A 115,343-nucleotide genomic window follows, 5' to 3' on the forward strand; every position below is an offset into this window, starting at 1 on the left:
CGCGAGCGTGCCGGCGCTGCTGATCCTGCTGCTGGGCGCCACGCGCATCATGGAGGACGACTCCGCGATCTGGACGGCACTCGTGGTGAACACCGGCATTCTCGGCATTCTCGGCTGGGTCGCGATCGGACGATGGAACCCGCGCTGGTACGCCCGCGCCGCAGGGGCTGTCACCACGGCGGCGTTCGGGGGCGCACTCATCGTGGTCAAGGCCGTCGTCACCCACTGAGCAGTGGCAGGCACCGCGCAACATCACTCTCCGAGGGTGACGAATCACCCTCGGGCTCCGTTCTACCTTGACGGCTGACAGCAGGATTCATTGATTCGGGAGGCGATCCCATGTCGTGCAGCGCATTTCACTCGATTCGTACCGTTCGCAGTAGGCGCATTCCGCGCGATGTGGTGGCGCCGTCATGAGCGTCGCAGGCGCGGGCGGTCGTCTGCGTCCGAAGGCGCCACCGATCGTCTACATCTCATGGGTCGCCCTGGCGCTCATGACGACCAGTTCGGTCGCGAGCCTGCGGCCGGCGCCGACGATGGCGATCTACGGCCTGGCCGCCGTCTTCCTGTACCTGATACCCGCGATCGTGTTCCTGCTGCCGACCTCGCTGGTGGCGGCCGAACTCGCCTCGGGCTGGGAAGGCGGCGTGTACAAATGGGTGTCCACGGGCATCTCCAAGCCCATGGGGTTCCTCGCGGTGTGGTGTCAGTTCGCGATGACGATCTTCTACTACCCGAGCCTGCTGGGGTTCGTCGCGAGCACGCTGGCGTATGTGATCAATCCCGACCTGGCCAACAACGGCGTCTGGACGGCGCTGGTGATCATGGTGTGCTACTGGTCAGGCGTGTTCATCTCGTCCCGTGGCACCAAGGGCGTCGCGGGACTGGCCAGCGGCGGCCTCATCATCGGCACGCTGATCCCCGGTGCCGTCCTCGTGATCCTCGGTGCCGTCTTCCTCGGGCAGGGCAACCCCTCGGCCGCGCCGATGACCGCGCAGAACCTGCTGCCGCAGTGGGCCGGGCTTGCGAGCCTCGTGCTGATCGTGAACAACTTCCTGTCCTACAGCGGCATGGAGATGAACGCGGTGCACGTCTCGTCGCTGCGCAACCCGAAGAAGGACTACTCGAAGTCGATCTTCCTGTCGATGGGCCTCGTGCTGCTGATCTTCATCCTGCCGGCGCTCGCCATCGCCTGGGTGGTGCCCGCCGACCAGCTGTCGCTGACAGCGGGTGTCATGCAGGCCTTCGACGCGGTCTTCGCGGCCTTCAGCTGGCAGTGGCTCACCCCGATCGTGGGTCTCATGCTCGTGGCGGCCTCCCTCGGCGGGATGCTCACCTGGCTGGCGGGTCCGTCGAAGGGTCTGCTGCTGATCTCGCGTGAGGAGGGCTACCTGCCGCCGTTCCTGCAGAAACTGAACAAGAACGGCATCCAGCAGAACCTCCTCGTCACGCAGGGCATCGTCACCTCGATCATCGCCCTCGGATACGCGCTCATCCCGGACGTGTCCAGTGCCTACTGGATCTTCTCGGTCATCACGACGCAGGTGTACCTCATCATGTATCTGCTGATGTTCTGGGCCGCGGTGCAGCTGCGGCGCAAGCACCCGGAGCACCCGCGGGGCTACCGTGCGCCGATGCTGATCGGCCTGTGCGGCGTCGGGTTCGCCGCGTCCCTGGCAGCCCTGCTGGTCGGCTTCATCCCGCCCTCGCAGTTCGGCGGCGGGAACCCGTGGATCTACTTCGTCATCGTGGCAGGCGGCGCCCTGGGACTCGGACTGCTGGTGCCGTTCCTGTTCTACAAGTTCCGCAAGCCGTCATGGAAGCAGCCCGAGGAATCGAAAGGAACGGAATCATGAGCACGGGCATGGAGCAGCAGCCCCGCCGTGAGCGTTCGGTGCTGTACACGATCGTGGTCATCGCACTGGTGGTCCTCGGTGTCGTGATGTTCGCGACGTGGCGGGGCGACAAGGCCACCGCCGAAGCCGAGACGAAGGCGGCGCAGCTCATCGAGACGCTCGAGGGGGCCGGAGCCGACGTGACCATGTCGCCCGAAGCCGTCGCCCGCGTGCTCGGCACGAGCGGCGGCGCGACCTGCGCCGACCCCAACGGAGCGCTCAGCAGATCGACTCTGCTCGCGCTGCTGTCGAACGGCGCCGGGGGACCGGGCATCAGACCGGTGCTCGTGGACAGCCGGCTGTTCCAGGGACAGCTCGCCATCATCGAGGTGTACTGCCCCGACGAGCTCGACGAGTTCCGCGAGTTCGTCGACAGCCTCCAGACGACGAGCAGCTGATGGCCGCCGACGTGCAGGGCCGGATCCGCGCGATGATGCCGGCCGCGCGCGACGAGCTCGCCGAGCTGGTGGCCATGCGCTCGGTCGCCGACCCGCGGCAGTTCCCTCCCGAGGAGTGCGAACGGGCCGCCACGTGGGTGCGCGACCGCTTCGCAGCGCTCGGCTTCGACGATGCGCGGCTCGAGCCGACCCCCGACGGCAGCAAGGCCGTCGTCGGCTCCCTGACCGGCGCGCATCCGGAGGCCCCGACGGTGCTCCTGTACTCCCACTACGACGTGCAGCCGCCCCTCGACGAGAAGGCGTGGCACACGCCGCCGTTCACCCTCACCGATCGCGATGGACGCTGGTACGGCCGGGGCGCCGCAGACTGCAAGGGGAACATCGTCGCGCACCTGCTCGCCCTCCGCGCGCTCGGCGACCACATTCCGGTGAACCTGAAAGTCGTGGTCGAGGGGTCGGAGGAGCAGGGCACCGGCGGGCTCGAAGCGTACGTCGCCGCCAACCCCGATGTGCTGCGCGCCGACGTGATTCTCGTGTGCGACACCGGAAACGCCGCCGTGGGCCGGCCCGCCGCCACCGTCAGCCTGCGCGGCATGGTGAACGTCGTGGTCACCGTGGAGGCGCTGGGCTCGGAGGTGCATTCCGGCATGTTCGGCGGGCCCGCGCCCGATGCGCTCGCGGCGCTCATCGCCATGCTCGCCTCGCTGCGGGACGCCGACGGCAACACGACCATCACCGGGCTCGACGCCGGGGGACGGTGGACCGGCGAGGAGTATCCCCCCGATCAGTTCCGGGCGGATGCCGGTGTGCTCGACGGCGTGACGCTGCTCGGCGACGGCACGGTCTCCGACATGCTCTGGGCGCGGCCCGCGGTCACCGTGCTGGGCATCGACTGCCCGCCCGTCCTCGGGTCGTCCGCCTCGATCGTGCCGCGCGCGGCGGCACGCCTGAATCTGCGCATCCCGCCCGGCATCGACCCCGCCCAGGCGCACGCGGCACTGGAGAGCCACGTGCGCGCGGCCGCGCCGTGGGGTGTGCACGTCGAGGTGGCAGTGGAGGCGGAGGGGGCCCCGTTCGAGGCGAAGACCGACGGCCCGGCCTACCGCGCGCTCGCGGCGGCGATGCAGGAGGCCTACGGCACGCCGATGACCATGCTCGGCCAGGGCGGGTCGATTCCGCTGTGCAATGTGTTCGCCGACACCTACCCGGGCGCCGAGATCATCCTCATGGGCGTCGAGGAGCCGCTGGCGCTGATCCATGCGCCCAACGAGAGCGTCGACCCGGGCGAGATCGAGCGGCTGGCGGTCGCCGTGGCGCTGCTGCTCCAGTCATTCGACGACGCGCACTGACAGTGTCCGGCACGCCCGACGACGACGTTCTGGGCAGATTCCTGCTCGGGCTCGCCGAAGGGATGAACGCGTCGGCGGAGTCGGTCGACCGGGTGCAGGAGACGATGGCCCGGGTCGCGACCGCGTACGGCAGCGACGACACGGACTTCATGATCCTGCCGACGGTCATCCTCGTGGAGACGGGGGGCGCCGAGCGGGGCAGGGTGGTGATCCGCTCGTCGACCAATGTGTCGTTCCGCTTCGATCAGATCGCGGCGCTGTACACCCTGATCGAAGAGGCCAAGCTCGCCGAGGTCGATCCCGACGACGGCATCGAACGCCTCAACGAGATCGGCCGGATGCGGCCCTCGCGCGGATGGTTCCTCCGCACGCTCGGTCACGCCGTGCTCACCGCCGGGCTCGCTTTGCTGCTCGCCCCCACCTGGCAGGGCGTGATCGTCGCGTTCGTGCTCGGCGCCGTGATCGGACTGCTCAAGCTCGTGCCCTCCTCGACCCTGCAGCTGATCATGCCGGTGGTGGCGGCGGGCATCTGCGCGGTGGCCGTGTTCGGGCTGACGGGAGTCCTCGACATCGGCGACCCGATCAGCCTGCTCATCGCACCGCTGGTGACGTTCCTTCCCGGCGGGGCCCTCACCACCGGGACGGTCGAGCTCGCGGCCGGGCAGATGCTCGCCGGATCGTCGCGGCTGGTCTACGGCTTCGTTCAGCTCGGCCTGCTGGCGTTCGGCATCCTCGCCGGCGGCACGATCCTCGGCGTGGATTCGGCGATATACACGCCGACGGATACCCCCGTGGTGGTCGCGTGGTGGGTGCCGCTCACCGGAGTCGTCGTCTTCGCCGTCGGCAACTACCTGCATTTCTCCGCCCCGGTGCGCACGTTCGGGTGGGTGCTGCTCGCACTGTTCGTGGCCTACTTCGGACAGCTGGTCGGGGCCGCGCTCATCGGGCCGGCCGTCAGCGGATTCATCGGGGCGGTCGCGATGACACCGGTCGTTCTGTGGATCGCGGCACTGCGCCACGGCGCGCCCTCGCAGCTGACGTTCCTGCCCGCGTTCTGGCTGCTCGTGCCCGGGGCCGCGGGACTCGCGGGGCTGACCGCGCTCGTCGCCACCGACGTCGGCCGGCCCGACTTCACGCAGGCGCTCGCGTCGGTCCTGTCCATCGCCCTGGGCGTGCTGATCGGCACGGCGATGTACCGGGCGATCCACCACGGCACCGAAGCGGTGTTCGCCATCGCGATGCCGTCACCGGAGGCACCACCCCGCAAGTTCACCTGGTGGTTCACGCGGCGGGCGCAGTCGTCGTCGAAGGACCGCGAGGAGCGCGCGTGATCAGTCTTCGAGCGGGCCGAGCCACGCCGCCGCGACCGTGCTGTGCGCCGATTCGGGGTCGGAGGGATGGAACAGGCCCGCCAGCACATCGCGGTAGAGCCGGCTGAGCTCGCTGCGGGTGAAGTACGACGAACCGCCCGCGACCAGCATGGCCTCGTCGACGACCTGCTTGGCCGTCATGGCCGCGCGGTGCTTCACCCCGCTCAGCTTCGCGAACCAGAGCGGCCCGTGTTCGACCCGCTCGTCCACGTCCCGGGTCAGGGACGCCAGCTGCGGCAGGAGCGCGTCGTACGCGAGCGCCATCTCGGCCACCCGCCAGCGGATGTCGGGATCCTGGGCGTAGTTCTTGCCGGACTTCTTCGACCGCCGGGTTCGCGCGACGTCGACGGCGACGTCCAGGGCGCGGCGGGCGACGCCGGTGTACACCGAGGCGAGCAGCAGCTCGAACACGCTGAAGATGCCGAACACGAACGGGTCGGGGCTCGGGCCCGGATCGAGGCGCCGCACGACGCGATCCGCGGGGGCGGCGGCCCCGTGCAGCTCGGTCGTCCGCGACTGCGTACCGCGCATGCCGAGCGTGTCCCAGTCGTCGCGCGTGACGACGGCGTCGGTGCGCGGCACGAACGCGTACACGAGCGTGGGGCCGTCGTCACCGGTCGTGTCGAGCCCGTGCAGCCCCAGCTGTGTCCACACCGGGGCGAGCGAGGTGAAGATCTTCGTGCCCGTGAACGCATACGACCCGTCCGGCTGCGGCACGGCCGCTGTGTCGCTACCGAACAGCACCAGGTCGTTGCCGGCCTCGCTGACCCCGAACGCGAACACCTCGCCGGCCGCCGCACCCTCCTGCACGAACCGCATCGAGTCGATGCCCCGGTCACCGGCCACCTTCGCCACGCCCGTCCACACCAGGTGCATGTTGAGCGCGAGAGCCGTCGCCGGCGCGGCGGTCGCGAGCCGCTGCTGCAGGACCGAGGTCTGCGCGAGCGTCAGGCCGGCCCCGCCGAGCTCTGCGGGGACCAGGATCTTGAGGTATCCGGCATCCATCAGCTCGGCCAGGTCCTGATCGGGGAAGACGTTGTCGCGATCGACCTGCGCCGCGCGCGAGCGGATGCGCTCGAGCAGGTCGTCGGGGAGGAAGACGGTGGGATCGAAGGTGCTCACCGTTCCATTGTCGTCCTGCGGATGCCGCGGGAGGGCGCCCCGGGGGAGGATGGACGCATGATCTCGACCGAGCTCGCCCGGGCGCTGCGCGAGAGCGGACTGCAGTGGCATCCGGCATCCGGCGACCGCTTCCAGCTCGACGAGCCGGAGTTCGATGCGGACGTGTTCACCGTGAGCGAGATGACGATCGAGCCGCGCCGGTATCCGACCGGGACGATCCTCGCGTTCAACGGCACGACGGAGTGGGCGCTGGACTCGGTCGCGCTCGAGGACGCGCTCTGGCTGCCGCGTGAGGATCAGCTGCGAGAGCTCCTGCGCGCCACGTTCCGCTCGCTCACGCGCCTGCCCGACACGCACCGGGTCGAGATCGAGGTCGCCGGGGAGCTCCTGGAGTTCGAGCATCCGCAGCCCGAGGACGCGTACGCCCTCGCCGTGCGGGAGCTGCTGCGCCGCGCACTCTGATCAAGCGGCGCGCGGCGCGGGTCAGGCGATCGCGTCGAGCAGGTGGCGCATCGAGTCCTCGGGGCGGTCGCGGTGCAGCGAGTGTCCGGCGCCGGACACGACCGACATCGTGATCACGGGGTTGCCCAGCACCTCGTCGGCCAGGGCGCCCTTGAAGATCGAGTACACCTTCGGGTCGCTGGCGATGATGCGGGTCGGCACGGTCAGGCGGGCGGCGGCATCGCGCACGTCCCACGGGGTGTTCTGGATGCTGGTCTGCTCGACGGCCCACCGGCTGGCCTGCTGCGCCGACAGGGCCTTCAGCTCGATGTCGTTCTCGTGCCAGGCGGGGTGCTCGGCGCGGACCGCGGCCACGGTCGGTTCGGCGAACGAGCGCTCCTGGCTGCCTCGCACCACGTCGCGGTCGTGGTCGTTCAGCGCGATGGCGGGGTCGATGAGCACGAGGCGCCGGGTCCAGGCCGGCGATCCGGCGCTGGCCACCGTCGCCGCGGCACCGCCCAGGGAGTGCGCGACGACGAGGTCCCAGGGCGCGTCGTCGTCGGTCGCGGCGTGCTGCAGGTCGCTCGCATACGCCGCGATCGAGTAGTCGAGCACGCGAGGTGCGGCGCCGTGACCGCGGAGGTCGACGGCGTCGGCGCGCCAGCCGGCGTCGGACAGGGCGACGCCGTAGCGCCACATGAGAGCGGCGTTGGAGCCGAGCCCGTGCACGAGCAGCGCGCGGCGCGAGGAGAGGGACGAGCCCCATGTGAGGCGGGGGAGCGTGACCGGTGTGGGCATGGGGTCCAGCGTAGGACGCCGCTCAGGTGATCGTCGTCACGGGTTCGGTGTCGGGGATCGGGCTCACATCCCGGCCGCGCAGGTCAGGGAACCCGCGCACGCACGTCGTGGCCACGATGACGCCGACGGTCGCGAAGATCGCCCCGGCCCAGTAGGCCCCCACGGGGCCCACCCCGTCGATGAGGAAGCCGGCGACCGCCGAGCCCGCCGCCGCGCCGATGAGCTGGCCGGTGCTGATCCAGCCGTACGCCTCGGCCGTCTCGCTGAACTTGACGCTCGCGGAGGTCATGGCGAACATCACGGCCAGTGCGGGGGCGATGCCGATGCCGGCGACGAACAGCGACGCGCTCAGCCACCAGAACGACAGCGAGAAGATCGTGGCGGTGATGCCCACGGCGACGATCGCGAACCGGCGCGCCATCGCCCACCGGCCGATCGGAATGTGGCCGAACGACAGGCCGCCGGCCAGAGAGCCGACCGAGAAGATCGCGAGCACGAGCCCGGCCTCCAGGCCGCCGTGGCCGAAGGTCGCCACGACCCCGGCCTCGATGGCCGCGCACGCCCCGATCAGCAGGAACCCGGTGATCGTCGCGAGCAGGACGACCGGTCTGGCCAGGACACGGCCGAACGCACGGCGGCTGCGCGGGATGCGGACCCGTCCCACCTCGGGGGAAGCGATCAGCCAGGCGCCGCCGCCGACGAGGAACACGACGATCAGCAGCAGGCCCGTGACGGTGCCGACCTGCGTGGCGACGATCGTGATGACGACGGGCGCGAAGATCCAGATGATCTCCTGCAGGCTCGCATCCAGTGAGAACAGCGGCGTGAGCTGACGGGAGGTCACCAGCTTCGGGTAGATCGTGCGCACCGCCGACTGCACCGGCGGCGTGGACAGGCCCGCGAGCAGTCCGAACACGATGTACCCGGGCAGGCCCATGGGCACGAGCGCCAGGATGAGGACGGCGGCCGCGCACACGGTGGTGGTGAGGGTGAGGACGCGGCGGATGCCCCACACGCCCATCCAGCGGCTCGTCACCGGTCCCGACACCGCCTGGCCGACCGACGCGGCGGCCAGCACGATGCCGGCCGCGCCGTAGGAGCCGGTCACCTGCTCGACGTGCAGCAGGATCGCCAGGCTCGTCATGCCGTTCGGGAAGCGGGCGGTCAGCTGCGCCGCGATGATGCGTCCCACCCCGGGAGTGCGAAGGAGATCCCGATAGCCGGCCACGCCTCAACGGTACCGCCGTGCGCGACACGCCGACGACACGCCGAGGCGAGTTTCCACAGGCTCGGGCGTGTCGGAACCCCCTCGTATCGTCGGCCCTGTGGATAGGTCTCGCGCCGGTCCCGGAAAGGGGCGTGATTCAGCGCTTTTCCAGGTTCGAAACAGGGTGCCCGCCTGTGGATGAAACGGTGGACAAGTTGTGTTGTATCTGGGGAGAGCGGGGGAAAACTACACGGATGTAACTACTATCCCTTGTGGTGCTATCGAATGTCGGTACCCATATGTAGTATTGGACTCCCGGTCAGGCTTGATCGAGGAACACACGGATTTTTGAGGGGAGACGCCGGTTCACATGGCGATCACGGTTTACACGAAGCCTTCCTGCGTTCAGTGCAATGCGACCTACCGCGCACTGGATTCGAAGGGCATCGACTACGAGGTTCTGGACCTGTCCGAGGACCCCACGGCACTCGAGCACGTCAAGTCGCTCGGCTACCTGCAGGCGCCGGTCGTCGTCACCGACGAGGACCACTGGTCGGGCTTCCGTCCCGACAAGATCGACGAGCTGGCCTCCCGCCTCGCGTGACGACATGAGCGCGGCGACAGCAACCAGCGCGCCGCTGCTCGTGTACTTCTCCAGCGTCTCGGGCAACACGGCGCGATTCATCGAGAAGCTCGGCATGCCGGCATCCCGGATCCCGCTGTATCCCGGCGAGCCTCCGCTGGTGGTGGACGAGCCGTTCGTACTCGTCTCCCCCACCTACGGCGGGGGACAGGGCCGCGACCATGAGAAGGGCGCGGTCCCCAAGCAAGTCATCCGGTTCCTCAACGACGAGCGCAACCGGAGCAACATCCGCGGAGTGGTCTCCGCGGGAAATACCAACTTCGGCGCAGCCTTCGGGCTCGCCGGAGAGATCATCAGCCGCAAGTGCAACGTGCCGTACTTGTACCGGCTAGAAGTGTTCGGCACGCCCGAGGACGTCGTGCGCGTGCGCGACGGATTGGAATCATGGTGGAAGCTGCAGTGATCGAGACGACCTTCAAGACCGACGCGCGTTTCGAGGGGCTCGACTATCACGCCCTCAACGCGATGCTCAACCTGTACGGCGCCGACGGGAAGATCCAGTTCGACGCCGACAAGCGGGCGGCGCGGGAGTACTTCCTCCAGCACGTCAACCAGAACACGGTGTTCTTCCACTCGCTGAAGGAGCGCCTCGACTACCTGGTCGAGAAGGAGTACTACGACGGTGCGCTTCTCGCGAAGTACTCGCACGAGTTCATCCAGAAGCTCAACGACCTCGCGTACAGCAAGAAGTTCCGCTTCGAGACCTTCCTCGGCGCGTTCAAGTACTACACGAGCTACACGCTGAAGACGTTCGACGGCAAGCGGTACCTCGAGCGTTTCGAAGACCGCGTCGTGATGACCGCGCTCGGACTCGCGGACGGCGACGAGCAGGTGGCGATCAACCTCGTCGAGGAGATCATCTCCGGCCGCTTCCAGCCGGCCACCCCGACGTTCCTCAACGCCGGCAAGGCGCAGCGCGGTGAGCTCGTCAGCTGCTTCCTGTTGCGCATCGAAGACAACATGGAGTCGATCTCGCGTGGCATCAACTCCTCGCTGCAGCTGTCCAAGCGCGGTGGCGGAGTGGCGCTCCTGCTGTCGAACATCCGCGAGTCGGGCGCGCCGATCAAGCAGATCGAGAACCAGTCCAGCGGCATCATCCCCGTGATGAAGCTGCTCGAAGACAGCTTCAGCTACGCGAACCAGCTCGGTGCCCGCCAGGGTGCCGGCGCGGTGTACCTGAACGCCCACCACCCCGACATCATGCGCTTCCTCGACACGAAGCGAGAGAACGCCGACGAGAAGATCCGCATCAAGACGCTCTCGCTGGGTGTCGTCGTGCCCGACATCACGTTCGAGCTCGCCAAGAACGACGAGGACATGTACCTCTTCTCGCCTTACGACGTCGAGCGGGTCTACGGCGTGCCGTTCGGCGACATCTCGGTCACCGAGAAGTATCGCGAGATGGTCGACGATGCGCGCATCAAGAAGACCAAGATCAAGGCGCGCGAGTTCTTCCAGACGATCGCCGAGATCCAGTTCGAGTCGGGCTACCCGTACATCATGTTCGAGGACACGGTGAACGAGGCGAACCCCATCGCCGGCCGCATCAACATGTCGAACCTCTGCAGCGAGATCCTGCAGGTGAACACGCCGACCACGTACAACGAAGACCTCTCATACGACCAGATCGGCAAGGACATCTCGTGCAACCTCGGCTCGATGAACATCGCGCTGGCGATGGATGCCGATGACTTGGGCATCACGGTCGAGACGGCGATCCGGGGGCTCACCGCGGTCAGCAACCAGAGCCATATCTCCTCGGTGCGCTCCATCGAGGTGGGCAACGACCGCTCGCACGCCATCGGCCTCGGCCAGATGAACCTGCACGGCTACCTGGCGCGCGAGCACGTGCACTACGGTTCGGAAGAGGGCCTCGACTTCACGAACATCTACTTCTACACGGTGCTGTTCCACGCGCTGCGCGCATCGAACCTGCTGTCGATCGAGCGCGGCGTCGCCTTCGACGGGTTCGAGGAGTCGACCTACGCGTCGGGGGAGTTCTTCGACAAGTACATCGATCGTGCCTGGGTGCCCGAGACCGAGAAGGTCGCCGAGCTGTTCGCCGGCAAGCACATCCCGACGCAGGAGGACTGGGCTGAGCTGAAGGCGTCGATCCAGAAGCACGGCATCTACAACCAGAACCTGCAGGCCGTGCCGCCGACCGGCTCGATTTCGTACATCAACAACTCGACGAGCTCGATCCACCCGATCGCGTCGAAGATCGAGATCCGCAAGGAAGGCAAGATCGGTCGCGTCTACTACCCGGCTCCGTTCATGACGAACGAGAACCTGGAGTACTACCAGGACGCGTACGAGATCGGCTACGAGAAGGTCATCGACACCTATGCCGCGGCGACGCAGCACGTCGACCAGGGCCTGTCGCTGACGCTGTTCTTCAAGGACACCGCCACCACCCGTGACATCAACAGGGCGCAGATCTACGCATGGCGCAAGGGCATCAAGACGATCTACTACATCCGCCTGCGGCAGATGGCCCTCGAGGGAACCGACATGGCGGAGTGCGTCAGCTGCATGCTGTGATGCTCTGACCTGGGATTTTTTAGAGAGAAGCAATGATGACCCCCCACGAACCGCTCAAGCTGGTCGACGACGTTCAGGCGATCAACTGGAACCGCATCCAGGACGACAAGGACCTCGAGGTCTGGAACCGCCTGGTGAACAACTTCTGGTTGCCCGAGAAGGTGCCGCTGTCCAACGACGTCCAGTCGTGGGCGACGCTCACCCCTGAAGAGCAGACCGCCACGATGCGGGTGTTCACCGGACTCACGCTCCTGGACACCATCCAGGGCACCGTGGGTGCCGTGTCGCTCATCCCCGACGCGATCACCCCGCACGAAGAAGCCGTGTACACGAACATCGCGTTCATGGAATCCGTGCACGCGAAGAGCTATTCGTCGATCTTCTCGACGCTGTGCTCGACGCCCGAGATCGACGACGCGTTCCGGTGGTCGGTCGAGAACCAGAACCTTCAGAAGAAGGCGCACATCGTCATGGACTACTACCGTGGCGACGAGCCGCTCAAGCGCAAGGTCGCCTCGACGCTGCTCGAGTCGTTCCTGTTCTACTCCGGCTTCTATCTGCCGCTGCACTGGTCGTCCAAGGCCAAGCTGACCAACACCGCCGACATCATCCGCCTCATCATCCGCGACGAGGCCGTGCACGGCTACTACATCGGCTACAAGTACCAGAAGGGGCTCGAGAAGCTGTCGCAGGCCGAGCGCGATGAGCTCAAGGACTACACCTTCTCGCTGCTGTACGAGCTCTACGACAACGAGGTGCAGTACACCCAGGACCTGTACGACGGCATCGGGCTGACCGAGGACGTCAAGAAATTCCTGCACTACAACGCGAACAAGGCCCTCATGAACCTCGGCTACGAGGCGATGTTCCCGGCGACGGTGACGAATGTGAACCCGGCGATCCTGTCGGCGCTCTCGCCCAACGCGGACGAGAACCACGACTTCTTCAGCGGGTCGGGTTCGAGCTACGTGATCGGCAAGGCCGTCGCGACCGAAGACGACGACTGGGACTTCTGAACCCGCGGAAACGCGCGGACAACACCAACGAAGACGCCCCCGGCGAGATGCTCACACAAGCGCTCGCCGGGGCGTGAAGACGACGACCAATAGCGACCTCACGACCACTGAGGCATCTGCTGGAGCGTCCAGGTGTTGCCGTCGGGGTCGTCGAAGGTGACGAAGCGGCCCCAGTCCTGTTCGTCCACTCCGCGCGCATCGACTCCGGCCTCACGCAGCTGAGCGAGCGCGGCATCGGCATCGGGGATGACCACCTGGATGGTGTCCTGCCGGCCTGGCTCGAGCTTGCCGCCGAGCCCTTCGCCGATCGCGATCGAACATGCGGATCCGGGCGGCGTCAGCTGCACGAATCTCAGTCCAGGGGAGGGCGTGTGGTCATGGTCGGCGTTGAAGCCGATGCGGACATAGAACTCCTTGGCGCGGTCGACGTCGGTGACCGGCACGAAGATCAGCTCGATCTTCCAATCCATGGGACCGTCCTTTCTCTTGCGTGTCACGGTACCGCTGGCCACGGACACCGACAGCGGCTCGCTAGCATTGATCCATGGTCGATGTCCCTCCGCGCTTCAGTCCCGTCATCGCCCTGTTGGCGGTGTCGGCGGCATGGGAGGGGCAGCTGTCCGCAGAGCTGAGGAGCCTCGGCATCTCGACGCGCAAGTTCGGTCTGCTCGGGCACATCGGCGGTGAGCCGGGCATCTCGTTCTCAGAGCTCGCCCGCCGATCGCACATCACCGTCCAGTCCGCCCACACCGCGGTGCGGATGCTCGTCGACGAAGGGCTGGTCGCCGATGCCACCGCGCACGCCGGTGCCGCGAGCGACCTCAGCGTCACGGACAAGGGCGCGCAGGTGCTCGCCGAAGCCCAGGCGCGGCTGAGCAGCCTTGATCGGGCTCTCGCGGCGCAGCTGCCGAAGGTCGCCGCATCGCTTGACGGCATGCGCGCCGGGCGCGTCTGACGTGGCGCGCCGGTCACTCCGAGCCGCAGGCGCCGCGGCCGCGGTGCTCGTCGCGATCGCGCTGGCCGGCTGCGTGCCTGAGCCTGCCGTCACGCCCGCGCCGCCGTCGACGAGCCCGGGCAGCAGCACGCCGGCACCGGGTGACGACGGTGACGGGGCCACCGGAGGCGGCGAAACGGACGACGGCGCCGGCGGCGCGGCATCCATCGACGCCGCAGCCGAGGAATACTGCATCACCGAGGGCGGCCTGGTTCAGCACCGGCAGCCGATGTTCGGCACGAACGACGACCCCTCGACCTGGACCGCCCTCGGCGAGCCGGTGAGCGTCTGCCGATTCGAAGCCGGCGAGGGCGAGTCGTCGACGCGCATCTACGTCGATCCGGTGTCGCTGTACTCGGAACAGCCGACGCTGGCCGCGCTCGCCTATCTCGCCAAAGCGCCCATGGGTGAAGCCGCCGGCAACCCGGCGGCCGCGCACTGCACCGACCTCGGCGGCGCCATCGCATACGGTCCGAGCCTGCGCGGTGGGGGACTGGTCGACGACGAAGCCCCGGTGGACACCGTCGTGGCGGTCTGCACCTTCGCGGACGGCTCGTTCATCGACGAGTGGGGGATCGCGTACTACAGCGCCGACACGGTGCGCGGCAAGGACCTGGCCGGGGTGTTCCGGTTCGACCAGGCCGTCCTGCCCGACGTCTTCCCCGACGCGGTCGGGTGACTCTCACGCCCTCGTCGACTGGGTGACGGTGAACTTCGCGTTGCGGGCGATCTGCACGGTGATGCCGATCGTGTCGGCCAGCTCCGTCCGGTAGTGGAGCGGCGAGTTCCACACGCACCACAGCTCGCCGCCGGGTCGCAGCACGCGGGCAACCTCGTCGAACATGCGGGTGGCGAGACGGTCGGTGACCGCGCCACCGCTGTGGAACGGGGGATTCAGCGCGATGAACGACGCACTCGCATCGGGGCGCCGGCTGAGCAGATCATCGCGCACGACCGTCACCCGGTCGGCGACGCCGTTGGCGACCATCGTCTCGCGTGCCGACGCGACGGCGGCGGCCGAAGTGTCGGTCGCGTACACGAAGTGTGACGGATGCCGGAGCGCCACGTGCGCGGCAACCGCACCCGTCCCGCAGGCGAAGTCGATGAACGGGTCGTCGGCGGTCCCGCCGGGCGGCCGGTGCGGAAGGTAGGCCAGGAGCAGCCGTGTGCCGATGTCCAGGCGCGCGCCGGCGAACGCGCCGCCGTACGCACGCAGCTCGAGGATGCCGTCCCGGCCGGCGGTAGCGACGGGCTCACGCCCGTCGTGCGGACCCCGGGCGATCAGCACGCGGGACTTCTGCCGGGCGAGGGTGACATCGACCGTGTCGAAGAACTCGCGCAGCACGTCGTTCATCGCCGGCGTCATGTACTTGAGGCGACCGCCGGCGAACACCGTCACATCGGGCGCGGCATGCGCGGCGATCAGCCCCGCGATGTCGCGGAGCGCGTCGAGCGACCGCGGCAGCCGCAGAAGCACGACGCGGGCGCCTTCGACGAGCGCGGGGCCGAGCGGCAGGGAGCGCACGGCCGGGCTCAGGCCGAACCGTTCGGCGTTGGCTGCCAGCGCCCGCTCGCCGGTGACGGCGTCCTGATGCACGCGGACATCGCGCGTTCCGGTGTGTGCGATCGCCAGCGAGAGCGCTCCGTACCCGTCGCCGATCACGACGACTCCGCCGTCGCCCGCTGCGGCCAGCGCGGCATCCGCCTCATCCAGGATCAGCCGGTCGGCGCTGTCGACGGCCACAAGGTCGGGCCCGCTGGCGTCGGGCCAGCGGGACAGTTCGTCGAAGGCGAAGCTCACTGGTCGTCGAACCCGTCGGCGTAGCGGAGGCGTGCGTCGCCGGCGACGCATTCGTCGCCGATGCGGATGCCGGGCGCCAGCCGTCCCTGCGCGCGCAGCTCGACGAGGGACCCGACCGCTCGGCGGCGCAGCTCCCACGGGTCGATCGTGTTCACATAGACCTTGGTGCCGCCTTCGAATCCGGCCGGGTTCGAGATGCGCCACTTCAGCACGACGCGCCACGGCATCGGCCACGGCGCCCCCGGCGGTCGGTAGTGCCACTCCTCGTTGGTCGGCACGTGCACGCCGGTCGCCGCGTGCAGGGCGTGGACGAGGTCGGCGACGGCGCGGATGCCGGCCTCCGAATGATCCTGTGGCAGGTGGGCGTCGGAGGTCGAGCACACCACGAAAGCCGGATAGCGGTGACCGATGCCGGCGAACGCCACGGCGCCGTCGTTCGCGGCGACGAGCAGCCGCTCGCACACGGCGAGGTCGACCTCTCTGCGCTGGTAGATGTGCCGGTCGGACGCCAGCATGTTCAGCTCGCGGTCGACCTGCGGGCCGTGATCGTCGATCGCGACGAGCTGCTTGTGCAGGTGCTCGAACGACGCGCCGGCGGGCCGCAGCCAGTTCTGGAACACGGCGACATAGGCGGCATTGGGCTGCGCGGCCTGGATCTCGGCGAGCGAGCGCACCGTGAACGCGAAGTAGGCGGCGTGTTCGGCGTGAGTCAGCACGCCCGAAGAGACCAGCTGGTCGTCCGTCTTCGCGCCGTCGATCACGTGCCGGCGTGCGACGATGACGTCGTGCGAGCCGCCGAGCAGGTCGAGGGCGGCTTCTTCGACGGAGGGGCGGATGCCGGAGGCCGCAGCCCGCACGTCGGCGAGGTGCTCGATGTGGTCCCGGCCTGCCGGATCGGCCAGATACTGCTGCGCCCATTCGAACACGGCGGACGGCTGGCGGAAGCCGTGGTTCTCGCGCCAGTACTCGGCCGAGACGATCTCGAACAGGTTCGCGAACCGGCGGAACTCGGCGACCGTGTCGAACAGCTCGGAAGCGGGCACGCGACGATGCTCGGCGAAGTCCGGGCCGACCAGACGCGTCTTCTCCGGAGTCGTCTCGAGGTAGCGGTCGGAGCAGAACGCGCACAGGCGCGAGTGCTCACCGCGGGCGAGCCGGCGGGGCTCGGTGCGGGGGACCGACAGCGGCCGATTCGCCCGCCCCGGCACTGTCCACACCCTGGTGCCGGTCAGCGGCCCGATCTGCTTGACGGTGCCGTCCGGCATCCGCACGATCGCCCGTTCCGCCCCGTCGCTCACGTCGTCCAGCCTAACCTCCCGGCACCGGCGGACCTGCGCGTGGCGGCGCAGGCCGCCTGGACGGCGATCGCGCCCGCATCGTCCGATTGCTGTTCCCGCCGGTGGTGGTGGCATGGGCGCTGTGGAGCACCGGTGTTACGTTCTCGTGTTTCCGCCTCGCAGCCGTGAGAGGGCGTCGACCGTGGCGGCGAGGATCAGCACGCCGCCGGTCACCAGCAGGTTGATGCCCGCCTCCAGGCGCAGCAGGCCCAGGCCATTCGTGATGGAGGCGATGACCAGCGCGCCGATGGCCGCGTGCACCAGGCGCCCGCGGCCGCCGAACAGGCTCACGCCGCCGACCACCGCCGCAGCGACACCCGACAGGACGATGTCGCGCCCGGCGGCGCCGTCGACCGAGCCGATGCGTGTCTGGGCGAACAGTCCCGCCATGACGGCGAGCCCCGAGCAGATCACGAAGCACCACCACTTGACCCACCGCACCTTGATGCCCGAGCGCCGGGCGGCCTCGGCGTTGCCGCCGATGGCGTAGATGTACCGGCCGAAGCGGGTGCGATCCAGCGCGAACGTGCCGATCCAGATGATCGCGAGCACGACCGGCACGATGACCGGCACGCCCTCGATCGGGATGACCGACTGCGAGCGGTTGAGGTTGAGGATCGCCACGGCGGCGCCCCCGAGCACGGCGATCACGCCGAGCTTGATCCACACGAGCGAGATCGCCCGGTTGGGCACGCCCGCGCGGGTCCGGCGGCGGCGGTCCCAGTACGAGGTGCCGCCCGAGATCAGGAGCATCACCGCGAGCATGGCCCACCCGCCCCAGACCGGCAGTCGGCCGTTCTGCAGCGCGATCAGCTCGGGCGCGTTGATCGGGTACAGGCCGCCCGCGCCGATGATGAGCAGCGCGAGCCCCTGATAGCCGAGGAACAGGCCCAGCGTCACCACGAACGACGGGATGCCGACCCGGGCCACGAGGAACCCGATCAGCGCGCCGGTGGCCAGGCCGATGCCGAACCCGATCAGGAGGGCGACGGGCCAAGGGACCCCGAACTTCACGTTCAGCACCGCGAACCCTGCCATCGCGACTCCGCCGGTGACGCCGGCGGACAGGTCGATCTCGCCGAGCAGCAGCACGAAGACGAGTGCCATGCCGAGCACCACGAGAGACGCGGCCTGGTTCATCAGGTTCGCGAAGTTGATCGGGGTGAGGAAGTACGGGCTCAGGATGCCGAAGAGGATCGCCAGGAAGATGAGGCCGGCGATGGCGGGAAGGGCCCCCATGTCGCCGCCGCGGACGCGCTGCCACCACGCGGTGAACTGGTCGGCCAGGCCGCCTTCGACGCCGCTGCCGATGAGGTCGCTGGAGAGCGGATCGGGCGCCGCCTCGGTGCGTTCGCTGGTTGCCGCGCTCATGCGTCGCCTCCGGTGGGGATGTTGCTGGTGCCGATGAGATCCACGCCTTCGGGGACCTTCGTGCCGGTGATGTATCCCACGATGTCGTCGCGGGTGGTGTCGTCTTTCGCGACCTGGGCCACCATCTGGCCGAGGTAGAGGACCGCGATGTCGTCGGCGACGGCGAAGACGTCGGCGAGGTTGTGGCTGATGAGAACGACGGCGACGCCCTGCTCGCTCAGCCGCTGGACCAGGTGGAGCACCTGCTCGGTCTGCGCGACGCCGAGAGCCGCGGTCGGCTCGTCGAGGATGACGACGCGGGCCTTCTTCAGCACGGCGCGGGCGATCGCGACGGTCTGGCGCTGCCCTCCGGACAGGCTCGAGACCTTCTGGCGCACCGACTTGACGGTGCGCACCGACAGCGAGCGCAGCGTGTCGGAGGCGTCGCGCTCCATGCGCCCCTCGTCGAACGTCCCCGCCGACAGCTCTTCGCGCCCGAGGAACATGTTCTGGACGATGTCGAGGTTGTCGCACAGCGCGAGGTCCTGGTAGACGACCTCGATGCCGAGGTTGCCGGCGTCGCGCGGGGTGTGGAGGGTGACGGGCTCACCGTCGAAGAGGATCTCGCCGTCGTCATAGGGCTGGACGCCGGCCAGGCCCTTGATGAGCGTGGACTTGCCGGCGCCGTTGTCGCCGACGAGTGCGGTGACCTTGCCGGGATGGACCTGCAGGTTGACGTCGCGGAGGACGTTGACGGGGCCGAAGGACTTCTTCACGCCCCTCAGTTCGATGATCGGTTGTGACATGTTCGCTTCCTTGTGCTTCGGGTGCTTCGGCGAGTCGCGCGAGGGGGCGCCGCGTCGGTGACGACGCGACGCCCCGCACTTCGCGAACGGGTTACTGGACCCCGAACTCCGCGCACTTGTCGGCGAGGCTGACGCCTTCGATCTCACCGGCGCAGACCTCGTCGGCCGAGGCGTCTCCGGCGGCGACGACGTCCTTCACCTCCGCGGGTCCGACCAGCACCGGGGTGACGGCGATGTACGGCGTGCCGTCTTCGAGCTGCTGGTCTGCGTCGGGCGTCTCGCCGTTCAGCAGGGCGATGGCGACCTCGACGGCGGCCTCGGCCTCGAGCTTGACCGGCTTGTAGACGGTCGCGGTCTGCCACCCGGTGAGGATGTTGCGCAGGCCTTCGAGGTTGGCGTCCTGACCCGAGACGGCGACGCCGGTGAGGCCCTTGTCCTGCAGGACCTTGATGACGCCGTCGGCGTTGGTGTCGTTGGCAGCCCAGACACCGTCGACCTTGCCGTCGTTGGCGGTGAGGGCCTGCTCGAAGTTGGTCTGCGACTTGGCGCCGTCCCACACTCCGGTGGGCTCGGCGACCGCGCTGATGCCGGCGGCCTCCATGACCTCGACGGCGCCGTCGTGGAACATCTTCGCGTTGCCGTCGGTCGGGTCACCGCCCATGTAGAACACCTGCGCGTCGGCCGGGGCCACGCCCGCGGTCTCGAGTCCGTTGAGCACCGTCTGGCCCTGGAGCCGGCCGACCTCGACGTTGTCGAACGACACGTAGTAGTCCGCGCCCGCGAACGGGCGGTCGTAGGCGATGACGGGGATGCCCTGGCCGGTGGCCTTCGTGGCCACGCCCTCGGCGGCGCCGTTGTAGTCGACCAGGAGCATGACGCCGCAGCCCTGGGTCAGCTGCTGGTCGGCGATCGTGGCGAACTTCGAGGTGTCGCCCTGAGCGTTCTGGATGTCGACCTCGAAGCCGGCGCCCTCCAGGCCCTCCTGCAGGTACTTGCGGTCGAAGTTCTCCCAGCGCGGCGAGGAGGCCGCGTCGGGCAGGATGACGCAGGCCCGCGAGGCGGTCGTATCGCCGTCGGTGTCGCCGTCTCCGGTCGGGGTGGGGGAGCCGCCGCCGGCACAACCGGCGAGCAGTAGCATGGCCGCTCCGCTGAGCGCGGCCATGGTGGACAGGGAAGACTTCTTCATCTTTCGCCTCTCATCTTCGAATGCGATTCGGGTGTCAGCGCGACTGTGCGCTGAAGACGATCATGATGCGTTCACGTCTTGGCGTCAAGACTTGAACGTAACGCTTTGGCAACTGCCCGGCCCCGTTCGAGCGCTGAACGCACAACCGGCAGCGCAGGCTGTGCGAATGGATGCCGCTGTCAGGCGCGGCCGCTGGCGGCGCGGCTGCGGCGCGACAGCGAGTCGACGGTGACGGCGAGGACGAGCACAACGCCGGTGACCATGAACTGGATCGCCGAATCGAGGTTCAGCAGCGTCAGGCCGGACGAGATCGACTGGATCACGATGACCCCCAGCAACGCGGCGAACGCCGTGCCGCGCCCGCCGAACAGCGAGGCGCCGCCGATGACGGCCGCCGCGATCGCGTTGAGGTGCGTGTCGCCGGCACCGGAGCTCTGGTTCGCCGCGGCCAGGCGCGCCGCGGCAAAGATGCCACCGCACGCGGCGAGCGTGGAGCACAGCGCGAACACCGAGAGATAGATCCGGTCCACGCGGATGCCGGCGCGCCGGGCGGCTTCGACCGAGCCGCCGACTGCATAGACGGCCCGCCCCCAGCGGGTGCGCGTGAGGGCGAGATGGGCCAGCACCACCAGCAGCAGGAACACGAGGAACATGACCCCGACGCCGCGGGACTGGTTGAGGTACCACGCGGCGATCAGCAGCAGCACGAGCAGCAGGCCGGTGCGCAGCGCAATGCTGCGGTAGCTCTGGCTGTCCAGGTTCGCCGCCGCGCGGCGCCGGGCCCGTCGGACGAGGGACCAGGCGTATGCGGCCATGCCGGCCGCAACGACGAGGTAGGCGGCCCACGGCGGCAGGAACAGGTGCTGGGCGAACTGCACGAGCCACGAGTCGAACGGCAGATTGATCGACCCGGCATCCCCCAGCACCCACAGCTGCAGCCCGAGGAACCCCAGCAGTCCCGCCAGGGTGATCACGAAGCTCGGCAGGCCGAGCCTGGTGCACAGGATGCCGTAGAGCACACCCACCAGGCAGCCGGCGACCAGGGCGGCGACGATCGCCAGGACGAGCGGCCACTGCAGCTGCACGAACGAGACGGCCAGGATCGCGGCGGCCAGCCCCGACACCGATCCGACGGACAGGTCGATCTCGCCCAGCAGCAGCACGAGCACGATGCCCAGGGCCATCGTGCCGATCGCCGCGCACTGCATCGTGAGGTCGACGAGGTTGCGACTGGAGAGGAACACCGGGTTCAGGATCTGGAAGACGGTCCAGATGACCGCGAGACCGAGGATCACCGGCAGCGGACCCAGGTCACCGCCGCGCACGCGCGCCCACACGCGTGCGGCGGTGCCGCCGACGCCTTCGCGCTCGAGGTCGTCGATGCTCACGAGGCGCCGCCTCCGGGGCGGCGTCGCTCGCGCGAGGTCAGCGGGATGACGGTGCCGTCCGTGCGGGTGTCGGGTACGACAGGCGGTGTCGCGCGGCGCGAGACCGAGTTGTCGACGGCGCCGGTGATGGCGGCGATCAGGATCTCGCTGGTGACTTCAGCGGCGTTGTACTCGCCGTTGTTACGGCCCAGCCGCAGCACGACGATGCGGTCGGCGACGGCCATCACATCGGCCATGTTGTGACTGATCAGCACGACGCCGTGGCCCCGTTCGCGGAGCCGCTCGATGAGGTTGAGGACCTCGGCGGTCTGGGCGACCCCGAGGGCTGCGGTCGGCTCGTCGAGGATCACGACACGGGGCTCCCCGATGAGCGACCGGGCGATCGCGACGGTCTGCCGCTGGCCGCCGGACAGCGATGCGACCGGGGTGCGCACGGAGGGGATCTTGGCCGACAGCTCGCGCAGCAGCGCCCAGGTGCGCTGCTCCATGTCGACCTCGTCGAGGCGCGCGCCTTCGACCAGTTCGCGGCCGAGCCACAGGTTGGCGACGACGTCGAGGTTGTCGCACAGGGCGAGGTCCTGGAACACGGTGGCGATGCCGAACTCCTGCGCGTCGGCGGGACTGCCGATGTGCACCGGGTCGCCGTCGAACTCGATCGTTCCGCCGTCGGGCGGGTGCACGCCGGCGAGCACCTTCACGAGCGTCGATTTGCCGGCGCCGTTGTCGCCGACCAGGGCCACCACCTCGCCCTCGTTCACCTCGAAGTCGACACCGGTCAGGGCGCGGACGGCGCCGAAGTGCTTGTCGATACCGCGCATGGCCAGGACGCGGTCGCGATGGCGGCCGGTGCGGGGCGGGGGTGCGATGCTCATCGGGGCGGCCTCAGCGGATCCCGGCGGCGTCGCAGGCAGCCGTGTAGGCGGGCGTGCAGATGTCGTCGATCGTCCAGAACCCGTCGGCGACCACGGTCTCGAGGATGTTGTCGATCGTGACGGCGACCGGGTCAAGCAGCGTGGCAGGGGTGCCGTCGACCTCGGTCTCGGCGGTGATCTCGCGACCGTGGAGCAGGTCGACGGCGGCCTCGGCCGCGCGCGTGGCCTGGAGCCTCAGCGCCTTGTAGACGGTCATGTACTGGTCACCCGACACGATGCGCTGCAGGGCGGTCAGCTCGGCGTCCTGCCCGGTGACGATGGGGAACGGGGTCACCGCGGCGGCGCGGAGGGCCGCGACGGCGCCGCTGGCCGTGCCGTCGTTGGCCGCATACACGCCGGCGATGTCGTCGCCGAAGAGCGAGATCTGCCCGGCGACCCAGTCCTGCGCCTTGTCCGGGCTCCAATCCGGGGTGTCGTACTGGGCGAGCACCCGCAGGTCACTCGCGTCGACGACGCCCTGCGCACCCTCGCGGAACCGGGCGGCGTTGCTGTCGGTGGGGGAGCCGTGGACCATCAGGATGCCGGCATCGCCCAGTCCGCGCTCTTCGAGGGCGGCCACGAGCGCGGTGGCCTGCAGCGTGCCCACCCGCTCGTTGTCGAACGAGATGTAGTACGCCATCTCGCCGCCGGCGACCAGGCGGTCATACGAGACCACCGGCACATTCTGGGCGTTGGCTGCGGTGACGATCGTGATCGCCGCCCGTGCGTCGACCGGGTCGAGGACGAGCACTCCGGCGCCGGCGGCGAGGGCGGACTCCGCCTGCTGCTGCTGGCGCGCGGCATCCTGATCCGCGTTGGCGTAGAGCACGTCGTAGTCGCCCAGCTCGGCCACGCGTTCCTCGAAGATCGGCCGGTCGAACGTCTCGTACCGGGCGGTCTTCTTGTCGGGGAGCAGCAGGGCGATCGGCCCGAACTCGCTCGTCGATCCCGGGGTGCAGGCGGTGAGCGCACACACGGCCAGGATCGCCGCGAGGGCGAGCGACAGCAGGCGGGTCATGCCGTGATCGCGGAGACGCCGGCGTCGACACGGACATGGTCCAGTGCCATCGCGATCGCCCCTCGGGTCTCTGCCCACTCGCCGAACGACGTGCCCACGATCTCCGGCAGACCGCCGGTGGCCGCCAGCGCCGAGCGCTGCAGCGAATGCCGCATCGGCGCCATGAGGATCTCGCCCGCGCCGGCCAGTTCGCCGCCGACGACGATGACCTCGGGGTCGAACAGGTTGCACAGGCTGGCCGCGGCGATGCCGATGTGACGGCCCGCGTCGGCCAGTGCCCGCTGGGCGCCGGAGACACCGGCATCCGATGCGGCGAGCAGATCCCGCAGCCGCTGCATGCCGTCGGCGGGCGGGAACAGCGACAGCAGGGCGGGGCCGGCCGCGTACATCTCGAGACAGCCGCGGTTGCCGCACCGGCAGATCGGGCCGTTCTCGTCGATGGTCATGTGACCGATCTGGCCGGTCTTGCCGCTCGCGCCGCGGAACAGATCCCCGCCGACGACGAGGCCCGCGCTGATGGTGTGGCCGACCCGGATGTACACCGACGACGCGGCGCCGCGGGCGGCGCCCTCGCGTGCCTCGGCCAGCGCGCCGAGATTCGGCTCGCTGTCGACGAAGACCGGCCGGCCGGTGCGGGTGGACAGGCTCGTGGCGATGTCGATGCCCTCCCAGCCGGGGAGCAGACCCGGGGTGGACACCATCCCGGTGCGGTGGTCGATCGGCGCGGGCACGCCCAGTCCGATCGCGAGCAGGTCGGCGAGGCTGCCGCCGAGCGCCTCCATCATCTCGCCGAGCACGATGCTGAGCCGGTCGAGCTCGGCGTCGTGCCGGTGGCCGGGGGCCAGCGGGATCGAGGTCTCGGCGACGGTGGTGCGTGTGGCATCGGCGACCTGGATGTGCAGCTGCCGGGTCGAGAAGTGCGCCCCGGCGACCAGGCCCACTTCGCGTGAGAGCGAGACGAGGGTGGCGCGCCGGCCGCTGCGCGACGTGAACGAGGTGTGCAGGATGCCGGAGGCGGTGAGCTCCTTGACGATGTTCGACACCGTCGCGGGCGACAATCCGGTACTGCCGGCCAGTTCGATCTGCGTCAGGCGCCCATGCCGCTTGAGCGAATCGAGCAGCCGTGCTCGATTCGCTTCTCGCAGTGAGGACTGCGACCCGGGCGGAGTGTTGCGGCGCACCACACCGGCAACTGTACCGCGTCGGCCCCGAACCTCAGCAGGTACGGGGCCGACGTCTCCGGTACGCGAGTCGGTCAGCGCTCCGACGGAACGCGGATCGCCGCGGTCTCGGCCTCGAGGCGATCGCGGTCGACCTGGTCGACGTCGTGCAACGAGATGCCCTTGGTCTCCCGCATCGAGAGCACCGCGACCATCGTGATGGCCGCTGCGATCGCGAGGTAGATCGCCACCGGCATCCAGCTGTCGAACTCGCTCAGCAGCGCCGCCGCGATGATCGGGGCGAGGGAGCCCGCCACGATCGAGGTGACCTGGTAGCCCAGCGAGACGCCCGAGTAGCGCATGCGCGTCGGGAACATCTCGGACATGATCGATGGCTGCGGTGCGTACATGAACGAGTGGATGACCAGGCCCAGGCAGATGGCCAGGATGATGATGATCGGCTGCTTGGTGTCGAACATCGGGAACGCGATGAAGCCCCATGCGGCGGCGGCCACGGTGCCGATGAAGTAGATCGGCTTGCGTCCGACGCGGTCGGTGAAGCCGCCCACGATCGGCACGACGATCATGTGCACGATATGCGCGATGACCAGCCACGACAGGATCGCGGTGGTCTCCATCTCGAGCGCGATCTTCAGATAGGTGATCGAGAACGTCACCACGAGGTAGTACATGATGTTCTCGGCGAACCGCAGGCCCATCGCGGTGAGGACGCCGCGCGGGTAGCGCTTGATGACCTCGACCACGCCGTAGCCGACGTCCTTGCGCTCGACGACTTCCTTCTGCACCTCCTGGAAGATCGGCGCGTCGGTGATCCGCGTGCGGATGTAGTACCCGATGGCGACGATGACCACCGACAGCCAGAAGCCGATGCGCCAGCCCCACGCGAGGAACTGCTCCTGCGACAACGTCGCGTTGAGCACGAGAAGGACGATCGTCGCGAGCAGGTTGCCGATCGGGACCGCGGCCTGCGGCCACGAGGCCCAGAATCCGCGCGACCGGTCGGGGGAGTGCTCGGCGACCAGCAGCACGCCGCCGCCCCACTCGCCGCCGACGGCGAAGCCCTGTGCGAAGCGGAGGAGCACGAGCAGGGCGGGCGCCCAGTAGCCGATCTGGTCGAACGTCGGCAGGCAGCCCATGAGGAACGTCGCGACGCCGACGAGGATGATCGCGAGCTGCAGCAGCTTCTTACGGCCGTACTTGTCGCCGAAGTGGCCGAACACGATGCCGCCGAGGGGGCGGGCGACGAAGCCGACCGCGTAGGTCACGAACGCCGCGATGACACCCGCGTACGGATCGTCGGACGGCGGGAACATGATGATGTTGAACACGAGCGTGGCGGCCGTGGCGTAGAGGAAGAACTCGTACCACTCGACGATCGTGCCGGCCATCGACGCCGCGACGACGCGGCGCAGACCCGTCTGGCCGGTCTGGGGAGCAGGGGCAGAAGCCATGCGCTGGTACCTCCTTGTAGAGCGCTGCGGCAACAGGGGATGCCGCGCTGGCGACGCTAGCTGAGAGGCAATTCAGGTTCAAGGCGAGCCCGCGCACACTCGGTGTGCATGAGCGCACGGGGCGTTTCAGGTCGGCGGGTCAGAGCGCGGGGTTCAGGCGCACGCGCACGATGTTCGTGGACTCGTCGAGCTCGGCGATCGCCGGGTAGGCCTTGACGAAGTCGGAGAACGACTTGTGGCCCAGGCCCTTCTCGCTGAACGAGGGATCCATGCGCTTGAGCAGGTTCTTCACGGCGGACAGGTGCAGCCACTCCTCGTCGGTGCGCTCCTGCTCCAGGCGCAGTGCGCGCCGCAGCAGCTCTGCGGTGGGGTCCGTCTTCTTGCGTCGCCGTGACGTGGATGCCGCGGTATCCGCCTTCGTCTCCTTGTCCGCAGCCTCGGGGGCGGCGACACCGGGCAGGCTGTCGTACGAGTCGAACTGGTCGACCGCGGCGGCGAGCGATTTGGCGGTGGAGCCGGCGACGCCGACGCCCACGACGAAGCGGCCGAGGCGCTTGCAGCGCTGCGCGAGCGGGACGTAATCGCTGTCGCCGGCGACGATCACCACGTGGGTGAGGTCGGGAAGGCGGAACATGTCCTCGACGGTGTCGACCGCGAGGCGGATGTCGGCGCCGTTCTTGGCGTACGCGGCGGCCGGGAACAGCTGCACGAGGTCGACGGCGCGGGCCACCAGCTGCGAGCGGTAGATGGCGTTGACCGGCGACGACCAGTCGGCGTAGGCGCGGGTGAGCACGAGGGTGCCGAACGATGCGGCGTAGTCGATGATCGCGCCGACGTCGATCGTGGCGGCGGCGAGGCGCTCGGCGATCTCGGGCTCGGTGGGGTTCTCGGCGATGCGCTGCCGATCGCGCGAGTACGAGTTGCGACCGTGAACGCGGTCGTACCAGCTCATGACGATGTTGTCGAAGTCGAGGTAGACGGCGACGCGGTTGCTCTGCAGATCCGGCATGACCCCAGTGTGACAGCCGGAAGGCTCAGGGCGTGACGGGTCTCAGCCCACGCCGGGGTAGCGCACGCCGATCTGGCGGCGGATCTCGTCGAGCGTCCCCATGATGCGGATGCTGTCCTCGAAGGGCATCAGATCGCTGTCGGTGCGTCCGGCGGCGATCAGCTGCTCGGCGTAGAGCGCCTGGAACTGCATGCCGCGGCCCTCGTTCGTGGACTCGTAGGTCTCGAGGACCGTGCCGTCGGGGGCGGTGACGCGGAACGACGTGGGGCAGTACCAGACTCGGTCGATGTCGATGCGGGCGTCGGTGCCGACGATGTGCGCGACGTTCGGCCCGGCGCCGCGCGAGGAGATCAGTGTCGTCGAGACGGCGCCGCCCGCGTGCGTGAACACGGTGCCCACCTCGGTGTCGGCTCCGGTGTCGCCGAGCCGGCCGGCCGCGGCGATGGACTCGGGTGCGCCGAGGATGTCCCAGGCGAACGAGACGGGGTAGATGCCGAGGTCGAGGAGGGCGCCGCCGCCCAGTTCGAGGGCGTTGAGCCGGTGCGCGGGGTCGGCCGAGATGCGCTGGGTGTGGTCGGCGTGGAGCGCGCGGATCTCGCCGAGCGTGCCGGCGGCGATGATCTCGCGGATGCGGATCATGTGCGGGAGGTAGCGCGTCCACATCGCCTCCATCGCCAGCAGATTGCGGCCGGCGGCGAGGTCGCCGATCGCCCGGGCCTGGTCGGCGTCGAGGGTCACCGGCTTCTCGATGAGGACGTGCTTGCCGTGCTCGAGCGCCAGCGCCGCGGCCTCGAGATGCTGGGTGTGCGGCGTGGCGATGTAGACGATGTCCACGTCGGGGTCCTGGGCGAGCTGCTCGTACGAGCCGTGGGCGCGGGCGATGCCGAAGGTCTCGGCGAACCGCGCGGCGGACTCGGGGCGGCGGGAGCCCACGGCGGCCACGTCGAGGCCGGCGGTGCGCAGATCGCTCGTGAACAGGTGGGCGATACCGCCCGTGGCAAGGATTCCCCAACGCAGTCCGGTCATCTACTGAGACTATCGTTGCGGTCACGGTGGCCAGCGGGCCGCGCCGAGGATAGGGTGAGAATGTGACCGGTAACATTTCTGATGCGCAGCTCGCGGCATCCATCGAGTCGGTGCGTCGCGACGTCGCAGCGCTGCATGCGGAACTCGTGCGCTACGGACTGATCGTCTGGACGGGGGGCAATGTCTCGGGACGCGTGCGCGTGGCTGAAGACCCGAGCGCCGACCTGTTCGTCATCAAGCCGTCGGGCGTCTCGTACGACGACCTGGCGCCCGAGAACATGATCCTCTGCGACCTGGACGGCAACGTCATCGCGGGCACGCCCGGCAGCGAGCGCTCGCCGTCGTCGGACACCGCCGCGCACGCGTACGTGTACCGCCACATGCCCGAGGTGGGCGGGGTCGTGCACACCCACTCGACCTATGCGGTCGCGTGGGCCGCGCGCGGCGAGGAGATCCCGTGCGTCATCACCGCGATGGCCGACGAGTTCGGCGGCCCGATTCCGGTGGGCCCGTTCGCGATCATCGGCGACGACTCGATCGGCCGCGGCATCGTCGACACGCTCACCGGGCACCGTTCGCGCGGGGTGCTCATGCAGAACCATGGCCCGTTCACCATCGGCACGACCGCGAAGGATGCCGTGAAGGCGGCCGTCATGCTCGAGGATGTCGCCCGCACGGTGCACATCGCGCGACAGGCCGGGCCGCTCATCCCGATTCCGCAAGAGGCCGTCGACAGTCTCTACAACCGCTACCAGAGCGTGTACGGACAGGCGGCAGACGACCGGCGCTGACCGCTCAGGGGACCCGCACGACCTTCCCGTCCACGCCCGCCTCGACGGCGCGGTGCGCCTCGGCGGCATCGGCGAGCGCGAACTGCGGGCCGAGCTCGACCGAGAACCGGCCGGCGGCGATGAGGTTCACGGCCCGGCGAGGGTCTTCGTGATGCGCGGGAGGGAGACCGGCTCGGCGGTGCCCAGGCGCTGCGCGAACAGGCTCACGCGGTACTCCTCGAGCAGCCAGCGGACGTGCACGAGCGTCGGCGCGGCGTCGGCGGCGACCGGGATCGTCCCGCCGGCGTCGGCGTACAGCGCCGCGGCGCGTTCGAACTCGGTCATGCGCTGCCGGTCGCGCCCCGGGTTGTCGGCCAGGGTGCTGACGCGCTCCAGCGCCCCCTGTAGGTAGCGCGGCAGGTGCGCCAGGCGCGCGGCGCCGGTGCGCGAGACGAAGCCGGGATGCACGAGCCCGGCGATCTGCCCCTTCACATCGCCCAGGGCCGCGAGAAGCGTCATCGAGTTCTGCGCACGGACGGCTTTGTCGACGTCGCGCTGCAGCATCAGGACCCGCGCGGTGAGCGAGACGGTCTGGAACAGCTGGTCGACCACGACCGCCGAGAACCGGTCGCGTACCGCCTCGAACTGCGACAGTGTCCCGACCGGGGCGTCGCCGCGCACGGCATCGGCGACGGCGACGCGGGCATCCTCGATCAGCGCCTTCGCCGACGGGTACGGCGATGCGGCGAGGGCGAGCTTCTCCGGTGAGGTGAGGTGGTCGAGCACGTAGGCGGACGGCGACGGCACCGCGAGCAGCAGCAGGCGACGGACGCCGGCATGCGTGAGCGTCTCGGCACGCTCGGCCGTCGCCTCGATCCGCAGTGCGACCGTGGCGCCCTCGTCGACGAGCGCCGGGTAGCCGCGCACGACTCCGCCCGCGACCTTCGTGTCGACGACCTCGGGAAGATCGCCCACGTCCCACGTGGTGAGCCCTGCTCGCTCTCGGACCCCGACGCCTCCCGAGCCCCCGCCCGGTGGTGTGCCGGGCCCCGGCTGCGAGACGCCCCCGCCTCCGGTGCCCGGCCCGTCTCCGCCAGCATGCCCGGTTCCAGGACCTCGCCCGCTGCCCGGACCGCGCTGCGGGGAAGCGCTCAGCGACCGCGCGACCGACTCGCGGGCGCGACCGGCAAGCCGCTGCTGCAGGTCACCGAGGTCGCGCGACGAGCCGATGGCCCGCCCGCGCGCGTCGACGGCACGGAACGACATGCCCAGGTGCGCGGGCACCCGTTCCATCTCGAAGTCATCGGCGGTCACCGGCTGATGGGCGACGTGCTGGATCCGGGCGGCCAGCGCCGCACGCAGCGATGTCGCAGGCATGCCCGCGTGCGACTCGGGCCCGGCGCCGACGAGCTCCTCGCCCAGCCGCGCCGCCCAGTCCGCCGCGGGGACGACGTGCCGGCGGATCGCCTTCGGCAGCGCGCGCAGCAGCCCGGCGATGAGCTCATCGCGCAGTCCCGGCACCTGCCAGTCGAACCCGTCGGGCTTCAGCTGCGCCAGCAGCGGCAGCGGGATGACCACGCTCACGCCGTCGTCGGCCGCCCCCGGCTCGAACCGGTACGCGAGCGACAGTGTCTGGTCCTGCTGCTGCCACCGGGTCGGGAAGTCGCGTTCGTCGGCGCGCGAGTCGTCGTCGATCAGGTCGGCTTCGGTGATGTCGAGCAGGTGCGGGGTGGATGCCACGGCCTCGCGCCACCAGGTCTCGAACGAGCGCACGTCGACCACGTCGCGCGGGATGCGGGCGTCGTAGAACGCGAAGACGGCCTCGTCGCCGGCGAGGATGTCGCGGCGGCGCTCACGCTCTTCGACCTTCTCGAGTTTGCGGCGCTGCTCGTGGTTGCGACGCTCGAACGCGGTGAGTCGCTTGTCGAGGTGGTGGGTGTTCCATTCGCCGTCGACCAGGGCGTGGCGCAGGAACAGTTCGCGGGCCAGTTCGCGGTCGGTGCGCGCGAGCTGCACGCGCCGCCGCGGGATGATCTCGACCCCGAACAGCGTCACCTTCTCGGCGGCGACGGCGGCACCGGCATCCTTCGACCAGTGCGGGTCGGAGAGCGATCGGTGTGCGAGGTCGCCGGCGAGCTCCTCGGCCCACGCGGGATCGATCATCGCGACGGTGCGGGCGAACAGGCGCGACGTCTCGACCAGCTCGGCCGCCATCACGGCATCCGGGCTCGCCTTGCGCAGTCCCGATCCCGGGAAGATCGCGAACGACGCGCCGCGCGCGCCGCGGTACTCGGCCAGGGGCCTGCGACGCGAGGAGTCCTTCTGCGCGGTGGACTTCCCGAGCTTGCGCGTGTCGAGGATGCCGATGTGCGAGAGCAGGCCCGAGAGGATCGCTCGGTGCACCAGCGCCGGATCGGCAGCGCCGGAGAGCCCTCGCCCGTCGCCGCCCATGAGCTGTCGCAGCTGACGCTGCACGTCGAACCACTCCCGCACGCGCACGTAGTTGAGGTGCTCCGATCTCACGAGTCGCCGGAAAGCGCTCGAGCCGAGCTCGCGCTGCTGCTCACGGAGGTGATTCCAGAGGTTCAGCAGGGTCAGGAAGTCGCTCGTCGGGTCGGTGAACCGCGCATGCAGCCGGTCGGCCTCGGCGCGCTTGCCGGGCTCGTCGGCCGAGGGACGCTCGCGGACATCCTGGATCGACAGCCCCGCGACGATCGCCAGCACGTCGCCGGTCACGCCGAGCGTCCGGGCCTCGATCAGCATGCGCGCGAACCGCGGATCGATCGGCAACCGGGCGATCTCGCGGCCGATCTTCGTGAGCCGCACGTCGTCGCCGGATCCCGCGTCGCGGCCTTCACGGCCGCGGCCTCGCGAGCCGCCGCGTGTGACGGCGCGCAGCTCGGTCAGCAGATCGAACGCGGCCTTCACGCCCCGGCTGTCGGGCGGGGTGAGGAAGGGGAACTGGCCGATGTCACCGAACCCGAGCGCGAGCATCTGCAGGATGACGGCCGCCAGCGAGGTGCGGAGGATCTCGGGCTCGGTGTACTCGGGGCGCGAGGTGAAGTCCTCCTCGGCGTAGAGCCGGATCGCGATGCCGGGCGAGGTGCGGCCCGCGCGCCCCGACCGCTGCTGGGCCGACGCCTGCGAGACGGCCTCGATCGGCAGACGCTGGATCTTCGAGCGATGGCTGTAGCGCGAGATGCGGGCGGTGCCGGCGTCGATCACGTACCGGATGCCGGGGACCGTGAGGCTGGTTTCGGCGACGTTCGTCGCGAGGATCACCCGGCGCCGCACACCGGCGACCGCGGACGGCTCGAACACGCGGTGCTGCTCGGCGGCGGAGAGCCTTCCGTAGAGGGGCAGCACCTCGGTCGGACGGGACTGCGAGGCGTACATGCCGCGGACGGCATCTGCCGCATCGCGGATCTCGGCCTCGCCCGGCAGGAACACCAGCACGTCACCGTCGGCCTCCCGGTCGAGTTCGGCGAGGGCGCCCAGCAGCCCGTCGACGTCGTCCGCGGCATCCGGATCATCGGCGGGGCGGTACCGGATCTCGACCGGGTAGGTGCGGCCCGACACCTCGATGACGGGCGCGGGTGTGCCGTCCGCGGCCGCGAAGTGCTTCGCGAAGCTGGCGGGATCGATCGTGGCCGAGGTGATGATCACCTTCAGGTCGGGTCTCTCCGGCAGGATCCGCACCAGGTACCCGATGAGGAAGTCGATGTTCAGCGACCGCTCGTGCGCCTCGTCGACGATGATCGTGTCATAGCGGCGCAGCAGCCGGTCGCGATGGATCTCGTTGAGCAGGATGCCGTCCGTGACCAGCGCCACCTTCGTGTCGGCGGTGACCTGATCGGTGAAACGCACCTTGTACCCGACGGCCCCGCCGAGCGGCACTTCGAGCTCGTGTGCGATGCGCTCGGCGATCGTGCGCGCGGCGATGCGCCGTGGCTGGGTGTGGGCGACCCTGGTGCGGCCGAGCTCGAGGCAGATCTTGGGCAGCTGGGTGGTCTTGCCCGACCCGGTGGCGCCGGCGACGATCACGACCTGATGGCCTTCGATGGCGCGCGCGATCTCCTCCCGTGCGGCGCTGACGGGCAGCTCCGGCGGGTAGGAGATCCGAGGTTCGGGGGAGGGCATGGCGTTTCATCGTATGACGCCTGCCGCCCGCAGCCCCAAAGCTAGGCTGGATGCATGACCATCCCCACGATCACGCTCAACGACGGCCACACCATCCCGCAACTCGGATTCGGCGTCTTCAAAGTCGACCCGGACGAGACCGAGCGGATCGTGAGCGAGGCGCTCGAAGCCGGCTACCGGCACATCGACACCGCCGCGATCTACGGCAACGAGGCGGGCGTCGGCCGGGCGATCGCCGCCAGCGGCATCGCGCGCGACGAGCTGTTCATCACCACGAAGCTGTGGCTCTCCGAGCAGGCGGGCGACAAGCCGCTCGCGGCCCTGGATGCCAGCCTCGAAGGGCTCGGCCTGGACCGCGTCGACCTGTACCTGTCGCACTGGCCGGCGCCGGCGAACGGCCACTACGTCAACGCATGGGAGAAGATGGTCGCCCTGCGCGAGGCCGGCAAGACGACGAGCATCGGGGTCTCGAACCACCTTCCCGAGCATCTGGATGCCGTGATCGCGGCCACCGGGGTCACCCCCGCCGTCGACCAGATCGAGCTGCACCCCGCCTACCAGCAGAACGATGTGACCGGCTACGCCCGAGACCACGGCATCCGCATCGAAGCGTGGGGACCGCTCGGCCAGGGCAAGTATCCGCTGTTCGAGGAAGCACCCGTGGTCGCCGCCGCGGCTGCCCACGACAAGACCCCCGCCCAGGTCGTGCTGCGCTGGCACCTGCAGCAGGGGTTCATCGTGTTCCCGAAGTCGAACCGCGTCGAGCGCATGCGCGAGAACCTCGACGTCTTCGACTTCGAGCTCAGCCCCGACGAGGCAGCCGCCATCACAGCCCTCGAGCGCGGCGGCCGCGTGTCATCGCACCCGAACGAGGTGAACTAGACCCAGCCGGTCAGCCAGTTGTGCATGCGGTAGAACTCGTACGGCACCTGCATGCCCGACCACAGCGGGTACCAGAACGCTGACAGCAGTACGGCGAACACCAGGAACACGCCCACGACGCGCTGGCCGGTCAGGCGCCGCTCCGGTGGGGCGTGACGGGCACCCGAGACCTCCCGCAGCGCGAAGGTCAGCGCGAGCAGCAGGAACGGCATGAGCACGACGGTGTAGAACTGGAATGTCGTGCGCTCGGGGAAGATCAGCCACGGCAGCCACGTCGCAGCGATGCCCGTCAGCACCACCGCGTGACGCCAGTCGCGCGCCACGACGAACCGGTAGGCCAGCCAGATCGTGGCCGCGACGCCGGCGTACCAGAGCAGCGGGTTCGGCATGCTGTAGATCACGTCCAGGCAGCCGGATGCGCTTGCGCATCCGGCCTCGCCGTCGGCCGTGCTAGCCGCGTGCATCGACGTCGGGCGCCACAGGAAGGGCCACGCCCACGCGGGGGACATGTAGCCGTGCGGGGTGTCCATGGTCGCCATCGAGTTGTAGATGGTGATGTGGTACTCCCACAGGCTCGTCAGCGCGTTGTCGGTCTTGTGCCGGCCGTACCCGTCGTCGGTGACGAGCCATCCGGTCCAGGAGGCCAGGTAGACGACGAAGGCGACGGGCACCAGCAGGACGAACGATGCCAGGCCCTGCCGCACGGCATCCATCGGCCACATCGTGATTCCGAGACGGCGCCGCTCGAGCGCGTCGGTGACCGCGAGATAGATGCCGATCGCGGCGATGACCCACACCCCCGACCACTTCACGGCGGTGGCAGCTCCCGCCGCGGCACCGGCCGCGATGACCCAGGGACGGTTCCACAGCACCGGCCCCCATCGCGGTGGCTCGCCGTCGAGGGCGACCACCCGCGCAGCCAGGCGATCGAGATGTCGCCGGCGGTCGAGCACCATGAACCAGACGGCCAGCAGCACGAAGAAGGTCAGGAAGATGTCCAGCAGCGCGACGCGGCTGAGGACGATGCCGATGCCGTCGATCGCGAGGAGGAACGCCGCCACCCCGGCGAATGCCACCGAGTTCGTGAGGGCCTTCGCGAGGACGTAGAGCACCAGCACGCAGGCGGTGCCGGCCAGGGCGGCCGCGATCCGCCAGCCGAACGACGAATCGGCGCCGAAGATCGCCATGCCGGCGCCGATGAGGTACTTGCCCAGCGGGGGATGGACGACGAAGCTCGGCTCGGTCAGGAAGATGTCGGTGTCGCCGGCGGCGAACAGCTCGTTCGCCCCTTCCGGCCAGGCGGCCGCGAAGCCGAGGTTCCACTGCGACCAGGCGTCCTTGACGTAGTAGGTCTCGTCGAAGACGAGCGTGTGCGGGTGACCGAGGTTCCACACGCGCAGGGCGGCGGCCAGCAGCGTGATCAGGGTGGGGACGAGCCAGCGGTACCGGCGACGCAGCACGGGGTCCGCCGCATACCGCTCGCGCCAGCGGTCGACGAACGAACCCGGGGCGGGCAGGAGCGGCACGGCGGACGTCACGCCGACAAGCCTATGCTGGGGCGGTGATCATCCTCGCGGCGACCCCGATCGGCAACCTGGGCGACGCGTCGCCGCGACTGGTCGCGGCCCTCGAGGCGGCGTCGGTCGTCGCCGCCGAAGACACCCGCACCGCGCAGCGGCTGCTGCGGGCACTCGACGTGCAGAACCGTCCGCGGCTGCTCGCGCTGCACGACCACAACGAGAAGCAGCGGGCGGCGGAGCTCGTCGCGCAGGCCGCCGAGACCGACCTGCTGGTGCTCAGCGATGCCGGCATGCCGACCGTCAGCGACCCCGGTTACGCCCTGGTCGCCGAAGCCGTCGCGCAGGGGGTCACCGTCACCGCGATCCCCGGGCCGAGCGCCGTGGTGACGGCGCTCGCGGTAGCCGGGCTTCCCACCGACCGGTTCACGTTCGAGGGCTTTCTGCCGCGCAAGGCGGGAGAGCGGCGCACGGCGCTGACGGCCCTGGCATCCGAGCCGCGCACGATGGTCTTCTTCGAGGGGCCCTCGCGACTGGCCGAGACCCTGCGGGCGATGGCTGACGCGTTCGGCGCCGATCGTCCGGCGGCCGTGTGCCGCGAGCTGACGAAACTGCACGAGGAGGTCGTGCGCGGCCCGCTCGCCGAGCTCGCCGAATGGGCGGCCGACGGGGCGCGCGGGGAGATCGTCGTGGTCGTCGGCGGCGCCGAACCACGCGAGGTGTCGGAGGAGGATGCCGTGGCTCAGGTCCAGCAGCTGGTGGCCGGCGGCATCCGGTTGAAGGATGCCGCCGGTGAAGTGTCGAAGGCGACCGGCCGCTCGTCGCGTGAGCTGTATCAGGCGGCGCTGGCGGCCAAGACCGTCAGCCCTTGACGGAGCCGGCGGTCAGGCCCCCGATGATGTAGCGCTGCAGCGACAGGAACAGCACGAGGACCGGGATCGAGGCCAGCAGCGCGCCGGCGGCGAACAGTCCCCAGTTGCTGGCGAGCTGGTTCGACACCCATTGGAACATGCCCACCGCGAGTGTCCAGTTGTCTTCGGACACGAGGACGATCTTCGAGATGATGTAGTCGCCGAACGCCGCGATGAAGGCGAGCAGCGCGACCACCGCGAGGATGGGGGTGACCAGCGGCATGATGATCCGCCAGAAGATCTGCGCGTGCGTGGCACCGTCGATCTTCGCGGATTCGTCGAGCTCGACCGGGATCGTGTTGAAGAACCCGTACATGAGGAACGTGTTGACGCCGAGCGCCCCGCCCAGGTAGACGCAGATGAGCGCGATCTTGGAGTTCAGGCCGAGGGCGGGGAACACCTCGCCCAGCGCCAGCAGCATGAGGAAGATCGCCACGAATGCGAGTGCCTGCGGGAACATCTGGATGATCAGCAGTGCGGTCAGCCCCGGGCGGCGTCCTGTGAAGCGGAACCGCGAGAACGCGTAGGCGGCCGCGGCGCCCATGATCACGGCGCCGATCGCCGATGCTCCGCCGACGAGGAGCGTGTTGCCGTACCAGGTCCAGTACGACGTGCCGGCGAGGTCCGCGTAGTTGGCGATGTCCAGCACGCGGAACAGGCTGTTGCTGGCCGCGAGCGATCCGCCCGGGTTGAGCGAGGCCGACAGCACGTAGACGAGCGGGAACATGGCGTAGAAGAGGATGACGAGCGCGAGGAGGTACTTCCACCCGACCTCGAGCGCCCAGCGTCGCCGCGCGGCCCCGCGTCGGCCGGGATCCATCGCGACGGCCGATCGGGCCTGGCGCGCGGTCTTCGGGGGCGTGCTCACTGCGGCATCTGGAGTGGACATCACTGGTACTCCTCGAGCTTCTTGGTCTGACGGAATGCGATGGCGGAGATGATGCCGACGATGATGAAGACGATGATCGACAGGGCGCTCGCCAGTCCGTAGTCGGCCCTGCCTCCCGAGACGCCGGAGATGTCGTAGATCGCCGAGATCAGGATGTCGGTCGAACCCAGTGCGTAGGGTGCGCCGGGTATGGCCGGTCCGCCGTTGTTGAACATGTAGATGACGGTGAAGTTGTTGAACGCGAACGCGAACGACGAGATGAGCAGCGGGGCCGTGGCCACGAGCACCAGCGGCAGGATGATCGACCGCACCTGCCGGAACCGGCCGGCACCGTCGATCGACGCGGCCCTCGAGCGCATCGGCGGGCAGCGCCTGGATCGCACCGGTGCACACGAGGAAGAAGTACGGGTAGGTCAGCCAGACGTTCACGAACAGCACCGCGAATCTGGCCAGCCATGGATCGCCGAGCCAGTCGATGTTCGCGCCGCCGAAGAAGAGCTCGTTGATCACTCCGAACTCGGCGTTGAACATGCCGCGGAACAGCAGCGCAGACATGAACGCGGGGAAGGCGTAGGGGAGGATGAAGAGCGTCCGCAGGACCTTGCGGCCCCGGATGCGCGGATCATTGAAGATGATCGCGAAGACGAGTCCCATGGCGAACGGGACGAGCACCGACAGCACCGCCCACACGAACGTCCACGCGGTGACCATCGCGAGCGGCTGGAACAGCGCGGGGTCGGCGAACAGCCGGACGAAGTTGGCGAAGCCGACGTTGACGGTCCAGCCTGTCGCCAGGCTCGCCCCGTCCTCCGAGGTGAACAGGCCGTCGTCGGTGGCGTGGTAGACGGTGCCGGTGGTGGTGTCGGTGATGGTCTGGGCCTGTTCGTCCCACGTCATCGTCGATATGTACACGGACCCGGAGGACCCGTCACGGGTGCGGATCCAGCCGTCGTTCGGGTCTTCCGAGACGGGTACGCGCAGGTCGGTGACCTCGTTCTGCATCGACAGGACCTGGTTGCGCGAGACGATGTTCCAGCCGGGGACTTCGGTCGGCGCGCCGGCGTCCGACGTGCTGGCGACGCTCTCGAGCGGCTGTTCGGCCGACCCGGCTCTGACATCGCCGTCGTCGTTGATGGCGAAGCCGAGCTCGCCGTTCTGCTCGACGACCGCGAGGGGGTAGGTCGGCGCGTCGTCGAGGCGGCGCTCACCCTGCGTGAGGGCGGCCTGCACGGCCTGCTCCTGCGAGCCGACATGGCCGGCGCCGTAGTTCGTGAAGGCGATGTAGGCGGTGTACCCGAAGATGAACACCTGGAAGATCAGCAGGAAGGTGAGTCCCGGCATCAGATACTTCAGCGGCAGCGCCCGTTTGGTGAAGTAGATGATGTCGGCGGCGACCAGGAGGATCACCGCGGCGCTGAGGATGAGCCACGCCTCCGCCTGGAACGCGGCGAAGATGCCCATGAGGCCGAAGGCGTTGATGACGGCCATGATGAGCAGCTTCACGAGGAAGCCCCAGCCCGGGCCCTGCCAGCGCCGGCCGTGCGGTTCCGCCCCGTCGGGCGGCACCGTGGTGCTCGGCGGCGGGGTGAGAGTTCCCTGCGGAACCGTCATGTTCATCTCCTTCAGCAGAGGGAAGTGCGGGGGTGGATGCCGTGGCATCCACCCCCGCAAGGGGATCAGCCGATTGCGGCCTCGACGTCAGCGACCATCTTGTTCCACGTCGACGCGGGGTCGGCGCCCTTGATGATCTGCACCTGAGCGGCGTTCCACAGGTCCCAGACGGCACCCATCTCGGGGATCGACGGCTGCGGCACGCCGTTGGCGGCCGATGCCAGGAAACCGGCGACGATCGGGTCGGAGGAGACCTCTTCGGCGAGCGACTTCCACGCGGGCAGACGCGGGTCCGCCTCGTACAGCGCCTTCTGCGCCTCGTCGGTCGCGAGGTACTTCGTGAGGAACTCCTGCGCGATCAGCGAGTTCTCGCTCTGCGAGCTCACGTAGAAGCCCTGCACGCCGACGAACGGCGCTGCCGTCTCGCTGCCCGCGGCCGGGATCGGGTTGACCTTGAGGTTCACGCCCTGGGCCTCGAGGGTCTCGATCGCCCACGGTCCCTGGATCGTGTAGGCGGCCTTGCCGGAGGCGAACAGCTCGTTGTTGATGTCGTAGTCGATCGTGGTCGAGATGTGGCCGGTGCCCGTCTCGCCCTGCGCGCCGAGCCAGGCCGCGAACGCCTCGCCGGCTTCGCCGCCCATGCCGACCTCGCTCGTGTACGAGCCGCTGTCGTCCTGGACGAAGACCGGAGCGCCGAACGACGTCTGGAAGCCGTACATCGTGTACGCGTCGCCGGTCTGGCCGCCCGTGTTGATCACGAACGGACGCTCGGCGCCGGCTTCTTCGGCTGCGGCGATCATGTCGTCCCACGTGGCGGGGGCGTCTTCGCCGACGAGGTCGGTGTTCTGGATGAGGGCGATGGCCTCGAGCGCGTACGGCATGCCGTACAGCTGGCCGTCGTAGGTGAACGCGTCGATCGCCACCTGCTCCAGCTGGTCGGCCGCGTCGCCGAGGTCGACGGTCGACACGACGCCGGCCTCGACGAACGAGCCGAGGAAGTCGTGCGCGCCGACGGTGATGTCGGGGCCCTCACCGGTCGGGACCTGGTTGATGAAGTCGTTCCGGATGTCTTCGAAGTTTTTCTGGACGAGCTCGATCGTCGCGCCGGTCTCCTCCTCGAAGGTGGCGGCGGCTGCCTCGATGGCGGGCTCGCGGTTCGCGTCGGTCCAGATCGTCAGCGTCACGCCGCTGGCGTCGATCGGCTCTTCGGACTCTTCCGGAGCCGGGGTGCTGCCGCCGGCGCAGCCGGCGAGGAGAAGGCTGGACGCCGCGAGGGCGGCGATGCCGATTCCCATCTTGCGCATGGATTTTCCTTCCATAGGTGGTCGATCCTGCGGGGCCTCGGGTGAGGTCGCGCCCTTACGACCGATGATGGTCGTTGCGGCCGGGTGGCCGCAACTGGTTTTCTCAGTGCGGTGTGTGCGGGTCAGCCCGCACACGGGGTGGTGAGAGCGGTCAGTGCGGACCTCCCTCTCCGGCTGTGTGCGGCGAGCGGATGACGGCGACGTCGCCGCCCGCCAGTTCCAGCATGCCGTCGGCGGAGGTCTGCGTCAGCAGATCCTCACCCGAAACAGACAACGAAACGGTCTCGGTCCCGTGATTGATCGCCACGAGATAGTCGGCGTCGGCGCCCCGGCGGCGCACGGCCTCGACGCCGGCGGGCAGATCTGCGGGGCGCAGCCCGGCGTCGGCGTAGACCTCGGTCATGATGGCCGCCAGGCCCGCGGCGTCGGGCCGCGTGCTGACGTACCAGCCGTGGCCTGCGCCGTATGCGTTCCGCGTGATGGCCGCCGCACCGGCGGCGGGGCCGTCGAGGTAGCGGCCGCGCACCTCGGCGTCGCCGAGCACGAGGTCTTCCTGCCAGATGTCGGCGGCCAGCGACTGCCCGTCGAACGCCACGGCGCAGGTGTCACCTTCGCGCAGCGGCAGGTGCTCTTCGACGTGGATGCCGAGGGCCGGCGTCAGCGGAGCGGCGAAACCGCCCGCGTGCACGGCGTCGTTCTCGTCGACGACGGCCGAGAAGAACGAGACGACGAGGGTGCCGCCCGCCTCCACGTAGCGGTTGAGATTGTCGGCGTCGGCGGAGCGCAGCAGGTACTGCGCGGGGGCGATGACGAGCTTGTAGCCCGAGAGGTCGTGCCCCGGCAGTGCGAAGTCGACGGTGATGCCGTCGCGCCAGAGTCGCTCGTAGTACGCGCGGATGCGCTCGGCGTGGCCGACGTCCTCGGACGGGCGCCATTCGAGGTCCTGCGCCCAGAACGACTCGAAGTCCCACAGGATCGCGACATCGGCATCCACCCGTGAGCCGCGGACCTCGCCCAGCCGCGACAGCTTCGCGCCGAGATCGACCACCTCGCGGAACACGCGCGATTCGGTGCCGGCGTGGGGGATCATCGCGGAGTGGAATTTCTCGGCGCCCGAGCGTCCGGCGCGCCACTGGAAGAACAGGATGCCGTCGGCTCCGCGGCCCAGGTGCGACAGCGAGTTGCGGGCCATCTCGCCGGGGCGCTTGGCCACGTTGCGGGGCTGCCAGTTCACCGCCGAGGTGGAGTGCTCCATGAGGATCCACGGGTTGCCGCCGCCGACCGAGCGGGTCAGGTCCGCCGCGATGGCCAGGCCGATCTCGCCCTCGTCGTCCGCCGCCCACAGGTAGTGGTCGTCCGAGACGACGTCGACCTCGCGGGCCCACGCCCACAGGTCGCAGCCGCCATGCTGGTTGGCCATGAAGTTCGTCGTGATCGGCCGGTCGCTGTGCGCGCGGATCGCGTCGCGCTCGGCGATGAAGCACTCGCGCAGCTGGTGGTCCGTGAACCGGGCGAAGTCGAGTCGCTGCGCCGGGTTGACCACGCTGGGTGCTGCCGCCGGGGCGCCGACATGCTCCCAGTCGCCGTAATGCTGGCCCCAGAAGGCGGTGCCCCACGCGGCGTTGAGCGCGTCGAGCGAGCCGTAGCGCTCTTGCAGCCAGAGCCGCCACTCGCGCACGGCGTGCGGGGAGTAGTCCTCGCCGACGGGGACGCCGTACTCGTTGTGCACGTGCCAGAGGACGACCGCCGGGTGCTCGCCGTAGCGCTTCGCGAGCTGGGTGGCGATTCGCACGGCGGCGTCGCGATAGGCGGGGGCGGAGTGGGATGCCATGCCGCGGGCGCCGAAGCCCATGACGACACCGTCGCGGGTGATGACCCGGGCATCGGGGTGGTTCGCGAAGAACCAGGCCGGGGGAGACGCGGTCGGGGTGCCGAGGTCGACCTTGATCCCGTTCTCGTGCAGCAGCGCGATGACCTCGTCGAGCCAGCCGAAGTCGAACTCGCCCTCGCGGGTCTCGAGCAGTCCCCACGCGAAGATGCCGATGCTGACGAGGTTCACCCCCGCTTCACGCATCAGGGCGACGTCTTCGTGCCAGACCTCACGGGGCCACTGCTCGGGCGTGTAGTCGCCACCGTAGGCGATGCCCTCCAGGGCGGGCCAGCGCGGGGAGCTCATCTGCTTCTCCTCGATCCTTCCGGACATCGGCGACGGTGCGCGGACTGCGTACTGTGACCGGTCCCAGTGTCCGTGCTCAGTCTACGCACTCGCGAGCACCGTCCCCTGTTGTCGTTATCGAACTGTGACCGGTCCCAGATCGCCGCGCGCCGACGGGGACCGATCGCAGCGTGCGCGGTAGAGTCGGCGCGTGGCACGCCCTGGAAACACCCGCCGGCCGACGATCCGCGATGTCGCGGCGGTCGCCGGCGTCTCGCACGGCACCGTCTCGCGCGTGATCAACGGCGGGCACTGGGTCTCTCCGGAAGCACGCGCCGCCGTCGATCAGGCGATCCGCACCACGGGCTACACCGTCAGCCACGCCGCGCGGAGCCTCGCCACCGGGCGGGCGAACTCGGTCGCGTTCCTGCTGACCGAGCCGCAGCACCTGCTGTTCAACGACCCCACCTTCGCCCTGCTGCTGCGCGGCGCCACCGAGGCCCTCGCGCAGCGGTCGATGACGCTCGTGCTGCTCGTGGCAGACGCGCCCGTCGAACGAGCCAACGTCGAGAGCTACGTGCGTGCCGGGCACGTCGACGGTGTGCTGCTGATCTCGTCGCACGAGTCGAACCCGCTGCTGGCATCGCTCATCGCCGCGGGCATCCCCACCGTCTGCACCGGCGTCCCGCTCGGCGATCGCGCGCACGTACCCACCGTGTCGGTCGACGAAGAACAGTCCGCGCGCGAGATGACCCGCTACCTCATCGGCCGCGGCTACCAGCGGATCGCCGTCATCACCGGCCCCGACGACACCCCGGGCGGACGGCACCGTCTCGTCGGCTTCCGTGAAGAGATGGGCGATCGGTTCGACCCGGACCTGGTCGAACAGGACGTGTACTCGAGCGAGGCGGGCGCCGCCGCGATGACGAGTCTCCTGGAGCGTGCCGATGACATCGACGCCGTCTTCGCGGCATCCGACGTCATGGCCGTCGGCGCGATCTCCGCGCTGCGCCGGGCCGGCAAGCGCGTGCCCGAAGACGTCGCCGTCGCCGGCTTCGACGATTCGGGGCTGGCCGAGACCACCGACCCGCCGCTGACGACCATGCGACAGCCGTGGAGCCAGATCAGCACGATGATGGTCGAGATGCTGCTCGACGTCATCAACGGCATCCCGCGCGAATCGGCCGTCCTGCCCACCACGCTCGTGGTGCGCGAGAGCGCCTGAACGCACACTGGCGCGCCGAAGCGGTAGAGGCTGTCACTGCTCAGACAGCCCGCCGTCGCGCGAGCACGTCCGTGTGAGCGGGAACTCACATGCCCTGCGGGGCGACCGGGGACGCCACCGCGCGGGCGGCAGACGCAACGCTACGTCGCCATCGAGCCCGATCTCGGCCCGTACCCGGTCAGCCCCTTGCCCGCGGTGTCATACGGGCTGGAGGCGGATACCGGGACGCCTAGAATCGACGGGTGAGCACCGGCAGTTTCTACATCACGACCCCGATCTACTATCCGTCCGACGTCCCGCACATCGGCCACGGATACACGACCGTCGCGGTCGACGCCCTCGCGCGCTGGCACCGTCAGGCGGGGGAGGACACCTGGATGCTCACCGGCACCGACGAGCACGGCCAGAAGATGCTGCGGGCGGCGGCCGCCAACGGCGTCACCCCGCAGGAGTGGGTCGACAAGCTCGTCACCGAGTCGTGGTTCCCACTGCTGGAGACCCTCGACGTCGCCAACGACGACTTCATCCGCACGACGCAGGAGCGCCACGAGAAGAGCGTGCAGGTGTTCTTCCAGCGTCTCTACGACGCCGGCTACATCTACGCGGGCGAGTACGAGGCGCTGTACTGCGTGGGCTGTGAGGAGTTCAAGCCCGACTCCGAGATCGTCGACGGCACCGGCGAGTTCGAGGGCCTGAAGGTCTGTGCGATCCACTCCAAGCCGCTCGAGCTGCTGCAGGAGAAGAACTACTTCTTCAAGCTCAGCGAGTTCGGCGACCGGCTGCTCGAGCTCTACAAGACCCAGCCCGACTTCGTGCGGCCGGCCTCAGCACGCAATGAGGTCACCTCGTTCGTGCGCAGCGGACTGAAGGATCTGTCCATCTCGCGCTCCACGTTCGACTGGGGCATTCCGCTGCCATGGGACGAGTCGCACGTCATCTACGTGTGGGTCGACGCGCTGCTGAACTACGCCACCGCGATCGGATACGGCCGCGACGAGGAGAACTTCGCGCGCCGCTGGCCCGCCTACCACGTCGTCGGCAAGGACATCCTCCGCTTCCACGCCGTCATCTGGCCGGCCATGCTGATGGCCGCCGGCATCGAGGTGCCCCGCGGCGTGTTCGCGCACGGCTGGCTGCTGGTGGGTGGCGAGAAGATGTCGAAGTCGAAGCTCACCGGCATCGCGCCCACCGAGATCACCGACGTGTTCGGGTCGGACGCGTACCGCTTCTACTTCCTGTCGGCGATCGCGTTCGGTCAGGACGGCTCGTTCTCGTGGGAAGACCTCTCGGCCCGCTACCAGGCCGAGCTCGCCAACGGCTTCGGCAACCTGGCATCCCGCACCACGGCGATGATCGACCGCTACTTCTCCGGGCTCGTTCCCGCGCCGGCCGAGTACACCGAGCTGGATCTGAAGATCCAGAAGACGGTGGCGGATGCCGCGGCCGCGGCCGACCGGTTCATGACCGACTTCCGCCCCGACGAGGCCATCGACGCGATCTGGACGATCGTCGACGCGCTCAACGGCTACATCACCGAGACCGAGCCGTGGGCTCTGGCCAAGGTGGAGGCGCAGCGCGGGAGGCTGGGCACGGTGCTCTACACCGCCGCGGAGGGCCTGCGCGCGCTCGCGGTGCTGCTGTCGCCGATCATGCCGGACTCGACCGCGAAGCTGTGGGAGGCGCTGGGCCAGTCGGGCCGCCTCGTCGACCAGCCGGTCCGCGAGGCCGGCACGTGGGGGCAGCTCGCGCCCGGGGCGACTGTCAATGCCCTCGCGCCGCTGTTCCCGCGCGTCGAGCAGGACTGAGCATGCCGTGGGGTGCGAAGTTCGCAGAATCGCGCGAACCTCGTACGATTTCGGCGATTCGATGCGAAGTTCGTCCGATTCTGCGAAGTTGGCGGGCATGAGCGGCTACATCCGCGAGCGGTACAACGACGGCAGCCGCGATGTGCGCTGGCCGGCGCCACCCGAGCCGCTCGCCGTGCCCGTCTACGACAATCACGCACACCTCGAGATCTCCGACGGCGATGAGCCGCGCAGCCTCGACGACCAGCTCGAGCGTGCCGCGGCCGTCGGGATCCTCGGTGTCGTGCAGGCCGGCGGCGACGTCGATTCCAGCCGCTGGTCGGCCCAGGCAGCGGCATCCCACCCCCGGGTGCTCGCGGCCGTCGCGATCCACCCGAACGAGGCGCCCGCCTATGCGGCCGAGGGGAGGCTCGACGAGGCGATCGCGGTCATCGATGAGCTGGCCGCGCAGCCGCGCGTGCGCGCGATCGGCGAGACAGGACTCGACTTCTTCCGCACCGACGAGGCCGGCCGGCCCGCGCAGTTCGAGAGCTTCGAAGCGCACATCGCGCTGGCGCGCAAGCACGCGATCGCGATGCAGATCCACGACCGCGACGCGCACGCCGCCGTCCTCGAGACGCTCGAGCGGGTCGGGGCGCCCGACCGCACGGTGTTCCACTGTTTCTCGGGCGACGCGGACATGGCCCGCTACAGCGCGGACCGCGGCTACTGGCTGAGCTTCGCCGGCAACATCACGTTCAAGAACGCGCAGAACCTGCGCGACGCCCTCGCCGTCACACCGCCCGAGCGGATCCTCGTCGAGACCGACGCGCCGTTCCTGACCCCGGCGCCGCACCGCGGACGGCCGAACGCCCCGTATCTGATCCCCGTGACGGTGCGATTCATGGCCGCCGAGCTGGGCATCGAGGTCGACGAGCTGTGCGCACAGCTGGCCGCCAACACGCTCGAGGTCTACGGCTCGTTCGTCTGAGGCGAGCCCTCGCTGCGAGAAGCAGCGTTCAACGGGTCGTCGAGCCGCGCACGAGCTCCCACGGGAGGTCGACGACGACCGGCCCGTCCGTGGTGTCGACGCGGGGCAGCGCCGCGAACATGGCTTCACCGGCGAGTTCGGGGTGCACGCACACGTGGGTCACGCCGAGGCGCTCGTTGAGTGCGCACTCGGTCGTGCACAGCGCCACCAGCTGCACGTCCCGCGGGATCACCAGATCGCGCGCCTCGAGCTGCAGATAGATGTCCGGGCCCTCCTCGCAGAACGCGAAGATCGCATCGGCGCCGCCGTCGATGACCTCGCGCACGGTGCGGGCGAGGGTACGGCGGCCGGTGTCGACCGTGACCACCAGCGGCGTGCGGCCGCGCACGGTGCTCCAGGTCTGGAACGCGGTCGTGCCGATCTCGTCGCGGGGGTGGCTGCCCTCGTCGACGAGGAACGCGATGCGCTCGGCGCCGGTGTCGGCCAGCAGCTCGACCCCGCAGCGCACCGCCGAGTCGTACCCGGTGCGGATGCTCACACCGCGGGCCGTGTCGACGTAGAGGTCGTCGGCGACGATCGGGATGCCGCGGGCGGCGGCCGCACGCAGCACGTCGTGGCCGCCCTGCCCGTCGGGCATGTACAGCACGTCGACATGCGCACCGCCGACCAGGTCGGGGCGCGACTGGGGGATGACCGTCACGGTGAAGTCATGCTCGGCCGATGCGCGCACGAGCGCGTTGAGCTGGCGGGTGCGCTGCAGCGCCCAGCGCCGGGCCGTGTCGTCGTCGATGTCGTCGGCCATGACGAAGCCGATCGACATCGCGCTGCCGCGCCGCAGCGCCGTGGCGACCTTGTTCGGGATGTAGCCGAGCTCGGCGGCCACGGCCTTGATGCGGTCGCGCGTCTCGGGGCGCAGGTTGCCGCGGTCGTTGAGGGCTTGGCTGATCGCGGCCGTGGAGACGCCGGCGAGCTCGGCGATGTCCTTCAGCGTGACCCGGCTCATGATGCTCCGGCAGCCCCGTGGTCGTCGCCGGCGGTCAGGTCGGGGAACACGGTGCGCACGGCTTCTGCCCACGCGGTGCCCGATCCATTCGCGGCCAGGGTGTGCCCCTGCGCGATGAGGTGGTGCAGCATCACGCCCGACAGGCGCCGCAGTGCGGCCTCGACCTCGGGCGGCGCGCCCGCGCGGCGATTGCGGGCGAGCTCCTCGTCGACGAGGCCCCGCACGAAGCCGCGCAGGTGCACGACCTCCGGTGCGACCTCGTGCACGCGGCGGGCCGCGGCATGGCGGCGCGCCGAGGTGGCGACGATCTCACGCGCCTGGCCGATCGTGGCGACCTCGTCGACGGGGGCGTGCACGCGGATCGTGTCGAGATCGAGCAGCTCGATGCCGGCGAACTCGCCGATCCGCGGGTCGACGTTGCGCGGCATGCCCAGGTCGATGATGATCTGCGGGTCCGAGTGGATGCCGCGGGCATTGTCGTGCGCGTCTGCCTCGAGCACGAAGCGGTCGGTGACCGCCGTGCACGTGATGACCAGGTCGGCGGCGGCCGCCTCGGCGGCGTACTCCTCGACCGGGACGATCGTGAGGTGCTCCTGCTGCGCGAAGCGCTTGCGGCCCGTCCGGGAGTGGACGCGGATGTCGGTGGCGCCGGCGCTGCGCAGGGCGGCAAGGGTGGCGGCGGCGTACCGGCCGGTGCCGACCAGCAGGACACGCGCGGTGGCCCACGTGAGCCGTGAGGACACGAGGTCGACCGCGAGGCGCACGAGCGAGCGACCCGACTCGCTCAGTTGCGTGCCGTTCTTCACGGCGCGCGAGGTCTCGGCGGCGCGCTGGAACAGGTGCTCCAGCGGAGCCGTGGTCATGCCCTGGTCGCGCGCGGCGGTCAGGGCACGGCCGACCTGCCCCGAGATCTCCTCCTCGCCGACGGCGACCGAGTCGAGCCCCGAGGCCACCGAGAACAGATGGTGGGCGACACGGTTGCCGTGCGCGAAGTCCACCGTCTCGCGCACATCGCGGTACGGGAGCCCGGCGAGTTCCGAGAGCTCCTCCATCGCGGCATCCATCGCCGGAATGGGGGATGGGAGCTCGGGATCGTCGACCAGATCGAAGTAGGCCTCGAACCGGTTGCACGTCGACAGGACGACGGCGCCGCGGATCGACTCGTGCGCATCGCGCAGCCGCGGGGCGAGGTCGTCGCCGATGACGGAGAGCCGCTCGAGCGCATCGAGCGGCGTCGTGCGCTGATGCGCGGTGAGGCAGACGAGCACCGTACGGGACCTCCTGGGATCCCGGCTAGTATAACGATTAACCGATCCCAGGAGCGTCATCATCCCGGCATCCCACCACCCCCTCTCCGCCCACGGCACCAGTGCGTCCCGCCTGGTCCGGGCGCTGCTCGGCGAACGCCCCGAGACCACCCCCGTGTGGTTCATGCGCCAAGCCGGACGGTCACTGCCCGAATACCGCGCGCTGCGCTCACGGGGCACCATGCTCGAGGCGTGCCTCGACCCGGCGCTGGCCAGCGAGATCACGATGCAGCCGGTGCGCCGGCACGGCGTGGACGCGGCCATCTTCTTCAGCGACATCATCGTGCCGCTGGCGCTGCTCGGCATCGACGTCGAGATCGCCGCCGGGCGCGGACCGGTGTTCTCCCGCCCGCTGGGCACCGGAGCCGACATCGCCGAGACCGTCCGCATCGATCCGGCGCTGGTCACCGAGCGGGGCGGAGAGATCGCGGATGCCGTGGCGCGCACGACCGCGATGCTGGCCGACCTGTCGAGCGAGCGCGGCGAGCCGATCCCGCTGATCGGGTTCGCGGGCGCGCCGTTCACCCTCGCCGCCTACCTGATCGAGGGAGGCCCCTCGCGCGATCACCTGGCCGCGCGGCGCATGATCCATGAGGACCCGGCTGCCTGGCACGACCTGACCATGTGGCTCGCCGAGGTGACGGGGCGCTTCCTCGCCCTGCAGGTGGATGCCGGGGCCAGCGCCGGCCAGCTGTTCGACTCGTGGGCCGGGGGTGTCGCCCCGGACGACTACCGTGCCGCCGTTCTGCCCGCGTCTGCCGCGGCGCTTGAGCACGTGCGCGCGCTGGAGGTGCCCGACGGCGTGCCGCACATCCCGCTCGTCCACTTCGGGGTCGGCGCCGGCGAGGTGCTCGCCGACATGGCGTCCATCGACGTCGACGCGCTCGGCGTCGACTACCGCGTGCCGCTCGACGAGGCCCGCCGCCGTGCCGGGCGCGACCTGACCGTGCAGGGCAACCTCGACCCCGCCCTGCTGTTCGCCCCCGCGCCGGTGCGCACAGCGGGCGTCCACCGCGTGCTCGAAGCCGGCCGGGCCGCCCGCGCCCACGTGTTCAACCTCGGGCACGGCGTGCCGATGGAGACCGACCCCGACGCGCTCACGGCGGTGGTGCGCACCGTTCACGACTGGCGGGCGCAGTGACAGACCACGGCCCGACCGAGATGGCCGATGTGGCCGTCGTCGGCGGCGGCATCGCCGGGCTCGTCGTCGCCTGGGAGCTCGCGCGCGCCGGAGCCCGCGTCATCGTCTGCGAAGCGGATGCCACGGCGGGAGGCATGCTGCGCAGCGGACGCATCGCGGGTGTCGAGGTGGATCTGGGCGCCGAGTCGTTCGCGACCCGGACGACCGGCGTCGCCGACCTCGTCGCCGACGCCGCGCTGCCGCTGGAGCTGACCGCCCCACGCGCCGGCGGCGCGCAGCTGGCGGTGCCCGCGAGAGAGATCCCCGCGAGCGACGGGCCCGCGAGAGAGGTCCCCGCGAGCGACGTCTCCGCGCCGGCGGGCGCCGTCGAGCGGCATCCGCTGCCCCGGCGCGCCGTTGCGGGCCTTCCGGCCGATCCTGCGGCCGACGACGTCGCACGCATCATCGGCGCCGCCGGCGTCGCACGCGCTCTGCAGGAGCGCGCACTGCCTCTGCCCGCCGATCTCGCCGCCGCCGAGCCGTCGTTGGCCGAACTGGCCCGGACGCGGTACGGATCCGCCGTCGCCGAGCGTCTGGTCGACCCGCTGTGCCGCAGCGTGCACTCCCGGCCGGCGTCCGCGCTGCGCCTCTCGGCGGTCGCTCCGAACCTGTGGGCCGAGTTCCTCCGCCGGGGATCGCTGACCGCCGCCGTCGACGCCCTCGCTCCTGCCGAGCGTGCCGGTGCGGCCATCGGCGGCATCGCGGGCGGCATGTGGTGCCTCGCCGATGCCCTGCGCACCGCCGCCGAGCGGGCCGGCGCGGTCGTCCGCACGCAGACGCCCGTGCGCGAGATCCGCTCGACCGGCGCCGGCGCCGTGCTCACCCTCGACGGCGGCGCGATCGTCGCGCGCCACGTCGTCCTCGCGACCGGCCCCGCCGCGGCCGGGCGCCTGCTCGGGCACGAGGTCGCCGCCGAACCGGTGCGTCTGGTCACCGTCGCAGTCGTGCACCCCGGCCTGACCGCGCACCCCGTCGGCTCGGGGGTCATCGTCGCCCCCGGCGTGCCGGTCGATGCGAAAGCCCTCACGCACGCCAACGCGAAGTGGGCCTGGCTGGACGCGGCCCTCAATCCGGACACGCACATCCTGCGGCTGTCGGCGCGCGACGCCGGCACCGGCCTGCGCACCCACGATGAGGTCGCCACCGCACTGCGGGCCCTCACCGGCGTGCCCGTGCAGGCCACCGACATCCGCGCGCTCGTGGAGACCCGGTGGGACGATGCCGTGCCGGCACCCGGCGACGGCCCGACGCCCACCGAAGCCCTCACCGCCGCAGCGCTGGCCCGTGGCATCCACCTCACCGGCGCCATCGCCGCCGGCACCGGGCTCGCCTCGGTCATCCCGCACGCCCGCGCCCTCGCACGCGAGCTGATCGCCGCCACCACGCCCGTCCCCGCCCCGCACGCCCTCTGAACCCAGGAGTCCCCATGACTGACGCCGTCTCGCTCGGCTACACGCTCTTCGCCGTCCTCGCCGGTCCCCGCCCGCGCACGGCGCCGCCCACCCCGGCGCAGATCGACGAGCTGACCGCCGCGGCAGACGCCCTCCCCGGCACCGGCGTGACCGTCCGGGGGTTCTACGACGTGACCGGCATGCGCGCCGACACCGACCTCATGATCTGGCTGCACGGCGAAGACCCCGCCGAGGTGCAGCGCGCGCTGCGGGCACTGCGCCGCACCGACCTGCTGGCCCCGTTCGCGCTCACCTGGAGCGCGATGGGCGTGCACCGCGACGCCGAGTTCAACAAGCGCCACATCCCCGGCTACCTGCGCGGCGAGGCCCCGCGCGAGTGGCTCTGCGTGTACCCGTTCGTGCGCAGCTTCGAGTGGTACCTGCTGCCCGAGGAAGAGCGCTCGCGCATGCTCGCCGACCACGGCCGAAAGGGCGCCGCGTTCACCGACGTCGTCGCCAACACCGTGTCGACGTTCGCGCTGAGCGACTACGAGTGGCTGCTGCCCCTCGAGAGCGACAACCTGATCAGCCTGGTCGACCTCATGCGCGACCTGCGCGCGACAGACGCGCGCCGGCACGTGCGCGAAGAGGTGCCCTTCCACACCGGCCGGCGCATCGCGCTGGCCGAGCTGGCGGAGGTGCTCGCCTGATGACGACGACCGAGTTCCGGCCGAAGCCGCCGCGCGCGACGAGCGCGCCGATCTGCGGCGAGGGATGCCGGGTGCCGGCCGCCACGGCGGCGACGTGCGCCGGGGAGCGGTACGCCACCGAGCCGGTGCCCTACGACGCCGTGCTGCTGCTCGGCTTCGGCGGCCCGGAGGGGCAGGACCACGTCATCCCGTTCCTGCGGAACGTCACCGCCGGCCGCGGGATCCCCGACGAGCGGCTCGAGGAGGTGGCGCACCACTACCGCCACTTCGGCGGCGTCTCGCCCATCAACGAGCACAATCGCGAGCTGAAGGCCGCCCTCGATGCGGAGCTCGCCGCCCGCGGTCATGACCTCCCCGTCTACTGGGGCAACCGCAACTGGGAGCCCTACGTCGCCGATGCCGCCCAGGCCGCACACGCCGACGGCCACCGCACCCTGCTCGCGATCGCGACGAGTGCGTACAGCTCGTACTCGTCGTGCCGGCAGTACCGCGAAGACCTCGCCGACGCGCTGGAGGCGACCCGGCTCGGCACCGAGCTGAAGGTCGACAAGGTGCGCCAGTTCTTCGACCACCCCGGATTCGTGACCCCGTTCGTCGAGGGCATCCGCACGGCGCTGGCCGAACTGGGCGCACGCGGGGTCACCGACATCGGCGGCGAGGTCGAGGTGCTCTTCTCGACCCACTCGATTCCCGATGCCGATGCCGACCGCTCCGGGGCGCCCGAGGACGACCTCGGTCCCGGCGGCGCCTATGTCGCGCAGCACACCGCCGTGGCGACCGAGATCATGGCGCAGTTGAGCATCGGCAGCGACTGGCAGCTGGTGTACCAGAGCCGGTCCGGACCGCCGCAGGTGCCGTGGCTCGAGCCGGACATCAACGATGCGCTCGCCGAGCTGCCCGCACGCGGGAAGCGTGCCGTGCTCATCGTGCCGCTCGGGTTCGTGAGCGATCATATGGAGGTGCTCTGGGACCTCGACACCGAAGCGCTCGAGACCGCCGAAGGACTCGGGCTCATCGCCCTGCGCACCGCCACGCCCGGCACCCACCCCGCCTACGTCGCGGGACTGGCCGACCTCATCGAGGAGCGGCTGCTGGGCACCGCTCCCGAGGACCGCCCGCACGTGACCGCCCTCGGTCCGTGGAACGACGTGTGCCGCCCGGGATGCTGCGAGAACGTGCGCCTCGGGTTCCAGCCCGCACTTGCAGGGGTCGCGCCGTGACCGGCCGGACGACGCCGCTGCGGCTCGGCACCCGTGCGAGCCTGCTGGCCACGACCCAGTCGCAGACGGTCGCCGACGCGATCACGGCGGCCACCGGCGTGCCCGTCGAACTGGTGAAGATCACGACCGACGGCGACGTGCTGACCGGCCCGCTCGCTCAGCTCGGCGGCACCGGCGTGTTCGCCTCGGCGCTGCGCGACGCGCTGCTGCGGGGCGAGTGCGACCTGCTGGTGCACTCGATGAAGGACCTGCCCACCGCGCCGCTGCCCGGCATCGTGATCGCCGCCGTCCCCGTGCGCGCGCCGCACCGCGACGCGCTGTGCGCACGCGACGGCCTCGCCCTTGCCGACCTGCCCGCCGGCGCCCGCGTCGGCACGGGGTCCCCGCGCCGCGTCGCACAGCTGCTCGCGCGCCGGCCCGACCTGATCGTCGACGGCATCCGCGGCAACGTGGAGAGCCGGCTCGCGAAGGTCGCCGGCGGTGAGTTCGACGCGATCGTGCTCGCCGAAGCGGGGCTGCGCCGCATCGGGCGGGACGCGGCGATCACCGAGATCCTGGATGGACCCACGTCGGCCGCGCAGGGCGCCCTCGCCGTGGAGATCCGCGAGGGCGATGCGGAGGTGGCCGCGCTGGTCCACGCCGTCGACGACGTCGAGGCCGCGACCACCGCGCGGGTCGAGCGTGCGGTGCTCCGCCGCCTCGAAGCCGGCTGCGCCGCACCGGTCGCGCTGGCAGCGTCCCGTTCCGGCGACCGACTCACGCTCGAAGCCGAGGTGTACGCCCTCGACGGCACCCGCACGGTGACCGCCGTGCGGGACGTGGAGTTCGGCGGCGTGACGACGGCCGAAGGCGCCGCGGCACTGGCCGCCGACGTGGTGGACGAGCTCATCGCGGGCGGCGCCGCCGAACTCGCCGACCTGCCGGGTGCCCGCCGATGACAGCGGGTTCGGAAGGCGGCGCGCTCGCCGGCACCCGCGTACTGATCCCGCGCGGCGGGCCGTGGGGCGAGCGCGTCCGCGCCGACCTCGCAGGCCGCGGCGCCGAGGGGATCATCGCGCCGCTGATCGCCTCCGCTCCGCCCCGCGACACCGACGCGCGCGATCGCGCGTTCACCGCGCTCGCCGACGGCGAGTATGCCTGGCTGTTCGTCACCAGCGCCGCCAGTGTCGAGCAGCTCGTCGCCCACGGCATCCAGGTGCCGGCGACCACCCGCATCGCCGCCGTCGGCCGCGCGACCGCGCGTGCCGTCGCCGACGCCGGATTCGAGGTCGAGTTCGTGCCTGTGGGGCCGTCGTCCGCGGCCACCATGATCACCCAGTGGTGCGTCGGCCGGGGGCCCGCCGCGACGGGCCGCTGCCTCGTGCTGCGCTCCGACCTGGCCCTCGCCGTCATCAGCGATGAACTCGAGCTGCAGGGCTTCGACGTCGACGTGTGCATCGCCTATCGCACCGTCGGCGTCGACCTCGATCCGCAGATCGTCGCGGATCTGCACGGCGGCGCCATCGATGTCGTCCTGCTGACCTCGCTCAGCGTCGGACGCGAGCTGCGCCGTCAGGTGTGGCCGCTGCACGAGCGGACCCTGGTCGCCTCGATCGGCCCCGGCACCACGCGCGACGGCACGGGACTGGGGTTCACCGTCGGCTACACCGCCCAGACCCAGAGCATCGACGCCCTGCTGGAAGAACTCGACGCCCGCATCGCCCCCGAGGAGTCCTCATGAGCACGTTCCCCACCCGTCGGCCGCGCCGCCTGCGCGGCACGCCCGCCCTGCGCCGGCTCGCCGCCGAGACCACCCTCGTCCCGGCGCAGCTCGTGCTCCCCGTGTTCGTGAAGGAGGGCGCCACGGCAGCCGTGCCGATCGCGAGCATGCCCGGGGTGTCGCAGCATCCGCTGGACGCACTGCCCGCCGTCGTCGAAGCCGCTGCCGCCGCGGGCCTCGGCGGCATCATGCTGTTCGGCGTGCCCGCCGTGCGGGACGCGACCGGCACCGGCGCGGTCGAGCCCGACGGCATCCTGAACCAGGCGATCACCGTCGCCCGCGATGCGGCCGCCGGCCGGCTGACGGTCCAGGCCGACCTCTGTCTCGACGAGTTCACCGATCACGGCCACTGCGGGGTCCTGGCAGAAGACGGCACCGTCGACAACGACGCGACGCTGGAGATCTACGCGCAGATGGGCGTCGCCCAGGCGCGCGCCGGGGCGGACGTGCTGGGCCTGTCCGGGATGATGGACGGCCAGGTCGCCGCCGTGCGCGCCGCGCTCGACGACGCCGGGTTCGCGCACGTGGTGATCCTCGCGTACGCGGCGAAGTACGCCTCCGCGTTCTACGGCCCGTTCCGCGACGCCGTCGAATCGACGCTGCAGGGCGACCGGCGCACCTACCAGCTCGACCCCGGCAACGGCCGCGAGGGCGTCGAAGAGGCGCTGCTCGACATCGCCGAGGGGGCCGACGTCGTCATGGTCAAGCCCACCGGACCCTACCTCGATGTGCTCGCCCGTGTCGCCGACGTCTCGTCGGTGCCGGTGTGGGCGTACCAGGTGTCGGGGGAGTACGCGCTGATCGAGCACGCGGCGTCGGCCGGACTCATCGACCGCGAGCGGGCGATCGGCGAGACGCTGCTGGGCATCCGCCGCGCGGGCGCCGAGGCGATCCTCACGTACTGGGCGATCGAGGTCGCCCAGTGGCTGCGCGACGGCAAGGAGCTGGGATGACCCGCAACGACGAACTGTTCGCCCGCGCCCGGGAGGTGATCCCGGGCGGCGTGGACTCGCCCGTGCGCGCCTACGGCTCGGTCGGCGGCACGCCGCGGTTCCTCGTGTCGGCCCGCGGCGCCTACGTCACCGATGCCGACGGCCGGGAGTACGTGGACCTCATCGCCAGTTGGGGTCCGGCCCTGCTCGGGCATGCTCACCCTGAAGTGGTGGCGGCGGTCGTCGAAGCCGCTGGCCGGGGGCTGTCGTTCGGCGCCCCGACGCCGGCCGAGACCGAGCTGGCCGAGCTCATCCGCACCCGGGCGCCCGGCGTCGAGAAGCTGCGGCTGGTGTCTACCGGCACCGAGGCCACGATGACCGCGATCCGGCTGGCCCGCGGGTTCACCGGCCGGGATCTGGTCGTCAAGTTCTCGGGGCACTACCACGGCCACTCCGACGGCCTGCTCGCGCAGGCGGGGTCGGGGCTCGCGACGTTCGCGCTGCCCGGCTCGGCCGGGGTCCCCGAGGCGATCGCGGCGCAGACGCTCGTGGTGCCCTACAACGACCGCGACGCGATCACCGGCGTGTTCGCCGCGCACCCGGGCCGCATCGCGGCGATCATCACCGAGGCGGCCGGGGCGAACATGGGGGTCGTGCCGCCGGCATCCGGATTCACGACGTTCCTCGCCGAGACCGCCCATGCCGACGGGGCGCTGCTGATCAGCGACGAGGTGCTCACCGGATTCCGCGCCGGCCCCGCCGGGTATGCCGGCGTGCTCCATGACGCGGGCGAGCCGGTGGTCGCCGATCTCGTGACCTTCGGCAAGGTGATCGGCGGGGGACTGCCGGTCGCCGCGGTGGGCGGCCGTGCCGACGTGCTCGACATGCTCGCCCCGACCGGACCGGTGTACCAGGCGGGCACGCTGTCGGGCAATCCGGTCGCGGTCGCAGCGGGCCTGGCCACCCTGCGCCTGGCCGATGCGGATGCGTACCGCCGCCTCGACACCGCTGCGCGCGCCGTCGCGGATGCGGCGTCGGCGGCGCTCGGCGCCGCGGGCGTGCCGCACGCGGTGCAGTGGGCCGGCACGCTGTTCAGCGTCTTCTTCGGCGAGTCGGTCACCGGCGGCGTGCCCGACTACGAGACGGCCACCGGGCAGGACACCGCCGCGTACGGCCGGTTCTTCCACGCGATGCTGGATGCCGGCGTCTCGCTGCCGCCGTCGGCCTTCGAGGCCTGGTTCGTCACCGCCGCGCACGACGACGCGGCGATCGAGCGGATCGTGGCGGCGCTGCCGGCTGCGGCTGCGGCTGCGGCTGAGGGCACCGTCGCGTTGTAGATGATCGTTGGAGACGCATCCGCATGACGCCCACATCGCCGCCGGCCACACCGTCGGCAAGGTCGTCGTCGTGGTCTGACCCGAGGCCGCGATCGAGTCGGGATGCCCGCTCGGTACTGTGGACGCATGCCCGTCACCCTCCTCGGCGCCGCCGAGATCCGCGCGCTCGCCGCCGAACTCGATGTCACGCCGACCAAGAAGCTCGGCCAGAACTTCGTCGTCGACGCGAACTCGGTCCGCAAGATCGTGCAGGTCGCGAAGGTGACCGCGTCCGATCGCGTCGTCGAGGTCGGTCCCGGACTCGGATCCCTCACCTTGGCGATCCTGGAGACCGGTGCGCCGGTGACCGCCGTCGAGATCGACCATCGGCTGGCCGAGCGGCTCGCCGCGACCGCCGCCGCACACGGCGTGCCCGACGGGGCGCTCACCGTCGTTGACGCCGACGCGCTGCGGATCACCGAACTGCCCGGCGACCCGAACGTCCTCGTCGCCAACCTTCCCTACAACGTCAGCGTGCCGGTGCTGCTCCACTTCATGGAGACCTTCCCGGGCCTTCAGCGCGGCGTCGTCATGGTGCAGGCCGAGGTCGGGGAGCGCCTCGCCGCCCCGCCCGGATCGAAGATCTACGGTGCGCCGAGCGTCAAGGCCGCCTGGTACGGCCGCTGGCGCCTGGCCGGCACCGTGTCGCGCCAGGTCTTCTGGCCGGTGCCGAACGTCGACAGCGTGCTGGTGGCCTTCGAACGAGACGGACAGCCGCGAGGCGACGAAGCGGAGCGGCTCCGCACGTTCCGAATCGTGGATGCCGCGTTCCAGCAGCGCCGCAAGATGCTGCGCCAGGCACTGTCGGGCGTACTGGGTGGCACTTCGGCCGATGCCGTCACCGTGCTGGGCGCCGCGGGCGTGGCACCCACGGCACGCGGCGAGGAGCTCGGAATCGATGATTTCGTGCGGATCTCGCGCGTCATCACCGAATAGTCATCGAGAAGTCATCTGTATCACCGGGTGTCGTCCGGTGTTCCTTTCCTTCAGATCGGTACCATGACCGCGAAGCGGCTGGCCGTCGCCTCCGACCTGAGGAGAGAAGGAACCCATGCGCCGCGCCGAGCACCCGGCCGCCGAACGGATCCTGCTGCACGTCAGCGACACCCACCTGAGGGCGCCGGGGGAGCAGCTGTTCGGCTCGGTCGACGGTGCGGAAGGCCTGCGCCGCGGGCTCGACGCCATCGAGGCATCGGGCCTGCACCCCGACGCGATCGTGTTCACCGGTGACCTCGTCGATCTGGGGGAGGACGAGGCGTACCGCCGGCTGCGCGAGCTCGTCGAGCCCCTGGCCGAGCGACTGGGCGCGCGAGTGCTGTGGGTCATGGGCAACCACGACGACCGTGCCGCATTCCGCGCGCGGCTGCTCGATCAGACCGCGCCGGCCGACCCGTACGCGCCCCTGGACCGGGTGGACGAACTCGACGGGCTCCGGGTGGTCACCCTCGACACGAGTGTCCCCGGCCACCATCACGGCGAGGTGAGCGACGCCCAGCTGGCATGGCTGCGCGAGGTCCTGGCCACGCCTGCTCCGCTGGGCACCCTGCTGGCGATGCACCACCCGCCGGTGCCGAGCGTCCTACCACTGGCCGCCAGTGTCGAGCTGCACGACCAGCACCGGCTCGCGGACGTCCTGTACGGCACGGACGTGCGCGCGATCATCGCCGGGCACCTGCATTACTCGACATTCGCGACCTTCGCGGGGATCCCCGTGTCGGTGGCGTCGTCCACCTGCTACGCGCAGGACCTCACCGTCCCGGTGGGCGGCACGCGGCCCACCGACGGCGCGCAGGCGCTCAACCTCGTCCACGTGTACGACGACACGGTCGTCCACTCGGTCGTTCCGATCGACGTGCCGCGACCGCTCGAATACATCGACGCCGGTGAGGCGCAACGGCGGCTGCGTGCCGCGGGCGTCCGCCCGCAGGTCACCCGAGCGCCGGCAGCTCCTCCGACCGGATCTGTGCCGGTGCTGCACTGACGGCGTCGTCCTCCCACGGCGGGCGGACGGGGAACAGCCCCTCCAGCAGCGAGGTCACGGCGCGGACGCGCACCGGCTCGGGCACCTCGGCGAACCCGCCGTCGTTGAGGCAGAACATGTCGATGTCGCTGCGGCGGGCCAGTCGTTCCATCTGACGCAGCGATGCCGTCGAGGTCGTCTGGTAGTACCGCACCCGCGGTGCAGTCGATGCGACAGCCCGCCCGGTGAACTGCGCGTAGTAGTGATACAGGCAGTTGGTCACCGAGACGTCGGTCGCCGAGCGGAACCGGGCGGCGGCGGTCCGTGCGATCTCGGCGGGGAACTCCTGCTCGAGTTCGGTCAGGATGCTGCGGCGGAGCGGGGCCGCGCAGTGCTCGAGGTCGCGCACGATCGTGCGGCCGAACCGCTTGCGCAGCAGTTCCCGGTTCACGCGCAGCGCGTTGTCGTGGCCGCTGCGGGCGAGGCGGGCCGGCCCCGTCCCGATCCGCACGTCGCACTCCACGAACGATGAGATGCCGGCCGGCGAGAAGAACAGCTCGGGCGAGAGCGGACGGCCGAAGAACATGTCGTCGTTCGAATAGAGGAAATGCTCGGCAAGGCCTTCGATGCGGTGCAGCTGCGCTTCGACGGCGTGCGAGTTGTGCGTGGGGAGCACGGACGGGTCGGCGAAGAACTCCTCGCTGCGCACGATCGTGACCTTCGGGTGGTCGACCAGCCACGCCGGGCGCGGCGAGTCGGTGACGATGAAGATCCGGCGCACCCACGGCGCGTACATGTGGACGCTGCGCAGGGCGTAGCGCAGCTCGTCGACATGCCGGAATCGCGCCGGCCCGTCGTCGCCGTCGCCGACGACGTAGGACGAGATCTGGGCGGCACGCTGACGCTGGAACTCGGTGGACGACCCATCCACCCACGAGAACACCATGTCGACGTCCTCGGTGAACTCCGCCGGATGCGCATCGAACATGCCTGACAGCGTCCGCCACGTGCGACCGAAGCGCGCCACGGTCGCCTCTTCGAGATCCTCGGTGGCGAACGCCCGCCGGGTCAGCGTGTTGGCGTAGGGGGCTTCGACGAGCTCTTCGCCGAAACGCCAGAACTCCACGCGAGCCGCGTCCCCCGCGCCGTAGCGCAGGGTGCCGGTGGCAGAGATCCGCGGCCGGAACACGCGCAGCGCCGACGGTCCCGGCGCGGTCATGACCAGCTCGGCCATCGGGACGGTCTGGCCGCCCTTCGGCTTCGCATACAGCGGTTCGCCGTCGGCGCGACCGGCCAGTGCCGCCAGGGCCCGGTCACGGTCGGCGAGCGAGACGACCAGTGCCGGTGTCGAACGATCGTGCCGGATCAGCAGATGCGGCACGTTAGCGCCGTCCAGTGCATCCGCCACCAGGAGCAGATCGTCGATCGTGGCATCACCGGGCGTCGTGGCGTCGTGGCGAAGGTGGAGCATCCCGCGGCTGACGACGATGTCGTCGCGCTCGAGCAGGGCGGACCAGGGATGTGGGTGGGCGGGGAGCGCCGAGAGCGCAGTCATAGCCACCTCCGTTCGATGTCGATTGAGCGTAGGCGCCGCCGGTTACGGACACATTTCCCGCCCGCGTGGGCGTACCGGGTCGGTAGCCTGGGACGATGACCGACAACGATCGCTTCCCGCCCTCGCGGGGAGGAGACCTGCATCGACCGTACACCGCCGCGGCTGAGCGTTACTCGGGTACGGACTTCCGTCAGGTCGGCGACAGCGGGCTCTACCTGCCGCCGGTCTCGCTCGGGCTGTGGTGGAACTTCGGCGACAACATCCCCTTCGACGATCAGCGCGGGCTGCTGCGTCATGCCTTCGACCGGGGGATCACCCATTTCGACCTCGCCAACAACTACGGACCGCCGTACGGCTCCGCCGAGACGAACTTCGGCCGGATGATGCGCGAGGACTTCGCGCCCTACCGCGACGAGCTCATCATCTCGTCCAAGGCCGGATGGGACATGTGGCCCGGTCCCTACGGCACGCTCGGATCGCGCAAGTACCTGCTGGCCAGTGCGGACCGGTCGCTGCAGCGGATGAGCCTCGACTACGTCGACATCTTCTACTCGCACCGCTACGACCCCGTCACCCCCATCGAGGAGACCATCGGCGCCCTCGACACCCTCGTGCGGCAGGGCAAGGCGCTGTACGTCGGCATCTCGTCGTACAGCGCCGAGCACACCGCCGCCGCGAAGGCCGTCGCGCGGAGCCTGCGCACACCCCTGGTGATCCACCAGCCCGCCTACTCGATCCTCAACCGCTGGGTCGAAGACGGACTGACCGGACTCCTCCGGCAGGAGGGCATGGGCGCGATCGCGTTCACTCCGCTCGCCCAGGGACTGCTCACCGGCAAGTACCTCGGCGACGGCACCGCCGAACGCGCGCAGCAGCGCTCGTCACTGCCCGGGCAGCGCCTCAGCGAGCACGGTCTGGCGTCGCTGCGCAGCCTCAACCTGATCGCCGAGCACCGGGGGCAGACGCTCGCCCAGATGGCGATCCAGTGGGTGCTGCGCGATCCGGTGGTCGCCTCGGCGCTCATCGGAGCCTCCCGCCCCGCGCAGCTCGACGAGAACCTCGCGGCGCTGAACGGTCCCGCCTTCGACACCGAAGAGCTCGAACGCATCGACGCGCTCAGCGACAGCATCCACACCGATCTGTGGGCAGAATCGGCGGGCGCGTGAGCCTCGCCTTCGCCGCCGACCGCGTGCACGTGCGCGCGCCCGGCAAGCTCAACGTCTTCTTCGACGTCGGCGACGTGCGGCCCGACGGATATCACCCGGTGGCATCGGTCTATCAGGCGGTCTCGCTGTACGAAGACGTGATCGCCACCCCGGCCGACGACTTCACCGTCAGCGTGTCCGGTGACGTCGACCTGACCGGCGTGCCCCTGGACGGCACCAACCTGGCGGTGCGTGCGGCGCGGCTGATCGCGCACGCCACCGACTCCGAGATGGGCGTCCACCTCGACATCCGCAAGGGCGTGCCCGTCGCCGGAGGCATGGGCGGCGGATCCGCGGATGCCGCGGCGGCGCTGCTGGCGTGCAACGAGCTGTGGGGCGCCCCGCTGTCGACCGCTGATCTGCACGACCTGGCGGCCGAACTCGGCGCCGACGTGCCGTTCGCGCTGCTGGGCGGCACCGCCGTCGGCACCGGCCGCGGCGATGAGCTGGCGCCGGCCCTGGCGCGCGGGCGCATCGACTGGGTGCTCGTCACGGACTCCGACGGGCTGTCGACCCCCGCCGTGTACGGCCGCCTCGACGAGCTGCGCGCGCAGGCCGACATCGCCCCCGCGCGCGGCACCCCCGCCGTCGACGCCGCCGTGCTGCAGGCCCTTCGTGCGGGGGACGCCGCGTCGCTGGCCGCCGTCGTCCACAACGACCTGCAGGCCGCAGCGCTCGCACTGCGCCCCGACCTGGCCGTCGTCCTCGCCGACGGCCGCGACCTCGGCGCGCGCGGCGGACTGGTGTCGGGCTCGGGTCCGACGGTCGCGTTCGTCGCCGACGACCCCGGCCACGCCGCCGAGGTCGCCGCGTCGCTCATCGCCCGCGGGTACGAGGCGCTCGCCGTCCACGGCCCCGTCCCCGGCGCCCGCGTCATCGGCTGAGCAGGCCGCCCCACCGGCATCCATCACCCGCATCACCACAGGAGGACCCGCACATGACCGACCTGATCGCCCGCCACCACGACGCTCCCGTCGATGCCGAGCTGGTCGCCGCGATGAGCGAGCGCGGGCTGGAGGTGCGGCGCGAGGACGATGCCTTGCGCGCCCAGGTGCACGGGTGGATGGATGCCGTCGCCCGCGGCTTCCTGGATGCCGAACCGACCGACGTGCAGCGCGACACCGCGTTCGCCCGCGGCGGCTATCGTCGCAAGGTCGGCGTCCACGATCCGCAGACCCCGCAGCCCGAGGTGCCGGTCGCGACGTTCGCCTCGTGGGTCGCCGATCTGAGCCTGCCCGGCGGCGCTGTCCTTCCCGCGTGCGCCATCAGCGCGGTCACCGTCGCGCCGACGCATCGCCGGCAGGGACTGCTGCGCAGCGTGATGGGCGGCGAGCTGCGCACCGCCGCCTCGCTCGGCGTGCCGATCGCCGCCCTGACCGTGAGCGAATCGGGCATCTACGGCCGGTTCGGGTTCGGCCCGGCGGCACCGGCGACATCGTGGCGCATCGACGTGCGACGCGCCGGCTGGATCGGGCCGGTCGCGCCCGGTCGCATCGACTTCGTGCCGCGCGAGCACGCGCGCGAGCTCGTCGGCCGGCTGCACGAACGCGTGCGGCGCGGGTCGGCCGGCGAGATCGAGCTGTCGGCCGACCACGCCGACCGCAAGACCCGCACCCGCCCCGATGCCGACAAGCCCGGTGAGCTGCGCGCCCTGCAGTACCGCTCGCCCGAGGGGCAGGTCGACGGGGTCGTCACGTATACGGTGCAGGAGAACCACGATGACTTCGCCAGCTCGACCCTGCGCGTCACGGCGCTCATCGCGGCCACCGACGATGCCTACGCCGGACTGTGGCGCTTCCTGCTGTCGATGGACCTGATCGGCACGATCCAGGCCGGCGAGCTCTCTGTCGACGAACCGCTGTGGTGGATGATCGCCGACCAGCGCGCCGCCAGGATCACGCTGCGCGACCACCACTACCTGCGCGTCCTCGACGTGCCGGCCGTGCTCTCGGCGCGCCGCTACGACCGGGCCGACCGGCTCGTTCTCGACGTCGACGACCCATTCGGGCTGACCACCGGTCGCTACGTGCTCGAGACGGACGCCGACGGCGGGGCGACGGTGGCCGCCGGCGACGGCCGCGACGGCGACCTGGTCGTGCGGCTCGGGGTCGCCGAGCTGTCGGCGATCCTGCTCGGCGGGGTGTCGCCGGCGACGCTCGCGCGCGCCGGACGCGTGCGCACCGACGATCCCGAGCGCGTCGCGCGCCTGTTCTCGTGGCCGGTCGCGCCTCGGCTCAGCTACTGGTACTGACCGTCGTGGCCGGGCCGTAGCCTTGAGGGGATGGCACATCTGCTCGGGGCTGAAGCCCTGCACCTGGAATACCCGACCAAAGTCGTCTTCGACGGCGTCTCGCTCGGCGTCGACGAGGGCGACCGCATCGGCATCGTCGGCCGCAACGGCGACGGCAAGTCGAGCCTGATGGCGATGCTCGCCGGACGCCGCGAACCGGACTCGGGCCGGGTGACCGTGCGCGGCGGGGTGCGCATCGGCATGCTCGACCAGGCCGACGTCCTCGATGACGACGGCACCGTCCAGCACACCGTCGTCGGCGACCGCGCCGAGCACGAATGGGCCGGTGATGCCGCGATCCGCGACGTCATGAGCGGGCTCGTGGGCGACCTCGACCCCGAAGCGCGGCTCGGCACCCTCTCGGGCGGTCAGCGCCGCCGCGTGGCGCTCGCCCAGCTGCTCGCCGGCGACTGGGACGTCCTCGCGCTCGACGAGCCCACCAACCACCTCGACGTCGAGGCGATCGCGTGGCTCGCTGCACACCTGAAGCGCCGCTGGTCGGCCAGCACCGGCGCACTGCTGGTCGTCACCCACGATCGCTGGTTCCTCGATGAGGTGTGCACGCGCACCTGGGAGGTGCACGACCGCATCGTCGAGCCCTTCGAGGGCGGGTACGCCGCGTACATCCTGCAGCGCGTCGAACGCGACCGGCAGTCCGCTGTCATCGAGCAGCGGCGGCAGAACCTCGCCCGCAAGGAACTCGCGTGGCTGCGCCGCGGGGCGCCCGCCCGCACGTCGAAGCCGAAGTTCCGCATCGAGGCGGCCAACGAGCTCATCGAGGACGTGCCCGAGCTGCGCGACAAGGTGTCGTTGCAGTCCCTCGCGGTGTCACGGCTGGGCAAGGACGTCGTCGACCTGCTGGACGCCGGTGTCACCTACCCTGCGACCGCCGACGAGCCGGCGCGCGAAGTGCTGCGCGGCGTCGAGTGGCGGATCGCCCCGGGCGAGCGCTCGGGCATCCTGGGGGTGAACGGCGCCGGGAAGTCCACGTTGCTGGGGCTCATCGCCGGCACCCTCGAACCGACCACGGGACGCGTCAAGCGCGGCACGACCGTCAAGGTGGCCGTGCTCACGCAGCGCATGGACGAGCTCGACCCGCACCTGAACGAGCCGGTGCGTGTCGTCGTCTCGCGGCTGCGCACGAGCTACACGATCGGCACCGGCTCGAAGGCGACCGAGCTCACCCCCGGCCAGCTCCTCGAGCGGATGGGGTTCGCCTCGGCGCAGCTGTCCACCCCCGTGAAGGATCTCTCCGGCGGGCAGAAACGACGACTCCAGCTGCTGCTGATCCTCCTCGACCAGCCGAACGTGCTGATCCTCGACGAGCCGACGAACGACCTCGACACCGACATGCTCGCCGCCGTCGAAGAGCTGCTCGACGGCTGGGCGGGGACGCTCCTGGTCGTCTCGCACGACCGGTACTTCATGGAGCGCGTGACCGACGACCAGTACGCGATCCTCGACGGGCACCTGCGGCACCTGCCCGGAGGGGTCGACGAGTACCTGCGGCTGCGCCAGGCGGCGCCCGCCTCGACCGGAGCGGCCGTGTCGCACCTCGCCGCGCGGGGATCGACCTCGGCCGAGTCCGCCCCGGCAGCGGGCGGCCTGGTCGGGGCCGAGCGGCGCGCGGCGGAGAAGGAACTGGCATCCGTCGACCGGCGCATTCAGAAGCTCACCGCGCAGATCGACCGCCACCGGGTCGCCCTCGCCGACCATGATCAGAACGATTATGTGGGACTGGGCGAGAAGATGCGCGCCATCGCCGACCTCGAGGCGGAGCGCGACGAACTCGAGCTGCAGTGGCTCGAGCTGGGGGAGTCACTCGAGGCGTGAGCCGCCGCGGCACGCACTCACGCGTCGAAGCCGAGGCTGAGCTTGCGCAGCAGCCCGGCGAGGCGATCACGGTCCGCCCGTGACAGCGTGTCGAGCAGCAGGGCTTCGGCATCGACGAGCCGCGTGATCGCGGCATCCACTCGGGTGCGGCCTTCATCGGTCAGCACGACCAGCACGCTGCGTCCGTCGCTCGGGTCGCCCTCGCGCCGGACGAGGCGACGGCCGACCAGGCGGTCGATGCGGTTGGTCATCGTGCCGCTGGAGACCAGCGTCTGCTGCAGCAGCTGCTTCGGGCTCAGCCGGTAGGGCTCACCCGCGCGCCGCAGCGCGGAAAGCACGTCCCACTCCCACGACTCGAGATCGCTGCGACGGAAGGCCTCGCGCCGGGCCCGGTCGAGATGCCGCGAGAGCCGGTCGACCCGCGACAGCACCTCGAGAGGCGAGAAGTCGAGGTCGGGGCGCTCGGTGGTCCACGCTTCGAGGATCCGGTCGACTTCGTCATGCGCGGGGGTCATGGCTTCATTATCGCGGGATGCCGGTCGTGTCCGTGCGCCGCGCCCGCGGCGGACCGGGGGTGGTGCGCTCCGTGGGTCACTGCTACTGTGACCGGTAACAGCACCCGCCCGATCGAAGGAGATCGACATGCGCGCACGCTCCCTCCTGCGCTCCGCCGCGATGGCCACCGCCGCAGTCCTGGGCGTCGGCGCCCTGCTGGCACCGGTGGCGGGGGCCGACGACGGACCGGTCGAAGCCGGCATCGTCGTGCAGAAGGTGGACAACCTCCCCGAAGGCTTCATCAACGGCGTCGACGTGTCCTCGGTGCTCTCGCTCGAGGAGTCCGGCGTCGTCTTCCGCGACGACGACGGGCAGCCCGCCGACCTGTTCGCGGTGCTCGCCGACCATGAGGTCACCGACGTGCGCGTACGCGTGTGGAACGACCCGTTCGACGCCGACGGCAACGGGTACGGCGGCGGCAGCGTCGATGTCGACCGCGCCGTCGAGATCGGACGGCGCGCCACCGCGGCGGGGCTGCGCGTCCTCGTCGACTTCCACTACTCCGACTTCTGGGCAGACCCCGGCAAGCAGCACGCACCGAAGGCGTGGGCAGACCTCTCCGTCGCCGAGACCGCCGCCGCGGTGAAGCAGTTCACCGTCGAGGCGCTCGGGCGGTTCTCCGGCGCCGACGTCGACGTGCGCATGGTGCAGGTCGGCAACGAGACCAACAACGGCGTCGCCGGGGTCACCGGCTGGCCCGCCATGGGGCAGGTCTTCGCGGCCGGCGCGGCCGGCGTGCGCGAGGCGCTGCCGGACGCCCTCGTCGCCGTGCACTTCACGAACCCCGAGCGCACGGGAAGCTACGCGAGCTATGCGGCCGCTCTCGACGCGGCGGGCGTCGACTATGACGTGTTCGCCTCGTCGTACTACCCGTACTGGCACGGCACGCTCGCGAACCTGACCGCCGTGCTGACCGAGGTCGCCGGCACCTACGACAAGCAGGTGATGGTCGCCGAGACCAGCTGGGCCCACACGCTCGACGACGGCGACGGGCACGACAACACCATCGACCTGCCCAGTGAGGCGACCCAATACCCGGTGAGCGTGCAGGGGCAGGCGACGGCGGTCCGCGATGTCATCCAGGCCGTGGCCGACGTCGGCGATGCCGCGCTCGGCGTCTTCTACTGGGAACCGGCCTGGCTGCCGGTCGGCCCCCCGGAGCAGCTCGACCAGAACAAGGTCCTGTGGGAGCGGGACGGCTCGGGCTGGGCGACCAGCTACGCGGGCGAGTACGACCCCGACGACGCCGGCGTCTGGTTCGGCGGTTCGGCCTGGGACAACCAGGCCCTGTTCTCCTTCGACGGCACCCCGCTCGAGTCGCTCAACGTGTTCGCCTACGCGCGCACCGGCGCCACCGCACCGCGGGAGGTCACCGCCGTCGAGAACCCGGCCGTCGACGTCACCGACGGCGACCCCATCATCCTGCCCGGCACGGTGCGGCTCACCTACAACGACGGGTCCACCACCGACGAGCCGGTGACCTGGTCCGAAGCCGCCGGCTACATCTCCGGGCCCGGCACCTACCGCATCTCGGGTGAGACCGATTCGGGCCACGACACCACCGCGACCGTCACCGTCCGGGCGGTGAACGCGGTCGTCAACCCGGGCTTCGAAGGCGAAGACGTCAGCATGTGGCACACCACCGGCGACGTGCTGCGGCTGCGCGCCACCGACGATCCGCACAGCGGCGAGCGCTCGGCGCACTTCTACTCGGCCGCGCCGTTCTCCTTCACCCTCACCCAGGAGCTCACCGGGCTGGCCGCGGGCGACTACTCCGCCACCCTCGCCGCGCAGGGCGACGGTGAGGGCGCGAGCGGCGAGGTCGTGATCAGCCTGGCATCCGGTGACGCGCACGCCGAGGCGCCGGTGGCGCTCGACGGCTGGCGCAACTGGTCGACGCCGGCGACGGATGCGGTGACCGTGCCCGCCGGAGGATCGGCGACCGTCACGGTGTCGGCGACGCTGCCGGCCGAGGCGTGGGGCACGCTCGACGACATCGTCGTCACCCGCGTCGCCGAGGGCGCCGACACGACCGAGCTGCACGCCACCGCGACCCGCGCCGAGGCCATCGACCGCGGCATCGTCACCGCAGCGTCGGCCGCAGGCCTGGACGCCGCGCTCGAGATCGCCGATGTCGTGCTCGCCTCGGCGACGCCGGCGGCGGCGAAGGTGGATGCCGCGCTGACGCGCCTGCTCGAAGCCCTGGCCGCCCTCGAACTGCCCGGCCCCGCCCCGGCATCCACCGTCGACCCCGTCACCGTCTCCACCGTCGAAGGTGACCCGGTCGACCTGCCCGAGGCCGTCAACGTCGTGGCCTGGAACGGGCTCGCGGACTCGGAAGCCGTGACGTGGTCGGATGCCGTGGCCTGGATCCCCGGGGAAGGCGAGTATGCGATCGCGGGCACCACCGCGTCGGGGCTCGCCGCCCACGCGACGGTGACGGTCGCCGCACGCCAGTGGGTGCACGACCCCGGGTTCGAGGACCCGGACTCGGCCGTCTGGGTCATCGACGGCACCGGTGCGTCGATCGGCGCAACGGGTGACGCCGCGGCGGGAAGCCGGGCCGTCGACTTCTGGAGCGACGGCGACTACACGTTCACGGTCTCGCAGGAGCTGACCGGTGTGACACCGGGCACGTACGCGCTGAGCGCGACGGCGCAGGGCGGCGACACCGGCGTCGACGACACCCTCCGCGTGACCGCGCAGACCGCGGGGGCCACCACTACGGCAGATCTGACCCTGGCCGGCTGGCGGGTGTTCGACACTGCGACCACGCCCGCGTTCGAGGTCGGCGCGGACGGCACGCTGACCGTGGGCGTCGACGCCGCGCTCTCGGCCCAGGCATGGGGCACGATCGACGAGATCCGCCTCACCCGCGCCGGCACCCGCGTCGACACCGGTGAGCTCGCCGGCCTCGTCGACACCGTGGCGGCGCTGGACGCGGACGCGTACACCCCGGCATCCATCGCCCCCGTCGCGCCCGCCCTCGAGAAGGCGCGCGTGGTGATCGCGGCAGCGTGGCCGACGGCAGACCTCGTCGCCGACGCCGCCGCGCTGCTCGCCGAGGTGCAGGCGGGCCTGATCGCCCGCGATGCCGACACCGCGTCGGCCGCACCCGCGCGCGGCGTGCTGTCGCACGACAACGGGTGGGACACGGGGCTGCGCGACGGCGACTACACGATCACCATGAACCTGTGGTGGGGTGAGAACGCCTCGTCGCTGCGGCTCTACGAGAACGGCGTGTTCCTCACCGCCGTGCCGCTGGGTTACGACGGGCTGCACGCGCAGCGTGCGAAGATCGCGATCGAGGGCCGCGGCAACGGCACCTACCGCTACACGGCGGTGCTCGCGAACGCGCAAGGTGAGACCGAGCTCGCGCCGCTGACGGTCAGCGTCACCGACGCCGCGCCCGGGGTGCCCGTGCTCAGCCACGACAACCACGACCGCGACGGGCGGTTCACCGTCACCGCGAACCTGTGGTGGGGTCAGAACGCGACCTCGTACCGGTTCTACGAGGACGGGCAGCTCGTGGCGGAGGGCGAACTGGCGGCGCAGACGCCGCGCGCGCAGACCGCGCGCCTCGACGTCGCCGGGGCCACCGTCGGCACGCACCGGTATCGCGTCGAGTTCATCAATGCCGCGGGGGTCACCTCGAGCACGTCACTGGCGGTCTCCGTCACCCGCTGACGCGCTGTCGTGCTGTCGCGCCTCGGCAGGGGGCGGGCCGCCGGTCGTGGCAGACTTGACGGGCGGCCCGATCAGGCCGCGGTCCGCCGTGGTGTAATGGCAGCACGACAGCCTTTGGAGCTGTGAGGTCTAGGTTCGAATCCTGGCGGCGGAGCATGACGAACAACACCCTCGACGCCTCGCTGGCCGTGGTCATCCTCGCCGCGGGACAGGGCACACGCATGAAGTCCGCACTGCCCAAGGTGCTGCACCGCATCGGCGGGCGCCCGCTCGTCGGGCACGTGCTCGACACCGCCCGCGACCTCGGCCCCGCCCACGTGCTCGTGGTCGTCCGGCACGAACGCGACCAGGTCGAAGGCGCCGTCCTGGGCGTCTCGCCCGAGATCGTCGTCGTCGACCAGGACGAGGTGCCCGGCACCGGCCGCGCGGTCGAAGTCGCCCTCGAGCGTCTGGGCGACTTCGCCGGCGACGTGCTCGTGCTCTCCGGCGACGTCCCGCTGCTCGACCATGCCACCCTCGAGGCACTCGTCGCCGACCACCGGGCGCGCGGGGTGGCCGCCACGGTGCTCAGCGCCGTGGTCGAGGACCCGACCGGCTACGGCCGCATCATCCGCGACACCCACGGGGGCGTCGCCCGCATCGTCGAGCAGAAGGATGCCACCGCCGCCGAGGCCGCGGTCGTCGAGATCAACGCGGGTGTCTACGTCTTCCGCGCGCCCGACCTGCGCACCCAGCTCGGCCGTGTCGGCACCGACAACGCGCAGGGGGAGAAGTACCTGACCGACGTCATCGGACTGCTGCGATCCGACGCGCTCGCCGTCGCGGCATCCATCGTCGACGACGTCGCGATCACCCTCGGCGTCAACGACCGGGCACAGCTCGCCGAAGCCGGGCGCCTGCTGAACGCGCGCACCGTGCGCCGCTGGCAGCTCGCCGGCGCCACGATCCAGGACCCGGCCACCACCTGGATCGACGTCACGGCCACCCTCGCCCCCGACGTCACCGTGCTGCCGAACTCCCACATCCTGCGGTCCACAGTCGTCGCCGCCGGCGCCGTGATCGGGCCCGACACGACCCTCGAGGACTGCGAGGTCGGCGAGAACGCCACCGTCCGCCGCACCGACGCGACCCTCGCCGTCATCGGCGCCGGCGCCACCGTCGGCCCGTTCGCCTACCTGCGCCCGGGCACGAACCTCGCCGCCGGCGGCAAGATCGGCACGTTCGTGGAGACGAAGAACGCGACGATCGGCGAGGGCAGCAAGGTGCCGCACCTCTCGTACATCGGCGACACCACGATCGGCCGTCACGTGAACCTCGGCGCCGGGGCGATCACCGCCAACTACGACGACATCGCCAAGCACCGCACCGAGATCGGCGACGAGGTCCACACCGGCTCGCACAACGTCTTCGTCGCGCCCGTTAGGATCGGTGATGGCGCGAAGACCGGCGCCGGAGCGGTCGTCCGCAAGGATGTCCCCGCCGGTGCGCTGGCCCTCAGCGTCGCCCCTCAGCGCAATGTCGAGGGGTGGGTCGAGAAGAACCGACCGGGAACAGGTGCCGCTCACGCCGCCACCCGTGCTCGGTCCGCACCGAAGGCGGACGATGGGTCGTAAGAAGCAGCACACGGTTGATCTCGACACGGCGCGCGGCATCGCGCCCGGGCTGGTGGCCAAGACCAAGAAGCGACTCGTCGTCGCGACGGGCAGCTCCCACCCCGGTCTCGCCGAGGACGTCGCGGCGGCGCTCGGCACCGAACTGGTCCCCACCGAGCACCGCACGTTCGCGTCGGGCGAGATCCTCACCCGCTTCGAGGTCTCGATCCGCGGATGCGACGCGTTCATCATCCAGTCGTTCGGCCCGCCGGTCAACGAGTGGGTCATGGAGACGTTGATCATGCTGGATGCCGCCAAGCGCGCCTCCGCGAAGCGGATCACCGTCGTCGCCCCGTACTACCCGTACTCGCGGCAGGACAAGAAGGGCCGCGGGCGCGAGCCGATCAGCGCGCGCCTGGTCTCCGATCTGTTCAAGACCGCCGGTGCCGACCGGATCATGAGCGTCGACCTGCACGCCGCCCAGATCCAGGGCTTCTTCGACGGCCCGGTGGACCACCTGTTCGCCAAGCCGGTGCTGCTCGAGTACTTCCAGCGCACCCTGAGCGATGACGACCGCGCGAAGCTGACGGTCGTGTCGCCCGACACCGGACGGGTGCGCGTCGCCGACCAGTGGTCGGACAGCCTCGACGCGCCGCTGGCGATCATCCACAAGCGCCGCGATCCCAACGTCGCCAACCAGGTCACCGTGAACGAGATCGTCGGTGACGTCGCGGGCCGGGTCTGCCTGCTGGTCGACGACATGATCGACACCGGCGGCACGATCGTCAAGGCCGCGCAGGCGCTGAAGGCGAACGGCGCCGAACGCGTCATCGTCGCGGCGACCCACGCCATCTTCAGCGACCCGGCCACCGAACGCCTGCAGGACGAGGCCATCGACGAGGTCGTGGTCACCGACACCGTCCCGATCCCCGATGAGAAGCGCTTCGGTGCGCTGACCGTGCTGCCCATCGCACCGCTGCTCGCACGCGCGATCAAGGAGGTCTTCGAGGACGGCTCGGTCACCAGCATGTTCGACGGCGCGGCGTAGGGGCTGACATGACCGGAGCCCTGACGGACGCGAAACTGACAGTCGAGCGTCCGTTCGCGCTCGAGATCGACGAGGTCGGCGACGCGCTGGGCGTCTCGAGGGCGGGGCTGTCAGCCGACGAGGCCGCTGAGCGGCTGGGCGCCGCGGGACCCAACGTGCTGCCCGAGCCCGAGCGCATCCCGGGCTGGCGGCGCTTCCTCGGCCACTTCAACGACACGCTCATCTACATCCTCCTGGGCGCCGCGGCCATCAAGGCCGTCATGGGGGACTGGCTCGACTTCTCGGTGATCATGGCGGTCGCCGTCATCAACGCGATCATCGGGTACGTGCAGGAGGGCCGGGCGGAGAAGGCCCTGGCCGGCATCCGCGGCATGCTCTCCAGCGAAGCCGGCGTCCTCCGCGACGGGGCGTGGGCCACGATCACCGCCGCCGATGTGGTGCCCGGCGACGTGGTGCGCCTCATGCCCGGCGACAAGGTGCCCGCCGACCTGCGGCTCACCGACGCGGTCCAGCTGCGCATCGACGAATCGGCACTGACCGGGGAGTCCGTCCCCTCGTCGAAGGACACGGCGCCGGTGGCGATGGATGCCGGCGTCGGCGACCGCACGTCGATGGCCTTCTCGGGAACCATCGTGTCGGCCGGCCAGGCCCGTGGCATCGTGACCGGCACCGGTGTGCACACCGAGATCGGCAAGATCCAGACACTCGTGGGTGGGGCCGGATCCCTCGACACCCCGCTCACGAAGCAGCTCGACACCTTCGGCAAGGTCCTCACGCTCGTGATCCTCGGCATGGCCGTGGTGATGCTGCTGATCGGCCGCTACCTGCACGGCATGCCGTTCGCCGATCTCATCTCGGCCACCATCGGCTTCGCGGTCGCGGCGATTCCCGAGGGCCTGCCCGCCCTCGTGACCATCACGCTCGCCATCGGCGTGCAGCAGATGGCGCGGCGCAACGCCATCGTCCGCAAGCTCCCCGCCGTGGAGGCACTCGGCTCGGTGACGACGGTGTGCTCCGACAAGACCGGCACGCTCACCAAGAACGAGATGACGGTGCGGCGCATCATCACCCCCGTCGCCCAGTACGAGGTGACGGGGCTCGGTTACGATCCCGAGGGCGCGATCACGGCGGCGGACGGCGCCGCACCCGGCGGCGATGTGGCCGCTCTGCTCGCGGTCGGCACACTGTGCAACGATGCGCACGTGGTGCGCGAGGCGGACGGCGCCTGGACGCTCGTGGGCGAGCCGACCGAGGGTGCGCTGAAGGTCGTGGCGATCAAGGGCGGTGCCAGCGAGGCGGGCATGGTGCGCCGCGGTGTGGTGCCCTTCGACTCGGCGAACAAGTTCATGGCGACGCTCAACGAGTCCGGCGAGGGCGCGCGCGCCATCCTGGTCAAGGGCGCACCCGACCGGCTCCTGGAGCGGTCGCTCACCCAGCGCAGCGCCGCCGGCGCCGAGCCGCTCGACCACGCGTTCTGGACCGCGGCGATCGACGAGCTCAGCGGGCAGGGCCTGCGGGTGCTCGCCGCCGCGCGCAAGCCCACCCGTGCCGACGACGTCGCCATCGGCGACCTCATCGACCTCGAGTTCCTCGGGCTGTGGGGCATTCTCGACCCGCCGCGCCCCGAGGCGATCGAGGCGATCGCGGACTGCCATCGCGCCGGCATCCGGGTCAAGATGATCACCGGCGACCACGCAGGCACCGCACTGTCGATCAGCCGGGAGATGGGTCTGGTTCCCGACGGCGACGTGCGCGTGCTGACCGGCACCGAGCTGGAGGAGCTCACCCAGGAGCAGCTGAAGACGGTCGTGCCCGAGGTCGACGTCTACGCGCGCACGAGCCCCGAGCACAAGATCCGCATCGTGCGGGCACTGCAGTCGCGGGACGAGGTCGTCGCGATGACCGGCGACGGCGTCAACGACGCCCCGGCGCTCACGCGCGCCGACATCGGCATCGCGATGGGCATCAAGGGCACGGAGGCCACCAAGGAGGCGGCCGAGATCGTCCTGGCCGACGACAACTTCGCGACGATCCGCAGCGCCATCCGCGAGGGACGCCGTATCTACGACAACCTGCGCAAGTCGGTCGTGTTCCTGCTGCCGACCAACGGCGCGCAGTCGCTGGTGATCCTCGTCGCCATCGTGTTCGGCATCACGCTTCCGCTGACGCCCGTGCAGGTGCTGTGGGTCAATATGATCACGGCGGTCACGCTCTCGCTGGCACTGGCCTACGAGCCGGCCGAACGCGGCATCATGGACCGTCCGCCGCGCAAGGCGGGAGGGTCCATCATCAACCTGCGCGAGCTGGGCTTCGTGCTCATCGTGTCGCTGCTGATCGGCGGAGCGACCCTCGCCGTGTTCGGCCTCGCGCTCGGCGCCGGTCACGAACTGGCCGTGGCACGCACCGAGGCGGTCGCGATGCTGGCGCTGGGCCAGCTGGCCTACCTGTTCAACTGCCGCTTCATGGGGCGGTCGAGCATCACCGTCGACGTGCTCCGCGGCAACCAGGTCGTGTGGTGGTCGGCGCTCGCACTGCTGGTCCTGCAGATGCTGTACACCTACGTGCCGTGGTTCAACGGGCTGTTCGACTCGCGCCCGCTCTCGTTCACGGCGTGGCTGGTGCCGCTGGCGTTCTCGATCGTGATCTTCCTCGCCGTCGAGGTGCTCAAGGCGGTGCGTCGCCGCATCGGGTTCGCAGGCCGTTCATAGCAGCGCGCGTCAGGATGGTGCGGATAGTCCCGGTTCCCCTCAGGAGGTCTCGCCGATGCCCGCCACCGCTCTGCCGCATCCGCTCCGCGTCGGCGCCGCCGTCTTCGGAGTCGCCGCCGCGTTCACGCTCGCCGGATGCGCGGGCAGCACCGAAGCGGCCCCGACGCAGGACGCGGGCGACACCTCGACCGAGACGGACGCCGGCTCGGGCGCCGACGCGGGCGCGGGCGCCGGCGACAGCACCACCACCTACGCCAACGGCACCTACACGGCCGACGGCGTGTACCGCACCCCCGAGACGATCGAGACGGTGACTGTCACGGTGACGCTGGCCGACGACATCGTGACCGCCGTCGAGGTCGTCGGCGATCCGCAGACCCGCGAGTCCGAGCAGCACCAGGGCGAGTTCATCGGCGGCATCGCCGACGTCGTCGTCGGTGAGGACATCGATGACCTCGACGTGAGCCGGGTGGCCGGCTCGTCGCTCACCAGCGGCGGGTTCAACGAGGCCATCGAGGCGATCCGGGCCGAAGCGGCCCAGTAGCCGATGCCGGCGGCACCCACCGGCGAACAGCCGCGTCCGTGGCGGTTCGACGCCATCGGCACCGCGTGGGAGATCGCAGCCGACGCCGCGTTGCCCGCCTCCGTGCGTGACGACGTCACCGCGGCCATCGACGCCTTCGACGCCACCTGGTCACGATTCCGGCCGGAATCGACCGTCCGGGCCCTCGCGGAGGAGCCGGGCACGATTCCGGCACCGCGCGACGCCGCGCCGATGCTCGACGCCTACGCCGCCCTCGCAGCGGCGACCGGCGGCGCGGTGAACCCGCTCGTCGGGGCGTCGCTGGAGCACCTCGGCTACGACGCGGAGTACTCGTTCCGCCCGCGCGGCGCGCGCGCCGCCCCCGACGATTGGCGTCGCCTGCTCACATGGGACCACGGCATGCTGACCATGTCGGCGCCCGCGCTCATCGACGTCGGGGCGCTCGGCAAGGGCCGACTCGTCGACATCGTGCTCGAGATCGTGACCGGCGCCGTACCCGGCGGAGTCGCCGTCGACGCGGGCGGCGACATCGCCGTGCGCGGCCGGACCGAGCGTATCGCGCTGGAGCATCCTTTCGACCGGCGCCGTGCGGTCGGGGTGTGGGAGGTGACCGATGTCGCACTGTGCGCATCCGCGACGAACCGGCGCGCCTGGGGCGATGGCCTGCACCACGTCCTCGACGCGCGGACCGGGCAGCCCGTGCGCACGATCGCCGCGACGTGGGCGGTCGCGTCCACCGCGATGTGGGCCGATGCCCTCGCGACGGCGCTCTTCTTCGACGGCGGCCCCCGCCTCGCAGCAGAACGGGGCGTCCACTGGGTGCGGATGACCACCGACGGGCGGCTGGAATGGTCGCCGGGCTGCACCGCCGACCTGTTCGTGAGACCCAGTAGCGTAAAGGGATGATCGCCACGTCTGCCACGGGAAGGGTCGTGACATGCTCGGCACGCTGAACTCGCTGTGGAATCGCGTGTTCGCGATCGTCGGACGGTACTCCATGTACCGGCTGGTGGTCTTCGCGCTCGGCGCGCTCGCGATCATCGCGTTCGTGCTGTCCTTCGCCGCCCTCGTGGGACCTGCGCCGGGGGAGATGCTGGCCGCACTGGCCGTGCTGGCGGCAGCCGGGGCCGGGGCCGACGTCGTCACGCACCGCATCCTGCACACGGCATGGCGGTGGGAGGCGTCGCTCATCACGACCCTGATCCTGCTGTTCGTGCTGCGCCCGACGCTCGAACCGTGGGGGCTGGTGGGACTCGCGGTCGCGGCCGTCGCCGCATCGCTGTCGAAGGTGCTGCTGGCCTGGCAGGGACGCCACGTCTTCAACCCTGCGGCCGTCGGCGCCGCCGTCCTGACGATCCTCAGCGTGTGGCTGCCCGACCTCGGCTCCTCCTCATGGTGGGTCGGCACGCCGTATCTGGCGGGGCCTGTCATCGTGCTCGGCCTGATCGTGCTGCTGCGCACCGAGAAGGTCCGCGTCATCGCGGTCTTCCTGGTCGTGGCCGTCGCCGTCGCCGTGGTCTACGCGGGCGTCCAGTACCGCAGCGCCGGGCTCGAGTTCGACACGTGGGACGTGTTCTGGCCCATTCTGTGGTCCTCGCCCTTCCTCTTCCTCGGGGCGTTCATGCTGTCCGAGCCCCTGACACTGCCACCGCGGCGCTGGCAGCAGTTCACCGTCGCGGCCGTCGTCGGCGTGCTCGCGGGCTGGCCGATCGTCATCGGCGAGGTCAGCCTCGGGCAGGAGCGCGCGCTGCTGGTGGGCAATCTCGTCGCCGTCGTCTTCTCCCTGCGCACCGCGGTGCGTCTCGTGCTCATCGACCGTGAGACGCTGACCCCGACCGTGCGCGAGCTGAGCTTCCGCGCCGAGCGCCGGTTCCGGTTCGCCGCCGGCCAGTACCTCGAGCTGGAGGTTCCCCACCCGCACCCCGACGCCCGCGGCACCCGGCGGGAGTTCAGCATCGTCTCGGCGCCCGAAGAGCTCCCGGTGGTGAAGATCGCGCTGCGCGAGGGCTCGCAGTCCAGCTACAAGAAGGCCCTCGCCGTCGTCCCGCCCGGCGCAGAGCTGTCGGTCACCGGCGTATGGGGCGACTTCGTGCTGCCCGCCCGCGGCGACGCGCCGGTGCTCATGGTCGCGGCCGGCATCGGGGTGACCCCGTTCGTGTCGCAGCTGCGCCACCTTCGTCTGGCCGACCAGGACCGCGACGTCGTGTTCGTGTATGTGGCCTCGGATGCCGGTGAGCTCGCCTTCCGCGCCGATCTCGAAGCCGCCGGCATCCCGGTCATCGTCTTCACGCGTGACCGTCCCGCCGGCCTGCCGCCGCACTGGCAGTGGGCGCAGGGTGTGCGACTCGATGCCGACGGCCTGCTGCAGGTGGTGCCCGACATCGCCTCGCGGCACGCGTACATCTCGGGCCCGCCCGGCCTGATCGCCGATCTGACCCCGGCGCTCGAGCGTGCCCGGTCCATCACGACCGACGCGTTCTCGGGCTACTGAGCCTCGGCCCCGGGCGCGGGCTCGGGTGGCCGCGCCGGCAGGCGCACCTCGAAGGTGGTCGACCCGGGGGTGCTCTCGACGGAGATGGCGCCGTGGTGGCCGCTCACGATCGCCTGCGCGATCGACAGGCCGAGCCCGGTGCCGCCGGTCTTTCGCGCGCGGGAGGCATCGGCGCGGGTGAAGCGTTCGAACAGCGAATCGGCGATCGCGGGCGCGATTCCCGGTCCGTCGTCGTGCACGCGCACGACCGCCTGCCCGGCGTCGAGCGTCACCGTGGCGGAGACATGCGTCCCCGCGGGAGTGTGCACGCGTGCGTTGGCGAGCAGGTTGGTGACGACCTGCTGCAGGCGCGCACTGTCGCCGGCGACGACGACCGGCTCATCGCCGACGTCGAGCGCCCATTCGTGATCGGGCCCGGCCGCGCGCGCGTCGGCCACCGCATCGATCGTGAGACGGGTGAGATCGACCGACGAATACACGAGCTCGGTGCCTTCGTCGAGCCGGGCCAGCAGCAGCAGGTCCTCGACCAGCGCCGACATGCGCAGCGACTGCGCCTGGATCCGCTCGAGCGACTGCTCGGTCGTGTCGGCCGCGGTGGCGGCATCGGTGTGTGCCATCGCCCGCAGCGACAGCTCGGAATACCCACGGATGGATGCCAGGGGAGTACGCAGCTCATGGCTCGCGTCGGCCACGAACGCGCGCATCCGCTCCTCGTTGCGCTGGCGTGCGGCCAGCGAGGTGTCGACGTGGTCGAGCAGGGTGTTCAGCGCCGCGCCCACCCGGCCGATCTCGGTGCGGTCGTCGGCTTCGTCCGCCGGCACCCGCTCGGCGATCGACACCGAGCCCTCGGCCATCGGCAGTGCGGCGACGCGGGTGGCCGTATCGGCCACGGCGTGCAGCGGCCGCAGCGAGTGGCGGATGACCAGGGCGATGACGGCCGCCAGCACCAGGAGGCCGCCGACGGTCAGCAGGGCGACGGTGGTGATGATCTGCCCGACCATCTTGGTGAGTTCCGACGTCGGCAGCCCCACCATCGCGAAGAACCCGGGGCGGCTCTCGACGAGGACGCGATGGTCTCCCGTGCCGGGCACCGGGATGGTGGAGATGCCGTCGTGGGTGACGCGGGCGAGGATGTCGGCGACGTCGGCATCCGACAGCGGCACGACCTCGCGGTCTGCGTTCACGTAGGCGCCGGTGGTGGTGCTGAGCCCGCCGATGATCAGCAGCGTGCCGGGCTCCTGCCAGCTGCCCGCGAGCACGTCTTCGGCCGTGGACACCGGGCCCACATGGACGGTGGCGGCGGTGGCCTTCACCTGGGCGGTCAGGCTCTCGTCCATCATCGTGCGCAGGATGGCTCCGGTCGCCAGGCCGATCGCGATGAGGATGAGCGAGACGATCGAGACCACGGTGACGATCAGTCGCGTCTGCAGGCTCCAGCGGCGTCTCCGCCGGCGGCGCTGCGGGGTGGGGGGTGCCGCGGTCACTGCGGCGCTTTGATCATGTATCCGACACCGCGGACGGTGTGGATGAGCGGCTCGCGCCCGGCGTCGATCTTCTTGCGCAGGTACGAGATGTACAGCTCGACGACGCTGGAGCGGCCGCCGAAGTCGTAGCTCCAGACCCGGTCGAGGATCTGGGCCTTCGACAGCACACGGCGCGGGTTGCGCATCAGGTAGCGCAGCAACTCGAACTCGGTCGCCGTGAGCTCGATCTGCGCGCCGCTGCGCTCGACCTCGTGCGAGTCCTCGTTCAGCGTGAGGTCGCCCACACGCAGCACGGGGTCGTCGCCGCCGGTGGTGGCGGTGCCCGCGCGGCGCATCAGCCCGCGCAGTCGGGCCACGACCTCTTCGAGGCTGAACGGCTTGGTCACATAGTCGTCACCGCCGGCGGTGAGACCGGCGACGCGGTCGGCGACACCGTCCTTCGCAGTGAGGAAGAGGACGGGCACGTCGTTGTCCGCGTGCCGCAGACGGTGCAGAACGCTCATGCCGTCGAGGTCGGGCATCATGATGTCGAGCACCACGGCATCCGGACCGAAATCCTTCACCACATCGAGCGCCTCGTATCCGGAGCCGGCGGTCCGCACCGTCCAGCCCTCCATGCGCAACGCCATCGACAGCAGGTCGGTGAGCATCTGCTCGTCATCGACGACGAGCACGCGCAGCGGCGCGCCGTCCGGACGCTGGAGGGTGGGGGAGACGGTGGTCATGAGGTCATTGTCGTGGATGACCTGTGAGATTTCTATGGACGCCGCTATGCGCCCGCTGTGAGTCGCCGCAGGCTCAGCCCGCTGAGCGGGCGTGGGACGCGATGCGGTCGAACGCCGCGTCGCGGTCGGCGTCGATGCGCTGGGCGTGAGGATGCGCGTCGTACCAGGCGACGATCCGGCGGGCGCCCTCGTCGAAGGTGATCGTCGTGCCGAAATCGGGCACCAGCGCGCGCAGCTTGCCGGTGTCGAACAGGGCGGCATGGGACTTGTCGCCGACGAGGCCCGGACCGAGGTCGGGGGCGAACACGGCGATGGTGTCGGAGGCCACGTGCACGAGGTCCGGTGCGGCCACGCCCGCGGCATCGGCCAGCCACGAGTAGATCTGATTCCACGTCGGCGCGTGCGAGCCGGTGATCGTGAAGGCTTCGCCGATCGCGTCGGGGTGGCCGAGGATCCCGGTGAAGCCCACGGCGAAGTCGTCGGCGTGGGTGAGGGTCCACGGGGTCGTGCCGTCGCCGTGGACGACGACGGGGCGTCCCGCCCGCATCCGCGCGATGTCGGTCCAGGCGCCCATCGTGGGGATCTTGGTGTCGTCATACGTGTGCGAGGGGCGCACGATCGTGATCGGCAGGCCGCGATCGCGGTACGCGGTCACGAGGAGGTCCTCGGCGGCGATCTTGTCGCGCGAGTAGTGCCAGAACGGATTGCGCAGCGGCGTCGACTCGGTGACGGGCAGCCGCTGCGGCGGCTTCTGGTAGGCGGAGGCCGAGCTGATGAAGACATACTGCCCGGTGCGACCCTCGAACAGGTCGAGGTCCTGCTGCACGTGGTCGGCGGTGTAGGCCACGAACTGCGCGACGGTGTCGAACTCGTCACCGCCGACGGCCGTGCGCACGGCGTCGCGGTCGCGGAGGTCGGCGACGAGCTCGTGGACGCCGTCGGGCAGCCGGCGGCTGCCGGAGCCCCGGTTGAGCACCGTGACGTCGTGACCCTGGGCGGCCGAGCGGGCGACGCACGCCGCGCTGATGACGCCGGTGCCGCCGAGATAGAGGATGCGTGCCATGGGTCGACCTTAGTCCGCTGCGGCGAGCGCGCGACGGCCCGGCGGCGGTGTGAGCAGGAATGCCAGCAGCAGCATGAACAGCATGCCGACCACGGCACCCAGGGTGTTGGCGACGAGGTCGCGCACGTCGGGGTAGCGAGTGGGGAGGAACAGCAGCTGGATGGCCTCGATCATCCCGCTCACGAGCAGGCCCAGCACCGGGGCGGTCCACCAGCCGCGCACGCCGAACCACAGCACCGCGAACACCCCGAGCGGCACGAACATCGCCACGTTCGCCCCGAACTCGACGCGCTCATAGGTGATCCACGCCGTGGAGGGGCGGAGGGCGAACCAGGCGATCAGGCGGTCGACGGCCGAGGAGATGTCGCTGCCGTACGGGCGCACGGTCAGCGTCATCCAGCCGACCGCCCACAGGTAGAGGCCGGTCAGCAGCGCCAGGACGACGCGTGAGGCGGTCCGCCTCACGCGCAGGGCGGTCGTCGTCAGTGGGTGTCCTCCGCCTCGACCTCGGAACGGTCGTCCGACCACAGCGTGTGGAAGGTGCCGGCCTTGTCGGTGCGACGATAGGTGTGGGCGCCGAAGAAGTCGCGCTGCCCCTGGATGAGGGCGGCGGGCAGGCGTTCGGCGCGCAGGCCGTCATAGTACGCCAGGGACGAGCTGAAGGCGGGGGCGGGAATGCCGGCACCCGCGGCCGTGGCGACGATCTGGCGCCACGCGTCCTGCGCGCGTCCGAGCGCGTCGACGAAGTACGGCGCGGTCAGCAGCACCGGCAGCTCCGGCTCGGCGTCGTACGCGTCGGCGATGCGGTTGAGGAACTGCGCGCGGATGATGCAGCCGGCCCGCCAGATCTTCGAGACGGCGCCGAGGTCGATGTTCCAGCCGTACTGGGCGGCGCCGGCGCGGATCTCGTCGAAGCCCTGCGAGTAGGCGACGATCTTCGAGGCGTAGAGCGCCAGGCGCACCTGCTCGACGAACGCGTCGACGTCGGTCACGGTGAACGCGTCGGCCGGGCCGGGCAGGCCTCCCGACACGTCGCGCTGTTCGCGGTGGCTGGACAGCGAACGGGCGAACGTCGCCTCGGCGATGCCGGAGACCGGCACGCCCAGGTCGAGCGCGGTCTGCACGGTCCAGGCCCCGGTGCCCTTGGCGCCGGCCTCGTCGACGATGACGTCGACCAGGGGACCGCCGGTAGCGGCATCCGTCTGCCGCAGGACCTCGGCGGTGATCTCGATGAGGTAGGACTCGAGCTCACCGCGGTTCCACTCGGCGAAGATGTCGGCGATCTCGGCGGGGCTCTTGCCGGTGCCGCGACGGATGAGGTCGTACGCTTCGGCGATCAGCTGCATGTCGGCGTACTCGATGCCGTTGTGCACCATCTTGACGAAGTGACCGGCGCCGTCGTGGCCGATGTGCGTCACGCACGGCTCGCCCTCGGCGACCGCGGCGATGCTCTTCAGGATCGGGCCGAGCGTGACCCACGACTGGTCGGGTCCACCGGGCATGAGCGACGGGCCGAGCAGGGCTCCCTCTTCGCCGCCGGAGACACCCATGCCCACGAAGTTGAACCCGCGCTCACCCACGGCCTTCTCACGGCGGATGGTGTCGGTGAACAGGGCGTTGCCGCCGTCGACGATGATGTCACCGGGCTCGAAGACGTTCATGAGCTCGTCGATGACGGCATCCGTCGCCCGTCCCGCCTTCACCATGATGATCGCGGTCCGCGGCTTCTGCAGCGACGCGGCGAATTCGGCGTAGCTGGATGCCGGCACGAACTGCGCTTCGGGGTGATCGGTGACCAGTTCCTCGGTCTTGGCGTACGTGCGGTTGAACACCGCGACCGTGTTGCCCTCGCGGCTGGCGAGGTTGCGGGCCAGGTTCGAGCCCATCACCGCCAGGCCGACGACTCCGATGTTGGCAGTGGGCTGGGCGGTATCGGGCGTGGGCACAGAGGACTCCTCGGATGACTGTCAGGGATTCACGATTCAGATTAGTCGGATGCCGTGGCCGATAGCGGCGCATGACGGCGGGCATGCGACGCGGCAAGCGGTTGTGTCGCAATTTCAAGCGAGATTCTTCCGTGAACAATCGAATCATGGCAACCGGTTGACACACTGTCCGAAGTCAGGTTTGAATGGGCTCACTCGGTCGACGTCGTCCCGGCGCCGTCCCTCATCTGGCATCTCAAGACAAAGGAGTTCGGATGCTCGTCATGCGGTTGCAGGCCCCTGCGGAGGTGACGCGATGAGCAAGCCGCTCGACGCCACGCAAGCTCAGGCCACGCACGGAACCAACACGGCTATGACACGGGTTCAGAGAGTCAAGGGCCGCGGCGGCGGCCTCATGGCGCTGGCGTTCGCGAGCATCGTGGACGGGTTCGAGGGAGGTCTGGTCAACACACTGTTCCCCGTGATCCGCGATGCGCTCGGATTGCAGACCAGTGCGCTGGGCATCCTCACCGCCATCAGCAGGTTCGCGCGGATGCTTTTCGGTCCGGTCTGGGCATCGCTGGCCGACCGGTTCGGCCGGAAGAAGATCCTCTTCGTAGCGACAGGTCTCTGGGGACTGTGGACCGTCGCAGCCGGGTTCGCGCAGGACCCGATGCAGCTGTTCGTCCTGTACTCGGTCGGCGTCATCGGCACCGTCGCCTCGGAGCCGATCGTCAATGGTCTGATCGTGGACATGTACCAGTCGAAGGAGCGAGGGCGCGCCTTCGGCACGCTGCGCACACTGGCCGCGGCAGCGTCCGTGGTCGCCACACCGATCCTCGGGCAGTTCGCAAACATCGATGACGGCTGGCGCTACGGCATGTTCACGATGGGCGGCATCAGCGTGCTCTCGGGAGTGCTGATCCTGCTGCTCGTGCACGAACCACACAAGCACACGCCGGTCGGCGAGATCGATCCGGATGCGATGAAGTTCAACTTCAAGGCAGCGGCGGGGTTGCTGCGCACCAAGACGATCCTCTTCATGTCGGTCCAGGTCGTGCTCACGACGAGCCTGGTGCTGTTCGCGTTCCTCATCACGTTCTTCGTGGACGAGCGCGGATGGACTACGGCAGACGCGGCAATGCTGATGTCGGTGTACCTGGTGGGCGCCCTCGTCAGCGGGTTGGCCGGCGGTTTCCTCGGCGACTGGTTCGAACGGCGGTTCGGGCCGCGCGGTCGGGTCATGATGATGCAGGGATACCTCGTTCTCTACGCGGTGTCGACTGTTCTGATGTTCCAGATCGATTGGGGACACGGCATCGCGGTCTATGTCGCGATGCTCGTCACCGGGCTCCTCAGCTCAATGGGGCATCCTGGCGCGGTGCTGCCGATCGTCGGTTCCGTCGTGCCGAAAGCTGTCGTGGCCACCGCGTATGCGCTGATCTTCTCGTTCGTGCAGGGGCTGTTCGCAGCGCTGTTCAGCCTCGCCTTCGGATTCCTGGCGGACGCACTCGGCCTGCAGACGCTGATGTTCTGGCTCATCTCGGTGCCCTATGCGGCCAACGCCATGCTCTGGAGCGTGATGTATCGCATCTACCCGAAGGACTTCGCCGTGCAGAAGGCACGCGACGCGGCCATCGATGCGGCCACGGAGACAGACGCTTCCGATTCCCAGGCAGACAGGAACTCATGATCACCTCACAGCCCGCCATCCGCTCCCACCGAAAGCCGATCCTCGAGGTCGACGGACTGGAGTTCCGTGACCTCGACGGCGATGGTGCGCTCACCCCGTACGAGGACTGGCGCCTGGCCCCGCGCGAGCGCGCTCGAGATCTGACGGGACGACTGAGCGCGGCACAGAAGGCTGGGCTCATGATCATCGGGTCGCACTACATGGCGGGCTCGCCGTGGGTGGCCGAGCACGGTGGGATGCCGGACCTCCGCGCCGATCCGTCGGTGCTTGTCCGAAGGCCCGCGCCGGATGAGACGGGGTCGTTCCTCCGCGCCGAGGATGGATACGCCCGGCACCAGATGATCACCGGTGAACCGCTCGACGCGCCGCGTCTGCATGCGTCGAGTTCGCGTGGCGCCGTGCACGATCGGCATCAGCGGAGGTTCATCGTGCGAGACAACCCGAGCGCGGGCGACCTGGCGCGGTGGGCGAACGAGTTGCAGGAGCTCGCGGAGGACACCCAGTTCGGCATCCCGGTCATGCTGGTATCCAACCCGCGCAACCACGTCGGAACCGGTGGCACCCTCGGCATCAGGGAAGCGACCGGGGTGTTCTCCGAGTGGCCGGGCGAGCTGGGCCTGGCGGCCATCGGCGATGAGGCCCTGGTGCGGCGCTTCGCAGAGATCGCGCGCCGCGAATGGCGCGCCGCGGGTCTGCACAAGATCTACGGCTACATGGCCGACGTTCCCAGCGAGCCACGATGGAGCCGTTTCGACGGCACGCTGGGTGAAGACCCCGAGGCGGCGGGGCGACTGATCGCAGCCATGGTCCGCGGGTTCCAGGGCGCCAAGCTCGACGCGGAATCGGTGGCGCTGACCGTGAAGCATTTCCCCGGCGGCGGGGTGCGCACCGACGGGCATGATCCGCACTTCGCGTGGGGCCAGGAAAACGAGTATCCCACCGCGGGCAGCCTGGAGAAGTATCAGTTGCCCCCGTTCCGGGCAGCGATCGATGCCGGGGTCGCGTCGGTCATGCCGTACTACTCCAAGCCGGTCAACACGTCCGCCGATCAGCTGCCCACCGACCTGCGCGCCGATGACGGGCGACAGTTCGAAGAGGTCGCGTTCGCCTACAACAAGGCGCTGATCACCGGGCTGCTGCGGGAGCGACTCGGCTTCACCGGGTACGTCAACACGGACTCCGGCGTGCTGGACGGCATGGCGTGGGGCGTGCAGGGGCTGACCAGCTCCGAGCGGTGGGCGAAGATCATCCGCGCCGGCAGCAACGTCGTCAGCGACGAGGTAGACCCCGCCGGGCTGCTCGCAGCACTGGCTGCCGGCATCGTGGAAGAGCACGAGCTCGACGCGTCGGTCGCGCTGCTGCTCGAGGAGATGTTCGCCCTCGGGCTGTTCGAGAACCCGTATGTCGATCCCGCCCATGCCGACGAGGTCGCCGCAGACGCCGGCACCCGCGAGGAGGCGGAGGCTGCGCAGCGCCGCTCGGTCACTCTGCTGCGAAACGATCGCGGACTGCTGCCGCTGCCGAAGGACATCTCGCGCGTCTACGTGGAGGCCTTCGCCCGCAACGGCGCTGCCGGGCTCACAGCGATGCTGCGGGAAGCCGTCGCCGCACAGGCGCCGGGTGCGGTGCTCATAGACGACCCTGCCGATGCCGACGCGGCGATCGTGTGGTTGGTCCCGGCGATCTCGCTGTTCGGCGGCGACGATCGCCCCGATGTGCCGCTCACCGTCACGCTGCCTGACCGCGGCATCGACACCGAGCGGGTGCGGGACATCCAAGAGGCAGTGCCGACGGTGCTGGTGATCAACTTCACCAATCCCTGGGTGATCGCCGACGTCGAACCCGCCGCGGCCGCCGTCGTCGCCACGTACGGAATCAGCGCGGCCAATCTCAGCGCAGTGCTCTTCGGTGACGACGAGCCGCGCGGTCGCCTGCCGCTCACCGTGCCGGCCGATGAAGCCGCTGTCGCCGATTCGCCCCGCGACGTGCCCGGCATGTTCTGCGGCCCCGACTATGCGTACGTCGACAGCGCGGGGCATGCCTACACCCACGGGTTCGGCCTGGGCCGGTGGGCTGCCCGCCCCTTCGCCGGCGGCTACGAGTAGAGCACGGGGAGGCGGGTATGTTGGAGCAGACCGGCCGCGGTGCGGCGGGCCATGACGCGCAGGAGGGAAAGTCCGTGGCTGACGAGATCGGCGAAGTCACGCCTCCGATATCGTCGCACCCTCGTCGCCGCAAGGCTGCACCGACGATCTACGACGTGGCGCGGCTGGCCGACGTCAATCCTTCGACCGTCTCTCGCGCCCTCAGCCAGCCGGGTCGCATCAACGTCAAGACCGAGCAGCGCATCCTGTCTGCGGCCAAACAGCTCAACTACCGGCTGAATCCGATGGCGCGGGCGCTGCCCACCGGCCGGACGAGCACTCTCGCGCTACTGGTCGCCGACATCACCAACCCGATGTTCTTCAACGTGGTCCGCGGCGCCGAGCGCGCTGCGGCCCGACGCGGCTACATCCTGGTGATCGTCGAGTCACAGGAGTCGGGCGAACGCGAGGCGGAGGCAGCGCAGCGGGTGCTCCCATCGGTCGACGCGCTGGTGCTTGTCACGTCGCGGCTGTCTGCGGAGAGTGTGCGAGAGCTCAGCGAGCGCAAGCCCATCGTGGTGCTGAACCGGCACGTCGACGCGGTCGCCAGTATCGTGCCCGATCTCGAGCCCGGCATCGACGAGGCCCTCGCACACCTCAGATCGTTCGGGCACAAGTCGCTCGCCTTCCTGTCGGGTCCTGCCACCTCGTGGATGAGCGCGACCCGCTGGCGCCTACTGTTCGAGAAGGCCCCCGAGTACGGCATGAGCGTCGTAGAGATTCCGACGTCGTCGCCCACCGTCGACGGCGGGCGACAAGCGCAGGCACGAGTTCGCGCGGCAGGCGTCAGCGCGGTCATCGCATACAACGACTTGATGGCCATCGGACTGCTGCGCGAGGCGGTCGGACAGGGGATCCGCGTTCCGGGAGACCTGAGCATCGTCGGCTTCGATGACATTTTCGGGTCGGACTTCACCTCTCCACCGCTGACGACCGTGCGCACCCCGTTGGACGTGATCGGACGGCTCGCCGTCGAGCGTGCGCTCGATCTCATCGACGACGTGGACGACGACAACGGTGCCGATGGTGCACCGCCGCTGACGACTGAGCTCATCGTCCGCGGCTCCACCGGACCGGCCGGTCGCTGAGTCCGGCCCGGCATCGCTCGCATCCTCACCACCGAATGGCAACCGGTTGACACTCGACCGAGAGAAGGCAAGACCATGGATCACCTCGACCCCGATCGGCTGCTGCCGGTCGATCCGGCCACACGCGACATCGCCCGCGTGCTCTACGAGCGGGTCGCCGACATGCCGATCCTCTCGCCGCACGGCCACGTGCCTCCAGGACTGCTGCTCGAGGACGCGCCGTTCGCCGATCCCGCCGAGCTGTTCATCACCGCCGATCACTACGTCACCCGGATGCTGCACGCCGCCGGCGTCGATCTCAGCGAACTCGGTGTCGGCACTGCCCCTGCCGCGGACCCCCGCGCCGCCTGGCGAATCCTGTGCGGCAATTGGCACCTCTACTATGCGACCGCGTCGGGCTACTGGCTCACGCACATCCTCGGTACGCTCTTCGGGGTGACCGAGGAGCCTTCGGCCGCCAACGCAGACGACATCTACGACCGGATCGCCCGGCAGTTGACGAGTCCGCAGTTCCGCCCCCGCGCACTGTTCGACCGCTTCGACATAGAGGTGCTCGCGACCACCGACGATCCGATGGACGATCTGGCGGCGCACGCCGCCCTGGCTGCCGACCCGGCGTTCGGCGGGCGCGTCCTGCCCACTTTCCGCCCGGACGCCTACCTGGACCCGACAGCACCGGCCTTCCGCAGCAACATCGAGCGGCTCACCTCCTCGATCGGTGTCGCCATCGACGACTTCGCCGGCTACCTCCGCGCGATCGAGCAGCGACGTGCCCATTTCATCGAGCACGGTGCGGTGTCGGCAGACCACGGGGTGCGTGAGCCGCTGACCCTCGACCTGGACCCGGTCGACGCATCCGCGCTCTATAGGCGTGCGGTCGCAGGGACGCTGACAGCGCAGGAAGCGCGAGCGTTCACAGGGCATATGCTCTACCAGATGGCGCGGATGAGCGTCGCGGACGGTCTCGTGATGACCGTGCATGCAGGGGTGCATCGCAACCATTCGCGTGCGACATTCGACCGCTTCGGTCCGGACACCGGCCACGACATCCCCGTCCCGATCGACTACACCGGAAACCTGCAGCCGCTGCTGGAGGACTTCGGGCTCGCCAAGGACTTTCACCTCGTGCTGTTCGGAATCGACGAGACGATCTACTCGCGTGAGGTTGCCCCGTTGGCGGGCTTCTACCCGAGCGTGTACATCGGGGCGCCGTGGTGGTTCCTCGACGCTCCGGATGCGGTGCAGCGCTTCCGCGCGGCGGTGACGGAGACGGCAGGCTTCTACCGCGGCGCCGGATTCATCGACGACACCCGGGCGTTCCTGTCGATCCCCGCACGGCACGACATGGCGCGTCGAAGCGACGCAGCCTTCCTCGCGCGTCTCGTCCGCGAGGGACGGTTCACCCTGCGGCAGGCCGAGCGGGTGGCATCCGACCTCGTCGACGCCGTCCCTCGGAAGGCGTTCAAGCTGTGAATGCCCGGATGCCGGCGACCGAGGCCGCCGTGAAGCTCACTCGCGCGGCGTTGCAGACGCGCACCGGCGAGCGCGCCCCCGCAGCCCCGGTGCGCATCGTGCACATCGGCCTCGGTGCGTTCGCCCGCGCCCATCAGGCCTGGTACACGACCCAGGTGGACGACGAGAACGCGTGGGGAATCGCGGCGTTCACTGGTCGCAGTGCGGCGATCGCCGACGAGCTCGCTCCGCAGGATGGCCTGTTCACGCTGGTGGAACGCTCGGCCGATGGCGACCGGACCACTCTCGTGAGGAGCATCGTCGAGGTCGTGGACGGCGCCGACGTCGGTCGCCTCATGCAGCTGCTCGCCGCTCCCACGACCGCGGTCATCACGATGACCGTCACCGAGTCCGGCTACCGGCTGCGCAGCGACGGTACGCCAGACACGGCCGACCCCCTCGTCGTCGCCGACATCGCGGCGCTGCGCGCCGTGCTGAACGGTGCGGCGGCGGACGCGGATGCGCCGCCGCTGACCACCGCACTGGGGCGACTCGTGCGCGCACTCGAGGCACGGCGGCAGGCAGATGCCGGTCCGATCGCGGTCGTGCCGTGCGACAACATGCCCGGCAACGGCGCATATGTGCGGCGCGGCGTCATCGCGCTCGCTCGGGGCGCTCTGCCCGAGTTGGGGGAGTGGATTTCACAGCACGTCTCATTCGTCTCGACGTCGGTCGATCGCATCACGCCGCGTACGACCCCGGACGACGTGGCCGCCGTCGCGACACTGACCGGGTGGGCGGACTCCTCGCCCGTCGTTACGGAGCCTTTCACCGACTGGGTGCTCAGCGGTCGGTTCCCCGCCGGCCGCCCGGACTGGGAGCGTGCCGGCGCACGCTTCGTGCCGGACGTCGAGCCATATGAGCGTAGAAAGCTGTGGCTGCTCAACGGTGCCCACTCGCTGCTCGCTTATACGGGGCTGCTCCGTGGCCACCGCACCGTGGCCGATGCGATCGGCGACGACGAGTCCCGTGCCGAGGTGGAGCGGCTGTGGGACGAGGCTGTGCGACACCTGCCGGCCGACCTCGGGCTGAACCGGTATCGGACGGCGCTGCTGAAGCGCTTCGAGAACGCGCGGATCGAGCACCACCTCGCGCAGATCGCTCCCGAGGCGCTCACGAAGCTGCGCGTGCGCATCGCTCCCGTCGCGCGGGCCGAGCGGGCAGCCGGCCGTGCCGCATCGGCCACGGCAACGCCGATCGCGGCGTGGATAGCGCTCGTCCTCCGCCGGTTCGAGCTCATCGACGCGCAGTGCGACGCGATCACCGCGGCCAGCGCGGCAGCCGACCCGCTGCGGGCGCTGCTCGCCCTCGTCGACGAGGGCCTGGCAGCCGATGCCGTCTACCTGCAGGCGGTGCGCGATGTCATCCCCCGACTCGCTTGAGAGCTAGTGGCAACCGCTTGCCATTCTGTTCCGAGACTGCTTGGATGAAGAGGATCGCGATCGTCCCGGTCACGTCAAGCAACGTCGCTCGAGGAGAGAAATGCTGAAGCCCCGATCCACAGCCACCCGCGAACTCGTCCGCCTGGATGGGCTGTGGCGGTTCGCCCTCGACACGGCGGCGGGAGACGCGCCCTGGACAGGCGTGCTCGCCGGTACCCGCGAGGCACCCGTGCCGGCCAGCTACAACGACCTCTTCGTCGACGCCGCCGTGCGCGACCACGTCGGCTGGGTGTGGTATCAGCGTCAGGTGCGCGTGCCTCGGGGCTGGAACGGGGAGCGCGTCTTCGTGCGCGTGGACGCCGCGACGCACGAGGGGCGCGTGTACGTGGGCGACGACCTCGTCGCCGAGCACATTGGGGGATACACGCCGTTCGAAGCCGACATCACTGACAAAGTGGTCCCCGGCGAAGAGGTGCGGTTGACCATCGGGGTCAGCAATGTGCTCACCAACGTCACCATCCCGCCGGGCAACGTCACCGTCGATGCCGACGGTCGCAAGAAGCAGACCTACCTCCACGATTTCTACAACTACGCCGGCCTCGCGCGTTCGGTGTGGCTGTACAGCGCCCCCGCGGCCCGGATCGATGACATCACGATCGTCACCGATGTCGACGGCACAGATGGTCTCGTCCGGTACGACGTGGCCACCACCGATGTCGACGGCGCGTCCGAGGTCCGCGTTCGCATCGCGGACGCCGAGGGCGTGGCGGTCGGCGAGGCCACCGGCGCCGACGGCACCGTCCGCATCGCCGACGTCGCTCTTTGGCAGCCCGGGGCCGCGTACCTCTATGAGCTCGTCGCCGAGATCGTGAGGGACGGCGCGGTGCTGGACAGCTACCCCCTCGCGATCGGGGTGCGAACGGTCGAGGTGCGCGGCAATCAGTTCCTCATCAACGGGAAGCCGTTCTACTTCACCGGGTTCGGCAAGCACGAAGACACGGCGGTGCGCGGCAAGGGTCACGACGACGCCTACCTCGTCCACGACTTCGAGCTGATGAACTGGATCGGCGCGAACTCCTTCCGCACCTCGCACTACCCGTACGCCGAAGAGGTGCTCGACTACGCCGATCGCCACGGCATCGTCGTGATCGACGAGACCGCGGCGGTCGGCCTGAACTACTCGATCATCGGAGGATTCCTCGGCGGCCCCGTCGTGCCGACCTTCGGCCCCGACAGTGTCAACGAGCAGACCCAGGCGGCGCACGCCCAGGCGCTGCGCGAGCTCGTCGCCCGCGACAAGAACCACCCCAGCGTCGTGATGTGGTCGATCGCCAACGAGCCGGACTCCGGAACCGACGGCGCCCGCGAGTACTTCGAGCCGCTGGCGACCCTGACCCGTGAGCTCGACCCGACCCGTCCGATCACCTTCGTCAACGTGATGCTCGCGACGTTCCAGCAGGATCGCATCGCCGACCTGTTCGACGTGCTGTGCCTGAACCGCTACTACGGCTGGTACCTCGACAACGCTGACCTCGCCAGTGCCGAGAAGCACCTCGAGGGAGAACTGCGTGGGTGGGAGGCGAAGTTCGGCAAGCCGATCATCATGACCGAGTACGGCGCCGACACCGTCGCGGGTCTGCACTCCGTGTTCGACCAGCCGTGGACCGAGGAGTACCAGACCTCGTACCTGGAGATGAACCATCGCGTGTTCGACCGGATCGAGTCGTTCGTCGGCGAGCACGTGTGGAACTTCGCAGACTTCCAGACGGCGCCGGGAATCATTCGCGTCGACGGCAACAAGAAGGGTGTGTTCACCCGCGATCGCCGCCCCAAGGCGGCAGCGCACGCACTGCGCGCACGCTGGACCAACCTCGGCCGCTGACAGTCCGGCATCCGTCCCGAACCCACAACCGGAGGAACCATGATCATCGACAAAGCCGAAGTCATCGTCACCAGCCCGGGGCGCAACTTCGTCACGTTGCGGCTGACCACCGACGAGGGACACGTGGGCGTCGGCGATGCGACGCTGAACGGGCGTGAGCTGGCCGTTGTCGCGTATCTGCGTGAGCATGTGGTGCCGCTGCTGATCGGCAGCGACGCGAGCCGCATCGAGGACACCTGGCAGTTCCTCTATCGGGGGGCGTACTGGCGCCGCGGGCCGGTGACCATGGCGGCCATCGCCGCGGTGGACATGGCGCTGTGGGACATCAAGGGCAAGGCGGCGGGGATGCCGGTGTACCAGCTGCTGGGCGGCGCATCGCGCAACGGGCTCATGGCCTACGGGCACGCGTCGGGCAAGGAGCTGCCGGAGCTGTTCGACTCGATCCGCGCGCATCAGGAGCAGGGGTACAAGGCGATCCGGGTGCAGACGGGGGTGCCGACGCTGAAGGCGATCTACGGCATCGCCGCGCAGGGCGCCGACGTCGGCGACGCGACCGTCCGATACGACCACGAGCCGGCCCGCCGCGGCGCGAAGCCGGTCGAGGAGGACTGGGACACCCGCGCCTACCTGAACCACCTCCCCGGCGTGTTCGAGGCGGTCCGAGGCGAATTCGGTCCGGACATCCCGCTGCTGCACGACGGCCACCACCGCATGACACCGATCCAGGCGGCGCGTCTGGGCAAGGATCTCGAGCCGTACGACCTGTTCTGGCTGGAGGACTGCACGCCGGCCGAGAACCAGGAGGCGCTGCGCCTGGTGCGTCAGCACACCACCACACCGCTGGCGATCGGCGAGATCTTCAACACCGTCTGGGACTTCAAAGACATCGTGCGCGACCAGCTCATCGACTATGTGCGCGGCGCCGTGACCCACATGGGCGGCATCTCACCGCTGAAGAAGACCCTCGACTACGCGGCGATGTACCAGATCAAGTCGGGCATGCACGGGCCGACCGACATCTCGCCGGTCGGCATGGCCGCCGCGATGCACCTGGGCCTGTCGATCCACAACTTCGGCATCCAGGAGTACATGCAGCACTCCGAGAAGACGAACGCGGTCTTCCAGCAGTCGTTCACCTGGACCGACGGGTCCCTGCACCCCGGGAACGAGCCGGGCCTGGGCGTGACGCTCGACGTCGACGAGGCGGGAAAGTACCCGTACGAGCAGGCCTACCTGCCCTACAACCGTCTGCTCGACGGAACAGTGCACGACTGGTGACCCGGGATATCCTCGTGCCGATGGCAGCGGCCATCGCGGAGGGAGGGAGCCGGATGACGCGGGTGGTCGTGATGGGACCGAGCGGATCGGGCAAGTCGCTCGTCGGCGCGGCTGTGGCAGCCCGGCTGCGGGCACATTTCGTCGACGGGGACGACCTGCATCCGCCGGCGAACGTGGCGAAGATGCGCGCGGGCATGCCGCTGGATGACACCGACCGCGCGCCGTGGCTCGACGCGGTCGGCTCGGCGCTCGCGCGGGACGCACAAATCGTGGTGGCCTGCTCAGCGCTGCGGCGCACCTACCGCGACCGGATCCGAGCGACTGCGCCGGATGTCGTGTTCGTCGAGCTCGTGGTCGCGCAGGCAGAGCTGCGTGAGCGGATGTCGCGCCGCGACCACTTCATGCCGCCTGCCCTGCTGGACTCGCAGCTGGCGACGCTCGAACCGCTCACCGGCGATGAGCGCGGCGTGCGGGTGGCCAACGACGCGGATCTCGAGTCCGTGGTCTCGCGGACGATCGCCGCGCTGGACTCTCAGTCCTTGCGGTAGCCCGAGCGCCCCATCGACCACATGGCGCCGATCGCACCGATGCCGCCCACGACCGCCATCGCGCCGATGATCCAGAAGATCAGGTGCGTCATCCAGCCGTAGTCCATGGGGGCCTCCTCGGTGCGTGGTGGGACGGTCATCATCCTAGCCGGGCGCTGGTAGACTGAGACGACCTCGGCGAGGGACTGCCTGCGAACGGCGTCCGTGATCGACGCGGTGATGCAGGCTTCACGGCTTTCCTCACGCGTGCGCGTGCGCGTTCGAGTCGAGACCAGAGACCCATATCTGGGCCGCGAAGGCCCGCAAGGAGAGCAATCATGTCGACCGAGACCGACACCACGGTCCAGGCCGAGCTGCGCGAGAACTTCGGCAAGGGCTTCGCCCGCCGTCTGCGCGCCGCCGGCAAGATCCCCGCCGTTGTCTACGGCCACGGCACCGAGCCCGTCCACGTCGCCCTGCCGGGCCACCAGATCTCGCTGCTCATCCGCCGCGCGAACGTGGTGCTCGAGCTCGTGCTCGACGGCAAGACGCAGCTCACGCTGATCAAGGACGTGCAGAAGGACCCGGTGCACCAGATCATCGAGCACATCGACCTGCTCGTCGTGAAGAAGGGCGAGAAGGTCCACGTCGACGTTCCGATCACCGTCGTGGGCGAGTCGTTCGCCGGCACCATCGTCAACTTCGACAACACCACCGTGTCGCTCGAGGTCGAGGCCACCCACATCCCCGAGCACGTCGAGGTCGACGTCGAAGGACTCGAAGAGGGCGTCCAGATCCTCGCGGGCGACCTGAAGCTCCCCAAGGGCTCGGCGCTGCTCACCGATGCCGAGACGCTCATCGTCGCCATCGCGGTGCCCGCAGCGCCGACCACCGACGATGCGGCTGCCGAGGCCGCGGAAGGGGCCGAAGAGGCCGCCGCCGCAGAGCCGGCCGCCGAAGAGGCCGCCGAGTAAGCACATCTCATGTCCGAAGCCCGTCGCCGCCTGTTCTGGTGGCGGCGGGCTTCGTCGTCGGAAGGGACGGATGCCGTGGCTGAGACCTGGCTGGTCGTGGGGCTCGGAAACCCCGGACCCCGCTACGAGGCGACCCGTCACAACATCGGGCAGATGGTGATCGACGAGCTCGCCGCACGCCGCGGGGAGACGCTGCGCGCCCACAAGGCGAACGCCCGGGTCGCCGAGACGTGGCTGCGCCCCGGCGGGGCGAAGCTCGTGCTCGCCAAGCCCAACTCGTTCATGAACGTGTCCGGCGGACCGGTGTCGGCCCTCGCGCGCTTCTACGCCGTCCCGCCCGAGCGCGTCGTGCTCATCCACGACGACCTCGACATCCCGTTCGACTCCGTCAAGCTCAAAACCGGCGGCGGCCACGGCGGCCACAACGGCGTGCGCGACGTCGCCAAGGCGCTGGACAGCCCGCAGTTCGCGCGGGTCCGGGTCGGCATCGGGCGACCCGCCGGCCGGCAGGACGCCGCCGATTGGGTGCTCGACCCGTTCGGCGCGACCGAGCGCAAAGGCCTGCCGAACCTGATCTCGGACGCGGCAGACGCCGTCGAGCAGCTCGTGGACGAGGGCTTGCTCGCCGCGCAGCAGAAGCACCACGCGCCGCGGGAGTGACTCCGGGGCGGATCCCGATGCGGGCCCCCGGAAGCGGACTGCGGTGACCAGGTGCGACTCTGTGCGGCCCGCGCACCTGTCACCGTGGCTAGACTCTTCCGGTGACAGTTCCCGGGATCGTGCGCGCCCTCGAGCAGGCCGAGTCGTACCGGGACGCGGTCGCCGCGGCATCCGTCGACGCGGACTTCTCCCTCGTCGAAGGGCTCGACGCCCCCTTGCTGGCTTCGCTCGTCGAGCGCCGCCGGGCCGCCGGGAAGCCCCCTGCCCTGCTCGTGATCGCACCGACCGGGCGGCGCGTCGAGTCGCTCGGACCGGCGCTGGGCGCCCTTCTGCCCGGTGCCGAGGTGCTCCACTTCCCGGCCTGGGAGACGCTCCCGCACGAGCGGCTCAGCCCGAGCGCCGAGACCGTCGGCATGCGCCTGGACGTGCTCGGCCGCGTCGCGCGCTGGCAGGGCGAGACGCCGCTCGTGGTCACCGCGTCGGTGCGCAGTGCGATCCAGCCGCTGGCCGCCGGCCTGACCGACGTCCCCGCCATAGAGCTGGTCGTGGGTGGCCGCGGACACGAGCTCGGCGAAGTCGCGCTGCGCCTGGTCGAGCTGGCCTACCACCGGGTGGACATGGTCTCGCGGCGTGGTGAGTTCGCTCTGCGCGGCGGCATTCTCGATGTCTTCCCGGCGATCGCCGCCCACCCGTACCGTGTCGAGTTCTTCGGGGACGAGGTCGACCAGATCCGGGCGTTCTCGGTCGCCGATCAGCGGTCGCTGCCCGGCGAGGTGCGCGACGTGACACTGGTGCCGGCGCGAGAGCTGCTGCTCACCGACGCCGTGCGTGCGCGCGCGCGGCAGCTGCGCGAGGACTTCCCCGGGCTGCAGACGATGCTCGAGAAGATGTCCGAGGGTATTCCGGTCGAGGGCATGGAGTCGCTGCTGCCGGCGGTCGTCGACCGGCTCGTGACGCTGCCCGATTACCTTCCCGCCCAGACGGCCGTTGCTCTCGTCGACCCCGAACGCGCGGTCACCCGCGCCATCACCCTCGGCGAGACCAACCGAGAGTTCCTCGACGCCGCCTGGAGCGCCGCGACGGCGGGCGCGCAGACGCCGATCGACCTCGGCGCCGGTGACTTCCTCACGCTGCCCGAGCTGCGTGCCGCCGCGCGTGCGCGCGGTGACGTGTGGTGGCGGCTGAGCGCTTTCGACTCCGGTGAAGCCGATGCCGCCGCCGAGGGCCTGATGTCGGACGATGTCGAGGTGGCTCTGGAGGCGGCGGCCGCGATCCGCGTGCCGGCCGACCCCGTCCCGTCCTTCCAGGGCAACGTCGACGGCGCCACCGCTCACGTCGGCCAGCTGCTGGCGGACGGCTGGCGCGTCGTCATCGCGGCATCCGGTGCCGGTCTCGTCGACCGCGCCCGCGATGTGCTCGCCGAGCGGGGGATCGCCGCGCGCACGGTCGGCGAAGTCCTCACCCCGCCCGAGCCCGGCGTCGCGCACGCGGTGGTCTCGACGCTCGAACGCGGCTTCCAGGCCACCGATGCGAAGCTCGCCGTGCTGACCGAGACCGAGTTCTACGGCCGCACGATCGGCGGCGACCAGCGTGTCGTGAAGAAGCTGGCATCCCGTCGCAAGGCCGTCGTCGACCCGCTGCAGCTGAAGGCCGGCGACTTCGTCGTGCACAACACGCACGGCATCGGCCGCTTCGTGGAGCTCACCCAGCGCGAGGTGTCCAGCGGCGGGCGGCACCCGGTCAAGACCACTCGCGAGTACCTGGTCCTCGAGTACGCGCCGGCCAAGCGCGGCTACCCCGGCGACAAGCTGTTCGTGCCCACCGACCAGCTCGATCTGCTCTCCCGCTACGTCGGCGGTGAGGCTCCGGCCCTCTCGAAGATGGGCGGCAGCGACTGGGCCGCGGCCAAGGGCAAGGCCCGCAGGGCCGTCCGTGACATCGCGGTGGAGCTGGTCAAGCTCTACTCGGCGCGCATGGCTTCGAAGGGCCACGCGTTCGGTCCCGACACACCCTGGCAGCGTGAGCTGGAGGAGGCGTTCCCGTTCGCGGAGACCCCCGACCAGCTGCAGACCATCGACGAGATCAAAGCCGACATGGAGAAGCCGATCCCGATGGACCGGCTGCTGTCGGGCGACGTCGGCTTCGGCAAGACCGAGGTGGCCGTCCGTGCCGCGTTCAAGGCGATCCAGGACGGCAAGCAGGTCGCCATGCTCGTGCCCACGACCCTGCTGGTCAAGCAGCACTTCGAGACGTTCCAGGAGCGCTTCGCCGGGTTCCCGGTCAAGGTCAAGGCGCTGTCGCGGTTCCAGACCGACAAGCAGGCCCGTGACACTCTGGCCGGGATCACCGACGGCACCGTCGACATGGTCATCGGCACCCACCGCATCCTCACCGAGAAGGTGATCTTCAAGGACCTCGGGCTCATGATCATCGACGAGGAGCAGCGCTTCGGCGTCGAGCACAAGGACCAGCTGAAGAAGCTCAAGACCAACGTCGACATCCTCGCCATGAGCGCGACTCCCATCCCGCGCACGCTCGAGATGGCCGTCACCGGCATCCGCGAGATGTCGACCCTGCAGACCCCGCCCGAGGACCGGCATCCGATCCTCTCCTACGTCGGCGCGCGCAATGACAAGCAGATCGCCGCGGCGATCCGCCGTGAGCTGCTGCGCGAGGGCCAGGTGTTCTACGTGCACAACCGGGTGCAGTCGATCCAGCGGGTCGCCGCGCAGCTGAGCGAGCTCGTGCCCGAGGCGCGCATCGCCGTGGCCCACGGGCAGATGGGGGAGACCGCGCTCGAGCAGGTCGTCGACGACTTCTGGGAGCGCCGGGCCGATGTGCTCGTGTCGACGACCATCGTGGAGACCGGCCTCGACATCGCCAACGCGAACACGATCATCATCGACCGGGCCGACAAGTACGGGCTGTCGCAGCTGCACCAGCTGCGCGGCCGGGTCGGGCGGGCACGCGAGCGCGCCTACGCGTACTTCCTCTACGACGATCAGAAGCCGCTCAGCGAGACGGCGGCCGACCGCCTCGAGACCATCGCCGTCAACAACGACCTCGGGTCGGGCATGCAGGTGGCGCTCAAGGACCTCGAGATCCGCGGCGCCGGCAACCTGCTCGGCGCGGAGCAGGCCGGTCACATCGCCGGCGTCGGATTCGACCTGTACCTGCGGATGATCGGCGAGGCCGTGGCCACGTTCCGGGGCGAGGAGACCGAAGGCCCCGCCGAACTGCGGCTCGAGCTGCCCGTCCAGGCGCGCATCCCCGACGATTACATCGACAGCGAGCGGCTGCGGCTCGAGGCGTACCAGAAGCTCTCGGCGGCGGCATCCATCACCTCTTCGGACGACGCGATCGGCCTCGTGTTCGAAGAGCTCACCGACCGCTACGGCGAGCCGCCGGAAGAGGTGCGCGGCATCTTCGACGTCGCACGGCTGCGCCGCCGGGCAGCGCAGGCGGGCCTGACCGATGTCGTCGCGATGGGCCCGAACCTGCGCATCGCGCCGGCGCACCTGCCCGACTCGATCCAGGTGCGGCTGCGCCGGCTGCACCCGAAGGCCAAGCTGCTGTCCGGTGGCGACGCGATGGTCGTGCCGCTGCCGACCGCCGGCGGCGAGGCGCTCGCCGACGCCGACCTGATCGCATGGACCGGTCAGCTGCTGGACCAGCTGTTCCCGCCGCCGAAGCCCGACGCCGCCTGAGCGCCGCGGCGCCGGTTCATCCGGCGCGACGTGTCGTCACGGCCCGTGTTGGGAGCACTTTGCGACGGATGAAGAGGCGGTGCGCACGCTCATCCGGCGCGAAGTGTCGTCACGGCGCGGGTCGGGAGCGCTTTGCGACGGATGAAGCCGGTGAGTGGATGCCGCGGCGGCGCCGGCCGGGTCAGATGACGCCCTGGGCGATCATCGCGTGGGCGACGCGCTCGAAGCCGGCGGAGTTCGCGCCGACGACGTAGTCGCCGGGGCGGCCGTAGCGTGCGGCGGCGTCGAAGGCGGCGTCGTGGACGTCCTTCATGATCGCCTGCAGCTTCGACTCGCTGTCGCTGAAGTTCCAGCGCTGGCGCGCGGCGTTCTGGCTCATCTCGAGCGCCGAGGTGGCCACACCGCCGGCGTTGGCCGCCTTGCCGGGCGCGAACAGCACGCCGGCGTGCTGGAAGGCCGCGACCGCGCCGGGGGTGGTGGGCATGTTCGCGCCCTCGGCGACGACGCGGGCACCACCGGCGATGAGGGCGTGGGCGGCGGGCTCTTCGAGCTCGTTCTGGGTGGCAGAGGGCAGGATGATCTCACCCGGTACCTCCCACGGCTGTGCGCCCTCGAAGAACTTCGCGCGGGGGCGGTGGACGACGTACTCCGAGATGCGGGCGCGCTCGACCTCTTTCAGCTGGCGCAGCAGCGCCACGTCGACGCCGTCCTCATCGAGGATGTAGCCCGAGGAATCGGACGCGGTGACCGGCAGGCCGCCGAGCTGGCGGGCCTTGTCGATCGCATAGATCGCGACGTTGCCCGAGCCCGAGACGATGACGCGCTTGCCCTCGAACGCCTCGCCATGGACGGCGAGCATCTCCTGGGCGAAGAACACCGTGCCGTAGCCGGTCGCCTCGGTGCGCACCTCCGCGCCGCCCCACTGCACGCCCTTGCCGGTGAACATACCCGACTCGTGGCGGTTGGTGATCTTGCGGTAGGTGCCGAAGAGGTAGCCGATCTCGCGGGAGCCGACGCCGATGTCGCCGGCGGGCACGTCGGTGTGCTCGCCGAGGTGGCGCCACAGCTCGCTCATGAACGACTGGCAGAAGCGCATGATCTCGGCGTCGGAGCGGCCGTGCGGGTCGAAGTCGCTGCCGCCCTTGGCGCCGCCGATGCCCTGACCGGTCAGCGCGTTCTTGAAGATCTGCTCGAAGCCGAGGAACTTGATGATCGATAGGTTCACCGACGGGTGGAACCGCAGCCCGCCCTTGTACGGGCCGAGGACCGACGAGAACTGGATGCGGTAGCCGCGGTTGACCTGCAGCTTGCCGGCGTCGTCGATCCACGGCACGCGGAACATGATCTGACGCTCGGGCTCGACGAGCCGCTCGAGGATGCCGTTCTCGGCGAACTGCGGGTGCTCTTCGACGACCGGGGCGATCGATTCGAGCACCTCGTGCACGGCCTGCTGGAATTCGGGCTCGTGGGGGTTGCGGGCGACCACGCTCTCGAAGACGTCACGGACGACGGGGGGCAGGGCGACGAGGGTTTCAGGCACTGTGGGGCTTTCTTGCCGGAGGAATCGGGTTCCCGGTGCGACGGCAGTGGCGCTGGTGCGTTCCCATCCCCGCGGGTTCACGGGGCGGTCGAGGGCCAGCAGGGTGGGCGGCCGACTCGGGGCACGCGGAATGCGTGGCGCACGAAAGGGATCGATACACCCTAACCCCTCGCGCGGCGAAGCTCGGTGTCGAAGTCATCGGCCGCGCTACGCTGGCCGCAGCGGGCGCTGCCGCCCGGGAAGGAGCCACCGTGCAGTTCGAGCATCTCGGGGCGTCGCCCCGCATCCACCCGGAAGCCGTGATCGCGCCGACGGCGGTGATCTCCGGTGACGTGACGATCGGGGCAGGATGCCAGGTGCTTCATGGCGCGGTCATCACGGCCGAGGGCGGGCCGATCACCCTCGGCGACAACGTCATCGTCATGGAGAACGCGCTGGTGCGCGCGACCGCCACGAACTCCGTCCACATCGGATCGCATGTTCTGGTGGGACCCATGACATCCATCTCCGGCGCGACGATCGCCGACGAGGTCTTCCTCGCGACGGGCACCCGGGTGTTCAACGGCGCACGCATCGGCGAGCACAGCGAGGTGCGCATCAACGCGGTCGTGCACCTGCGCACGGTGCTGCCGCCCGAATCGGTCGTCCCGATCGGGTGGGTCGCCGTCGGGGACCCCGCCCAGCTGCTGCCGCCCGAGCGGCATGACGAGATCTGGGCGCTGCAGCACGAACTCGACTTCCCCGGCTATGTGTTCGGCCTGGACCGCGACACTCCCGATCTCATGATCCAGCTCGCCGAGCGGTATGGGGCGTCGCTGGCCCGTCACCGCGACGATCGCCGCATCGACTAGCTCACCCGGTGTTCTGGAGTCCCGCCGCGACCCCGGACACCGACAGCAGCAGCAGGCGCTGCCATTCCTGGGGCGCCTCGCCCTCGACGCCGCGCAGGGTGCGCAGGGCGCGCAGCTGCAGCAGCGACAGCGCATCGACGTAGGGGCTGCGCATCTTCACGGCGCGCTGCAGCACGGGCTTGTTCGCCAGCAGCTCTCCGCCGCCGGCGATGCGCACCACCCACTGGCGGGTGAGGGCCATCTCGGCCATCACGAGCTCGGCGAGATCCGGCCGGTCGCCGAGGTCGAGGTAGCGTCGGGCGATGCGGGCGTCGGACTTGGCCAGGCTCATCGCGACGTTGTCGATCACGGTGCGCAGCAGCGGCCACTGCGCGTAGGCATCGCGCAGCAGCGCCTCGTCGCCGACGGCCTCGAGCGCCGTGCCGAGACCGAACCAGCCGGCCAGGTTGATGCGCGCCTGCGACCAGGCGAACACCCACGGGATCGCGCGCAGATCCTCGAGCGACTCCACCGACAGGCCGCGGCGCGCGGGGCGTGAGCCGAGGGGGAGCAGACCCACCTCCTCCATGGGCGTCACGGTGGCGAACCACGCGGCGAAGCCGTCGGCCTTCACGAGTTCGAAGAACCGCGCGCGCGAGGCGGCGTCCATCGCGTGCGCCACCGGCGCGAAGCGGGCTGCCGCATCGCGGTTGCGCTGCTCGTTCGAGGGGGCGGATGCCAGGAGGGTGGCCGCCACGACCTGATCGATGTGCCGCATCGCGATGGCCGGCTCGCCGTAGCGGGCGAAGATGACCTCACCCTGCTCGGTGAGCTTGAACCGCCCGTCGACCGAGTACGGCGGCTGCGCGAGGATCGCGGAGTTCGCCGGCCCGCCGCCGCGGCCGAGCGCGCCGCCGCGGCCGTGGAACAGGGTGAGCACGATGCCGCGCTCCTGCGCCCACGCCGAGATCAGCGCCTGGGCCTCGTAGAGCGCGAGGTTCGCGGCGACCGGCCCGACGTCCTTCGAGGAGTCGGAGTAGCCGAGCATCACCTCCAGCTTGGCGCCGGTTTCGGCCAGGCGCGCGGCGAACGCGGGGTGCTCGACGATCTCGGCGAGGATGCCCGGCGCGGCCTGCAGATCGGCGAACGTCTCGAACAGCGGGATGACGTCGAGCACCGGGAGGGTGCCGTGGTCCCCGACCGCGTACCGCGCCAGCTCATGGACGGCCGCGAGGTCGTCGGCGGACTGCGTGAACGACACGATGTACCGGCCGGCCGCGCGTGGACCGTACCGGTGCTGGATCTGCGCGATGCCGCGGAAGACCTCGAGCACCTCGGCGGTCTGCTCGCTCAGCACGCCGCCGGCACGGCACTGGGCAAGGGCCTTCGCGTGCACCGCGGAGTGCTGCCGCACTTCGAGCTCGGCGAGGTGGAACCCGAACGTCTCGACCTGCCAGAGCAGCTGCTGCAGGTGTCCGAATGCCTGCCGTGGTGCACCGGCAGCGGCCAGCGAGTCCTGCACGATCCCCAGATCGGCCAGCAGGTGCTCGGGGTCGCCGTAGGCGAGGTCTGCGTTGCGGGTACGCGTGGCCTTGATGCGGCGGGTCAGCAGCAGCAGGACCGCCTTGTGCGGTTCGCCGGCGGCGCGCTTGTGTGCATCGGCCGCGCCGTCTTCGTCGGCGGCAGCGAGCCGCTGCCACAGTGCGGTGAGCTCGGCGCTGACCGGCGTCGTGTCGGCGGAGGTGGTCACCGTGCGGGCGATGCGCTCGGCGCTGTGCTCGAGCCCGCGGAGGACGTGCTCGGAGGCGATGGATGCCGCCTTCTTCGTGACCGAGGTCGTCACGAACGGGTTGCCGTCGCGGTCGCCGCCGACCCAGGTGCCCAGCCGGACGAACGGGCGGACGATGGGCGCGCGGGCTCCGGCATCCACCCCCTGCAGGGAGTCGTCGACCCGGCGATACACGTGAGGGATCGCGGTGTAGAGCGTCTCGTCGAAGACGGCCATGATCGCGCGGACCTCGTCGACGGGAGTGGGCTTGGCGGCCCGCAGCGGGGCGGTGCGCCACAGGGTGTCGATCTCCTCGAGCAGGCGCCGTTCGGCACGCCGCCGGTCGGTGGAGTGGGGGAGTGCGCCGTCGTACTCGCGCAGCAGCTGCGCGGTGCGGCGGATGCTGCTGGACACGGCCCGCCGCCGCGCTTCTGTCGGGTGAGCGGTGAAGACGGGGTGGAAGCGCAGCTCCTGCAGTCGCCGGCGGGCGGCCTCCTCGCCGATCTCGGCAGAAAGCTGGGCGAACGCCGAGGTGATCGAGTCCCCGGCATCGGTCGGGTCGGGCCGGCCGTCGCGCTCGCGGAGGATGCGCACGCGCTGGTGCTCCTCGGCGAGGTTGACCAGGTGGAAGTACACCGTGAAGGCGCGGGCGACCTCGTGCGCGCGCTCGACGGAGAACGACTCGGCGATACGGGCGGCATGGGCGAACGCCTCGGCCGACTCGTCGGTGTACGCGTCGATCGTCGCGCGGCGCAGGCGCTCCACGTCCTCGAACAGTCCGGGTGATCCGCTTTCGCGGAGGATCCGCCCCAGCAGGCTGCCGAGCAGGCGCACATCCGAGCGCATCTGGTCGGGCAGTTCCTGCTCGGCATCGCCCCGGCCGACGAGGTCGAGGGCTTCGGTGCGGGTGAGTTCAGGCATGACCTCAACGCTAATCGCCCCTCGGCGGGCGCCCGTACGCGTTACGCTCGGAGACGGTGAGCCGGGAAGTCTGGTCGGCACTCGTCTCCCGACCCCGAAAGATCCCGCATGAGTCTGCTCCGCTCCGCACGTTTCCCCGCCGTCATGCTGCTCGCCTCCGCGGCGGCGGGACTCATCGTCGCGAACTCTGCGGCAGGCCCCGGCGCGGCGGAGCTGAAGGCCGTCCATCTGGGCGTCCCCGGCGTGTTCGAACTGTCGGCCGGCCACTGGATCGCCGACGCGCTGCTGGCGGTCTTCTTCTTCGTCGTCGCCGTCGAGCTGCAGTTCGAGCTCACGAACGGCCAGCTGAACTCACCGCGCAAGGCGCTGCAGCCGGCGATCGCCGCGGCCGGCGGCGTGCTGGTGCCGATCATCGTGTACGTCCTGTTCGCACACGGGACCGAGGCGGCGGCCGGGTGGCCGATCCCGACGGCGACCGACATCGCGTTCGCCCTCGGGGTGCTCGCGGTGTTCGGGCGCGGGCTGCCGTCGGGCCTGCGCATCTTCCTGCTGGCGCTCGCGATACTCGACGACATCGTAGGCATCGTGTTCATCGCGGTCCTGTTCACTTCCGACGTCGACTTCGCGATGATCGTGGCCGCCACCGTCGCGCTCGCCGTGTTCGCCGTGCTCAGCCGGCTGCTCGACACGCGCGCACGCGTCCCGGTCGCGATCGCGATGGGCCTGGTCGCGGTGGCCACCTGGTACTTCGTCTACGAGTCCGGCATCCACGCCACCATCGCGGGCGTCGCGCTGGGCCTGGCCATGTTCCAGACGCCGGCACTGCGCGTGCGTCATGTGCTCGAACCCTGGGTGAACGGCCTCGTGCTGCCGCTGTTCGCATTCTCGTCGGCGCTCGTGGTCATCCCGGCGGTGTCGCCGCGCGAGCTGTCGCCGGCGTTCTGGGGCATACTGGTGGCGCTGCCGGTGGGCAAGATCATCGGCATCACCGCGGCCGGCTGGATCTCGCAGCGGGTCGGCCACAAGGAGGGTGACGAGCGCCTTCCGCTCGGCGACCTGATCGCCGCCGGGGCCCTCGGCGGCATCGGATTCACGGTGTCGCTGCTGCTGGCAGAGCTGGCGTTCGCCGGCGCGCCCGGCATCCGCGATCAGGCGACCCTCGGCGTGCTGCTCGGATCGACCGTGTCGCTCATTCTGGCCGGCGTGCTCGTATCGTGGCGGTCATGGCACTACCGACACCACCCCGTCCCGGCGACGGCATGACCGATCCGCTGCGCACGGCCGCCGAGACGATGCACGCGGTGCGCGATCGCTGCGTGTGGTCGCAGCAGATGACCCACCGCGAGCTCGTGCCCTATCTCATCGAGGAGTCCGCCGAGCTCATCGACGCCGTCGAGACGGGCTCCCGCGACGACCTGCGCGAAGAGCTGGGCGATCTGCTGTGGCAGGTGCTGTTCCACGCCGAGATCGCCTCTCGCGACGCGGTGAGCCCGTTCGACATCGACGATGTGGCGCGGGGCCTGACCGAGAAGATGGTGCGCCGGCATCCCCATGTCTTCGGCGACGCCGTCGCCACCACACCCGAAGAGGTGCTGATCCATTGGAATGCCGCCAAGGTCGCCGAGAAGCGCGCCCGCACGAGTGTGCTGGACGGCGTGTCTCATCACATGCCGTCCCTCGCGCTCGCTCAGAAGCTGCTGTCCCGCGCCGCCCGCGCCCTGCTGTCCCCTCCGACCCCACCCGCACCCGCACTCCCACCCGCGCCCGCACTCGCGCCCGCACTCCCGCCCGCGAGAGAACAACGGGTGGACGAGAGTACGGTTATCACCCGTTCTCTCGGCGCCGAGGTGTTCTCTCGCGGGGAAGGGGCGGGGCGCGGGGAAGGGGCGGGGCCGCGAACCGAGGCTGAGCTCGGAGACGCGCTGCTCGCGCTCGTCGCGGCGGCCCGTGAGAACGGGTGGGACGCCGAGCGCGCCCTGCGCGAGCGACTGCGCGGGCTCGAGGACGAGATCCGCGCCGCTGAGGCAGGCGCCGCGGACCTGGAAGAATAGCCCAGTGGCATCCGTGAACCCGCCGCGCGGCATGCGCGACTTCCTCCCCGCTGACAAGGCCCGTCGCGAGCGCGTGCTCGGCGTGATCCGCGAGCGCTACCGTGCCCACGGGTTCGACGAGATCGAGACGCCCGTCGTCGAGGACTACGCCCGGCTGCACGCCGGCATCGGCGGCGACAACGAGAAGCTCGCGTTCAACGTCCTCAAGCGCGGGATGGATGCCGAGGCGATCCGTGCCGCCGCCGGCGACCCCGCCCAGCTCAGCGACCTGGGCCTGCGCTATGACCTCACCGTGCCGCTCGCGCGGTTCTACGCAACCCATCGCGGCCAGCTGCCGACGGTTTTCCGGTCGATCCAGATCGCGCCGGTGTGGCGCGCCGAACGCCCGCAGAAGGGGCGCTACCGGCAGTTCGTGCAGTGCGACATCGACATCATCGGCGATGCCACCGCGCGAGCCGAAGCGGAGCTGCTCGTCGCGAGCCTCGACACGCTCGACGCGCTGGGCCTCGAGGGCGGCTCGATCCGCATCAACGACCGCCGCGCGCTCGACGCGATGCTTGATGTCTTCGGGTTCGCCGCCGACGAGCGCCCGGGCGTGCTCATCACGATCGACAAGCTCGACAAGATCGGATCCGACGGCGTCATCGCCGAACTCACCGAGCGCGGCACGACTCCCGAGGCGGTCGCGGCATTCGGGGCCTTCCTGCTGCGGCCGGAGACCCTCGAGTACCGCCCGTTCGGCGAGGGGCAGATCCGCAAGGCGCTGCCGGAAGGCGTGCCCGACGGCGTCATCGCCCACCTGGTCGGCATCGGCGACTCCGTGGCCGCGGCCCGCGGCGCCGATTCGCTCGGCGGCGTGCCACTCGTCTTCGACCCGTTCCTCGTGCGCGGCATGGGCTACTACACCGGCACGATCTTCGAGCTCGCCCACCCGTCGGTCGACTACTCGCTCGGCGGCGGCGGACGCTACGACGGCATGATCGGCCGCTTCCTCGGGCAGGACGTGCCTGCCGTGGGGTTCTCGTTCGGCTTCGAGCGACTCGTCGACCTCGTCCCTGAGGGCGAAGTGGATGCCGGTTCCTCCATCGTGCTGGTCCACGATCGCGACGTGCCCGTCGCCGAACTCGTCGCGCTGAAGGCGGCACTGGTCGCCGAGGGTTCCCGCGTGCGCCTCGAACAGCGCACGAAGAACCTCAAGGCGCTCCTGGAGCGCGCCGGTGCGGACGGATACTCGACGTTCGCCACGGTGTCGCGCGGCACGCCACGCGCGGAGCTGGACCTGCGCCCGTTGGGCTGACGCGCCGTCCCCGCCGTCCCCGCCGGCCCCGCCGGCCCCACCCTCGGCGAGAGAACAACTCGCGGACGAGAGAACGGGTGTCACCCGTTCTCTCGGCGGCCCACTGTTCTCTCGCGGGTGGGGCGGCGCAGCGGGTGGGGCGGCGCAGCGGGTGGGGCGGCGCAGCGGGTGGGGCGGCGCAGCGGGTGGGGCGGCGCAGCGGGTGGCCTTTCGGCGGTGATCACGCCGGTGGTAGCGTGCCGTCACGGCGCGCGACGCTCTGCGTATCGCCTGCCGGGAGCGGAGGAATGCCATGGCCGATGCGACACCCCAGTCCGCTCAGACCCGTGCGCCGCGCGAGCAGTGGACCGGTCAGATCGGGTTCATCATCGCCGCCATCGGCTCGGCGGTCGGTCTCGGCAACATCTGGCGGTTCCCGGGCGTCGCCTACGAGAACGGCGGGGGAGCCTTCCTCATCCCGTACCTCGTGGCGCTGCTGACAGCCGGCATCCCGATCCTCTTCCTCGACTACGCGATCGGGCACCGGTTCCGCGGCTCCGCTCCGACTGCGTTCCGGCGCCTGGGCGGGCGCACGGGCCGAGGGCTTGAGTCGCTGGGATGGTTCCAGGTGGCGATCGCATTCGTGATCGGTCTCTACTACACGGTCGTGATCGCGTGGGCCGTCAGCTACTTCGTGTTCTCGTTCGATCTGCGCTGGGGCGACGATGCCGTGGGGTTCTTCACCGCTGATTATCTGCGCGTGAGCGAGCCCGGATTCAGCCTCGACTTCGTTCCCGGGGTGCTCATCCCGCTGGTTCTGGTCTGGATCGTGACGATCATCGTGCTGGCCGGCGGCGTCGCGAAGGGACTGCAGCGAGCGAACACGTGGGCGTTGCCGGTGCTGCTGGTCGCGTTCCTCGCCCTGGTCGTGCGCGCGCTGTTCCTCGACGGCGCCGCCGAAGGACTCAACGCGCTGTTCACCCCCGACTTCGCGGCGCTCGCCGACCCGAACGTCTGGATCGCCGCCTACAGCCAGATCTTCTTCTCGCTGTCGATCGCGTTCGGCATCATGATCACCTACGCGTCGTACCGCCGGCGTCGTTCGAACCTGACCGGGCCTGGCCTCGTGGTCGCTTTCGCGAACTCGTCGTTCGAGATCCTGGCGGGCATCGGCGTGTTCGCCACCCTGGGCTACTTCGCCTTTCAGCAGGGTGTGGCCGTCGACGAGCTCGACAGGCTCACCGGCGTCGGATTGTCGTTCATGACGTTCCCCGCGATCGTGTCGCAGATGCCCGGGGGTGCGTTGTTCGGCTGCCTGTTCTTCGGTTCACTGGCGCTGGCGGGATTCACCTCGCTCGTGTCGGTGCTGCAGGTGGTGTCGGCGGCCGTGCAGGAGAAGTTCGGTCTCTCTGTGCGCGCGGCGGCCGTCAGCGTCGGCGGCGTCTCGGCGGTTCTGTCGATCTTCGGGTTCTCGACCACGACCGGGTTGCTCGCGTTGGACGTGGTCGACCAATGGGCAAACAACGTCGGAATCGTGGCGTCCGCCGTGATCACGACGATCCTCCTGATGTGGGTGCTCCGCCGCGGCCCCGAACTGCGGGACCACCTCAATGCGATCTCCACCTTCAAGGTCGGTCGCTCGTGGATCTTCCTCGTGTCCGTGCTGGTGCCGATCGTGCTGGGCTACATGCTGATCTCGCGGATCATCACGTTGATCGTGGAGGGATACTCGGGCCTGCCCGCCTGGTACCTCACCCTGTTCGGCTGGGGTGCGGTCCTCGTCATCGTCGTCATCGCTGTGGTGGCCACGCTGCTGCCGTGGCGGCGATCGCCCGACGACTTCCGCCCGTGGCCGGAACTGCCGGTCCATTATGCGAAGGAGCGCGGGTCATGACCGCCATTGCGATCGTGTTCCTCATCGTCTCGATCGTTCTGGTCTGGGGCGGCCTGGTCGTCAGCGCGGTCATGCTGCGTCGGCAGTCCGAGGTCGACCGGTATCCGCCCGGCGGTGTCGATGATCACCGGGAGGATGTCGGGATCATCGAACACGACACCTGATCACCCGGTCGCGTCCGGCCGGCCGCGCTGCAGCAGCACCAGCAGCCGGTAGACGACCCCCACGACGACCACGGCCACGCCCGCGACGACGCTCTGCCACGGCAACGTGAGGCCGAGCCCCACGCATCCGATCGCGCCGACGAACTGCAGGAGGTGCGGGTACCGTCGCGCCGCCCCGCGCTGCCGGTACGCCGCGATATTCGCGACGAGGTAGTAGAGCAGGACGCCGAACGATGAGAACCCGATCGCGCCCCGCAGATCGACCAGCACCACGGCGATGATGACGAGGAGCACGGCGGCGACTTCGGCGCGGTGCGGCACCTGCCAGCGCGGGTGGACGGCTGCCAGCCACGACGGCAGGTCACCGGCCCGGGCCATGGCGAAGCCGGTGCGGCCAACGCCTGCGATCAGTGCGAGCAGGGCGCCCAGCGATGCCGCCGCCGCCCCCACCCGCACGATCGGCTCCGCCCAGGTCCACCCCGACGCGGCCACGGCCGCGGCGATCGGATCGGCCGAGGCTGCCGTCCCGTCGGCGCCGAGCACTGACAGGACGGCGACGGCCACCGCCGCGTAGACGATCAGCGCGCCCGCGAAGGCCAGGACGATGGCGCGCGGAATCGTGCGGGCCGGATCACGGACCTCCTCGCCCATCGTCGCGATGCGCGCATACCCGGCGAACGCGAAGAAGAGCAGACCCGCCGACTGCAGGACGCCGTACCAGCCGCCGACCCACAACGACCCCGCGGTGAGGGGGTCGGAGGACCCGGATGCCGCGGCCGAAGCAGCGACGGCGACGGCGAGCGCGAGGAGGACGACGACCACGATGGCGCGCGTGACCTGTGCGGTCCGCGTGACTCCGAACCAGTTCACCGCTCCCAGGCAGACGACCGCCGCAATCGCGACGGGCCGCTGCCAAGCGGGCGGCACGGCGTAAGCGGCGAAGGTCAGCGCCATCGCCGCACAGCTGGCGATCTTGCCCACGACGAAGCCCCACCCCGCGATGTAGCCCCACCACGGGCCGAGCTCGGCGCGCCCGTACGCGTACACACCGCCCGACGTCGGGTGGACCGCGGCGAGCTGGGCGGTCGAGGTGGCGTTGCCGAATGCGACCACGGCCGCGATCGCGAGCCCGACGAGCAGTCCTGTGCCGGCGGCGCCGGCCGCCGGTGCGAACGCCGCGAACACGCCGGCGCCGATCATCGAGCCCAGCCCGATGAAGACCGCATCGCCGAGTCCGAGTCGGCGCGACAGGGCGGGTGTCGTCATGCGCGCACCATAGCGGAGGCGGGTGACGGGCGCGTATGGATGCGCGTGGTGTGCCTTCAGTCGGCGGTCGCGTGCGTCACGCGCTTCTTCTCACGGATGTATACCTCGCGGCGTACCCGGGCCACCGTGTCGCCCGCGGCATCCGTGATCTCGGTCTCGAACCATTCGAGAACCTTCGCGCCGCCGGTCGCACGCTCTCGCAGGTCATCCGCTTTCTCGCGCGACACCTCGAAGCGGGCGGTGAGTACGCCGCGACCGGGTTTGACGAACTCGATCTCGCCCCGCGTGTCCCACACGACGTAGTCGCGCCCGAGCTGATGCATGACGAGCATGAAGAAGTACGGGTCTGTCATCGCCGACATCGACCCGCCGAACGCGGTCTTCACGTAATTGCGGGTGAAGACGTTGACGTGCAGTTGCACGGTCGCGTGCGTCCAGTCGTCGGAGAACCTCTTGATGCGGATACCGCTGAACAGATTGGGGATCCACAGGCTCATGCCGATCGCGAGGCGGCGGGGAGTGATGCGCATCCGCAGAGTGTGCCCGATCGGGCGGACGCCGTGCACGTCGATTGTCGGGGAGCGACAAATGATCTACTGGAGGCATGACGACGCACTCCCCGCCCTTCGCACGCCGGCTGCTCCCTCGGGGAGGAGCGCGCCGATGATCGAGACCGAGCCGGCCGCGGTGAGCGCTGCCGGACAGCATCGCGTGCCCTGGGTCCCCGTCGCGTGGTTCGTCGTCCTCTCGTTCGGCCTCGCCTGGCTGGTCGCGCTGCCGCTGTGGCTCGACGGCGGCCTGGCCAGCCCGTGGACGACGCCGCTGCTGATGGTCATGATGCTCAGCCCGACGCTGGCCACGCTGTTCGTGGTCTTCGCGCTGAAAGCCCCGCGCGCCGGCCGACTGCGCTTCCTCGGCATATGGCCGCTGCGCCCCGCCGGCCGGTTCATCGGGATGCTCGCGATCGCCCTGGTCGCCCCGATCGTGATCGTCGCGCTGGTCGCGCTGATCGCCGGCGCCGTCGGCCTCATCCGCCTCGATCTGGTCGGGTTCTCGGGGTTCGCCGAGCAGCTGTCGGCGCTCGTCCCGGAGGGAACGCCGATGCCTCCGGTCCAGGTGCTGGTGATCGCCCAGCTGGCGATGATCCCCGTCGGGGCGATCATCAACGTGGTCCCCGCGGCCGGTGAGGAGATCGGCTGGCGAGGCTGGCTGCTCACTGCCCTGCGACCGCTGGGCACGTGGCCCGCGCTGCTGATCGTCGGCGTCCTGTGGGGTCTGTGGCACGCGCCCGTCATTCTGCTCGGCTACAACTTCGCTCGTCCTGACCTGGTCGGCCTGCTGCTCATGGTCGGCGGATGCGTGGCGTGGGGCGTGCTGCTGGGATGGCTGCGCCTGCGCAGCGCGTCGGTCTGGCCGGCGGCCCTCGCGCACGGATCCCTCAACGCCGTGGGCGGGCTCGTCGTCCTGCTCATCGCCGCCGGCGAGCTGCCGGACATGGGGCTGGTCGGCCCTCTCGGCGTCGTGTCGTGGGTCGTCCTCGCCCTGGTCGCCGGCGTGCTGGTGCTCACCGGTCAGTTCCGCTCTACGCGGCTCGAACCCGTCCACCCGTTGCGCTGACGCGGCTGGGGCGGTTGGCTGAACGCATGACCGATCCCACCCCCGACGGCTGGCAGGCCGTCGACCGCTACTTCGCCGACACCCTGGTCGGCCACGACCCGACGCTGGAGGCCGGTGTCGCCCGGCAGCGTGCGGCAGGACTCCCGGCGATCGAAGTGGCACCCGTCAACGGCAAGCTGCTCCACCTGCTCGTGCGGATCTCGGGTGCCCGGCGCATCCTCGAGGTCGGCACGCTCGGCGCCTACTCGACCACGTGGCTCGCCCGGGCGCTGCCGGACGGCGGCAGCGTGACCACGATCGAGGCCGAGCCCGAGCACGCCCGTGTCGCACGCGAGAATCTCGACGCGGCCGGCGTCGGCGACCGCGTCGAGATCCTTCAGGGCCGCGCCGCCGACGTGCTTCCGACGCTCGCGGGCGGCGAGCCGTTCGACTTCGTCTTCATCGACGCAGACAAGCAGTCCAACACCATCTACCTCGACTGGGCAGCACGCCTGGGCCGACCGGGAACGGTCGTCGTCGTCGACAACGTGGGCCGCGGGGGAGCGGTCGCCGACCCGGACGAGACCAGGTCCGACGTGGTCGGAACGCGCAACGGCCTGGAGATGCTCGCCACCGACCCGCGCTTCGACGCGACGGCGCTGCAGACCCTCGATGCGAAGGGCTGGGACGGCGTCGCGATCGCCCTCGTGGTCTGACCGGCGCACCCGGACGGCAGGCACGGCCCCGGGGCCTGCGGCCGCGGCATCCACATCACTAGACTCAGGGGCGGACCGACGACGCTCCGAGAATCATCCTCCACAAGCAAGGAGTCCCCTGTGGCACTGATCGAGGCTGTAGGCGCACGCGAGATCCTGGATTCGCGTGGCAACCCGACCATCGAAGTGGAGGTGCTGCTCGACGATGGCATCGTCCAGCGCGCGGCCGTCCCTTCCGGCGCATCCACCGGCGCGTTCGAAGCGTATGAGCTGCGCGACGGCGACAAGAGCCGGTACGGCGGCAAGGGCGTGCTCAAGGCCGTCGACGCCGTCATCGATGAGCTCGGCCCCGCCATCGAGGGCATCGACGCGAGCGACCAGCGGGTCATCGACGAGATCCTGATCGAGACCGACGGCACCGACAACAAGTCGCGCGTGGGCGCGAACGCGATCCTCGGCGTGAGCCTGGCGGTGGCCAAGGCCGCCGCCGACAGCGCCGACCTGCCGCTGTTCC

The 115,343-nt window shown here is 70.3% G+C and carries 95 protein-coding genes, 1 tRNA gene and 1 pseudogene (2 of these 97 running past the window's edge); 60 read left to right on the plus strand and 37 right to left on the minus strand.

The window, feature by feature from the left end:
• The 5 genes from BKA10_RS01965 to BKA10_RS01985 all read left to right on the plus strand — a co-directional run.
• Window positions 1–229, plus strand: partial view of a hypothetical protein gene (locus BKA10_RS01965; protein WP_183498362.1) — the 3' portion only. 281 nt of this gene lie to the left of the window's left edge; 229 of the gene's 510 nt are visible here — the last part of the coding sequence; its start codon lies beyond the left edge, outside the window; its stop codon occupies window positions 227–229.
• A gap of 184 nt (window positions 230–413) precedes the next feature.
• Window positions 414–1,856, plus strand: a complete 1,443-nt coding sequence (gene gadC / locus BKA10_RS01970) for a glutamate/gamma-aminobutyrate antiporter GadC (RefSeq protein WP_183498363.1) — start codon at window positions 414–416, stop codon at window positions 1,854–1,856.
• Window positions 1,853–2,293, plus strand: a complete 441-nt coding sequence (locus BKA10_RS01975; protein ID WP_183498364.1) for a hypothetical protein — start codon at window positions 1,853–1,855, stop codon at window positions 2,291–2,293. Before gadC ends, BKA10_RS01975 begins: the two co-directional genes overlap by 4 nt.
• On the plus strand, window positions 2,293–3,642 hold the full coding sequence (locus BKA10_RS01980; RefSeq protein ID WP_183498365.1) for a dipeptidase: 1,350 nt from the start codon (window positions 2,293–2,295) through the stop codon (window positions 3,640–3,642). Before BKA10_RS01975 ends, BKA10_RS01980 begins: the two co-directional genes overlap by 1 nt.
• A gap of 2 nt (window positions 3,643–3,644) precedes the next feature.
• Window positions 3,645–4,973 (plus strand): threonine/serine exporter family protein, encoded by a 1,329-nt coding sequence (locus BKA10_RS01985; protein ID WP_183498366.1) that lies wholly within the window; start codon window positions 3,645–3,647, stop codon window positions 4,971–4,973.
• On the opposite strand, the gene BKA10_RS01990 is transcribed toward BKA10_RS01985, so the two are convergent.
• Window positions 4,974–6,134, minus strand: a complete 1,161-nt coding sequence (locus BKA10_RS01990) for an acyl-CoA dehydrogenase family protein (protein ID WP_248199092.1) — start codon at window positions 6,132–6,134, stop codon at window positions 4,974–4,976.
• A gap of 57 nt (window positions 6,135–6,191) precedes the next feature.
• Here BKA10_RS01990 and BKA10_RS01995 point away from each other — a divergent pair, with 57 nt between their 5' ends.
• Window positions 6,192–6,596, plus strand: a complete 405-nt coding sequence (locus BKA10_RS01995; RefSeq protein ID WP_183498368.1) for a pilus assembly protein CpaE — start codon at window positions 6,192–6,194, stop codon at window positions 6,594–6,596.
• Between the two features lie 21 nt (window positions 6,597–6,617).
• Here BKA10_RS01995 and BKA10_RS02000 read toward each other — a convergent pair whose 3' ends face one another.
• Both BKA10_RS02000 and BKA10_RS02005 read right to left on the minus strand, forming a co-directional pair.
• On the minus strand, window positions 6,618–7,373 hold the full coding sequence (locus tag BKA10_RS02000; RefSeq protein WP_183498369.1) for an alpha/beta fold hydrolase: 756 nt from the start codon (window positions 7,371–7,373) through the stop codon (window positions 6,618–6,620).
• Between the two features lie 22 nt (window positions 7,374–7,395).
• Window positions 7,396–8,601, minus strand: coding sequence for an MFS transporter (locus BKA10_RS02005; RefSeq protein ID WP_183498370.1), 1,206 nt, complete (start codon window positions 8,599–8,601; stop codon window positions 7,396–7,398).
• A 349-nt stretch (window positions 8,602–8,950) separates the two neighbouring features.
• Between BKA10_RS02005 and nrdH the strand changes: the two genes are divergently transcribed.
• The 4 genes from nrdH to nrdF are packed head-to-tail and all read left to right on the plus strand — an operon-like array spanning window position 8,951 to window position 12,780.
• Complete coding sequence (nrdH, locus tag BKA10_RS02010) at window positions 8,951–9,184, plus strand: glutaredoxin-like protein NrdH (protein WP_183498371.1); 234 nt, start codon at window positions 8,951–8,953, stop codon at window positions 9,182–9,184.
• A 4-nt stretch (window positions 9,185–9,188) separates the two neighbouring features.
• The gene (nrdI, locus tag BKA10_RS02015) at window positions 9,189–9,626 is read left to right on the plus strand and encodes a class Ib ribonucleoside-diphosphate reductase assembly flavoprotein NrdI (protein WP_183498372.1); all 438 of its coding nucleotides are present in this window, start codon (window positions 9,189–9,191) and stop codon (window positions 9,624–9,626) included.
• The gene (gene nrdE / locus BKA10_RS02020; protein WP_183498373.1) at window positions 9,608–11,764 is read left to right on the plus strand and encodes a class 1b ribonucleoside-diphosphate reductase subunit alpha; all 2,157 of its coding nucleotides are present in this window, start codon (window positions 9,608–9,610) and stop codon (window positions 11,762–11,764) included. Before nrdI ends, nrdE begins: the two co-directional genes overlap by 19 nt.
• 35 nt (window positions 11,765–11,799) lie before the next feature.
• The gene (nrdF, locus tag BKA10_RS02025) at window positions 11,800–12,780 is read left to right on the plus strand and encodes a class 1b ribonucleoside-diphosphate reductase subunit beta (RefSeq protein ID WP_183498374.1); all 981 of its coding nucleotides are present in this window, start codon (window positions 11,800–11,802) and stop codon (window positions 12,778–12,780) included.
• A gap of 98 nt (window positions 12,781–12,878) precedes the next feature.
• Here the strand turns inward: nrdF and BKA10_RS02030 are convergent, their stop codons facing one another.
• Window positions 12,879–13,250, minus strand: a complete 372-nt coding sequence (locus tag BKA10_RS02030) for a VOC family protein (protein ID WP_183498375.1) — start codon at window positions 13,248–13,250, stop codon at window positions 12,879–12,881.
• 74 nt (window positions 13,251–13,324) lie between these two features.
• On the opposite strand from BKA10_RS02030, the gene BKA10_RS02035 reads away from it, so the two are divergent.
• Together BKA10_RS02035 and BKA10_RS16880 are read left to right on the plus strand one after the other, a co-directional pair.
• A complete protein-coding gene (locus tag BKA10_RS02035; RefSeq protein WP_183498376.1) occupies window positions 13,325–13,735 on the plus strand; it encodes a MarR family winged helix-turn-helix transcriptional regulator in 411 nt (136 codons plus the stop codon).
• Window position 13,736: 1 nt separating this feature from the next.
• Entirely contained in the window at window positions 13,737–14,453 is a 717-nt protein-coding gene (locus tag BKA10_RS16880) for a DUF333 domain-containing protein (RefSeq protein ID WP_183498377.1), read from the plus strand.
• A gap of 3 nt (window positions 14,454–14,456) precedes the next feature.
• Here the strand turns inward: BKA10_RS16880 and BKA10_RS02045 are convergent, their stop codons facing one another.
• The 12 genes from BKA10_RS02045 to BKA10_RS02100 form a co-directional block, all read right to left on the minus strand.
• A complete protein-coding gene (locus BKA10_RS02045) occupies window positions 14,457–15,575 on the minus strand; it encodes a methyltransferase (RefSeq protein WP_248199090.1) in 1,119 nt (372 codons plus the stop codon).
• Window positions 15,572–16,873, minus strand: a complete 1,302-nt coding sequence (locus BKA10_RS02050; protein WP_248199086.1) for a DUF4921 family protein — start codon at window positions 16,871–16,873, stop codon at window positions 15,572–15,574. The genes BKA10_RS02045 and BKA10_RS02050 overlap by 4 nt, the downstream gene beginning before the upstream one ends.
• Window positions 16,874–17,008: 135 nt before the next feature.
• Window positions 17,009–18,283 carry a sugar ABC transporter permease gene (locus BKA10_RS02055; protein WP_183498380.1) on the minus strand — a complete coding sequence of 425 codons (1,275 nt, stop codon included), beginning with the start codon at window positions 18,281–18,283 and terminating at the stop codon, window positions 17,009–17,011.
• Window positions 18,280–19,068 (minus strand): ATP-binding cassette domain-containing protein, encoded by a 789-nt coding sequence (locus BKA10_RS02060; protein WP_183498381.1) that lies wholly within the window; start codon window positions 19,066–19,068, stop codon window positions 18,280–18,282. The genes BKA10_RS02055 and BKA10_RS02060 overlap by 4 nt, the downstream gene beginning before the upstream one ends.
• Window positions 19,069–19,159: 91 nt before the next feature.
• Entirely contained in the window at window positions 19,160–20,254 is a 1,095-nt protein-coding gene (locus tag BKA10_RS02065; RefSeq protein ID WP_183498382.1) for a sugar ABC transporter substrate-binding protein, read from the minus strand.
• Window positions 20,255–20,433: 179 nt separating this feature from the next.
• Window positions 20,434–21,642 (minus strand): ABC transporter permease subunit, encoded by a 1,209-nt coding sequence (locus BKA10_RS02070; protein ID WP_183498383.1) that lies wholly within the window; start codon window positions 21,640–21,642, stop codon window positions 20,434–20,436.
• Window positions 21,639–22,514, minus strand: a complete 876-nt coding sequence (locus tag BKA10_RS02075; RefSeq protein ID WP_183498384.1) for an ATP-binding cassette domain-containing protein — start codon at window positions 22,512–22,514, stop codon at window positions 21,639–21,641. Before BKA10_RS02075 ends, BKA10_RS02070 begins: the two co-directional genes overlap by 4 nt.
• 10 nt (window positions 22,515–22,524) lie before the next feature.
• On the minus strand, window positions 22,525–23,571 hold the full coding sequence (locus tag BKA10_RS02080; RefSeq protein ID WP_183498385.1) for a sugar ABC transporter substrate-binding protein: 1,047 nt from the start codon (window positions 23,569–23,571) through the stop codon (window positions 22,525–22,527).
• The gene (locus BKA10_RS02085) at window positions 23,568–24,755 is read right to left on the minus strand and encodes an ROK family protein (RefSeq protein WP_183498386.1); all 1,188 of its coding nucleotides are present in this window, start codon (window positions 24,753–24,755) and stop codon (window positions 23,568–23,570) included. Before BKA10_RS02085 ends, BKA10_RS02080 begins: the two co-directional genes overlap by 4 nt.
• A 71-nt stretch (window positions 24,756–24,826) precedes the next feature.
• Entirely contained in the window at window positions 24,827–26,203 is a 1,377-nt protein-coding gene (locus BKA10_RS02090; RefSeq protein ID WP_183498387.1) for an MFS transporter, read from the minus strand.
• A gap of 139 nt (window positions 26,204–26,342) precedes the next feature.
• A complete protein-coding gene (locus tag BKA10_RS02095; protein WP_183498388.1) occupies window positions 26,343–27,212 on the minus strand; it encodes an NYN domain-containing protein in 870 nt (289 codons plus the stop codon).
• A gap of 42 nt (window positions 27,213–27,254) precedes the next feature.
• Window positions 27,255–28,238, minus strand: a complete 984-nt coding sequence (locus BKA10_RS02100) for a Gfo/Idh/MocA family protein (protein ID WP_183498389.1) — start codon at window positions 28,236–28,238, stop codon at window positions 27,255–27,257.
• Between the two features lie 74 nt (window positions 28,239–28,312).
• Here BKA10_RS02100 and BKA10_RS02105 point away from each other — a divergent pair, with 74 nt between their 5' ends.
• A complete protein-coding gene (locus tag BKA10_RS02105; protein WP_183501008.1) occupies window positions 28,313–29,029 on the plus strand; it encodes an L-ribulose-5-phosphate 4-epimerase in 717 nt (238 codons plus the stop codon).
• A 4-nt stretch (window positions 29,030–29,033) separates the two neighbouring features.
• Here BKA10_RS02105 and BKA10_RS16560 read toward each other — a convergent pair whose 3' ends face one another.
• A complete protein-coding gene (locus BKA10_RS16560; protein WP_277816562.1) occupies window positions 29,034–29,159 on the minus strand; it encodes an MDR/zinc-dependent alcohol dehydrogenase-like family protein in 126 nt (41 codons plus the stop codon).
• A complete protein-coding gene (gene hrpA, locus BKA10_RS02110) occupies window positions 29,156–33,148 on the minus strand; it encodes an ATP-dependent RNA helicase HrpA (protein WP_183498390.1) in 3,993 nt (1,330 codons plus the stop codon). Before hrpA ends, BKA10_RS16560 begins: the two co-directional genes overlap by 4 nt.
• Before the next feature lie 54 nt (window positions 33,149–33,202).
• Here hrpA and BKA10_RS02115 point away from each other — a divergent pair, with 54 nt between their 5' ends.
• Window positions 33,203–34,030, plus strand: a complete 828-nt coding sequence (locus BKA10_RS02115; protein ID WP_183498391.1) for an aldo/keto reductase — start codon at window positions 33,203–33,205, stop codon at window positions 34,028–34,030.
• On the opposite strand, the gene BKA10_RS02120 is transcribed toward BKA10_RS02115, so the two are convergent.
• Entirely contained in the window at window positions 34,027–35,568 is a 1,542-nt protein-coding gene (locus BKA10_RS02120) for a phospholipid carrier-dependent glycosyltransferase (protein ID WP_183498392.1), read from the minus strand. The two genes, BKA10_RS02115 and BKA10_RS02120, sit on opposite strands and share 4 nt — an antisense overlap.
• Window positions 35,569–35,591: 23 nt before the next feature.
• Here BKA10_RS02120 and rsmI point away from each other — a divergent pair, with 23 nt between their 5' ends.
• Window positions 35,592–36,419: a 16S rRNA (cytidine(1402)-2'-O)-methyltransferase gene (gene rsmI / locus BKA10_RS02125; protein WP_183498393.1), complete on the plus strand. Its 828-nt coding sequence runs from the start codon at window positions 35,592–35,594 to the stop codon at window positions 36,417–36,419.
• On the opposite strand, the gene BKA10_RS02130 is transcribed toward rsmI, so the two are convergent.
• From BKA10_RS02130 to BKA10_RS02145, 4 genes and pseudogenes are all read right to left on the minus strand, one after another.
• Window positions 36,409–37,278 carry a sugar ABC transporter permease gene (locus BKA10_RS02130; RefSeq protein WP_241740123.1) on the minus strand — a complete coding sequence of 290 codons (870 nt, stop codon included), beginning with the start codon at window positions 37,276–37,278 and terminating at the stop codon, window positions 36,409–36,411. The two genes, rsmI and BKA10_RS02130, sit on opposite strands and share 11 nt — an antisense overlap.
• A gap of 1,224 nt (window positions 37,279–38,502) precedes the next feature.
• Window positions 38,503–39,006, minus strand: a pseudogene (locus BKA10_RS16885) (ABC transporter permease subunit); the annotation flags it as partial.
• Window positions 39,007–39,023: 17 nt separating this feature from the next.
• A complete protein-coding gene (locus BKA10_RS02140; protein ID WP_183498395.1) occupies window positions 39,024–40,262 on the minus strand; it encodes a sugar ABC transporter substrate-binding protein in 1,239 nt (412 codons plus the stop codon).
• A gap of 151 nt (window positions 40,263–40,413) precedes the next feature.
• A complete protein-coding gene (locus BKA10_RS02145) occupies window positions 40,414–42,438 on the minus strand; it encodes a beta-galactosidase (RefSeq protein WP_183498396.1) in 2,025 nt (674 codons plus the stop codon).
• Between the two features lie 190 nt (window positions 42,439–42,628).
• On the opposite strand from BKA10_RS02145, the gene BKA10_RS02150 reads away from it, so the two are divergent.
• From BKA10_RS02150 to BKA10_RS02160, 3 genes are all read left to right on the plus strand, one after another.
• On the plus strand, window positions 42,629–43,642 hold the full coding sequence (locus tag BKA10_RS02150; RefSeq protein WP_183498397.1) for a substrate-binding domain-containing protein: 1,014 nt from the start codon (window positions 42,629–42,631) through the stop codon (window positions 43,640–43,642).
• A 242-nt stretch (window positions 43,643–43,884) separates the two neighbouring features.
• Window positions 43,885–45,447 (plus strand): methionine--tRNA ligase, encoded by a 1,563-nt coding sequence (metG, locus tag BKA10_RS02155; protein ID WP_183498398.1) that lies wholly within the window; start codon window positions 43,885–43,887, stop codon window positions 45,445–45,447.
• A 97-nt stretch (window positions 45,448–45,544) separates the two neighbouring features.
• A complete protein-coding gene (locus BKA10_RS02160; RefSeq protein ID WP_183498399.1) occupies window positions 45,545–46,417 on the plus strand; it encodes a TatD family hydrolase in 873 nt (290 codons plus the stop codon).
• Between the two features lie 28 nt (window positions 46,418–46,445).
• Here BKA10_RS02160 and BKA10_RS02165 read toward each other — a convergent pair whose 3' ends face one another.
• Together BKA10_RS02165 and BKA10_RS02170 are read right to left on the minus strand one after the other, a co-directional pair.
• Window positions 46,446–47,420 carry a LacI family DNA-binding transcriptional regulator gene (locus tag BKA10_RS02165; protein ID WP_241740031.1) on the minus strand — a complete coding sequence of 325 codons (975 nt, stop codon included), beginning with the start codon at window positions 47,418–47,420 and terminating at the stop codon, window positions 46,446–46,448.
• Entirely contained in the window at window positions 47,417–48,688 is a 1,272-nt protein-coding gene (locus tag BKA10_RS02170; protein ID WP_183498400.1) for a glutamyl-tRNA reductase, read from the minus strand. The genes BKA10_RS02165 and BKA10_RS02170 overlap by 4 nt, the downstream gene beginning before the upstream one ends.
• Before the next feature lie 112 nt (window positions 48,689–48,800).
• On the opposite strand from BKA10_RS02170, the gene hemE reads away from it, so the two are divergent.
• The 10 genes from hemE to BKA10_RS02220 all read left to right on the plus strand — a co-directional run bounded on the left by hemE (window position 48,801) and on the right by BKA10_RS02220 (window position 59,276).
• Window positions 48,801–49,868, plus strand: a complete 1,068-nt coding sequence (hemE, locus tag BKA10_RS02175) for a uroporphyrinogen decarboxylase (RefSeq protein ID WP_206686829.1) — start codon at window positions 48,801–48,803, stop codon at window positions 49,866–49,868.
• A complete protein-coding gene (locus tag BKA10_RS02180) occupies window positions 49,865–51,319 on the plus strand; it encodes an FAD-dependent oxidoreductase (protein ID WP_248199079.1) in 1,455 nt (484 codons plus the stop codon). The genes hemE and BKA10_RS02180 overlap by 4 nt, the downstream gene beginning before the upstream one ends.
• Before the next feature lie 14 nt (window positions 51,320–51,333).
• Window positions 51,334–52,008, plus strand: coding sequence for a hydrogen peroxide-dependent heme synthase (hemQ, locus tag BKA10_RS02185; RefSeq protein WP_183498401.1), 675 nt, complete (start codon window positions 51,334–51,336; stop codon window positions 52,006–52,008).
• Entirely contained in the window at window positions 52,008–53,228 is a 1,221-nt protein-coding gene (locus tag BKA10_RS02190; RefSeq protein WP_183498402.1) for a ferrochelatase, read from the plus strand. The genes hemQ and BKA10_RS02190 overlap by 1 nt, the downstream gene beginning before the upstream one ends.
• A complete protein-coding gene (gene hemC / locus BKA10_RS02195) occupies window positions 53,225–54,166 on the plus strand; it encodes a hydroxymethylbilane synthase (RefSeq protein ID WP_248199076.1) in 942 nt (313 codons plus the stop codon). The genes BKA10_RS02190 and hemC overlap by 4 nt, the downstream gene beginning before the upstream one ends.
• Window positions 54,163–54,948, plus strand: a complete 786-nt coding sequence (locus BKA10_RS02200) for a uroporphyrinogen-III synthase (protein WP_183498404.1) — start codon at window positions 54,163–54,165, stop codon at window positions 54,946–54,948. The genes hemC and BKA10_RS02200 overlap by 4 nt, the downstream gene beginning before the upstream one ends.
• A complete protein-coding gene (hemB, locus tag BKA10_RS02205) occupies window positions 54,945–55,940 on the plus strand; it encodes a porphobilinogen synthase (RefSeq protein ID WP_183498405.1) in 996 nt (331 codons plus the stop codon). The genes BKA10_RS02200 and hemB overlap by 4 nt, the downstream gene beginning before the upstream one ends.
• A complete protein-coding gene (gene hemL, locus BKA10_RS02210; RefSeq protein ID WP_183498406.1) occupies window positions 55,937–57,256 on the plus strand; it encodes a glutamate-1-semialdehyde 2,1-aminomutase in 1,320 nt (439 codons plus the stop codon). The genes hemB and hemL overlap by 4 nt, the downstream gene beginning before the upstream one ends.
• A gap of 126 nt (window positions 57,257–57,382) precedes the next feature.
• Entirely contained in the window at window positions 57,383–58,231 is an 849-nt protein-coding gene (gene rsmA, locus BKA10_RS02215) for a 16S rRNA (adenine(1518)-N(6)/adenine(1519)-N(6))-dimethyltransferase RsmA (RefSeq protein ID WP_183498407.1), read from the plus strand.
• Window positions 58,232–58,346: 115 nt separating this feature from the next.
• On the plus strand, window positions 58,347–59,276 hold the full coding sequence (locus BKA10_RS02220; RefSeq protein ID WP_183498408.1) for a phosphodiesterase: 930 nt from the start codon (window positions 58,347–58,349) through the stop codon (window positions 59,274–59,276).
• On the opposite strand, the gene BKA10_RS02225 is transcribed toward BKA10_RS02220, so the two are convergent.
• A complete protein-coding gene (locus tag BKA10_RS02225) occupies window positions 59,224–60,810 on the minus strand; it encodes a stealth conserved region 3 domain-containing protein (RefSeq protein WP_183498409.1) in 1,587 nt (528 codons plus the stop codon). The two genes, BKA10_RS02220 and BKA10_RS02225, sit on opposite strands and share 53 nt — an antisense overlap.
• Before the next feature lie 95 nt (window positions 60,811–60,905).
• Between BKA10_RS02225 and BKA10_RS02230 the strand changes: the two genes are divergently transcribed.
• From BKA10_RS02230 to BKA10_RS02245, 4 genes are read left to right on the plus strand one after another with little or no spacing between them, the layout of a single operon-like run.
• The gene (locus BKA10_RS02230) at window positions 60,906–61,976 is read left to right on the plus strand and encodes an aldo/keto reductase (protein WP_183498410.1); all 1,071 of its coding nucleotides are present in this window, start codon (window positions 60,906–60,908) and stop codon (window positions 61,974–61,976) included.
• Window positions 61,973–62,899, plus strand: a complete 927-nt coding sequence (locus BKA10_RS02235; protein WP_183498411.1) for a 4-(cytidine 5'-diphospho)-2-C-methyl-D-erythritol kinase — start codon at window positions 61,973–61,975, stop codon at window positions 62,897–62,899. The genes BKA10_RS02230 and BKA10_RS02235 overlap by 4 nt, the downstream gene beginning before the upstream one ends.
• A gap of 53 nt (window positions 62,900–62,952) precedes the next feature.
• Window positions 62,953–64,266 carry a GNAT family N-acetyltransferase gene (locus tag BKA10_RS02240; protein WP_183498412.1) on the plus strand — a complete coding sequence of 438 codons (1,314 nt, stop codon included), beginning with the start codon at window positions 62,953–62,955 and terminating at the stop codon, window positions 64,264–64,266.
• Between the two features lie 30 nt (window positions 64,267–64,296).
• Window positions 64,297–66,138, plus strand: coding sequence for an ABC-F family ATP-binding cassette domain-containing protein (locus tag BKA10_RS02245; protein WP_183498413.1), 1,842 nt, complete (start codon window positions 64,297–64,299; stop codon window positions 66,136–66,138).
• 17 nt (window positions 66,139–66,155) lie between these two features.
• On the opposite strand, the gene BKA10_RS02250 is transcribed toward BKA10_RS02245, so the two are convergent.
• Window positions 66,156–66,653, minus strand: a complete 498-nt coding sequence (locus BKA10_RS02250) for a MarR family winged helix-turn-helix transcriptional regulator (RefSeq protein ID WP_183498414.1) — start codon at window positions 66,651–66,653, stop codon at window positions 66,156–66,158.
• 127 nt (window positions 66,654–66,780) lie between these two features.
• Here BKA10_RS02250 and BKA10_RS02255 point away from each other — a divergent pair, with 127 nt between their 5' ends.
• The 8 genes from BKA10_RS02255 (at window position 66,781) to BKA10_RS02290 (ending at window position 78,763) form a co-directional block, all read left to right on the plus strand.
• Window positions 66,781–70,380, plus strand: coding sequence for a glycosyl hydrolase 53 family protein (locus tag BKA10_RS02255; RefSeq protein WP_183498415.1), 3,600 nt, complete (start codon window positions 66,781–66,783; stop codon window positions 70,378–70,380).
• 82 nt (window positions 70,381–70,462) lie between these two features.
• Window positions 70,463–70,534 (plus strand) — tRNA-Gln (locus BKA10_RS02260).
• A gap of 1 nt (window position 70,535) precedes the next feature.
• Window positions 70,536–71,993, plus strand: coding sequence for a bifunctional UDP-N-acetylglucosamine diphosphorylase/glucosamine-1-phosphate N-acetyltransferase GlmU (glmU, locus tag BKA10_RS02265; protein WP_183498416.1), 1,458 nt, complete (start codon window positions 70,536–70,538; stop codon window positions 71,991–71,993).
• Window positions 71,983–73,020, plus strand: coding sequence for a ribose-phosphate diphosphokinase (locus BKA10_RS02270; protein WP_183498417.1), 1,038 nt, complete (start codon window positions 71,983–71,985; stop codon window positions 73,018–73,020). The genes glmU and BKA10_RS02270 overlap by 11 nt, the downstream gene beginning before the upstream one ends.
• A gap of 8 nt (window positions 73,021–73,028) precedes the next feature.
• Entirely contained in the window at window positions 73,029–75,728 is a 2,700-nt protein-coding gene (locus BKA10_RS02275; protein ID WP_183498418.1) for a cation-translocating P-type ATPase, read from the plus strand.
• A gap of 55 nt (window positions 75,729–75,783) precedes the next feature.
• Window positions 75,784–76,272 (plus strand): hypothetical protein, encoded by a 489-nt coding sequence (locus tag BKA10_RS02280; RefSeq protein WP_183498419.1) that lies wholly within the window; start codon window positions 75,784–75,786, stop codon window positions 76,270–76,272.
• A 3-nt stretch (window positions 76,273–76,275) separates the two neighbouring features.
• Window positions 76,276–77,178: an FAD:protein FMN transferase gene (locus tag BKA10_RS02285; RefSeq protein ID WP_183498420.1), complete on the plus strand. Its 903-nt coding sequence runs from the start codon at window positions 76,276–76,278 to the stop codon at window positions 77,176–77,178.
• Between the two features lie 31 nt (window positions 77,179–77,209).
• Complete coding sequence (locus BKA10_RS02290; protein ID WP_183498421.1) at window positions 77,210–78,763, plus strand: FAD-dependent oxidoreductase; 1,554 nt, start codon at window positions 77,210–77,212, stop codon at window positions 78,761–78,763.
• On the opposite strand, the gene BKA10_RS02295 is transcribed toward BKA10_RS02290, so the two are convergent.
• The 5 genes from BKA10_RS02295 to gnd all read right to left on the minus strand — a co-directional run bounded on the left by BKA10_RS02295 (window position 78,757) and on the right by gnd (window position 83,981).
• Window positions 78,757–80,247, minus strand: a complete 1,491-nt coding sequence (locus BKA10_RS02295) for an ATP-binding protein (protein WP_248199073.1) — start codon at window positions 80,245–80,247, stop codon at window positions 78,757–78,759. The genes BKA10_RS02290 and BKA10_RS02295 overlap by 7 nt on opposite strands.
• Window positions 80,244–80,972, minus strand: a complete 729-nt coding sequence (locus BKA10_RS02300) for a response regulator transcription factor (RefSeq protein WP_183498422.1) — start codon at window positions 80,970–80,972, stop codon at window positions 80,244–80,246. Before BKA10_RS02300 ends, BKA10_RS02295 begins: the two co-directional genes overlap by 4 nt.
• Window positions 80,973–81,045: 73 nt before the next feature.
• The gene (locus BKA10_RS02305; protein ID WP_183498423.1) at window positions 81,046–82,035 is read right to left on the minus strand and encodes an NAD-dependent epimerase/dehydratase family protein; all 990 of its coding nucleotides are present in this window, start codon (window positions 82,033–82,035) and stop codon (window positions 81,046–81,048) included.
• Between the two features lie 9 nt (window positions 82,036–82,044).
• A complete protein-coding gene (locus tag BKA10_RS02310; RefSeq protein WP_248199070.1) occupies window positions 82,045–82,500 on the minus strand; it encodes a VanZ family protein in 456 nt (151 codons plus the stop codon).
• Between the two features lie 17 nt (window positions 82,501–82,517).
• Window positions 82,518–83,981: an NADP-dependent phosphogluconate dehydrogenase gene (gnd, locus tag BKA10_RS02315; RefSeq protein ID WP_183498424.1), complete on the minus strand. Its 1,464-nt coding sequence runs from the start codon at window positions 83,979–83,981 to the stop codon at window positions 82,518–82,520.
• A 295-nt stretch (window positions 83,982–84,276) separates the two neighbouring features.
• On the opposite strand from gnd, the gene BKA10_RS02320 reads away from it, so the two are divergent.
• The 8 genes from BKA10_RS02320 (at window position 84,277) to BKA10_RS02355 (ending at window position 95,487) form a co-directional block, all read left to right on the plus strand.
• Window positions 84,277–85,653: an MFS transporter gene (locus BKA10_RS02320; RefSeq protein ID WP_183498425.1), complete on the plus strand. Its 1,377-nt coding sequence runs from the start codon at window positions 84,277–84,279 to the stop codon at window positions 85,651–85,653.
• On the plus strand, window positions 85,650–87,758 hold the full coding sequence (locus tag BKA10_RS02325) for a glycoside hydrolase family 3 protein (protein WP_183498426.1): 2,109 nt from the start codon (window positions 85,650–85,652) through the stop codon (window positions 87,756–87,758). Before BKA10_RS02320 ends, BKA10_RS02325 begins: the two co-directional genes overlap by 4 nt.
• A gap of 17 nt (window positions 87,759–87,775) precedes the next feature.
• Window positions 87,776–88,885 (plus strand): LacI family DNA-binding transcriptional regulator, encoded by a 1,110-nt coding sequence (locus BKA10_RS02330; RefSeq protein ID WP_183498427.1) that lies wholly within the window; start codon window positions 87,776–87,778, stop codon window positions 88,883–88,885.
• A 75-nt stretch (window positions 88,886–88,960) separates the two neighbouring features.
• Window positions 88,961–90,358 (plus strand): glucuronate isomerase, encoded by a 1,398-nt coding sequence (gene uxaC / locus BKA10_RS02335; protein WP_183498428.1) that lies wholly within the window; start codon window positions 88,961–88,963, stop codon window positions 90,356–90,358.
• Between the two features lie 8 nt (window positions 90,359–90,366).
• A complete protein-coding gene (locus BKA10_RS02340) occupies window positions 90,367–91,779 on the plus strand; it encodes a mannitol dehydrogenase family protein (RefSeq protein ID WP_183498429.1) in 1,413 nt (470 codons plus the stop codon).
• A 100-nt stretch (window positions 91,780–91,879) separates the two neighbouring features.
• Complete coding sequence (uidA, locus tag BKA10_RS02345) at window positions 91,880–93,661, plus strand: beta-glucuronidase (protein ID WP_183498430.1); 1,782 nt, start codon at window positions 91,880–91,882, stop codon at window positions 93,659–93,661.
• A 39-nt stretch (window positions 93,662–93,700) separates the two neighbouring features.
• Window positions 93,701–94,939, plus strand: a complete 1,239-nt coding sequence (manD, locus tag BKA10_RS02350) for a D-mannonate dehydratase ManD (RefSeq protein ID WP_183498431.1) — start codon at window positions 93,701–93,703, stop codon at window positions 94,937–94,939.
• Window positions 94,940–95,010: 71 nt separating this feature from the next.
• Complete coding sequence (locus BKA10_RS02355; RefSeq protein ID WP_183501013.1) at window positions 95,011–95,487, plus strand: gluconokinase; 477 nt, start codon at window positions 95,011–95,013, stop codon at window positions 95,485–95,487.
• Here BKA10_RS02355 and BKA10_RS02360 read toward each other — a convergent pair.
• The gene (locus BKA10_RS02360) at window positions 95,472–95,627 is read right to left on the minus strand and encodes a hypothetical protein (RefSeq protein ID WP_183501265.1); all 156 of its coding nucleotides are present in this window, start codon (window positions 95,625–95,627) and stop codon (window positions 95,472–95,474) included. The two genes, BKA10_RS02355 and BKA10_RS02360, sit on opposite strands and share 16 nt — an antisense overlap.
• Before the next feature lie 177 nt (window positions 95,628–95,804).
• Here BKA10_RS02360 and BKA10_RS02365 point away from each other — a divergent pair, with 177 nt between their 5' ends.
• The 3 genes from BKA10_RS02365 (at window position 95,805) to mfd (ending at window position 100,807) form a co-directional block, all read left to right on the plus strand.
• On the plus strand, window positions 95,805–96,440 hold the full coding sequence (locus tag BKA10_RS02365; RefSeq protein ID WP_183498432.1) for a 50S ribosomal protein L25/general stress protein Ctc: 636 nt from the start codon (window positions 95,805–95,807) through the stop codon (window positions 96,438–96,440).
• A gap of 75 nt (window positions 96,441–96,515) precedes the next feature.
• Window positions 96,516–97,100 carry an aminoacyl-tRNA hydrolase gene (gene pth, locus BKA10_RS02370; RefSeq protein ID WP_183501014.1) on the plus strand — a complete coding sequence of 195 codons (585 nt, stop codon included), beginning with the start codon at window positions 96,516–96,518 and terminating at the stop codon, window positions 97,098–97,100.
• A 101-nt stretch (window positions 97,101–97,201) separates the two neighbouring features.
• A complete protein-coding gene (gene mfd, locus BKA10_RS02375; RefSeq protein WP_183498433.1) occupies window positions 97,202–100,807 on the plus strand; it encodes a transcription-repair coupling factor in 3,606 nt (1,201 codons plus the stop codon).
• A 181-nt stretch (window positions 100,808–100,988) separates the two neighbouring features.
• On the opposite strand, the gene gdhA is transcribed toward mfd, so the two are convergent.
• On the minus strand, window positions 100,989–102,347 hold the full coding sequence (gdhA, locus tag BKA10_RS02380; RefSeq protein WP_248199066.1) for an NADP-specific glutamate dehydrogenase: 1,359 nt from the start codon (window positions 102,345–102,347) through the stop codon (window positions 100,989–100,991).
• Between the two features lie 251 nt (window positions 102,348–102,598).
• On the opposite strand from gdhA, the gene BKA10_RS02385 reads away from it, so the two are divergent.
• Window positions 102,599–103,198 (plus strand): gamma carbonic anhydrase family protein, encoded by a 600-nt coding sequence (locus BKA10_RS02385; RefSeq protein ID WP_183498434.1) that lies wholly within the window; start codon window positions 102,599–102,601, stop codon window positions 103,196–103,198.
• Window position 103,199: 1 nt separating this feature from the next.
• On the opposite strand, the gene BKA10_RS02390 is transcribed toward BKA10_RS02385, so the two are convergent.
• On the minus strand, window positions 103,200–105,866 hold the full coding sequence (locus BKA10_RS02390) for a phosphoenolpyruvate carboxylase (protein ID WP_183498435.1): 2,667 nt from the start codon (window positions 105,864–105,866) through the stop codon (window positions 103,200–103,202).
• 108 nt (window positions 105,867–105,974) lie between these two features.
• On the opposite strand from BKA10_RS02390, the gene BKA10_RS02395 reads away from it, so the two are divergent.
• The 5 genes from BKA10_RS02395 (at window position 105,975) to BKA10_RS02415 (ending at window position 111,251) form a co-directional block, all read left to right on the plus strand.
• Window positions 105,975–107,129, plus strand: a complete 1,155-nt coding sequence (locus tag BKA10_RS02395; RefSeq protein WP_183498436.1) for a Na+/H+ antiporter NhaA — start codon at window positions 105,975–105,977, stop codon at window positions 107,127–107,129.
• Entirely contained in the window at window positions 107,090–107,917 is an 828-nt protein-coding gene (locus BKA10_RS02400; protein ID WP_241740033.1) for a nucleoside triphosphate pyrophosphohydrolase, read from the plus strand. The genes BKA10_RS02395 and BKA10_RS02400 overlap by 40 nt, the downstream gene beginning before the upstream one ends.
• A gap of 31 nt (window positions 107,918–107,948) precedes the next feature.
• Window positions 107,949–109,214, plus strand: a complete 1,266-nt coding sequence (locus tag BKA10_RS02405) for a histidine--tRNA ligase (RefSeq protein ID WP_206686834.1) — start codon at window positions 107,949–107,951, stop codon at window positions 109,212–109,214.
• Between the two features lie 292 nt (window positions 109,215–109,506).
• Window positions 109,507–111,087 (plus strand): sodium-dependent transporter, encoded by a 1,581-nt coding sequence (locus BKA10_RS02410; protein WP_183498438.1) that lies wholly within the window; start codon window positions 109,507–109,509, stop codon window positions 111,085–111,087.
• A complete protein-coding gene (locus BKA10_RS02415) occupies window positions 111,084–111,251 on the plus strand; it encodes a methionine/alanine import family NSS transporter small subunit (protein ID WP_183498439.1) in 168 nt (55 codons plus the stop codon). Before BKA10_RS02410 ends, BKA10_RS02415 begins: the two co-directional genes overlap by 4 nt.
• Here BKA10_RS02415 and BKA10_RS02420 read toward each other — a convergent pair whose 3' ends face one another.
• The gene (locus BKA10_RS02420; protein ID WP_183498440.1) at window positions 111,252–112,517 is read right to left on the minus strand and encodes an APC family permease; all 1,266 of its coding nucleotides are present in this window, start codon (window positions 112,515–112,517) and stop codon (window positions 111,252–111,254) included.
• A gap of 56 nt (window positions 112,518–112,573) precedes the next feature.
• A complete protein-coding gene (locus tag BKA10_RS02425) occupies window positions 112,574–113,047 on the minus strand; it encodes a DUF4442 domain-containing protein (RefSeq protein WP_183498441.1) in 474 nt (157 codons plus the stop codon).
• Between the two features lie 133 nt (window positions 113,048–113,180).
• On the opposite strand from BKA10_RS02425, the gene BKA10_RS02430 reads away from it, so the two are divergent.
• From BKA10_RS02430 to eno, 3 genes are all read left to right on the plus strand, one after another.
• Window positions 113,181–114,134: a CPBP family intramembrane glutamic endopeptidase gene (locus BKA10_RS02430; RefSeq protein ID WP_183498442.1), complete on the plus strand. Its 954-nt coding sequence runs from the start codon at window positions 113,181–113,183 to the stop codon at window positions 114,132–114,134.
• 26 nt (window positions 114,135–114,160) lie between these two features.
• Window positions 114,161–114,829, plus strand: coding sequence for an O-methyltransferase (locus tag BKA10_RS02435; protein ID WP_183498443.1), 669 nt, complete (start codon window positions 114,161–114,163; stop codon window positions 114,827–114,829).
• 120 nt (window positions 114,830–114,949) lie between these two features.
• Window positions 114,950–115,343 carry the start of a phosphopyruvate hydratase gene (gene eno / locus BKA10_RS02440; protein WP_183498444.1) on the plus strand. The gene runs 887 nt beyond the window's last position, so 394 of the gene's 1,281 nt are visible here — the first part of the coding sequence; its start codon is at window positions 114,950–114,952; its stop codon lies beyond the right edge, outside the window.

The sequence above is a fragment of the Microbacterium invictum genome (assembly GCF_014197265.1).
Classification (GTDB): Bacteria; Actinomycetota; Actinomycetes; order Actinomycetales; family Microbacteriaceae; genus Microbacterium; species Microbacterium invictum.

Coding starts and splice junctions, on each gene's coding strand:
- BKA10_RS02365 (WP_183498432.1), top strand. CDS start 95,805: ATGTCGACCGAGACCGACACCACGGTCCAGGCCGAGCTGCGCGAGAAC.
- BKA10_RS02160 (WP_183498399.1), top strand. CDS start 45,545: ATGAGCGGCTACATCCGCGAGCGGTACAACGACGGCAGCCGCGATGTG.
- BKA10_RS02290 (WP_183498421.1), top strand. CDS start 77,210: ATGCTCGGCACGCTGAACTCGCTGTGGAATCGCGTGTTCGCGATCGTC.
- BKA10_RS02100 (WP_183498389.1), bottom strand. CDS start 28,238: ATGACCGGACTGCGTTGGGGAATCCTTGCCACGGGCGGTATCGCCCAC.
- hemL (WP_183498406.1), top strand. CDS start 55,937: ATGACCCGCAACGACGAACTGTTCGCCCGCGCCCGGGAGGTGATCCCG.
- BKA10_RS02060 (WP_183498381.1), bottom strand. CDS start 19,068: ATGTCACAACCGATCATCGAACTGAGGGGCGTGAAGAAGTCCTTCGGC.
- BKA10_RS02420 (WP_183498440.1), bottom strand. CDS start 112,517: ATGACGACACCCGCCCTGTCGCGCCGACTCGGACTCGGCGATGCGGTC.
- nrdF (WP_183498374.1), top strand. CDS start 11,800: ATGACCCCCCACGAACCGCTCAAGCTGGTCGACGACGTTCAGGCGATC.
- BKA10_RS02355 (WP_183501013.1), top strand. CDS start 95,011: ATGGGACCGAGCGGATCGGGCAAGTCGCTCGTCGGCGCGGCTGTGGCA.
- hemQ (WP_183498401.1), top strand. CDS start 51,334: ATGACTGACGCCGTCTCGCTCGGCTACACGCTCTTCGCCGTCCTCGCC.
- BKA10_RS02230 (WP_183498410.1), top strand. CDS start 60,906: ATGACCGACAACGATCGCTTCCCGCCCTCGCGGGGAGGAGACCTGCAT.
- BKA10_RS02190 (WP_183498402.1), top strand. CDS start 52,008: ATGACGACGACCGAGTTCCGGCCGAAGCCGCCGCGCGCGACGAGCGCG.
- BKA10_RS01980 (WP_183498365.1), top strand. CDS start 2,293: ATGGCCGCCGACGTGCAGGGCCGGATCCGCGCGATGATGCCGGCCGCG.
- nrdH (WP_183498371.1), top strand. CDS start 8,951: ATGGCGATCACGGTTTACACGAAGCCTTCCTGCGTTCAGTGCAATGCG.
- BKA10_RS02305 (WP_183498423.1), bottom strand. CDS start 82,035: ATGGCACGCATCCTCTATCTCGGCGGCACCGGCGTCATCAGCGCGGCG.
- BKA10_RS02330 (WP_183498427.1), top strand. CDS start 87,776: ATGTTGGAGCAGACCGGCCGCGGTGCGGCGGGCCATGACGCGCAGGAG.
- BKA10_RS02115 (WP_183498391.1), top strand. CDS start 33,203: ATGACCATCCCCACGATCACGCTCAACGACGGCCACACCATCCCGCAA.
- BKA10_RS02280 (WP_183498419.1), top strand. CDS start 75,784: ATGCCCGCCACCGCTCTGCCGCATCCGCTCCGCGTCGGCGCCGCCGTC.
- rsmA (WP_183498407.1), top strand. CDS start 57,383: ATGCCCGTCACCCTCCTCGGCGCCGCCGAGATCCGCGCGCTCGCCGCC.
- nrdI (WP_183498372.1), top strand. CDS start 9,189: ATGAGCGCGGCGACAGCAACCAGCGCGCCGCTGCTCGTGTACTTCTCC.
- BKA10_RS02220 (WP_183498408.1), top strand. CDS start 58,347: ATGCGCCGCGCCGAGCACCCGGCCGCCGAACGGATCCTGCTGCACGTC.
- BKA10_RS02065 (WP_183498382.1), bottom strand. CDS start 20,254: ATGAAGAAGTCTTCCCTGTCCACCATGGCCGCGCTCAGCGGAGCGGCC.
- BKA10_RS02285 (WP_183498420.1), top strand. CDS start 76,276: ATGCCGGCGGCACCCACCGGCGAACAGCCGCGTCCGTGGCGGTTCGAC.
- BKA10_RS02275 (WP_183498418.1), top strand. CDS start 73,029: ATGACCGGAGCCCTGACGGACGCGAAACTGACAGTCGAGCGTCCGTTC.
- BKA10_RS02000 (WP_183498369.1), bottom strand. CDS start 7,373: ATGCCCACACCGGTCACGCTCCCCCGCCTCACATGGGGCTCGTCCCTC.
- uidA (WP_183498430.1), top strand. CDS start 91,880: ATGCTGAAGCCCCGATCCACAGCCACCCGCGAACTCGTCCGCCTGGAT.
- BKA10_RS02390 (WP_183498435.1), bottom strand. CDS start 105,866: ATGCCTGAACTCACCCGCACCGAAGCCCTCGACCTCGTCGGCCGGGGC.
- BKA10_RS02270 (WP_183498417.1), top strand. CDS start 71,983: ATGGGTCGTAAGAAGCAGCACACGGTTGATCTCGACACGGCGCGCGGC.
- BKA10_RS02410 (WP_183498438.1), top strand. CDS start 109,507: ATGGCCGATGCGACACCCCAGTCCGCTCAGACCCGTGCGCCGCGCGAG.
- BKA10_RS02225 (WP_183498409.1), bottom strand. CDS start 60,810: ATGACTGCGCTCTCGGCGCTCCCCGCCCACCCACATCCCTGGTCCGCC.
- glmU (WP_183498416.1), top strand. CDS start 70,536: ATGACGAACAACACCCTCGACGCCTCGCTGGCCGTGGTCATCCTCGCC.
- BKA10_RS02035 (WP_183498376.1), top strand. CDS start 13,325: ATGGTCGATGTCCCTCCGCGCTTCAGTCCCGTCATCGCCCTGTTGGCG.
- BKA10_RS02300 (WP_183498422.1), bottom strand. CDS start 80,972: ATGACCACCGTCTCCCCCACCCTCCAGCGTCCGGACGGCGCGCCGCTG.
- uxaC (WP_183498428.1), top strand. CDS start 88,961: ATGGATCACCTCGACCCCGATCGGCTGCTGCCGGTCGATCCGGCCACA.
- BKA10_RS02055 (WP_183498380.1), bottom strand. CDS start 18,283: ATGAGCGCGGCAACCAGCGAACGCACCGAGGCGGCGCCCGATCCGCTC.
- BKA10_RS02200 (WP_183498404.1), top strand. CDS start 54,163: ATGACAGCGGGTTCGGAAGGCGGCGCGCTCGCCGGCACCCGCGTACTG.
- BKA10_RS02360 (WP_183501265.1), bottom strand. CDS start 95,627: ATGACCGTCCCACCACGCACCGAGGAGGCCCCCATGGACTACGGCTGG.
- BKA10_RS02245 (WP_183498413.1), top strand. CDS start 64,297: ATGGCACATCTGCTCGGGGCTGAAGCCCTGCACCTGGAATACCCGACC.
- BKA10_RS02425 (WP_183498441.1), bottom strand. CDS start 113,047: ATGCGCATCACTCCCCGCCGCCTCGCGATCGGCATGAGCCTGTGGATC.
- BKA10_RS02165 (WP_241740031.1), bottom strand. CDS start 47,420: ATGAGCCGGGTCACGCTGAAGGACATCGCCGAGCTCGCCGGCGTCTCC.
- BKA10_RS02140 (WP_183498395.1), bottom strand. CDS start 40,262: ATGCGCAAGATGGGAATCGGCATCGCCGCCCTCGCGGCGTCCAGCCTT.
- BKA10_RS02030 (WP_183498375.1), bottom strand. CDS start 13,250: ATGGATTGGAAGATCGAGCTGATCTTCGTGCCGGTCACCGACGTCGAC.
- BKA10_RS02075 (WP_183498384.1), bottom strand. CDS start 22,514: ATGAGCATCGCACCCCCGCCCCGCACCGGCCGCCATCGCGACCGCGTC.
- BKA10_RS02080 (WP_183498385.1), bottom strand. CDS start 23,571: ATGACCCGCCTGCTGTCGCTCGCCCTCGCGGCGATCCTGGCCGTGTGT.
- BKA10_RS02240 (WP_183498412.1), top strand. CDS start 62,953: ATGACCGACCTGATCGCCCGCCACCACGACGCTCCCGTCGATGCCGAG.
- BKA10_RS02395 (WP_183498436.1), top strand. CDS start 105,975: ATGAGTCTGCTCCGCTCCGCACGTTTCCCCGCCGTCATGCTGCTCGCC.
- gadC (WP_183498363.1), top strand. CDS start 414: ATGAGCGTCGCAGGCGCGGGCGGTCGTCTGCGTCCGAAGGCGCCACCG.
- BKA10_RS02145 (WP_183498396.1), bottom strand. CDS start 42,438: ATGAGCTCCCCGCGCTGGCCCGCCCTGGAGGGCATCGCCTACGGTGGC.
- BKA10_RS02250 (WP_183498414.1), bottom strand. CDS start 66,653: ATGACCCCCGCGCATGACGAAGTCGACCGGATCCTCGAAGCGTGGACC.
- BKA10_RS02400 (WP_241740033.1), top strand. CDS start 107,090: ATGGCACTACCGACACCACCCCGTCCCGGCGACGGCATGACCGATCCG.
- hrpA (WP_183498390.1), bottom strand. CDS start 33,148: ATGCCCTCCCCCGAACCTCGGATCTCCTACCCGCCGGAGCTGCCCGTC.
- BKA10_RS02430 (WP_183498442.1), top strand. CDS start 113,181: ATGATCGAGACCGAGCCGGCCGCGGTGAGCGCTGCCGGACAGCATCGC.
- manD (WP_183498431.1), top strand. CDS start 93,701: ATGATCATCGACAAAGCCGAAGTCATCGTCACCAGCCCGGGGCGCAAC.
- nrdE (WP_183498373.1), top strand. CDS start 9,608: ATGGTGGAAGCTGCAGTGATCGAGACGACCTTCAAGACCGACGCGCGT.
- BKA10_RS02090 (WP_183498387.1), bottom strand. CDS start 26,203: ATGGCTTCTGCCCCTGCTCCCCAGACCGGCCAGACGGGTCTGCGCCGC.
- BKA10_RS01975 (WP_183498364.1), top strand. CDS start 1,853: ATGAGCACGGGCATGGAGCAGCAGCCCCGCCGTGAGCGTTCGGTGCTG.
- BKA10_RS02415 (WP_183498439.1), top strand. CDS start 111,084: ATGACCGCCATTGCGATCGTGTTCCTCATCGTCTCGATCGTTCTGGTC.
- BKA10_RS02255 (WP_183498415.1), top strand. CDS start 66,781: ATGCGCGCACGCTCCCTCCTGCGCTCCGCCGCGATGGCCACCGCCGCA.
- hemB (WP_183498405.1), top strand. CDS start 54,945: ATGAGCACGTTCCCCACCCGTCGGCCGCGCCGCCTGCGCGGCACGCCC.
- BKA10_RS02340 (WP_183498429.1), top strand. CDS start 90,367: ATGCCGGCGACCGAGGCCGCCGTGAAGCTCACTCGCGCGGCGTTGCAG.
- BKA10_RS02095 (WP_183498388.1), bottom strand. CDS start 27,212: ATGCCGGATCTGCAGAGCAACCGCGTCGCCGTCTACCTCGACTTCGAC.
- BKA10_RS02325 (WP_183498426.1), top strand. CDS start 85,650: ATGATCACCTCACAGCCCGCCATCCGCTCCCACCGAAAGCCGATCCTC.
- BKA10_RS02435 (WP_183498443.1), top strand. CDS start 114,161: ATGACCGATCCCACCCCCGACGGCTGGCAGGCCGTCGACCGCTACTTC.
- BKA10_RS02130 (WP_241740123.1), bottom strand. CDS start 37,278: ATGGATCCCGGCCGACGCGGGGCCGCGCGGCGACGCTGGGCGCTCGAG.
- BKA10_RS02405 (WP_206686834.1), top strand. CDS start 107,949: ATGCGCGACTTCCTCCCCGCTGACAAGGCCCGTCGCGAGCGCGTGCTC.
- BKA10_RS01995 (WP_183498368.1), top strand. CDS start 6,192: ATGATCTCGACCGAGCTCGCCCGGGCGCTGCGCGAGAGCGGACTGCAG.
- BKA10_RS02320 (WP_183498425.1), top strand. CDS start 84,277: ATGAGCAAGCCGCTCGACGCCACGCAAGCTCAGGCCACGCACGGAACC.